Consider the following 115,343-nt stretch of genomic DNA (forward strand, 5'->3'; position numbering starts at 1 on the left):
CGGCTCCATCTGCACCACCCGCGTTGTGGCCGGTGTCGGCGCGCCGCAGGTCACGGCGGTGATGGAGGCGTACAAGGCCGCCGGTCCCGCCCAGGTTCCGATCATCGCCGACGGGGGACTCCAGTTCTCCGGCGACATCGTCAAGGCGATCGTCGCCGGCGCGAGCACGGTGATGCTGGGCAGCCTGCTCGCCGGTGTCGAGGAGAGCCCGGGCGACCTCGTCTTCATCAACGGCAAGCAGTACAAGACCTACCGGGGCATGGGCTCGCTGGGCGCGATGCGCGGGACCTCCTACTCCAAGGACCGCTATTCCCAGGCCGACGTCGCGACCGAGGACAAGCTGATCCCCGAGGGCATCGAAGGCCAGGTGCCCTACCGCGGCCCGCTGGAGACGGTCGCCGACCAGCTCATCGGCGGGTTGCGCCAGTCCATGTGGTACGCGGGCGCACGCGAGATCGCCGACCTGCACGAGCACGGCCAGTTGATGCAGATCACCCCGGCCGGACTCAAGGAGAGCCATCCCCACGACGTCCAGATGACGGTCGAGGCCCCCAACTACCACGGGCGCCGCTGACACCGCGGGCCGTGCCCGTCGACGCCGCGCTGCGACCGGCGCCGACGGGTGTTCCGGCGCCGCCGCGGCGGCGCCGGATAGACTCGCCGCCGCAGGATCCGCCGGTCGGCAACGCCGGTGAAGCACGCGAGAGGGGACCCAAGCGTTGGCTCAGCTGGAGATCGGGCTCGGCAAGAACGGGCGCCGCGCTTACGAGCTCGAGGAGATCGGGATCGTGCCGGCCCGGCGCACCCGTGACCCCGGGGAAGTGTCGATCACCTGGCAGATCGACGCCTACCGCTTCGAAACGCCGCTGATGGGCAGTCCGATGGACAGCATCGCCTCGCCCCGCACCGTCATCGAGATGGGGCGGCAGGGCGCGGTCGGCGTACTCGACCTCGAAGGGCTGTGGACGCGCTACGAGTCCCCCGAGCCGCTGCTGGAGGAGATCCGCGAGCTCGACGACGAGGCGGCCACGCGCCGGCTGCAGGAGATCTACGCCGAACCGGTCAAGGAAGAGCTGATCGGGCGGCGCATCGAGGAGATCCGCGAGGCGGGCGTCGTCACCGCCGCCCGCCTCTCGCCCCAGCACACCGCCCAGTACCACAAGGCCGTCATCGACGCCGGGGTCGACCTGTTCGTCATCCGCGGCACCACGGTCTCCGCCGAGCACGTGTCGGGCCGGGCCGAACCGCTCAACCTCAAGCAGTTCATCTACGAGCTGGACGTGCCCGTGGTCGTGGGCGGCTGCGCTACCTACACCGCCGCCCTGCACCTGATGCGCACCGGCGCCGCGGGCGTACTGGTGGGCTTCGGCGGCGGTTCCGGTCACACCACCCGCTCCGTGCTGGGCGTGTCGGTCCCCATGGCCAGCGCGATCGGCGACGTCGCCGCGGCGCGGCGCGACTACCTCGACGAGTCCGGCGGCCGCTACGTGCACGTCATCGCCGACGGCGGCATGACCCGCAGCGGCGACATCGCCAAGGCGCTGGCCTGCGGGTCCGACGCCGTCATGATCGGTTCGCCGCTGGCGCGCGCCGCCGAGGCCCCCGGCGACGGATACCACTGGGGCAGCGAGGCCCACCACGGCGAACTGCCGCGCGGCGAGCGGCTGCAGGTCGGCACGATCGGCTCGCTGGAGTCGATCCTGCACGGCCCTTCGCTGACCAGCGACGGCTCGATGAATCTCACGGGAGCGCTGCGCCGCACCATGGCCACCGCCGGCTACAGCGACCTCAAGGAGTTCCAGCGCGTCGAGGTCGTGGTCGACCCGAACTGACGGCGCCCGCCTCCCGACGCCCCGTACCCGCACCGGCCGCGCGCTGCCCGCCGGGCAGCGCGCGGTGCCGCCGATGCCGCCCCGCAGACAGTTGACGCGGAAGCGGCGAATGGGTTCAACTATCACGTTGGCGCCGCGTGTGCCCAGCCGGACACCCTCCCGCCGGCTGATCGTGTCCGAAACGTGAGTGAGGTGTCCGTGAGCGGTCCCCCCGTCACCGGTACCGAGGCCCCCTCCGCCTCGCCCGCCGCCCCCCGTGCCTCCGCCCGCTGGAAGCGGGGCGCCACCGCCACAGTGGCGGTGGCCTCCACACTCGGGGTGGCCGCGGCGGTTGCGGGCATCGCCGGCACGCTCCAGCCTCACCGGGTGCCCGAGCTCCCGCCCGGTCCCGGCGACGCCGCCGGCAGCATCGAAACGGTCCCCTCCTCCACCGGTTCCGCGCCGGACCGGGACGGGGCCACTGCGGCCGACGAACGTCCCTCGCCCGACGCCGCGCGGACCGCCGACCCCAGCCCCCGGTGGCTCGACTCCGTCTCCGAAGCCACCGGCGTGCCGCGCCGGGCGCTGGAGGGCTACGCTCGCGCCCAGCTCGCCCTCGTCCGGGAACAGCCCGACTGCCTGATCTCCTGGCCCACCCTGGCGGGCATCGGGCGGATCGAATCCGGACACGGCACCGTCGCCGGCGGCGAGATCGGCGGCGACGGGCGCACCACCGAGGAGATCGTCGGCATTCCGCTCGACGGATCGAACGGCACCGCCCGGATCGCCGACACCGACGGCGGCACGCTCGACGGCGACGGACAGTGGGACCGCGCCGTCGGGCCGATGCAGTTCATCCCCGAAACCTGGGACGAGTGGGGCGTCGACGCCGACTCCGACGGCGAAGCCGACCCCCACGACATCGACGACGCTTCCCTGGCCGCGGCGCGCTACCTGTGCGCCGACGGCCGCGACCTCACCGACGACGACGGCTGGTGGGAGGCGATTCTCTCCTATAACGCGTCGCGCAGTTACGGCGACGACGTCCTCGACTCCGCCGACCGCTACGCCGGGGCCGCCGCCGACGCCGTCTGAGCCCGCCGGCGCCGCCGACCGCGCCCGCCCGCCCCGGGCGGCCGTTGCCGCCGGCAGCCGGTGCCGTCCGCCCGCACTCGCCCGGTGGGAGGCGCGTCACCGGATTGGTCCGGGCCTGGCGGGTTAGCCTGACTGAAGGGGCGTGCAGAGCGGCCCGGCACGGCACCAGTCGCAAGGAAGGCGTGAAATGACTGCATCGCGGATGGGGCCCGATCAGCGGACCGAGGCATTGGCGGCCATGGCTGGGACCGAGTTGGACGTTCTGGTCGTCGGCGGAGGCATCGTCGGCGCCGGCGTCGCGCTGGACGCCGTCGCCCGCGGGCTCACCGTCGGAGTGATCGAAGCCCGCGACTACGCGTCGGGCACATCCAGCCGCTCCAGCAAGCTCGTCCACGGCGGTCTGCGGTATCTGGAGCAGTTGGACTTCGAGCTGGTGCGCGAGGCCCTGGTCGAGCGCGGCCTGATGCTGCACCGCCTCGCGCCGCACCTGGTGCGGCCGGTGCCGTTCCTCTACCCGCTGACCAAGCACTGGGAGCGCCCCTACGTCGGCGCCGGCGTCACGCTGTACGACACCCTCGCCCTGTCCATGGGCAACGACCGGGGCCTGCCGCACCACCGCCACCTCACGCGCGGCAGCGCGCTGCGGGTGTTCCCGGCGCTGCGCCGCGACGCGCTGGTCGGCGCGGTCCAGTACTGGGACGCCCAGGTCGACGATGCGCGCTATGTCCTGACGGTGCTGCGCACCGCCGCGACCTACGGCGCGCACGTGGCGTCGCGGGTCCAGGCGGTGGAATTCCTGCGCGAGGGCGAGCACGTCACCGGCGCCCAGGCCCAGGACCTGGAGACCGGGGAGCGGTTCGACATCCGCGCCAAGCAGGTCGTCAACGCGGCGGGCGTGTGGACCGACGATATCCAGGAGATGGTCGGCGGGCGCGGCCAGATCCACGTGCGCGCATCCAAGGGGATCCACCTGGTCGTGCCGCGCGACCGCATCCAGGGGTCTTCTGGACTCATCCTGCGCACGGAGAAGAGCGTGCTGTTCGTCATCCCGTGGGGGCGGCACTGGATCATCGGGACCACCGACACCGACTGGGACCTGGACAAGGCCCACCCGGCGGCCAGCAGGACCGATATCGACTACGTGCTCGACCACGTCAACGCGGTCCTGCGGGTTCCGCTGACCCGTGACGACGTCGAGGGCGTCTATGCCGGGCTGCGGCCGCTGCTGACCGGCGAGTCCGACGAGAGCTCCAAGCTCTCCCGCGAGCACACGGTCGCCCACCCCGTGCCGGGCCTGGTGCTGATCGCCGGCGGCAAGTACACCACCTACCGGGTCATGGCCAAGGACGCCGTCGACGCGGTGGCCCACGGGCTCGACGGCCGCATTCCGGAGTCGGTGACCGACCGGCTGCCGCTCGCCGGAGCGGAGGGGTATGCGGCCATGTGGAACCAGCGCCGCAAACTGGCGAACGACTCGGGGCTGCACCGTTCGCGGATCACCCACCTGCTGCGCCGCTACGGCACCATGATCGACGAGATCCTGGAGATGATGGAGGAGCGGCCCGACCTCAAGGAACCGCTGACCGGCGCCGACGACTACCTGCGCGCCGAGGTCGTCTACGCCGCCGCCTACGAGGGAGCCCGCCACCTCAACGACGTGCTGGCGCGGCGCACCCGGATCTCCATCGAGACCTGGGACCGCGGCATCGCGGTGTCGGAGGAGGCGGCGCGGCTGATGGGCGGGCAGCTGGGTTGGAGCGAGGAGCACGTCCAGCGCGAGGTCGCCTACTACCGCAAGCGCATCGAGGCCGAGCGCGCCGCCCAGGAGCAGGACAACGACGTCGAGGCCGACGCCATGCAGCACGGCGCCCCCGAGATCGTCCCCGCGGCGGCGCTCGGCGAGGGAGTGGGGTAGGAGGCGGCTGCCCGTGCGCTCGCCGGTCGGGCGGGTGGAGCCCCGGTCCCGCCGAGCGCGAGGTTTTTACCGGCACAGTGCTGGAAAACGGTTGAAGCCCCGCGCTCGTTTTCGGCCCTGCGGCCAGGGCGCCACCGGCGGCGGAGAACGCGTAGGGGCGCGCGGCTGTCCACAGGGAGGCGAAACCGCCTCGAATCCCGACCCCGGCGTGGCCCACACTTGGTCCCGTGCTGCTGACGATCACCACCACCCGCGAGCCCGCGACCGACCTCGGTTTCCTGCTGCACAAGCATCCTGACCGGGTCCAAGGGTTCACCCAGTCCTACGGCACGGCCCACGTCTTCTACCCCGAGTCCGCCGCCGAGCGCTGCACCGCAGCGCTGCTGCTGGAGGTGGACCCGCAGGCGCTGCTGCGCACCCGCGGACCCGGGTCGGGGTCCGCGGGCTTCTCGCTGGCGCAGTACGTCAACGACCGGCCCTACGCGGCCTCGTCGCTGTTCGCGGTCGCGCTGGGCGACGTCTTCCGCACCGCGCTGCGGGGAACGTGCAAGGCGCGCCCCGAACTCGCCGCCGAGCCGCTGCCGCTGACCCTGCACCTGCCCGCCGTGCCGTGCCGCGGCGGGCAGGACCGAGCGCGCCGCCTGTTCGAGCCGCTGGGCTGGGAGGTCGACGCCCGGCCCGTCCCGCTCGATCCGGCCCTGCCCGACTGGGGCGACTCCCGCTACATCGGGCTCACCCTCACCGGTCGGCTCCGGCTGTGTGACGCGCTGAGCCACCTGTATGTGCTGCTGCCGGTGCTGGACGGGACCAAGCACTACTGGGTCGGCCGGGACGAGATCGACAAGCTGCTGCGCACGGCCGAAGGGTGGCTGCCCGGCCACCCCGAGCGCGCCTGGATCACCCGGCGCTACCTCGCGCGGAGCGACCGGCTGGTGCGCACCGCGATCACGCGCCTGGGCGAGCTGGACGACCTCGCGGCCGCCGATCCCGCGGACTCCGCCGGCCCCGCGGAGGCGGCGGCCGTGGCGACCGAACCCGACGAGGAGGAGCCGCCGCAGCTCGACCCGCCGCGGGCCGAACCGGCTCCGGCCGCCTCCGCGGAGCCGGCCGCGATCGGCGTCACCGGCGTCACCGCCGCCACCGGTGCCGCCGACGCCGACGGCACGGACGCCGGTGCCGCCGCCGCGCAGCCGCGCGAGCAGGCGCCGTCCCTGGCCGTGCAGCGGGCCGAGGCGGTGCACTCGGTCCTGCGGGCCGAGGCGGTGCACTCGGTCCTGCGGGCCGAGGGCGTCCGCTCGGTGCTCGACCTCGGCTGCGGGGCCGGAAAGCTGCTGTCGCGGCTGCTGGAGGACCCCGGATTCACCGTCCTCGCCGGTGCCGACGTCTCCGCCGCCACCCTCCAGCACGCCGGCCGGCGGCTGGGCCTGGACCGCGTGCCCGAGCACGAGCAGCGGCGGCTGACGCTGTTCGCGGCCTCGGTCGTCTACGGCGACCCGCGGTTCCGCGGCTACGACGCCGCGGTGCTGATGGAGGTCGTCGAGCACATCGACCCGGGCCGGCTTCCCGCCGCCGCCGAGGCCGTGTTCGGCCGCGCAGCGCCGGGCACCGTCGTGGTCACCACCCCCAACGCCGAGTACAACGCCCGCTACGCGTCGCTGCCCGAGGGCGCGTTCCGCCACACCGACCACCGCTTCGAGTGGACCCGCGCCGAGTTCCGCGCCTGGGCCGACGGTGTCGCCGACACCTACGGCTACCGGGTGCGCCACCTGCCCGTCGGCCCCGAGACGCCCGACTGCGGGGCGTCGACCCAGATGGGAGTGTTCGCGAAGTGAGCGCCTTCGACCCCGCCGACACCCCCGGATCCGCCGACACCGGCGCCGACCCGGGCTCCGGCATCCGCTCCGACGACCGCGTGCTGCCCGTCCCCGACATGGGCCTGGTCGTGCTCGTCGGCATCTCCGGTTCGGGCAAGTCCACCTTCGCCCGCCGGAACTTCCTCCCCACCCAGGTGGTCTCCTCCGACGTCTGCCGCGGGCTGGTCAGCGACGACGAGAACGACCAGAGCGCCACCGCGGACGCGTTCGAGCTGCTGCACCACATCGTCGCCACCCGGCTTCGCCGCGGCCTGCTCACCGTCGTCGACGCCACCAACGTGCAGCAGCGCGCCCGGGCGGAGCTGGTGCGCATCGCCAAGAAGCACGACGTGCTGGCCACCGCGATCGTGCTCGACGTGCCCGAGGCCCTCGCCCGCGAACGCAACGCCGCGCGCACCGACCGCGACTTCGGTTCGCACGTGCTGCACCGGCAGCGCCGCGAGCTGAAGCGCGGCCTCAACAAGCTGGGCAAGGAGGGCTTCCGCCGGGTGTACGCGCTCGACGGCCCGGCCGATGCGGAGGCGGCGAGGGTCGAGATGGAGCGCGGCTGGAGCGACAAGCGGGACCTCACCGGCCCCTTCGACATCATCGGCGACGTGCACGGATGCCGTGCCGAACTGGAGGAGCTGCTGTCGCAGCTGGGCTACGTCCTCGCGCGCGACGAGTCGGGCCGCGCCGTGGGCGCGCACCACCCCGGCGGCCGCACCGCCGTGTTCGTCGGCGACCTCGTCGACCGGGGCCGGACAGCCCCGGCGTGCTGCACCTGGTGATGGGCATGGCCGAGACCGGCGACGCGCTGTGCGTTTCCGGCAACCACGAGGACAAGCTGGTGCGCGCGCTCAAGGGCCGCAAGGTCCAGGCGCGCCACGGCCTGGCCGAGACCCTGGAGCAGCTCGACGCGGAGCCGGAGGGCTTCCGCAGCGGCGCCCGGGCCTTCTGCGACAGCCTGCTCAGCCACTACATGCTGGACGAGGGCCGGCTCGTCGTCGCCCACGCCGGGCTGAAGGAGGAGTACCACGGGCGGGCGTCGGGCCGGGTGCGGTCCTTCGCGCTCTACGGCGAGACGACCGGCGAGACCGACGAGTTCGGGCTGCCGGTCCGCTACCCGTGGGCCCGCGAGTACCGGGGCTCGGCGGCGGTGGTCTACGGGCACGTGCCCACGCCCGAGCCGGAGTGGATCAACAACACGATCTGCCTGGACACCGGCTGCGTGTTCGGCGGGAGGCTCACGGCGCTGCGCTACCCCGAGCGCGAGCTGACCGCGGTCCCGGCGCAGCGCACCCATTACGAGCCCGAGCGGCCGTTCCCGGCGGCGGCGCACGGGGCCGGCGCGCCGACCGACGGCGGCGCCGCCCTGGTCGGTGTCGGCGACGTGCTGCCCGACGGCACCGTCGGCCACGTCGATACCGGCTCCGGGCGGGTGACCGTGCCCCGTGACAACGCGCTGTCCGCGCTGGAAGCCATGAGCCGGTTCGCCGTGGATCCGCGGTGGCTGCTGTACCTGCCGCCGACCATGGCGCCCGCCCCGACCTCCGCGGATCCGGCCGTGCTGGAGCGCCCCGACGAGGCGTTCTCCTTCTACCTGGACCAGGGCGTGGGCCGCGTCGTCTGCCAGGAGAAGCACATGGGATCGCGTGCGATCGCGGTGGTGTGCCGCGACTCCGCCGCGGCCGACCGGCGCTTCGTTCCGGGCGGCGAAGGCGCCGTGTTCACCCGCACCGGGCGTGCGTTCTTCCCCGACGCCCGGGTGGAGGCCGAGGTGCTGGCTCAGCTGCGGGCGGGGATCACCGCGGCCGGTCTGTGGGAGCGCTTCGGGAGCGACTGGATCGCCCTCGACGGCGAGATGCTGCCCTGGTCGGCCAAGGCCGCGGGCCTCATCCGCGAGGAGTACGCGTCGGTGGGCGCGGCGGCTCGGGCCGCGCTTCCGGAGGCGCAGCGGGCGTTGGCAGCGGCGGCCGAACGCGGGTTGGACGTGGGCGGCCTCGCCGATCGCACCGGGCGGCGGGGCCGCGACATCGAGGCGTTCAGCGCGGTCTACCGCAACCATGTGGCTCCCACCGAGGGCGCGGCCGGGCTGCACTACGCCGCCTTCGCGGTGCTGGCGGCGGAGGGCCGGGAGTTCTCCGGCGAGGACCACTCCTGGCACATGGACGTCGCCCGGACCCTGGCCGAGCACTGCCCGATGGTGGCGGCTACGCGCTACCGCACCCTCGACACCGCCGATCCCGACGCCGTATCCGCGGCCTCGGCCTGGTGGCACGAGCTGGTGTCGGCCGGCGGTGAGGGCATGGTCGTCAAGCCGGCCCAGGGCCCGCGGGCCGCCGGTACGCGCGGTCCGGTCCAGCCCGGCCTCAAGGTGCGCGGTCCGGAATACCTGCGGATCGTCTACGGGCCGGACTACCTGATCCCCGAGCGCCTGGCGACTCTGCGCGACCGCAGCGTGCGCCGCAAGGCCCGCATGGCGCTCAAGGAGCACAAGCTCGGCCTGGAGGCCCTGTCCCGCCACGCCGCCGCAGAGCCGCTGTGGCGCGTCCACCAGCCGGTCTTCGGCGTCCTGGCCCTGGAGTCCGAGTCGGTGGATCCGCGGCTGTAGGAGCCCGTCCGCGCGGCGCCGCTGCGGCAGCCCGCGCGGACGGCTCGCCGTCGGCGTCACATCGTGTAGCGGCGCACGGTCTGCGGGTGGATGACGAATCGGACCAGGTCTGTGGCCAGCACCCCGGCGAGGTCGTCGGCGCGGTCCGGGTCCTGCAGGTCCCAGTAGTGCGGGGCCAGGCGGGCGCACAGATCCTGTGCCCCGTCGGTTTCCATCGTGACGCGTCCGGCGACCGACACCCAGCGCTCGCGTTCCCCCACCGGGGCGGCGACGATGAGCGAGGCGCGCGGGTCGCGGTGCAGGCGCCGCACCTTGGGCGACTCCGACTCCGTGAACAGCTGGATCGTGCCCGCGTCGGCCGCCTCGAACCACACCGGCCGGGGCTGCGGCGGGAGCGGCCCGCCGGCCACGGACAGGAACCCGTGCAGAGGGCGCCGGAGGAAGTCGATGTCCCGGTCGGTCAGCGATTCGGTGTCGGTGCTCATCACAGTCCTTTCGACAGGCGGGGCGGCAGCGCTTCAGCGGTCGTCGCGCCGGGACCGGCGGCGGTACCGCCGATCATGTCCGACGATTCAACACGTCCGGGGCCGGATACGCCCATAGGTGAGAAACCGGATCGCCTGCGTGTTCGTCCCGGTCGTCTACCCTTGCCGGGTGGACGTATTCAGCGACCTGATCCGCGGGGTCCGGGCCAACGGCTCGTTGTTCGCCAGTTCGACCCTGTCCGCGCCCTGGGCCCTGCACTTCGTGGACGGCGCGCCGCTGACGCTGAGCACCGTCCTCACCGGGTCGGGCTGGATCGTGCCGGAGCACCGCCCGCCCGAGCCGCTTCGCGCCCGCGAGACGGTCGTCGTGCGCGGACCCGCGACGTTCACCTTCGTCGACGAGGTCGGCACCCGGGCGGAACCGGTCGCCTGCGGCGAGCACTGCGCGGCGCCCGAGCAGGGCGGGACCCGGCACCGGCGCGGCTGGAACGACCGCCACGGCGGCGGACACGGCGCGACGACTCTGATCGTCGGCGCCTATCCCGTTCGCGGTGAGATCAGCCGCCGACTGCTGGACGCGCTGCCCGTCGTGCTGCGCGCGAACGGCGGGGGCACGGCCGACGCCGTGCTGGACCACCTCGCGTCCGAGGTCGCCGTCGATACGCCGGGCCAGCAGGTGGTGCTCGACCGCCTGCTGGATTGGATGCTGGTCTGTACGCTGCGCGAATGGTTCGACCGGCCGGGCGGCGAGCCCCCGGCCTGGTGGTCCGCCCAGCGGGACCCGGTGGTCGGCGGCGCACTGCGCCTGCTGCACGCCGAACCGGCGGCACCGTGGACGGTCAGAGCGCTGGCCGAGCGCACCGGGGTTTCGCGTTCGACACTGGCCAAGCGGTTCACGGACCTGGTCGGCGAACCGCCGCTGACCTACCTCACCCGCTGGCGCATGACGCTCGCGGCAGACCTGCTGGTCGAGCGGGAGTCCGCGACCATCGCTGACATCGCCCGCACGGTCGGCTACTCCGACCCGTTCGGGTTCAGTGCTGCCTTCAAACGGGTCCGGGGCGCCAATCCGACCGCGTTCCGGCGCTCCGCGGCCGCCCTCGCTGGGGAGCCGAGCGGGGCTGTTCCGGCCCGCACCGTCCCTGCCGGGCCGAACGCCTGATCAGGGAGGGCCGCGACCCGGCCGCTCGGTGCGGACCCGCCGGAAAGGGGCGCCGGGGAACGGTCTCGCGGACGGGACGAGGCCGGTCCCCGGCGCGTTCGGGGATGGTGCGGGGCGCGGCGCCGACCCGGTGCCGGGCGGGCCGGTGTACCGCGGGCCCTCCGGTTCGGGGCGGGGTGTTTCGGTCCTGGGGGAGGACTACCCGGATACGCGCCGATATAGCAGACGTCCGCGGTTCTTCCGCGGCCCGTGCGCCTCGGAGAGAGCGGATGCGCAGGAGAAAGCAGGACGGTGGGCGGCCGGAATCTCTCCGGGAGGCGCCCGGGGCACCGCTGCCGGCCGCTGCGGACGGGATCCGCCATGGTGTCGGCCCTCCCTTCGCGTCCGGTGACCGTTTCCGCCGGCGTCGCGCCGCCCTACCGCAGGTGGGAGGCGCCGTTGACGTCCAGGACCGCGCCCGAGGCCCATACCGCCTCCGGCGATGCCAGGTAGGCGACGGCCGAGGCGATCTCGTCGGCCGTGCCGACCCGGCCGAACGGGCTCTGGCCGCGGAGCGTGTCGCCTTCGTCGGTCGCCAAGCGCGCCTCGACCCGCGGGGTCGCGGTGAATCCGGGTGCGACCGAGGCGACGCCGATGCCGTAGGGGGCCAGCGACACCGCCAGCGACTGGCCCAGCGAGTGCAGGGCCGCCTTGCTCGCGCCGTAGGCCGGCATGTCGGGTTCGCCGCGGTAGGCCCCGCGCGAACCGATGTTGACGATCCGCCCGGCCGCGCCGCGTTCGATCATGTGCCGAGCCGCGCAGTGGCTCAGGTTGGCGGCGCCGATCACGTTCACGCCGATGATGCGCTGCCAGGCCGCCTGCCAGTCGGCATAGGAGGTCTCCGGCAGCGGGTGCGGGGTGATCGCGGCGGAGTTGTTCACGAGCACGTCGAGCGCGCCGAGTCCCGTCACGGCCTGAGCGACGACGGACTCGGCCGTCGCGGGGTCGGCGATGTCGCCCTGGACGAGCACGTGCCCGCTGCCTTCAAGGGCGGCCAGGGTGGCCTCGGCGTCGGTCTTGCGCGACGCGTAGTGCACCGCGACCCGGTCGCCGGCCGCCGCGAAGCGCCGGGCGATCGCCCGGCCGATGCCGCCCGAGGCCCCGGTGACCAGGACCGCGCGATTCGGATCGGGGCTCATACGGTGCGGATTCGGTCGCCGAAGGCCGTCGGGCGTGTGGCCGTCGCCATGGTGGGTCCCCTTCTCCACGGAAGCCGCACTCGCGGGCGCGTACGGCGGCCATCGTTTACCGGCGGGTAGAGGGATGTCAACATCGGGCCCCGGTCGTGGACCCCGGCCGGCTCCGGCAGTGCCGTGGTCCGCTGCCGCCCGTGTGCGTCCGCCGCCACCGTCCGGCGCCGCGCCCGCAGGGCCCGGCGGCCGCCGGCGAGGGCCGTTCCCGGAGCGGGATACGCGACCGCCGGAGCCGTAGTTACCGGTGGGTAGTAATATCATGTGACGTGGATTACGATCCCGGTCATGGACACCGCTACGAGTGCCTCCCATAGCTCCGCGTCGCCGGCGGGGCTACAGGAGACCGCCCCCCGCCTCACCCGCCGCGTGGCCGCCGCGTCGGGCACCACCACGACCACCGCAGCGCCCTTCACCGGAGCGCCTCTGGCCGAGATCCCGGAGTCCTCGGCCGCCGACGTCGCCGCGGCTTTCGAGCGCGCCCGCGCTGCGCAGCGGTCCTGGGCGGCCCTGTCCCCCCGTGAGCGCGCCGAACCGTTCGTGCGCTTCCACGACCTGGTCCTCGACCGCCAGCGCGAGATCCTCGACATCATCCAGTGGGAGACCGGCAAGGCCCGTCGGCACGCCTTCGAAGAGGTCTACGACGCCGCCGCCGGCTCACTGCACTACGCCCGGCAGGCGCCCCGCCTCCTGCGGCCGCAGCGCGCCCCCGGCGCCGTGCCCGGTGCCACACGCACGTACCACCGCCGCGCGCCCACGGGCACCGTCAGTGTCATCACCCCGTGGAACTACCCCATCGCACTCCCGGTCGCCGACGCCGTCCCCGCGCTGCTGGCCGGAAACGCCGTGGTCGCCAAACCCGACACCCAGACGGCGCTGACCGCCTTGTGGGCCATCGACCTCGCCGTCGAGGCCGGTCTGCCCGAGGACCTGTGGATCCCCGTCGCCGGCAGGCCCGAGGAGATCGGCGATCCCCTCGTCGACAACGCCGACTACGTCTCCTTCACCGGGTCTTCGCAGGTGGGCGCCGAGATCGCCCAGCGCGCCGCGGGCCGCCTCATCGGATTCTCCGCCGAGCTCGGCGGCAAGAACCCGGCCATCGTCTGCTCCGACGCCGACATCGACTGGACCGTGGAGGGCGTCCAGCGGGCGAGCTTCAGCAACGCCGGCCAGCTCTGCATCGCGATGGAGCGCCTCTACGTCCACGACGCGGTCTACGACCGGTTCGCCGAGCGCTTCGCCGACGCGGTGCGCGGCATGGAACTCAACGCCGACTTCGACTACACCGCCGACATGGGCTCGCTCACCTACCGCAAGCAGCTCGACCGGGTCGCCGCCCACGTCGACGACGCCCGCGGCAAGGGCGCCGAGATCCTCGCCGGCGGGCGCGTCCGCGACGACATCGGGCCGATGTTCTACGAGCCCACGGTCATGTCCGGCGTCGCCCCCACCATGGACGCCTGCTCCTCCGAGACCTTCGGCCCCGTCGTGTCCCTCTACCGCTTCTCCGACGAGGACGAGGCCGTCGCGGCCGCCAACGCCACCGACTACGGTCTCAACGCCAGCGTGTGGACCCGCGACACCGCGCGCGGCCGCCGCCTCGCCGAGCGCATCGAGGCCGGAACCGTCAACGTCAACGAGGGCTACGGCGCCGCATGGGCCAGTTACGGCGCACCCATGGGCGGGATGAAGCGCTCGGGCGTGGGCCGCCGGCACGGAGCCGAAGGACTGCTGCGCTTCACCGAGTCCCAGACCGTGGCCAGCCAGCACTTCGTCGGACTGGGCGGAACCCCGGGTATGAACGCCCAGACCCTGTCGTCGGTGATGACGACCAGCGCGCGGCTGATGAAGCGCTTCCGCATCCGCTGAACCGCTCGCCCGGCGGGAGGAGTGCCGCGCGGCACCCGGACCCCGGTTCGCCGCTGTGACCTGCGCGAACCAAGGTCCGGTGGCGCCGCGCGCCCGCAGCGGGCGGCCAGTGAAATTCCACACTCCGTCCCTCTCGCGCAAAAGGCGGGAAATTCCTGCGCCGCACGCCTCCTGGGCGTAACCTGCGCTTCACGTGGCCGCCGTCCGCCTCCCCCTGCCCTCGAACCGGCGACGGCGGCGACTACGCAGCCAACGGAGGGACCATGCCAACAGCGGACGCCACTATCCGGGGCGGCAGCGGCGTCGACACCGGCCGCCCCGCCACCGATCCGGCGGCCCGCCCGACCCGCAGCGCGGGCCGGGGCCCGCGGACGGGCGGCGCGGTCCGCGGCCGGCCGTGCTAGCCGGTGAGGTGTTCGGCTCGATCACGTGCACGGTGAACGAGCCGATGCTGCTGGTCGCGCTCTCCGGCGAGATCCTCGGCCGCAACGCCGCCATGCGCCGCCTGTGCCCGGGCGCCGATACCGGAGCCAACCTCTACGGGATCAGCTCCGACAGCCCCGAGCTGGTCGGCGACACGCTGCGGCGGTGGGCCCGCGCGGGCGAGCCGCGCGCCGGCGTGCTCGCCCTGGTCGACCCCGAAGGGCGGCCGCGCCGCTGCCCCGGTCTCGGCAACCGTGCCGCGTGGGCCGACACCGGTGAGCCGGCCGTGCAGATCCGCCTGGTGCCGGCCTTGGACCGCGGCGACGGCTCCGCCGAAGCCGCGGCCGAGGAGCGTGAGCGCCGCCTGCGTGCCCGGCTGGAGCGCGAGCACGAGATCGCCCTGGGGCTGCAGCGCAGCCTGCTGCCCTGCGGTGTCGACGACGCGCCGCTGGAGGTGGCCGCCGAGTACGTGCCCACCGCCTTCGGCGCCGAGGTCGGCGGCGACTGGTACGACGTCTTCCCCGTCGCCGGCACCGACCGCGTCGGCCTGGTGATCGGCGACGTCGCCGGGCACGGGCTCCCCGAGGCCACCGTCATGTCGCAGCTGCGCAGCGTGCTGCGCGCCGCCGCGCTGGAGGAGGGCGCCCGCCCTGACCGCGTCGCCGCCCGCTTGGACGCCTACGTCGACACGTACCTGCCGGAGAGCATGGCCACCATGTGCTACGCCGTCTACGACCCCGGAACCGAAGAGCTCGCCTACGCCAACGCCGGCCATGTCCCACCGATGCTGCTGCGCGGAGACGGCACCTGCGAGCGGTTGGAAGCGGTCGTCGACCCGCCGCTGGGCTGCTCCATGGGCGGGGTGCACCGCACGGCGCGCGTCGCGGTGCACCCCGGCGACATGCTGGTCTGCTACACCGACGGCGTGGTCGAGCAGCGGCGCGAGTCGCTCGACACCGGGCTGAACCGGCTGTCAGCACTGCTCACCGGTTTCCGCGGCCCCACGCCCAAGGACGTCTGCGCCGGGGTGATGGCCTGGTCCGAACGCACCGACCACGCCGACGACCGGGCGGTCCTCGTGGCCGGGCTCTGAGTACTCGGCGAGGACCTAGACTGGGGGGCCGATCCGATCCCCGTGCGCTGCACGCTCCTACCCGCGGGAAGGCTTCTTCCGTGTCCCCTTCCGACGCCGGCGAAACCGCGTTCGACACCGTCCTCGTCGTCGACTACGGCGCGCAATACGCCCAGCTGATCGCGCGGCGGGTGCGTGAATGCCACGTGTACAGCGAGATCGTCCCCTCGACCATGCCCGTCGAGGAGATGCTCGCCAAGGGCCCCAAGGCCATCATCCTCTCCGGCGGCCCTTCCTCGGTCTACGCCGACGGCGCCCCCCAGGCGTCGGCGCACCTGTTCGAGACCGGCGTTCCCACACTGGGCATCTGCTACGGCTACCAGGCGATGGTGCAGGCACTGGGCGGTACCGTCGCCCGGACCGGGCGCAGCGAGTTCGGCCGCACCCGCATGGAGGCCGCCGGCACCGACACCGTGCTGTTCGGCGGACTGCCGACCGTGCAGACCGTGTGGATGTCCCACGGCGACTCGGTGGCGGAGGCGCCCGAGGGCTTCCGCACCGTCGGCAGCACCGAGAGCACGCCCGTCGCCGCGATGGAGGCGCCCGACCGCGGCCTCTACGGCGTGCAGTTCCACCCCGAGGTCCTGCACAGCGAGCACGGGCAGGCGGTGCTGCGGCACTTCCTCTACAACGGCGCCGGGTGCCGCCCCGCCTGGACCATGGTCAACATCGTCGACGAGCAGGTCGAGCGCATCCGCGCCCGGGTCGGCGGCAAGCGCGCCATCTGCGGGCTCAGCGGCGGCGTGGACTCCGCGGTCGCCGGCGCCCTGGTCCAGCGCGCCGTCGGCGATCAGCTGACCTGTGTCTTCGTCGACCACGGGCTGCTGCGCAAGGGCGAGGTCGAGCAGGTCGAGAAGGACTTCGTCGCGGCCACCGGAGCGGTGCTCAAGGTCGTCGACGCCCAGGACCGGTTCCTCGACGCGCTGGCGGGCGTCAGCGACCCCGAGGAGAAGCGCAGGATCATCGGCCGGGAGTTCATCCGGGTCTTCGAGCGGGCCGCCCGCGAGGTCGTCGCCGAGGGCGGCGCGGACGGCGACGACGTCGAGTACCTGGTCCAGGGGACCCTCTACCCCGACGTGGTGGAGTCGGGCGGCGGCACCGGCGCCGCCAACATCAAGTCCCACCACAACGTCGGCGGGCTGCCCGAGGACTTGCAGTTCTCACTGGTCGAGCCGCTGCGGGAGCTGTTCAAGGACGAGGTCCGCCGCCTCGGCGAGGAACTGGGGCTGCCCTCCGAGATGGTGTGGCGCCAGCCCTTCCCGGGCCCCGGCCTGGCCATCCGCATCATCGGCGACGTCACGCGCGAACGCCTGGAGGTGCTGCGCGAAGCCGACGCGATCGCCCGCGAGGAGCTGTCCCGCGCGGGGTTGGACCGCGACATCTGGCAGTGCCCGGTGGTGCTGCTGGCCGACGTGCGCTCCGTGGGCGTGCAGGGCGACGGCCGCAGCTACGGCAACCCGGTGGTGCTGCGCCCGGTCAGCAGCGAGGACGCGATGACGGCGGACTGGTCGCGGCTGCCCTACGAGGTGCTGGCGACCGTCTCCAACCGGATCACCAACGAGGTGCGCGAGATCAACCGCGTCACCCTGGACGTCACGAGCAAACCGCCCGGCACCATCGAGTGGGAGTAGCGGGCGGCGCGTGCACGCCGCGCTCCGGAGCGGGGCCGGCCCGGCGCCGTCCCCGTGCGGTCGGCGGTGCACGGCGCCGCCGCGCGCGGACCCGCCTCACGGGGGCGGGTCCGCGGCACCGACGGCGCGCGGCCTCCTGCGGGCTCCCGGAGCGCCGGTCTCCGGCCGCTCTCGCAGCCGGAGGGCGCGTGCCTCAGTGGATGAGCCGGGCCAGCCGGTCCAGCTGCGGCAGTACCGTGTCGCGTCCGGCGGAGTCGACGCCGAAGAACACGCGGCCCACACCGGCCTCGGCGTAGGCGTCGACGGTCTTCTCGTCGGGCTCGGCGTAGTACAGCGACACCGGGACGGTGCCGCGCCCGGCGTCGGCGGCCAACTGCTGCAGGCGCGTCACCCGCTGCCCGAACTCGCCGACGTTGTCGAGCGTGATGCCCTGCGGCATCCACTCGTCGCCGAAGGCGACGACGCGCTCCTCCACGGTGGGGCCGTTGCCGCCGACGATCACCGGCGGGTGCGGCTTCTGAGCGGGCTTGGGCCAGGCCCAGCTCTTCTCGAAGTCGACGAACTCGCCGTGGAATTCCGCTTCGTCCTTGGTCCACAGCTCCTTCATGGCCGTGATGTTCTCGGCCATGCGCCGCATACGGGTGCGGGCGTCGGTCCCGTGGTCGGCCATCTCTTCGCGGTTCCAGCCCGCGCCCACACCGAACAGGAACCGGCCGCCGGAGAGGTGGTCCAGGCTGGCGACCTCCTTGGCGGTGTGGATCGGGTCGCGCTGGGGCACCAGGCACACCCCGGTGCCGATCCGCAGCGTCGAGGTGGCCGCGGCCGCGGCGGTCAGCCCCACGAACGGGTCGTAGGTGTGCACGTACATCCGCGGCAGGTCCCCGCCCCCCGGGTAGGGGGACGTCCGGCTGACCGGGATGTGGCTGTGCTCGGGGAACACGAGCGACTCGAAGCCGCGGTCCTCGACCTCGCGGGCGAGGGTCGCCGGATCGACGGCGTCGTGCGTCGGGAACATCAGGATTCCGTACTTCATGGCGAGCTCTCTCTCGGGCGTGCTCACGTCCACGGCACGTCAGCCGCTGTCGGTGCCGATTCATTCCCGCGGGCGGCGAGGCGCCGGCCGGCGGGGCGAGTGCGGGGCGGAGCCGCTCCCGATTACCGGCACGCGGCACGTGGTACTACAGTCTGTCGTAGAAATCGTTCCGGTTCGCTCCGGCGCGCCCGGCCGCGCGCGGACGGCGCCGGGACGCACCGCTGCAATCCGGGTGGAGGACGACCGTGGTCGAAGCGCTGACCACCACCATCCAGACCGCTTCGCTGATCCTGGCCGGCTGGTGCCTGGTCTCGACGTTCCGTGACCGGCCGATGCTCGTCCCCCATCTGGTGGCCGTCGGCGTGCTCTGGCTGCTGGTGATCGCCCAGGCGGTGGTGTCGGCGGTGCTCATGTCCGGAGGCGAGGGCCCCGCCCAGACGCTGATGTTCGTCAGCTACCTGGTCTTCATCGTGCTGATCCCGCCCGCCTGCGCGGTGTGGGGATTCGTCGAGCGCAGCCGCTGGGGGCCCGCCGTGATCGCCTTCGCCTGCCTCATCCTGCCCGTGATGCTGGTCCGCCTCGAACAGATCTGGAACCCCGCCGGTGTCTGACTCCGCAGGCCGCAGCGGCCCCGGCCGCGTCCTGGTGGCCGTCTACGCGGTCTTCGCCGTCGCCGCGGCCTCGCGCGCCGCCGTGCAGATCCTCACCCGCTTCGGCGAGGCTCCGCTGGCCTACACGCTCTCGGCGCTCGCCGCGGCGGTCTACGTCGTCGCGATGATCGGCCTGATCGGCGGCGGCCGCACCCAGATGCGCGTGGCCGCGGTGTCGTGCACGGTCGAGCTGGTCGGCGTGCTGGCGGTGGGCGCGTTCAGCCTGCTGGACCCGGCGGCGTTCCCCGACGACACGGTGTGGTCGCGCTTCGGCAGCGGCTACCTGTTCATCCCGCTGGTGCTACCGGTGCTGGGGCTGTGGTGGGTGCGCCGCGTCGGCCGCTCCCGCGCCGCCGACGGCCCCGTCTGATCCCCGCGGCGCCCGGGTAGCTTGCAACCATGCCATCAGAAGCGAACACGCCCGCGCTGCCCGTCGTCGTTTCACCGCGCTGGGCGGCGGCGCACCGGAACGAGGTGCTGCTCGCCGACGTCCGCTGGTATCTCGACGGCCGGTCCGGCCGCGACGCCTACCTGAACGGGCACCTGCCCGGTGCGGTCTTCGTCGACGTCGACACCGATCTGGCGGGCCCCGCGACCGAGGCCGGCGGCCGGCACCCGCTGCCCGCACCGGAGGACTTCGCCGCGTCCATGGCCGCCCTGGGCATCGGCGACGGCACGCCCGTGGTCGCCTACGACGACAGCGGCGGTTCCACCGCGGCGCGGCTCGTGTGGATGCTGCGGATCCTGGGCTCGCCCGCCGCGCTGCTCGACGGCGGGATCGGTGCCTGGCCCGGTCCGCTCGATACCGGCGGCGCCGACCCGGTCCGCAGCGAGCGCACACCCGCCGCCTGGCCCGCCGACCGCGTCGCCGACACCGCCGGCGTGCGCGCGGACACCGCCGACCCGCGCCGGCTGCTGATCGACGCCCGTTCCCGCGAGCGCTACACCGGGGACCGGCCCGCCCCGGTGGACGGGCGACCGGGGCACATCCCCGGTGCCCGCAGCGCCGCGTGGGCCGGGAACCTCGCCGCCGACGGGCGCATGGCCGCCCCCGAGCGGCTGCGGGAACGCTTCCGCGCCCTGGGCGCCGACTCCGCCGCGAATATCACCGCTTACTGTGGTTCGGGCGTCACCGCCTGCCATGATCTGCTCGCCCTCGAACACGCCGGATACACCGGTGCCCGCCTCTACCCCGGCTCGTGGAGCGCATGGGGGGCCGACAGCGGGCTGCCGGTGGAAACGGGGGAGGGCGGCGGGGCCGCGTGAACACCGCGTGGCCGATGGACCCAGGGTCAGTGGGCGGCCACGCGGTTGACCAGAGGCACAGTGGAAGGGGCCGGAGACGGCGATTCCGGTGAGGGCACTGCCGCCCTTCACCATGGGGCATATTTCCGCCTATGCAGGAGGCGACGCGCCGATGTCGCCTCACTTCGGCGAACGGGTAGGGGCACCGTAGGAACGCGGACGCCGCTGCGGGCCCCGGCGGAGAGGTGAACCGGAACTCGAAACGCGGGCTAGGCGCCGTCTCACCGCCTTCTAACCTCAGCCTCCGATCGTTGTCGGTAACAGGTCGAGTATCCGGAGGAGCGAATGAGTGCCAGCGACCCCAACCAGGGCTTTCCCGCCGGGGGCGAGGACGGCGTCGGCCGTCCGGCGGAGCCGGCCGACACGTCCGCGGACCCGGTCGGGTCCGGCGCCGGCCCCGCGTCCTCGGCCGAGCCTGCCGACAGCGCGCAGCAGCCCGAGGCCGCAGCCGGAAGCGGAGCCGATCCGGAGCCGGGAACCGGACCGTCCGGCGCCGCTTCCGGCGGCGAACCGGAAGGCCGCGGATCGGAGACCACCGGACCGTGGCGCTCCGCTGTAGCCAACCGCCCGCCGCGCGCCGGCGTGCCGGACGAGGCCGGCGAGGGTCCGGACGGTGCGGCCCCCGCCGGTGCGGCCTCCGCCGGTGCGGAAGCCGCCCGGGAGGAGCCGTCCGCAGCCGACGATCAGGCCGGCCGGCGGCCGGAACCGCCGCAGCCCCAGCCGTACCGGGATCCGTCCGCTGCTGCCCCGGAGGAGCAGCCGCAGTGGGCCTATCCCCAGGACGCGAGCCAGACGACCCCGCATGCCCAGCACCCGCCGGCCGCCCCGTCCGCCGGACCGTCCGAGGCAGGGGCCTCGGCGGGGCCCGCCGGTCCCGCACCGGGCCCCTACGCGCCGCCGCCCGCGCATCCCGGCGGCACCGAATCCGCGTCCTGGTCCGGCGCCGGTGCAGGCGCCCCGGGCCACCCCGGAGGCGGCCCGTACGGACCGGGGACGGATCCGGGAGCCCCCTACTCCGGCGGCTGGCCCGCCCCGGGGGCGCACCCCGGCGGCCCGGGCTATCCCGGCCACCCCGGGCATCCGGGAGGCCCGGCCGGACCGGGCGGACCGGGAGGCGGCTACCCGCCGCCGCCCTACGGCGAAGGCCACCCCGGCGGCCCGCACGGCGACGAGCAGCGCACGCCGTCGTTCTTCCGCCGCAACACGGTAGTGCTGGTCGCCGCGGCGACGGCGCTGATCACCAGCCTGGTCGTGGGTCCGGCCGCGGCCGCGCTGACCGCCTGGCTCTTCGGCGGCGGAGGCACTTCGGCGCTGGACGGCGACTCCGGGGGATCGGTCTCCAGCGGTGACGTCAGCGCAGTGGCCGACCAGGCGCTGCCCAGCGTGGTCTCGATCGGGGCCGGCCAGGGCGCCGGCAGCGGTGTCATCATCAGCTCCGACGGCCGGATCCTCACCAACTCCCATGTGGTTACCGCCGCCGAAGGCGACACGGTCGACGTCGCCTTCAACGACGGCAGCGAGGCCCCGGCGCAGATCCTCGGCTCCGACCCGGTCTCCGACCTCGCGGTCATCGAAGCCCAGAACAAGAGCGGGCTCACCACCGCCGAGCTCGGCGACTCCGACAAGGTCGAGGTCGGCGCCGACGTCGTCGCGATCGGCTCCCCGCTGGGGCTGCAGGGCACCGTCACCAACGGGGTGGTCAGCGCCATGAACCGCCCCGTCAACACCGGGACGAGCGGGCAGCAGCAGGAACCGGAGAACCCCTTCGGGCTCCCCGAAGACCCCGAGCAGGAAGAGCAGCAGGAACAGGACCAGGAGCAGCTGCAGACCTCCACGGTCATCAACGCCATCCAGACCGACGCGCCCATCAACCCGGGCAACTCGGGCGGACCGCTGATGAACATGAACGGTGAGGTCATCGGCATCAACACCGCGATCGCCTCGACGAGCTCCATGGGCCAGGCGGGCTCGATCGGGCTCGGGTTCTCCATCCCGATCAACCAGGCCAAGCCCATCGCCCAGCAGCTCATCGAGGACGGTTCGGCCGACTACGCCGCCGTCGAGGCCACCATCACCCAGGGCAACGGCGCGGGGTCCAGGATCGTCGACACCAGCGACGGCGGTGCCGCCGATCAGGCCGGACTGGAGCGCGGGGACCGGGTCACCCACGTCGACGGCGAGAAGGTCGACGACCCCAACGCGCTCATCGCCGCGATCCGCGCCCACCAGCCCGGCGACACGATCACGATCGGCTACGTCCGCGACGACGAGGAGCACGAGACCGAGGTGACGCTGTCGGCCCAGTCCTCCGACAGCCTGAACGGCTGACGGAACCGAGGCCGCCGGCGCTTCCCGCGGACCGAGGGGAAGGGGAGTGCGGCAGGGCCCGGCGCGGACGTTCCGCGCCGGGCCCTCATGGCGCGGACGGCCCCGAGGGGACCCCCGACGGCCGCGGGGGCCGGACAGGTCGCAGCCGGGCGGCCGGCGCGAGCGAGGGTGACCACGCCGATCGTGAGCAGGACCGCGGCCGCGGCCGCGACCGAGCCGTCGACCGGTCCCGTCGGAAGCGGTTCGCCGAAGGCGGCCACACCGATCGCCGCCGCCGCCAGCGGGTCGCTGATCAGCAGCGTCGCGTATGCGAGCGCGAAGTGCCCGCTGCGGTAGGCGTTCTGCACGGCGACGGCGCCGGCCAGCCCCACCGCCGGCGCCACAGCCGTCAGCGGCTGGACGACGGCCGACAGGTCGGTGACGGCGGCCGCACCCACGACGCGCGCGAACGCCGAGGTCGCCCCGTAGGCGACCCCGCCGCCCAGCGCGAGGACCCAGGCCCGTGTGACCGCTCCGGTGAAGCGGGCGGTGGCCGCGCACAGCAGCAGCACCGCCGCGCACCCCGCCGGCATGAGGACGGTCTCGGCCCGTGAGGGCTCCGGAACGCCCGCATGCGAGGGCAGGGTGACCAGAAGTCCGGCCAGCCCGGCGGTCACCGTGAGGCACCCGGTGACCTGCATCTTCGTCAGCCGCTGCCGGCGGAAGAACGCCGACAGCATCACCGCGGACAGCAGCCCGCTCACCCCGATGGGCTGGATGACGATCAGCGGTGCGCAGGCCAGCGCCAGCATGTGCGCGACGACGCCTGCCGCGGTCAGCAGGGTGCCCAGACACCAGCTGCGGCTGCGCAGCAGGAACGACAGCATCCGCAACTGGCCCAGCCGAGGCGCGCGCACCACCGACCGCTCCTGGAGGGCGGCCCCCGCGGCGACGGCGAGCGCGCCCGCGACGGCGACGGCCACTGGCGACGTCATAGGCTGCTGCGCCTCCTCGTGCGTCCCGCCCACTGCGCGAGTACGGCGGTACGGCGGTCGGTCGCGGATCCGGCGGTGGGGCGCCGGGTAGCCGTAAGCGGTTCCGGCCGAGGCGGAACCGGTCGCGGTCCGCGCTCGCCCGGTGCCGCCGGGGGAGCGGTCCGCGGGTTTCCCGTGCGTGTTCGGACGCCCGGCCCGAGCGTGCCGGATGCCCACCGCCGCGATGAGCATCCGCAGAAGCCCGAACGCCGCGGCGCGGAGTATCCGCCGAAGGAAACTGCGCCGCCGGTGCCCCGCCGGCCACCGGGCCCGTCCCGATTTCCCGGGGATTTTCCAGGTCAGCGGGTTAAGGTTCGATAAACGCAGATGCGCCCGCCGCCCTCAAGGGTGGGGCGGCGGGCGCGGGCCGGCGGATCGGCGCGGAGCGCGGCAGGCCCGCTGCTCCGCCGGTGCGCGCCCTACCCGGTCTTCGGCGGCAGCTGGAACCCGACGACGGCGCCGCCGCCGCTGCGGTTGGCGGCCAGCACGTGGCCGCCGTGGGCGGAGACGATGTCGTGCACCATCGACAGCCCCAGCCCGGATCCGGGCATGCTGCGCGCCGAAGCCGAACGGTAGAAGCGCTCGAAGATGTGCTCCAGCTCCTGCTCGTCGAGCCCGGGGCCGCGGTCGCGGACCTCCACCCGTCCCTCGCGCACCACGACCGCGATGGGCTCGGCGCCGTCCGGGTCGAATTTCGCCGCGTTCTCCACCGGGTTGGACAGGGCGCGTTCCAGATCCCCGGGCCTGCCGTGGACGACGGTGCCGTCGGCGTCGACGGCGACGTCGCGCCCGGTGCGGCGGCGGGTGCGGTCGGCCACGCGTTCGGCCAGCTCGCCCAACCGCACGTCGGTCGGTTGTTCGTCTTCGCGCCTGTCGGTGGCCAGCTGCACCAGCTCGTCGACCAGGCCGGTCAGCTCCCGCGTCTCGCCTTGGAGGTCGTCGACGAGCTGTTCGCGGCCCTCCGGCGGGAGCTGGTCGAAGCGCTTCATCACGCTGACGTTGGTGCGCAGGCTCGTCAGCGGAGTGCGCAGCTCGTGCGAGGCGTTCTGCACCAGCCGCCGCTGATCCTCCTTGGATGAGGCCAACCGGGTGAGCATCGCGCTGAACGCGTTGCCGAGCCGGCCGACCTCGTCGGCCGAAGCCCGGCCGTTCGCGGCGTCGCCGCCCGGTACCGGGTAGTCCAGCCGGCCGGTGGAACTCACGTATTCGGCCGCCTCGGTCAGCCGCACCAGGCGCCCGGTGACCCGGCGGCCGATCAGCCACCCGGCCACGCCCGCGCCGATCAGCACGGCCGCTCCGACGCCCAGCATCTGCATGGCGAGCCGGCTCAGCATCTGCTCGGTCGGGGACAGCCGCTGCCCGATCTGGACGGCGCCGCCCTCGCCGCCCAGGGAGACGCTGGCTATGCGGTAGTCCTCGCCGTGGGCGCTGTCCTCCCGGGTGTGGACGACACCGGGCTCCTCCTCCGCCGCGATCCGGTGGTCGTCGTCGGTGACGGGCAGGAAGCGCACCTCTTCCTTGTCGCGCACCGGCACCTGTACCCCGCCGTCGGGGGTGACGACCTGGAAGGTGAAGGACTGGGAGTGCAGGACGGCCAATGCGCCCTCACTGCCCAGCGGGTCCATGCTCGGGCCGCGCATGTTGCGCGAGAGGTTCTGGACGGTGGTGTCGAACTCGGTCTGCGCGTCGGTTCGGATCAAAAACGCCGCGGTGTTGTAGGCCAACGAGCCCACCAGCGCGATCACCACGGCGGCCACCAGCGCGAACGACACCGCGAAGCGGGTGCCCAGGCGCCAGTCGCGCATCGGCGTGATGTGCCGCCTCAGTCGGCCCGAAGCGCTGCGGAGCCTGCCGCCCATCACCGGGTCACCCCGCCTCGTGCGGGCGGACCGTGTAGCCCACGCCCCGCACGGTGTGGATCAGCGGCGGCGTGCCCTCCGGTTCCAGTTTGCGGCGCAGGTAGCTGATGTAGACCGCGAGGTTCTTGGACTCCGGGCCGAAGTCGTAGCCCCAGATGCGGTCGTAGATGGTGGGGTGGTCCAGGACGATGCCCGCGTTGCGCATGAGCAGCTCCAGCAGGTCGAACTCCGTCTTGGACAGCTCGATCTCCGCGCCGCCGCGCCATACCCGGCGCGACCCCGGGTCCAGCCGCAAGTCGCCCACCTGCATCGGCGGTTCGGCGACCCCGTTCTCGTCGGTGGGCTCCGCGCGGCGCAGCAGCGCCCGCAGCCGCGCCAGCAGCTCCTCCAGCTCGAAGGGTTTGGGCAGGTAGTCGTCGGCGCCGGCGTCCAGCCCGGCCACCCGGTCGGAGGTCTCCACTCGCGCCGTCAGCATCAGGATCGGAGTGCGGTCGCCCTCCTTGCGCAGTACCCGGCACACCCCCAGGCCGTCGACGCCGGGCATCATCACGTCCAGCACCAGCAGATCAGCCGGCTCGCTGTGCACTGCCGCCAGTGTCTCGACGCCGTCGCCCGTCGTGCGCACCGCGTAGCCCTCCAGCTGCAGGGCCCGCTCCAGGGAGTCGCGGATGGCGCGGTCGTCGTCGGCGATCAGGACGCTGCTGGGTCGGGTCATACCGTCAATGGTGGCGCATCCGGGTTAGCCGCCGGTAAGAGGAACACGAGGTCGCGGCGGGTGCGCTCCGGCGCACCGGGATACGGCAGCCCCGCGCGCCGCCGGAGTCCGGACTCAGGACCGGCGGGTGGCGGCCCACGCCGCCGCCGTGGCGGCGACTCCGCAGGCGAGCAGGGTCACGCCGGAGAGCACGCCGCTGACGGCGGGCACCCACGGTGTCAGCGAGAGCGCCGCCAGCGCGAAACCCGCGGCGCCCAGGGCGGTCAGCACCGCGCCCGGAACGGCGACGCTCGGCGCCGTCCAGACCGCCGCGAGGGCGATGAAGTGCAGCCCGACGACAACGGCGATCCAGGCGACGTTGGTCTCCGGCGGCGCGTCGAAGACGCGGATGGCTCGGAACCCGCCGATGAGCAGCACGGCCTCGGTGAAGACGACTCCCAGGAACCCCCGCGTGAACATGCCCCGCCGCCCGCCGGCGCCGCGCGGCACCGTCGGCGGCACCCGCGGGAAGCCGGAGGGTGCGCCCGCGCGGGCGGCCGCCAGGCCCAGCAGCACGGCCGCCGCGAGGGCGGCCGCCGCCGCGGCACGCGCGGCCAGGACCATGTGCGGCGGCATCGGGGCGCCGGCGTTGGCGAAGACGAACACCGCCCCGAACGCGGAGCCGATGCCGAGGACGCGCTGGTTCATGTGCTGTGCTCGCCGTCGCCGTCGCCGTCGCCGTCGCCGTCCTCCTGGAACGCCGACCCCAGAGCGACGCCGAGGCCGACTCCGATGGCGAGGCCCACGCCCACGTTGTCCAGGGCCACCCCGATGGCGATTCCGGATCCGGCGCCGACGGCCATGCCGACAGCAAGGGCTTCGTGCCGCTTCATCGCTGCGGTCCTCCTCATATGCGCACGGTCGGCGTGGTAGAACACGGGAGAACCCGGACGCGGCGCGGTCTCCGCCGGTTCCGTCGTCGGCGTTCCGGGTAGCACCGCTCGGCTCGGCTTTATAGCCCGCGCTCCCAGACCTGGGCCGTGAGGTCGCGGCCGAAGACCCGCTCCGGCTGCGCGGAGGCCAGGTGGAATCCGCTGCCCTCGTAGACGCGGCGCGCGGCCGCCAGCACGGAGTAGGTGGACAGCACCATGCGCCGGTAGCCGGCTGAGCGGGCGAAATCCAGGCATCGCCGCATCAGCAGCCCTCCGACGCCGCGGCCGCGCGCAGTCGGCTCCACGAGGAACAGCCGCAGCCGCGCGGTCCGCTCGTCCTCGCGCGTGCACGCGATGCAGCCGGCGCGCAGGCCGTCCAGTTCGGCGATCCACAGGTGCTGCCCCGTGCGGTCGGGCGCGCGGGCGTAGTCGGCGACGAGGCCCGCGACCCACGCCTCGAACGAGGAGTCCCATCCGTACTCGTCGGCGTAGAGGGTTCCGTGGCGCTCGACGATCCAGCCGAGGTCGCCCGGGCGCGGTTCACGCAGGGCGGCCTCGGAGTACGCCGGTTCGGAGGCGGTCGGAGTCGCCCCGCGCTCCTGGGGCGGTTCGGCACGGGCGCCCGGATGCTCGGCGCCGGTACGCGGGCGGGGCTCGTCGAACAGCCGCCGCACGGTGCCCATAGCCCCGATCAGCCGGTCCCGATCGCCCTCCGACAGGTGCGACACCAGCCCGACGACCTGTTCGTTCGCGCGGTCGTCCAGGGTCGCCGCCGCCTCCGTGCCCTCATCCGTCAGTTCCACGACCTGCCTGCGCCGGTCCGACGAGGACGGCGAGCGCGCGACGAGGCCGTTGCGTTGCAGCCGGGTCAGTACCCGGCTGAGTTGTCCGGCGTCCATGTCCAGGTCGCGGCGCAGGTCGAGGGCTTCGACGCGGGAGCGGTGCCGCAGCTCGTAGAGGATGCGGACTTCGGTCAGCGACCACGGAGAGTCGAGCATGCCGGGTTTGACCACCCCGACGCGGTGTGTGTAGAAGCGGTTGAACGCGCGGATCGCGGAAACGTCCTCAGGCGGGACACCGGTACCGGTTGCCGGCGTGTTCATGGCGGCCTCCACGGGTGGCCCGCTCCGGCCGGCTCCAGGCCGCCGGAGCAGTAATGTTTGACTCTGACAAACAATTTAGCGCACCGGTCGGCCGCGGGAAAGCCGATCGGCGGCTCCCAGCGCCCCGAAGGAGCGGCGGGCGGCCGGGCTACCCGCCGGAAGCGCCCTCAGCCCTCGCCGCCGGGTTCCGCACTGCGCCCCAGACCGGCCGCGCGGCCCTTTCCGGCCACGACCAGGGCCATCTTGCGCGAGGCCTCGTCGAGCATCTCCCCGTCCAGCATCACCGCACCCCGGCGCTGCACGTCCGTGGCGTGCTCGTAGGCCTCCAGGATCCGCTCCGCGTGGTCGTAGTCGCTCCGACTGGGCGTGTAGACCTCGTTGGCGGCCTCCACCTGGAGCGGGTGCAGCACCCACTTCCCGTCGAAGCCGAGCGCCGCGGTGCGCCCGGCCGAGCGGCGGAACGCCTCGACATCGCGGATCTGCAGGTAAGGGCCGTCGATCGCCTGCAACCCGTTGGCGCGGGCGGCCAGCAGGATGCGCATCAGAACGTAGTGGTAGGCGTCGCCGGTGTCGTAGCCGGGCGGCTGCTCGCCGACGACCAGCGTGCGCATATTGACCGAGGCCATGAAGTCCGCGGGTCCGTAGACCAGGCTCTCCAGCCGCGGCGAGGACGCGCCGATCTCGTCGGCCCGCAGCGCGCCGCGGGCGTCCTCGATCTGGGCCTCGATGCCGATCCGGCCCGGTTGCAGGCCGTTGGCCGCCTCGATCTGGGTCAGCAGCGTGTCCAGCCAGCGCACATGGTCGGGCGTGGTGACCTTGGGCAGCACCAGGCAGTCCAGCTCGGCGCCCGCCCCCTCCACGACCGCGATGACGTCGCGGTAGGTCCACGGCGTGTCGAGGGCGTTGACCCGCACGGTGCGCACTCTCCGGCCCCACCCGCCGGCGTCGATCGCGGCCGCGGCGTTGGTGCGCGCCGCCGCCTTCTCCGCCGGAGCGACGGCGTCCTCCAGGTCCAGAAAGACGGCGTCGGAATCCAGGCCGCGCGCCTTCTCGATGAACCTGCTGTTGGACGCCGGTACCGCCAGAACCGAGCGGCGCGACCGCGATGCCCCCGCGCTCATGCATCCTCCTTCGCTTCGACCGGACCGGGCGGCGGCCGCCGCCCGCGACCGCCGCGGTCAGCGGCGGCGCCGTCGCCGGACATCCTCGCAAACCGGCGCGGCAGCGTGCGCTCCCGCCGGCGGTTCCCGCAGCGGTCCGGCCGTGAGGCATGCCGCAGCGCACGGCTCGCCCCGCCCGACCGGACCGCGCATAGAGTGCGGAGCGGACACGAGTGAGGACCGGGGCGTGCGGGCGGCGCAGGAGACACGGAGCCGACGGCGCCCCACGGGGGGAAGAGGCGCGATGGACCGTCAGGACGAGCGCACGACCGGCCGCCCCACCAGCTCGCACTGGGGCGCCTACGACGTCCTCGTCTCGGGCGAGCGCGTCGTCGGCGTGCGCCCGGGCGCCGGCGACACCGACTCTTCGCCCATCAGCCGCAACGTCCCCGACGCCCAGCACCACGCCACCCGGGTGGCCGCGCCCGCGGTACGGCGCCGCTGGCTGGAGAACGGCCCCGGCGCGGACGGCCTGCGCGGCTCGCCCGCCGACGAGTACGTCGAACTGGACTGGGACGCGGTGCTGGACCTGCTGGCCGCGGAGTTCGACCGGGTCCGCCGCGACCACGGCAACACCGCGATCTACGGCGGTTCCTACGGCTGGGCCAGCGCCGGCCGGCTCCACCACTCCCAGAGCCAGGTGCACCGCTTCCTCAACACCATCGGCGGCTACACCCGCTCCCGCACCACCTACAGCCACGCCTGCGTCGAAGTGCTGCTGCCCCACGTCGTGGGCCAGGGCGGCACCGCCGACCTGCTGGAGCGCGCCCCCACCTGGGAGGCCGTCGCCGAGCACACCGACCTGGTGGTGACCTTCGGCGGCCTGCGGCTGTCCAACACCTGGAACGCCTCGGGCGGGCGGGCCCGCCAGACCGCCGCCGAAGGCATGCGCGCCGCCGCCGGCGCGGGTGTGCGCACGGTCTCCGTCAGTCCGCTGCGCGACGACACCGTCGACGAGATGGGCGCCGAATGGCTGCCCGCCGACCCCGGAAGCGACACCGCGGTCCAACTCGCCCTCATCCACACCCTGTTCGACGAGGACCTGGTCGACCGCGCCTTCCTCGCCCGCTGCACCGTCGGCGCCGGCGTGCTGCGCGACTACGTCGCCGGGGTGCGCGACGGGGTCGCCACGACCCCCGAGTGGGCCGAAGAGCTGTGCGGCCTGTCCGCGGGCACCCTGCGCGGTCTCGCCCGGCGCATGGCCGCCGGCCGCACGCTGGTCAACGTCGGCTGGTCGGTGCAGCGCACCCGGTTCGGCGAGCAGCCGCTGTGGGGCGGCGTCGCCCTGGCCGCCTGCCTGGGCCAGATCGGGCTGCCCGGCGGCGGGTTCGCCACCGGCTACGGATCCAGCGGCAACTACGCCGGCGGATCCACCCCCTCGGGGCTGCCGCGCTTCCTGCAGGGCATGAACCCGATCGACGCGTCGATCCCCGTCGCCCGCGTCGCCGACATGCTGCTGCATCCCGGCGAGCCCTACGACTACAACGGCCGGCGCCGCACCTACCCCGACATCCGCATGGTGGTGTGGTCCGGCGGCAACCCGTTCCACCACCACCAGGACCTCGCGCGACTCACCCGCGCCTTCGGCCGCCCCGAGACCGTGGTCGTCGCCGAGACCCACTGGACCGCCACCGCCCGCCACGCCGACATCGTGCTGCCCTCGACCACCTCGCTGGAGCGCGACGACATCGCCGCCAGCCAAGGCGACCTGCGGGTGCGCGCCATGCCGCGCGCCGTGCCCCCGCACGGCAGCGCCCGCGACGAGTACGACGTCTACGCCGACCTGGCCGAGCGGCTCGGCGTCCGCGCGGAGTTCACCGAGGGCCGCACCGCTGCGCAGTGGCTGCGCCGCATCTACGAGCAGTGGCGGGCGCGGTACGCGACCGCGCTGCCCGACTTCGACGCCTTCTGGGCGGCCGGCGGTGTGGACATCCCCGACCGTGTCGCCGACACCACCCTCTTCGGCGACTTCCGCGCCGACCCCGACACCCATCCGCTGGGCACGCCCAGCGGCCGCATCGAGCTGTACTCCGAAACGATCGACTCCTTCGGCTACGACGACTGCCCCGGCCACCCCGCGTGGCTGCCCGCGTCCGAGCGGCTGGGCAGCGAGCGGTCGCGCCGGTGGCCGCTGCTGCTGGTCGCCAACCAGCCGCGCGGCAAGCTGCACAGCCAGCACGACATGGGCGCCTACAGCCGGTCGCTGGAGATCGCCGACCGGGCGCGGATGCGCATGCACCCCGGCGACGCGCGGGCGCGCGGCGTCGCCGACGGCGACGTGGTGCGGGTGCACAACGACCGCGGCAGCCTGCTGGCGGGCGTGGAGACCAGCACCGACGTGCGCCCCGACGTCGTCCAGCTGTCCACCGGCGCCTGGTACGACCCCTCGTCGCCCGAGGCCACCTGTGTCCACGGCAACCCCAACGTGCTCACCGCCGACACCGGATCCTCGGCGCTGAGCCAGGGCACCACGGGTCAGCACGTGCTCGTGGAGGTGGACCGCTACGACGGCGACCCGCCGCCGGTGCGGGTTTTCGAGCCGCCGCGGCTGCGCCCGCGGTAAGAGCGCAGGCGGGTGCGGCGGGTGCGCGGCCGGGACCGCGCGGCTGTGGGCGGACCGTAGCGCGCCCGCTGCGGTGCGCACCCGTGCCGGCAGGGAGGCGCCGGTCACTTCCCGCTCCCACTTTCACCGGGTCCAGGGATAGGTTAGCCTCTACTAAGTTCGAGAGGATCGCGGAACCGCCCCGGAGGAACAGTGCTGCCCCTGCCCGCGCGCCGCACGGCCGCCGCCACCGGCGGAGCGCGATGAGCCTGGAACGGCCGTCCGCCGCCCCCGTGGCCGGAGACGACGGCGACACCCCCGACTCCGTCGTCGCAGCGGCGGCGCTCGACCGCCGCACCGACGCCACCGCGCGCACCCACGCCCTGCGCACCACCGGCCTGGCCGCGCTGACGGCGGCCCTCGCGGTGTGCGCGCTACTCAGCATCGCGGTCGGGGCCAAAGCCATCCCGCTGGGCGCCGTCCTCGACGCCCTGTTCAGCCCCGACGGCAGCTACGAGGCCAGCGTCGTACTGGATCTGCGCCTGCCCCGAACCGCGCTCGGCATCTTCGTCGGCGCCGCGCTCGGGCTGGCCGGCGCCCTCATGCAGGCCCTCACCCGCAACCCCATCGCCGAACCCGGCATCCTCGGCGTCAACTCCGGCGCCGCCGCCGCGGTCGTCACCGCGATCTTCGTGTTCGGCATGACCGGCGTCGACGCCTACGTCTGGTTCGCCTTCGCCGGCGCCGCGATCGCCGCGGTGCTCGTCTACGCGCTCGGGTCGCGCGGACGGAGCGGCGCCACCCCGGTGCGCCTCGCCCTCGCCGGAACCGCGATCGCCGCGGTCCTGCAAGGCTTCGTCTACGGGATCACCGTCCTCAACGAGTTCGTCTTCGACCAGATCCGCTTCTGGCAGGTGGGCTCCCTCGTCGGCCGCGACGTGGACATCTTCCTGCGCATCTGGCCGTTCCTGATCGCGGGGATCCTGCTCTCCCTGACCCTGGGGCCCGCGCTGAACGCCGTCGCGCTCGGCGAGGACCTCGCCGCCGCGCTCGGCGCCCGCGTCAACCGCACCCGCGCCCTGGTGGCCGTGGCGATCGTGCTGCTGTGCGGCGGAGCCACGGCGGCGGCCGGGCCGATCTGGTTCGTCGGACTGATCGTGCCCCACCTGGCCCGCACGTTCACCGGTCCCGACCAGCGGTGGCTGCTGCCGTACGCGGCCGTGATCGGAGCGGTGCTGCTGACCCTGGCAGATACGGCGGGGCGCGTCATCACCTCCGGCGGCGAGCTGGAGGTCGGCATCGTCACCGCCCTGATCGGCGCACCCGTGTTCATCTACCTCGTGCGGCGGAGAAGGATGGCCCAGCTGTGACTCTCACCCCCGCGCGCACCGGCACGTCCTCCGGTACCCCGACCGAGGACGGCGCCGCGGCGTCCCGCGGACGGCGCCCCGACCTCGCGATACGCACGCTGCGCCTGGCGGGCGGCCGCGTCAGCTTCGCCGTCCGCCCCCGCGTGGCCGCGATCTACGGCGGCCTGCTGGCCGCGACCGCGGTCGTGTTCGCCGTGTCGCTGGCGATGGGCGAGTACAGCATCCCGCTGCCGCGGGTGCTGTGGGCGCTGGCCGGCCAGGGCGAACGGCTCGACCTGTTCTTCGTCCGCGACGTCCGGTTGCCGCGCGCCTGGGTGGCGGTCCTCGTCGGGGCCGCGCTGGGCATCGCCGGCGGCGTGTTCCAGAGCATTTCGCGCAACCCGCTGGGCAGCCCCGACATCATCGGTTTCACCGGCGGCGCCTCCACCGGGGCCGTCGCCACCATCCTGCTGTTCGGCGGCAGCATGCTGCAGGTCTCGCTGGGCGCCATGGCGGGCGGAATCGCCACCGCGGTGCTCGTCTACCTGCTGGCGTTCAAGCAGGGCGTGCAGGGCTACCGGCTCGTCCTCGTCGGTATCGGCATCAACGCGCTGCTGATGGCGGTACGCGACTACCTGATCACCCGCGCCGAGCTCACCGAAGCCCTGACCGCCCACATCTGGATGATCGGCAGCCTCAGCGGCCGCGGCTGGGGCGAGGTGGTGGCGGTGTCGGCCGCCTCCGCCGTGCTCATGCCCCTCGTCCTCGCTCTGGGGCCGCGGCTGCGCATGATGGAGATGGGCGAGCAGGCGGCCCTGGCCCTGGGGGTGTCCGTCCAGCGCACCCAGATCACGGCGATGCTCGCCGCCAGCGCGCTGACCGGTGCGGCCATCGCCGTGTCCGGCCCGATCGGCTTCATCGCCCTGGCGGCTCCCCAACTCGTCCGCCGCCTCGCCCGCACCCGGGGCACCGCGCTGTTCGGCGCCGCACTCATGGGGGCACTGCTGCTGGCCGCCGCCGACCTGGTGGCCCAGCACGCGCTGGCCCCGGTACAGCTCCCGGTGGGCGTGGTCACCGCGGTCATCGGCGGCACCTACCTGGTGTGGGTGCTCTATCGGGAATGGCGCACCGGACATGCCTGAATCCGGCCACCAGACACACCTAGGAGAGACGATGCCCGATTCGGCCCGGCTGTGGGGCGAGAACCTGACCCTGGCCTACGACCACAGCGTGGTCTCCCGCGACCTCGGCATCACCATCCCGGACAACTCCTTCACGGTGATCGTCGGACCCAACGCGTGCGGCAAGTCGACGCTGCTGCGCGCGCTCTCGCGGATGCTCAAACCCAGTCACGGCGCCGTCCGCCTCGACGGGCGCATGATCGGCTCCTACCCCTCCAAGGAAGTCGCGCGCCGCCTGGGGCTGCTGCCGCAGTCCTCCATCGCCCCCGACGGCATCACCGTCGCCGACCTGGTGGCGCGCGGCCGCTACCCGCACCAGAAGTTCCTCAAGCAGTGGTCGCGGACCGACGAGCAGGTCATCACCGAGGCCATGGACGCCACCGGGACCGTCGACCTCGCCGGCCGCATGGTCGACGAACTCTCGGGCGGGCAGCGCCAGCGCGTGTGGCTGGCCATGGTGCTGGCGCAGCAGACCCCGCTGCTGCTCCTCGACGAGCCCACGACCTACCTGGACATCGCCCACCAGATGGACGTCCTCGACCTGTGCGCCGAGCTGCACCAGGAGCGCTCCTACACCCTCGTCGCGGTCCTGCACGACCTCAACCACGCGTGCCGCTACGCCACCCACCTCATCGCGATGAAGGACGGCCAGGTCGTCGCCGAAGGAAGCCCGTCCGACATCATCACCGAGGAGCTGGTGGAGGAGGTCTTCTGCATGCCGGTGCGCGTGATCCCCGACCCGGAGACGGGCACCCCGCTGGTGGTCCCCGTCGACCGCGGCGGCCGCATCGCCCGCCGCGACCGCCCGGACCGGCCCCTCGCCGAGACGGCCCCCGACACCACCGAGGACCGCCGCAGCGCGTAGCCGGGCCGGGCCCTCCGCCGCGGCCGGCGCGCCGCGGCAGGCACGCGGCACCGCCGCTCACCGGGCGGTGCCGCGTCGCGCCCCGGCGCGGAGGGACCGTCGGCACCGTCAGTCCATGACGACCAGGTCCACGCGCTCGGGCGATCCGATATCGCCGCGATAGCAGGCGCCCGCGTCGGCGCCGGAGCCGCGGGTCCCGGCGTCGCCGTCCGGGACGGGCAGCAGGCGGCACGTCCATTCGCCGACCTCGGCGACATAGCTCTGCGCCTGCTGCTGCGGCTCGGGGATCGCCAGGTAGTCCTCCACCGCCGTCCGGGCGTCTTCGCAGGACGTGTCGGCGAGCGTGGGCACCAGAAGGGCGCGCTCCACGTCGGGGACGCCGTCGACCGCGCCGCACATGCGGCTGTCCAAGCCGCCGAACCCGGAGAACGTCCACTCGTACTCGGCGCCGCCGGCGGTGTACGTCAGCCGCAGGGGGTGGCCCGGTTCCCCGGTCCACAGCTCGAAGGGCGCCCCGGTGTGCTCCGTGCCCTCCGCCGGGGCCGTGAACGTCCCGCTGACGTGGAGTGCGGTCGTGCCGTTCAGTTCGCCTTCGATCCGCTCGTCCACCCGCATGGTGTCCGCGAGCGCGTCGAAGGGGTCCAGGACCGGGGCTCGGGAGTCGCCCCACGCGGTCTCCGCGGCGGACGGCGAAGCGGAGTGGTAGCGGCCTTGGGAGCCGCCGCCGAAGTCGCGGCTGATGAGCAGCCCGGTGTCGGGACGGTGGATCCGAGCCGTGCTCCCGGCCGCCGGTTGCTCCGGATCTCCTTCCAGCGTGCGGGACTGGAAGACCGGGTCGCCGTCCGGTTCGGCCAGGATGTACTCCCGGTGCCGGACAGCACCGGCGCCGCCGACGTCGGCGACGGCGCGGTAGCTCTCGCCGGTCCGCAGTTTCTCGGCCGCCTCGGCGACGGCCTCGTCGGCAGTGCCGAACGGCGACTCGGGTGCGGACGACGATTCGGGGGCCGCCCCGGGGCCGCCGGCGAACGCGGCGGCGGTGAGGAAGCCCGCCGCACCGATCGCGATGGCCGCGGCCATGCTCGACGCCGTCACGATGGCCGTCGGCAGGGCTCCGGGCCGCCCTGCGGACGGTGTCTCATCGGTCCCGTCGATACCGTCGTCGGTGGTCCCGGTGGTCCCGGTGGTCCCGGTGGTCCCGGTGGTCCCGGCGGGTTCGGGACCGGCGAGAGCGGGTGCCGCGGTGCCCGGGGCCGGGGGAGCCCCGTCGGATTCCCCGGATTCCCCGGCCTCGGCCCCTCCGGCCTCCGCAACCGCCGGCCGCGCACCGGCGCCGCTCCAGCCGTCGGCGAGGATTCCGCGCAGCCTCGCGCCCAAGTCGCGGGTGGCGATCCCGGACGTGTCGTCGGGCGAGGCGTAGGCCACCAGTCCCCGGTAGGCGCTCTCGGCGGTCGGGCGGGCACCGGGGTCGGCGGCCAGCGCCAGTTCGATCAGCGGCGCGAGCTCGGTGGGGACCCCGGAAAGGTCGGGGGCTCCGTCGCGGGCGCGGCGGTGGACCTCGGCCGGATCGTCGGCGCCGCCCGCTCCGGCGGGCCGGAACGGGTGGCGGCCCGTCGCCGCGTAGGCGACGAGGCAGCCCCAGGAGTAGACGTCGCCGGGCGCGGACGGTCCCGCGGCGTCGGCGGTCTCGGGGCCGGCCCATGCGGAGTCCTCCAGCGATTCCCCGGCCGCGGCCAGCCCCGATCCGCCGGTGCCGCCGACCGCGTCGAGGCCGAGGATGCGCGGGCCGTCCGGCGCCAGAACGACGTCGCCGGGTGCGACGGCGCCGTAGGCGGCTCCGGCGAACCCGGCGGCGGTGAGCGCCTCGGCCGTTCCGGCCGCGAGCGCGATCAGGGCCGCGCCCGACAGCGGTCCGCTCTCCTCGATCCGGGAGCCCAGCGTCGGACCGGACGGGTAGGCGGTGGCCAGCCAGGGGCGGTCGCCGTCGGTGTCGGCGGCGAGGGCGGGGAGTACGCACACGCCGGCGAGGCCGCGCACGGCGGCGACCCGCTGCGCGACCGCGGCGCGGTGCCCGGCGTCGCCGGCGTCCGCCTCCCCCGCCACCCGCACGGCGGCGGGGGAGCCGTCGGCTCCCGCGGCGTAGTAGACGACGCCGGAGGCGTCTTCGGCCAGCCGGCCGGACAGCGAGCAGGGACCGACGGACGCCGGGTCGTCGGCGGCCAGAGGTCGCAGGTGCGGGGGGCGGGCCGCGGGATCGGCCCCGGTCTGCGCGCTCATACTTCGCTTCTTTCTGGTTGCGAGCCGGCGTCCGGCTTGCTGTCGCGGCTTCCCGGAACCGCCGGCGGGCGGGGCGGCCGAGGGAGCCGTGGTGGGGATGGGGCAGAGGGACCGCAGGAACTCGGGGCCTGCGGGAGCGGGCGGCGGTGGCCGCCGGCCGCGGGGGAAGCGGCGCCGGTGCCCGCGGGGGGACGCCCGAGCCGCGGAACCCGTGCCGGGGGTGTGCCGACGGGGGCGTGCCCCATCGGCGGCGAGGACACCGGCATTCCCCGCGAGGCAGGGTATTCGCTGAGTCGCCCCCGCGGCGAGGCAGGTGCCGCCCGGGGCACCCGCCGCCGGGTCAGGATCCGCTGCCGTCCGGACGGGGGACCTGCTCGCACTCCTCCCGCTCGGCGGTGAACGTGCCGCCCACCCGGTAGCAGACCGGCAGGCGGTAGTAGGGGTCTTCCTGCTGGTCGGTCTCGGCGAAATAGCTGATCGCGCCGGCGTCGGGCGCGCCTTCGAGGGTGGCGGAGAACTCCTGCTCGGCGTCGCCGGGGGCGAGCGTGGCCAGGGGAGCGTCACCGGCGGCGAACACGGTCGACCGGTCGATTCCGTCGGGCTGAGGGGCGCCGCCCCCCGGGTAGTGGAAGAACTGGCCGGGTTCCAGGACGAGTTCGCCGCCGTCGGCCAGGTACTCGCCTTCGAACGCGACCGTGACGGCGTCGCCGTCGGATTCCGCCGCGGTAGGCGTGATCCGTGCCACCGCCTGCCCGTCTACGACGCGCAGGTAGGAAGCGCCGTCCATCCGGGTGTAGGTGAGCCCGGCGTCGTTGCCCAGCGGTGCCGGGGCCTCCGCGCTCGCGCCCGCTCCGTCCTCCCCCGGCGTAGCGGCCGGCGGGTCCGACGCCGTCGGCGCCGGGAGCGGGTCGACGCCGCCGGCCGTGGCGGCCCGGAGCGCGTAACCGCCGCCCGCGGCGAGCCCGGCGGCGGCGACGCCCGCCGCCGCCGCTGTCGCGGCGGCCGTCCACGGTGAGCGCATCGGCGCCATCGTCATCCGCACCTTTCCGTGTCCGCGGAGAATCCGTCTGCGACCTCGTAGCACACGCTCATGGGCGGAGCCCCCGGGCCGCCCTCGGTGTACTGGGCGCCCCGCACGCTGAGCCGCCCGGTATCGGGGGCGCCGGGGACGGAGAACGAGACCGTATCCGAGGCCTGGAAGGCGTCGAGGTAGTTCGTCAGGTTCTCGTCCCGGGCGGGGTAGTCCCGGCCGCCGGAGGAGACCGCGAACTGTTCGGCGACGAGCTGCGCGGCACGCACTCCCTGGTACCCGGCGATCGCGGTGAAGCGCACGCCGTCGTCCGCCGCTGCGGCGCCGATCAGCTGGATCGTCCAGGTGACTCGGCCTTCGTTCGTCAGGACGAAGGTGTCGTCGCCGTCGACGGCGGTCACGTAGGGACCGTTGGTCGCGGAGCGTCCGTCGTCGCCGGCGCCCGCCGTGCCGTCCGCGCTTTCCGCGCCGCCCTGGCCGCCTCCGCCGCCGCCCGTGTCCGCAGGCCCGCCCTGGGCGTCCCGCCCCTCTGCCGTGCCGCCGCCGGCGGAAACCTCGCCCGTGATCCAGGAGCGGTCCTCGGCGACGACGCCCCGGGCGACATATCCGACGGTGACCGCGATCACGAGGCTGACCGCCGCCGCGAGCGCTACCAGCGCCTTCGGCACGCCGGTCGCCGGACGGGCCGCCGCGGGCGGCAGCACACCCGTCCACTCCGTCTCCAGCAGCCGTGTCAGCGCGGGTTCGCCGCCCGCCGCGGCGCCGTCCTCCGCGCCGTCGCCGGCAGCGGCGGGTCCCGCCCGCCGGCGCTCCCACAGGCCCCCGACGGCCCGCAGTGCCTCGGCCGCCGCGGGGCGCTGCGCGGGGTCCGCCGACATCGCCCGCTCCACCAGCGGCAGCAGGTCCGCGGGGACGCCGTCGAGGTCGGGCCGCTCCTCCATGGCCCGAAACGCCAGGATGTCGGGTGCCGCCGTGCCGTAGGGGTTGCGTCCGGCCGCGGCGAAAGCGATCAACCCGCCCCACGCGAACATGTCGGCGCGGGAATCGGGCTCGGCTCCGCGGTACACCTCGGGCGGGATCCAGCCGGGCGTGCCGACGAGGACACCGGTGGCGGTGACGGCGGTCTCGTCGCCCGCGCGGGCGATGCCGAAGTCCAGCACCTTGGGCCCGTCGGGGGAGAGGATGACGTTCCCGGGTTTCAGGTCGCGGTGCACGATCCCCGCGCCGTGCACCGCGACCAGCGCCTCGGCGATTCCGGCCGCGAGCGCCAGCAGCATCCCCTGCCCCAGCGGCCCCTCGTCGTGCACGTGCTCGCGCAGCGTCTTGCCGGGCACGTATTCGGTGGCCAGCCACGGCGTGCCGCCGGCGGTGTCGGCGGCACGGACCCCGGCCGTGCACGCTCCGCGCACCCGGGTGAGCAGGTCGACCTCGCGGGCGAAGCGCGCCCGGTAGTCCGGGTCCGCGGCGTGCTCGCTGTGCACGACCTTGACCGCCACGCACGCGCCGGAGCCGTCCACGGCGGCGTAGACCGCGCCCATGCCGCCGGAGCCGATCCGGCCCGCGATCCGGTAGGGGCCGATCACCCGCGGGTCGTCGCCGGACAGGGGCGTGAGCCGGTCGGGCACCGGACCTGTGGTGAAGACGGAGGTGAGTGTCATCGGTCCTCTTCGTCGGGGGTGTCGGCGGCCGGGCGCGCCGCGGGCCGCCGGACCGCTTCAGCCGCAGGGCCTGGGTATCCGCGGCGTCAGTCGTAGTCGTCGTCGCCGTCGGTGCACATGTCCCACGCGCGCCAGTGGTTGTTCAGGAAGTTCGTCTCGGTCCTCTCGTAGATGCGGTCCGTCCGGTAGCACAGGTGCGGATTGTGCCGGTCGCCGCCCGCGTCGAACACGATCGCGCCCGGATCGGCGATACCGGGGATGGTGAACGCGAACTCCTGTTCCGGGCTGTCCGGGGAGAGGGCGGCGATCTCGCCCGAGGACGCCGGGTAGGTGCGTGCCGACTCCGGGACGTCGCCGGCGTCGGGCGCCAGTTCCGCCACGGCCGAGCGGTCGGGCACGTAGAAGGTGTCCGTGTTCAGCATCAGCTGCCCGGAGCCGCCCGAGTAGCGCGCGGTGCCGCTGAACTCCAGTCCCGTGCCCGTCGGTTCCACGCCGTCCAGAGTGACCTCGTAGACCGTGCGGCCCTCGGCCTCGGAAAGGAAGATGCCGGGGGCCTCGGCGGTCAGCGACTCCTCGCCCTCCATCCACTCCGGAACCTCGGACTCGCTCGGCTCCGCTGCGGCACCCGCGCCTGCGGCGCCCTCCCCTGCGGCCCCGTCCGCGCCGGCGCTCTGCCCCTGCTGCCCGCCGCCGGATCCTCCGTCCGCGCCGTCCGGCTCCGGGGCCGCCTGCGACCACGGGGGACCCGCCGACCACAGGACCGCGCCGCCGCCGGCGGCCAGAACCGCGACGGCGGCGCCGGCCGCCAGTACCGGCGTCCGCCGGCGCCTGCGCCGCGGCGGGGCGAGGGAGGCCCACGAGGCCGGGTCGTGCCGGGGCCCGGAGGTCTCGCGCCACTCGTTGCGCAGCAGCCGGGTCACCAGCTGTGTCGGTTCCTCGTCGGCCGCCGACTCCACCGCGGTCGACTCCGACAGCGCGGCCAGGGCCCGCAGCAGCTCGCCCGTTTCCGGGCGGTCGGCGGGGTCGCGGGACAGCGCCCGCCGCACCAGTGGGAGCAGTTCCTCGGGGACCCCGTCGGTGTCGGGGCTCTCCCGCAGCGTGCGGTAGGCGATCATGTCCGCCTGGCCGGTGCCGAAGGGATTGCGCCCGGTCGCCGCCAGCGCGACCAGACCTCCCCACGCGAAGACGTCCGACAGCGGCGTGGCGTCGGCACCCTCGTAGCGTTCGGGCGCCACCCAGCCGGGTGAGCCGACCAAGCCGCCGGTGTGCGTGATCCCGCTCTCGTCCACGGCCCGGGCGATGCCGAAGTCGAGCACCTTGGGACCGTCGGGGGCGAGGATGAGGTTGCCCGGTTTCAGGTCGCGGTGCACGATGCCGGCGGCGTGGATGGCGTGCAGGGCTTCGGCCACGCCTGCGGCGAGGCCGACGAGCATGCCGCCCGACAGGGTCCCGTGTTCGCGGATGCGGGCCCGCAGGGTGGGCCCGGGAACGTACTCGGTGGCCAGCCACGGCCGGTCGGCGGCGGCGTCGGCGGCCACGAACCGGGCGGTGCAGAAGGCCGCGACCCTCCGGACCAGCTCCACTTCACGGGTGAAGCGGGCGCGGAAGACGGGATCGGCCGCGTATTCGCGGTGCACGACCTTGACTGCCAGGCACCGGTCGTGCTCGTCCACGGCTGCATAGACCGCGCCCATGCCGCCCGCTCCCAGCCGGCCCGCCACGCGGTAGCGGCCGATGTAGGCGGGATCGCCGGGGGCGAGCGGCTCCAGGCCGGGCGGCAGTGCGGGATGCGGCTCCTGAGACGACACGGGGGCTCCTGTGGTCCTGCGTGGGTGCTGCGTCGGTGCCGGCCCCGCTCGTGCGGCCGGGCCGGCGGGGCCGCGCGACCGCTTCGGAGGGCGGCCGCGCGAGGGCTGTCAGGAACAGCCCTCGGTGGTGAACGCGCCGCCGGCCGCACAGCACACGCCCAGCGGCGGCATCCCCGTTCCGTCGGTGCCGTAGTCCGGGCCTTGGAAGAAGACCGCGCCCGATTCCGGTGCGCCCCGCAGCACGAAGGGGGGCTCGATGACCGTCTCGCTTCCGCCCTGGGCGGTGGCGTAGGAGGTCATGACCCCCTCTTCGCCGGTGGTGTAGCGCTCGCCCCCGGATTCCGCATAGAGCTGGCTGTGGAAGATCTCGCCGGTCGGTTCGGCCGCGTTCCAGGCGAAGCGGACGAAGAACTCCACACCGTCGGCGGTGGCCGAATCGAAGCCCGCGCGGGTGTGGAGCGTGTCGCCGTCGTAGTCGCTGATCACCAGGCCTCCCTGGGAGCCGGTGCCGACCTCGCTGCGCCACGGCGGGTTCTCGGCGCTCTGCGCCAGATCGATCGGCGCGGCGGAGGGCGCGGCGGAGGCGTCCTGTTCCCCTCCGCCGCCGGCGGGGGGATTCGGCGCTTCCGGAAGGCGATCCGGCGGGTTCGGGATCGGTGGCGCCTCCCCCGCACGAGGAGGGGAGGAAGGACAGGGCGCCCAGTAGCGCGACGGGTGCGGCGGCGTGGTGGTATCGCAAGCGCGGGGCATGCGCAGAGGGCACGGAGATCTCCTGACGGCTCGGGTGCCGACGGCTGTGCGGACGCGTCGGCCGCCGGGGAAGGCCGCCGGCCGCGGTGGCCGGCAGCCTTCCCCGGAGCCGCGCCGATGCGCACGGGACCGCCCATGTGTGGCGCCTTCATCCGGGGGCACCGCCAGCGTCCCGCAGGAGGGGCACCGTGTCGACGCGATGCCGGGCGAATGCCGGTTCCGGCCACAGGCGCATCCGGCTCCGCCTCCGCGCAGGCGTCAGTCCATGCGGATGAAGTCGACCCGCTCCCGGGCTCCGAGATCCCCGGCGTAGCAGCCCCCGGCGCTTTCGCTGTAGCGCTCCCGGACCTCCGCCGTCGTACTCAGGCCGCAGGTCCACCCTCCGCCGACCTCGGCGATGTATCCGGTTCCCTCCTTCTCGCCGTCGGGCATGTCCAGATACTCCTCGACCGCCGAGCGCGCCTCGCCGCAGTCGGTCTCCCCGACGGTGGGCACCAGCAGGGCGCGGTCGACGCGGGGAACGCCGCCGACGGTTCCGCAGAGGCGGGTGTCGAGACCGTCGAACCCGGAATAGTGCCACGTGGTTTCCGACCCCGCGAGAGGGTCGTCGGACTCGAACACGTAGTCGAGCCGCAGCGGAAGGCCGTCCATCGCCGTCCACAGCTCGAACTCCAACCCGGGAATCCCCGACTGGCCCGGGGTCCCCGGAGTCGCGAGGTCGAACGTGCCGGCGATCCGCACCGCCGGGGTCCCGTCGAGACCGGTCGCGGCGCGCCCGTCCACCTCCATGGAGTCGGCCAGGCTTTCGAACGGCGTCAGCACAGCCTGTCGGGACTGCATGGACGCGACGCTCGCGTCCATCGGCCCGGTCGCGGCGGTATAGGAGCCGCTGAAATCGGACCCGGTCCACGAGCGCTCGATCAGCCGGTCCCGCTCCGGCCGGTAGATCCGGTCCATGGCCGCCTCGGGCGAATCCGGAACTCCGGCGATACTGACCGAATGGAATACGGGTGCGCCCTCGACGGTGGCGAGAGTGTACTCGTCCCAGCCGCGGAGCCCTTCACTGGGGCGCAGCTCCCGGGTGGCGTTGTAGCTGTCCGCGGAGTCCAGCGCGTCGACGATCCCGGCGACGATCTCCTCGGGCGGCCCCAGAGTCGGGGACGGCGACGGCGACGGGCTCGGCGCCGCTTCAGCCGTGTCGGACTCCGCGAGCGCGTCGACGGTGAGGTACCCGCCGGTGCCGATCGCGCCGACGACGAGCACCGCCGATGCCGAGAGGACCGCGATCTTGGTGCCCGCCGCCATGCCCGTGGCGGCGGCCGCGCCGCCCGCACCCGCCGCGCCGGAGGCGGCGGCGCCACCCGTACCCGCCGCGCCGGAGGCGGCGGCACCCGCACCCGCCCCCGCGGCCACCGCGGTGCCGCCCGCGGCACCCAGTGCCGGTACGGCGGCCACCCACAGCGCCGGGTCGTGCCAACTGGCGTCGATGCCGTGCCAGCTGCGCGAAACGAGGTCGCGCAGCCGGCCGACCAGGTCGCCGGTCTGCACGTTCGACGTGTCGTCGGGGGTGGAGAAGTCGACCAGCCCGCGGTAGGAGCTCTCGGCCGTGGGGCGGGCGGCGGGGTCGGCGGCGACGGCCAGTTCGACCATCGGCCGCAGCTCGCCGGGCACGGCGTCGAGGTCGGGGGCGGTCTCCAGCACGCGGCGCCGCAGCTCGGTCGCGTCGCCGCGGCCGAACGGCGGCCGGCCGGAAGCGGCGTAGGCGACCAGGCAGCCCCACGCGAAGACGTCGGCGGGCGGCTCGGGTTCGGCCCCCCGGTAGCGCTCCGGGCTCACCCAGCCCGGCGATCCGAACACCCGGCCGTCGGCGCGGTCGGCGTCGCTGCGGCTCATCGGGCGCGCGATGCCGAAGTCCAGGATCCGCGGTCCTTCGGGGGTGAGCATGACGTTGCCCGGTTTGATGTCGCAGTGCACGATCCCGGCGGCGTGGACGGCGGTGACCGCCTCGGCGGTGCCGGCGGCGAACGCGAACAGCATGTCGGGCTCCAGCGGCCCCTGCTGCTCGACATGGGAGCGCAGAGTCGCGCCCGGGACGAAGTCGGTGGCCACCCACGGCCGGGCGGCGTCGGTGTCGGCCGCGTGGACGGCGGTGGTGTAGACGCCCTGGACGCGCCGCATCAGATCGACTTCGCGGGCGAAGGCCGATCGGAACGCGGCGTCGCCGGCGTAGCGCTCGTGGATCACCTTCACGGCGATGCAGGTGCCGGAGTCGTCGAGTGCGCCGAAGACGGTTCCCATGCCGCCGGCCCCGAGCCGGCCGACGACGGTATAGGGCCCGATCCGCTGCGGATCGCCGGGGGACGTCGGCCCCAGCTCCGGGGGAAGGGGCGGATCGGATCCGGGCTGGGCACTCATTCGTTTGTTCGCTCTCGTCGCTGATCGGCGGGGTACGTTCAGGCGTGTCCGCCGGGGCGGCGGTCGAGCCCCGGCGGACGGCGGTCGTAGCGGTTACCAGACCAGGGAGACGCTGGCTCCGTCCGGTGTGATCATCGGGTCGGACTGCTCCTGGCCGACGGATGCGACGACGTCTCCGGCGCAGCCGCGGTCGGAGTACACGGTGGCGACCGCGGGGATGCCCGGGCTGCCGTAGGTGTTGGTGATCGATCGGATCGGGGCCTTGAGGTCGACGCATCCGGATCCCGCCGGCAGCGGGACCGTCTCGCCGGTGTAGCCGTATCCGGTGAATCCGCAGATGCCCGCCTCGCATTCCGCCGGTCGCGGCGTCAGCGAGTCGTCGGCTGCGGCGGTGAGGGGAGCGGCCGAAAGCGCCGCTGCGGCGGCTGCGACGGCAGCCGCGCGAGCGAGTGCACGCATGGGGATCGCCTTTCGAGTCGGGCGGCCTCGCGGACAGGCTGCCCCATGTTCCGGGCGGTGTCGACGCGTGGTCCGGTGCCGGATCCGGTCACGGCGGAACCCTCTGCCGCCGGCCTGCGGTGTCACCGGCGGCGGGGTTTCCGGCCATGCGGCGCCCGCCCTACCGGATGCCCGTCCGGCCGAAACGCACTCGGCTCGGACCTTCCCCCATCACCGATCTATAGGGTTGGCGAAGGCGCAGGTCGTTTAGTGTGCTCCCCGTGCACGCGGGGATGGTCCCAGCGACAGCGTCTACATCCCGCGCCCGCCGATCCCCGCACGCCACCAGAAGCGTCCCGTCCGGCTGGTCGGTCGAGGAGTACCTGGCTCGGACCTCACCCGTAGTGCCGTCAACCGCCGCAGCCGAGCCCCGCATACACGCCGGCGCCGCGCAGTGGCCCCTCCGCTCGACTTGGTGCCGCCCGGCGGGATACTCCGCCGCTTCCACCCGATCCAGTACCCCGCATACACGCCGACAGATCCACACCGCCCCCGTTCCGCAACCGGCGAACCCGACACCCCCGATCCGTCGAACACCCGCACTCATGGTCAGCGACAGCCTTTCCGGAGCCGCGCGAACCCGATCCGATCACCGCACATGCCCCGACATGACGAAACCCCCTCAGCCGAAGCCGAAGGGGGTGCAGCCTCACGGGGAAAGTGGTGGGTTACAGCTCCGCCGACCGCACGGCCGCCATGAACGCCGCCCACGCTTCAGACGGCAGCGCAAGAGCCCCAGCTTCCCGGTTCTGAGTGTCGCGGACGTTGGCACCTGCGACGTGTTCCCGTACCTCGACGCAGTTGGAGCCGCCGTCACTGTAGCTGCTCTTGTGCCAGCCACTACGAAGCTTATCCATGATCCAACCTCTTAATCTCCTTGCGCAGTGCCTCAAGTGTCTCGTCCGGGTTCTTCTTCCCGCGAAAGCCAGGGGGCTCCGTATCGCACCAGTACACGTGCGTAATCTTCCGTCTGCAAATGCGACGGAAACACCATAATCTGGTACTCATAGATCGCAGTTGCGCTGTCCACCAGCTCAGCGACCTCATAGCGCCAGGCTTCTTTCCCCTCGCCCGTCAGATCATCCCAGAGGCGATTCAGGCGGCCGTGGCCTATTGCGTCGTCCAACGCATGACGCAAGCGCGCGGATGACTTCGCTACGCCACGTTCGATGTCGGAGAGCTGGGTCCGCGAAGACTCGATGCGACGCCCAAGGGCGTCAAGCGTCATCTCAGCTTCTTGGCGCAGGCGGCGGACTTCCTGTCCATAGCGGCGGAGTGCCCTCTCATCGGGCTTGGATGTCCTCACACGCACATCTCACCATAGGTGCCGCCTATCTCTCCGGATAGATTCCGGTGATCTTCGGTGCTCCTTCGGAGCTATTCAGAGGATTGACCGACTCCCTTTATCCTGACTCCGCTCCACGTCAGGCTCGGGGCTGCGAGCAAAATGGCCCTGTCGATGCTTCGCGGGCACCGGACAGGGCCTTGATCCCCGACCTGGACCAAGCAGGTGGAGACCCATGCGCAACTCTAGCCGCCCCGACACCCGCACAACGGCCCGCACCCGCCCCTACGCGCCCGGTGCCCGATCCCGCCGCGTCCGCCGCCCGCGCGGGGCACGTCCGTACCTGGCGATGCAGCCCGCCCCCGAGCCCCCCCGTGCCCGCCCCCGCCGACGACATGGCCGACCTGCGGGCAGCGACCCGGCGACTGCTGGCCACCCGCCCCGACCCGGCCCACCCGGCCCCACCACGGCGGGAGTGCGCTGATGACGACCACGGCCCCCGGAATCCTGGTCGCCCGCACCTTCCCCGGTACCCCGGACCAGGTCGGCACCGCCCGCCGCTGGCTGGAGGACACCCTCACCCGCCCCCCGGGCGCATCCCCGACGCGACCACCGCCACAGCCGTGCTGCTGCTGTCGGAAACCGCCACCAACGCGCTCGCCCATACCGCCAGCGGCGCCCCCGGCTCCACCTTCACCGTCCACGTCCACGCCGACCGGCACACCCTGGCCGTGGCGGTCCAGGACGCGGGCAGCACCACCACCCGGCCCGAGCGCGCACGAACCTCGATCACCGACGACCACGGGCGCGGCCTGGCTCTGGTCGACGCCTTCGCCGATACCTGGCAACCACTGCCCACCGGCAACGGGATGGTCTTCACGCTCAGCCTCGCCCCGGCGCCGACCGGTACGGCCAACGGTGCCGGCGCCCGCGCGGTAGAGGGGCGCCTCCGGTGACCGGCTTCCCCTACACCGACCTCGGCCCCGACGGCTACGACCCCCACGGATGCCTCAACCACCGCTTCGGCGCCACCTGGCGGATCGAGTGCGAACCCACCCCCGGCGGGTGGTACTGGACCGCCACCCGCCGCCGGCCCGCACCTGCCGCAGCCGCCCGCCACGGGGTGCGCGACCGGCACGCGGGCGGGTTGAGCGCGGCCGAACTCTGGACGTGGCTGGAGGAGCAGGAAACCGCCTGGCAGCACTGGCACGACACCCAGCACCCGAACTAGCCCACACCGCCGAGAGACCGAGCGCACCGGCCGAGCGCACCGGCCGGGCGCGACGAGGGCCGTCCGGCCGCCGGGACCGCGCCGCTGCCATCCCCGCGTCGCGGCCCCGGTCATCACAGCGAGAGGAACGAGGAATGACCTCCACTCTTCCCGAGCAGACGACCACGACCCCCCCTGGACACACTCTGGCTGGACCTCACGCGCAAATGCCCGCTGGAGTGCACCCACTGCTACAACGACTCCGGCCCCACCGGCAGCCACGGCACCATGACCCGAGACGACTGGGCGCGGGTCATCGACGAGGCCGCCGCATGCAACGTCCGCCGCGTTCAGTTCATCGGAGGTGAGCCGACCGCACACCCGAGCTTCCGCGACCTGGCGAGCCTCGCGCTGGGACACGGGCTGTCCGTCGAGGTGTTCAGCAACCTCGTTCACGTAACGCCCGAACTCTGGCACCTGTTCACCCGGCCCGGCCTGTCCCTGGCGACGTCGTACTACTCCGACGACGCCGAGGAGCACAACGCCGTGACCGGTCGGCGAAGCCACGCCCGGACCCGCGACAACATCGCACAGGCCCTACGTCGGGGCATCCCGCTCCGGGCCGGCATCGTCGCGACCCACGACAACCAACGCGTGGAGGAGGCCCGCCGCGATCTGGAATCGCTGGGCGTATCCCGAATCCACGTCGACCACATCCGCCCGTTCGGACGCGGCGGCGGCGACGAGGAACCCGACGCGTCGCGACTGTGCGGCGACTGTGGGACGGGCAAGGCATCGGTCAGTCCGACCGGGGAGGTTTCCCCGTGCGTCTTCTCCACCTGGATGTCTGTGGGCAGCGTCCACGACGCCGCTCTGGGCGCTATCGTGGCCGGACCCGCCATGGGCCGGGCCAACGCGTCGATCCGCGACGTAGCCGCGGGGTCGGACGCCTGCGACCCCGATGCGGAATGCTCTCCCGGCGGCCCGCTGAGCGGATGCAACCCGAGGAACTGAGGACTCGATGAATGACCTTCCCGGGCCGGAACTCCGGGCGCTGATCGCTCCGCATACCGGCGAGGTTTCGGACATCCGCCCTGCCCAGCTCGGCCACAGCGCCGACGTCACGGCCGTGATCGAATGCGAGAAAGGCCCCTTCTTCGTGAAGGCGGTCCCGAACCGGCCCGGCGGCAAACGGGCGTCTCTGGTCCGGGAAGGGCTCATCAACCCCTACGTCCAACCGCTTTCCCCGGCCGTGCTGTGGCAGGCGGAAGACGACGCGTGGACCGTCCTCGGGTTCGAGGTCATCCAGGGCCGGACGGCCGACTTCACGCCGGGTTCGCCTGATCTGCCCGCCGTCGTGGAGCTTCTGAACCGCATACGGCGCCTCCCGTTGCCCGACATGGCACGGGACTGGGAAGAGACCCGCTGGGACCGCTTCACGGCCGATGAGCCCGAAGCCGCACACCTTCGCGGTGACACCCTCTTGTTCACCGATCTCAACCCGAACAACTTCATCGTCGGCGGAGGCCGGACTTGGGCTGTGGACTGGTCATGGCCGACGCGTGGCGCCGCACTCATCGACCCGGCGTCCTTCCTGGTCCAACTCGTTGCGGCCGGACACAGCCCGACGGACGCAGATGCCTGGGCGAACGAGTGCGACGCCTGGACCAGCGCCGACAGTGCCGCCATCGCCGTATTCGTCGCGGCCACGGTGCGCATGTATCGGGCCTTTGCCGAGTGCGACCCGGCGCAGTGGCGCAAAGCGATGGTGGCCGCCGTCGAGACGTGGGCCGACTACCGCAACGTCTCGGTGCCCGCATAGCGAGGAGGGCACTGGCTGAACATCTGGCCCGCTGGGGCTGAGCGGCTGTGCCTGACCGCGCCCACCCCTGCGACACGCCATCCGCACCAGCCACCGCGAACCGCGCGAGCGCTCCCAGCTCAGACCGGGTATACGCACGTCAGAGGGGTGGTAGTCGACCACGTCGACCACGTCGACCACGTCGACCACGTCGACCACGTCGACCACTACCCCGCCTAACCACGGTTGTCCCGGTCGGAGGGTTCCGCCGCCGGGCCGTCCGGCCGCCGGGAGCGGGTATCCGCCCGCTGTGCGCGGCCGGATACCCCGACATCCCGGCAGCCCGTCAGGTGCCGTCTCGGGCGCCTTTCGCTTTCCTGCGCCTGCGGAACCAGGAGAACACGATCCCCAGCAGCGCCGCGGAACCCGCCACCGGCAGCGCGCGCTTGAGCACCGGCAGCCCGACCGTGGACATCAGGTCGATGCTGTCGTCGCGCGGCCGGTCCGAACGGATGTCGGAACTCGGCCGGGAACCCGTGCTCGTGCGGTCCTCCGGCGCCCCGTCCCCCTCGTCCTGTCCTTCCGCTCCGCCGCCGTGGCCGCTGCCCGGCCGGGGTTCGCCGGCCTGCGGAGGTACGACCGCGTCGGCCGGGGCGGCCGCCTCGCCGGTGGCGCCCGCAGCCCCGGCGGAGGTGCCCGCCGCAGCGCCCGCCGCGGCGCCGGATCCCTCGCCGCCCCCGGACCGGTCCGCGGAGGCCTCGGCGCTTCCGCCGCCCGCACCGATCTGCTCGGGTGCGCGCCCCTGCAGCTCCACGGCGAGGTTCTCGGCGAAGCGGTCCACCAGCTTGGCACTGACGTCGGCCATCACGCCGCGCCCGAACTGGGCGACGCGGCCGGTGACGGTGAAGTCGGTGTCGACGGTCACCTCGGTGGTGCCGTCGTCCTGTTCGTACAGGCGAGCGGTCACCGTGGCCGAAGCCGTGCCGGACCCGCGCGACTCCTTGCCGCCCGCGTGCAGCTCGACCCGCCGCTGTTCGGCGTCGACTTCGGTGAAGTACGCCTCACCCCGGTACGTCACCGCGATCGGTCCGACCTTGACGCGGACCCTGCCCGTGAAGGAATCGCCCTCGGTCGATTCGAGCGTCGCGCCCGGCATGCAGGGCGCGACCCGTTCGACGTCCATCAGCACGTCCCAGGCCTGGTCCACAGGCACCGGAACCGTGAACCGGTTGTTCAACCGCGTGCTCATTCGCAGTGCCGCCTTCCTCGCGTGTTCGGCGTCGTCGGCTCCGGACCTTCGGCCGCCCCGCGCGGGCGCCCCGCCCCGGCTACTACCCGGTCGGCGCGGGGCCACCCGCGGTCACCGGCGAAAAGCGGGCCGGCCGCAGCCGGCCCGCCGCGCCGCCGACCGGGCTTCCCGCCCGGCGCCGGGTCAGGCCCCGGCCGCCGCGGCCAGCGCTCGTCCGGTCAGCACACGGGCCAGGTGGCGCCGGTAGTCGGCCTGTGCACTGAGGTCGTTGGGCGGGTCGGTGTCCGCGGCGGCCGACTGGGCGGCCTCCCGCAGCGTGTCGGTGCGCGCCGGGACGCCCCGGCACGCCTCCTCCACCCCGCGGGCGCGGATCGGTGTACTGCCCATGTTGGTCAGCGCCACCCGCGCCTCGGCGACGTCGCCGCCGTCGAGCCGGACGGCCGCCGCGACGCCGACGATCGCCCAGGCCTGCGCGGTCTGGGAGAACTTCTCGTAGTGGCCGGACCATCCGCTCATCTTCGGGAACCGCACCGCCGTGAGCACGTCGCCGATATCCAGCACCGTCGTCAGGTAGTCCTGGAAGAACTCCGAGGCCGGCACCGCGCGGTCCCCGTCCTCGCCGCTGATCAGGAATTCCGCATCCAGCGCGAGCGCGACCGCGGGAAGGTCGCCCGCCGGGTCGGCATGGGCCAGCGACCCGCCGAGCGTGCCCCGGTGGCGCACCGCCGGATCGGCGACCGTCCGCGTCGCCCGAGTCAGCAGCGGGCAGTGCTCGGCCACCAGCGGGTCGTGCATGACCTCGTCGTGCGTGGTCATCGCACCGATCCTGAGCCGGTCGCCCTCGTCGGTGACGCCCCGCAGCTCGGTGAGCCCGCCGAGGTCGACCACCACGTCCGGGTAGGCCAGCCGGAACCGCAGCAGCGGCGTCAGGCTCTGCCCGCCCGCCATAACCTTGGGCTCTTCGCATTCGGAGAGCACCCGCACCGCCTCGGCGACGTCGCCGGGGCGCACATAGTCGAACTGTGCCGGGATCATCGCTGTCCTCCCTCGCTCCGGCCGGCCTCGCGCGCTTCGGCGACGGCCCGCCACACCCGCTGCGGTGTGCACGGCATCCGCAGGTCCCGCACACCGAACGGCCGCAGCGCGTCGACCACCGCCCCGACCACCGCCGGGGTGGACGCGATCGTCCCCGCTTCCCCGACACCCTTGGTGCCCAGCGGGTTGGTGGTCGCCGGCGTCGTGGTCCGGTCGAGCGTGAAGTCCGGCAGGTCCGCCGCCGTCGGCACCGGGTAGTCGGCCATCGTCGACGTCACGAGGTTGCCGTCGGAGTCGTAGGCGGCTTCTTCGAACAGGGCCTGCGCGATGCCCTGCGCCAGCCCGCCGTGCACCTGCCCGTCCACGATCAGCGGGTTGACGACCGTGCCCACGTCGTCCACCGCGGTGTAGGAGCGCAGGGACACGTCGCCGGTCTCGGTGTCGACCTCGACCGCGCACAGGTGCGTGCCGTGCGGGTAGGAGAAGTTCTCCGGGTCGAACGTGGCGTCGGCGTCCAGCGACGCCTCCGCCCCCTCGGGCAGGTCGTGTGCGGCGAACGCCGCCAGCGCGACCTCCTGCATGCTCGTGGAGGGCCGTTCGGTGCCGCGCACCGTGAACCGCCCGTCGGAGAATTCCAGGTCGCCCTCGTCGGCCTCCATCATGTGCGCCGCCAGTCGGCGCGCCTTGTCCAGCACCCGGTCGCAGGCTTCGACCACCGCCGTTCCGCCCACCACCAGCGAGCGCGACCCGTAGGTGTCCATGCCCTTGGGCGCGACACGGGTGTCGCCGTGCAGCACTTCGACGTCCTCGAACGGCACCCCGAGCCGGTCGGCGACGATCTGGCTCCAGGACGTGACGTGGCCCTGCCCGTGCGGCGACGTGCCCGTCACCACCTCGACCTTGCCGGTGGGCAGCATCCGCACCGAGGCGTTCTCCCAGCCGCCGGCGCCGTAGGACAGCTGCCCCAGCACCCGCGAGGGCGCCAGCCCGCACATCTCGGTGTAAGTGGAGATGCCGATCCCCAGCTGCACCGGGTCGCCGCTCTCGCGGCGCCGGCGCTGCTCGGCGCGCAGCCCGTCGTAGTCGAACAGCTCCACCGCCCGGTCGGTGGCCGCCTCGTAGTTGCCGGAGTCGTAGGTCAGCCCGGCGACGCCGGTGTGCGGGAACTCCTCGTGCGTGATCCAGTTGCGCCGCCGCAGTTCCATCGGGTCCATCCCGATCTCTTCGGCGAGCTCGGTGACGATCCGCTCGATGGCGTAGGTCGCCTCGGGGCGGCCCGCGCCGCGGTAGGCGTCGGTGGGCATCTTGGTGGTGAACACGCCGGTGCAGTGGAACGCGTACGCGTCCATCTTGTAGATGCCGGGGAACATGAACGCGCCCAGGATCGGCACGCCCGGCGTCACCAGCATCATGTAGGCGCCCATGTCGGCCAGCAGATCCACCTTGAGACCGCGGATGCGGCCGTCGGAATCGGCCGCGATCGACACGTCCTGGATCTGGTCGCGCCCGTGGTGGGTGGTCTGGAACCCCTCGGTCCGGGTCTCGGTCCACTTCACGGGTTTGCGCAGCCGCCGCGCCAGCAGCAGCGCCAGCACCTCCTCCGCGGTCACCTGCAGCTTCGACCCGAATCCGCCGCCCACATCCGGTGCGATGACGCGGATCTTGTGCTCGGGGACCCCGGTGGACATCGCCAGCATCAACCGCACGATGTGCGGCACCTGGGTGGCCGACCACAGCGTGAAGGAGTCGCCGTCGGGGCGGCACACCACCGAACGGGGCTCCATCGCCGCGGGGATCAGCCGCTGCTGGTGGTAGCGGCGGGTCACGACCACATCGGCCCCGTCGAACGCGGAGTCGACGTCGCCCGAGGCCATCGGCCACTCGAACGCCTTGTTGGCGCCCTGGCCCTGGCCGGAACCCGCATGCACCAGCGGGCTGTCCTCGGCCAGCGCCGACTCCATGTCGATGACGGCCGGCAGCGGCTCGAACTCGACGTCCAGCGCCTCCAGCGCGTCGGCGGCCGCGTAGGCGTCGCGCGCCACCACGCACGCCACGGCCTCGCCGACGTAGCGGACTTCGTCCACCGCCATCGGCGGATGGTCGGGCAGCAGCATGTCCTCGGTCACCGGCCACGCGCACGGCAGACTGCCCTGCTCGGCGGCGAAGTCGGCCCCGCTGTAGGCCGCCACGACACCGGGCTGCTGCAGTGCCGCCGAGGTGTCGACGGAAACGATGCGGGCGTGGGCGTGCGGGCTGCGCCGGAACGCGACGTGCAGCATGCCCGTCTGCCGGATGTTGTCGGTCCACTCGGTCTGCCCGGTGATCAGCCGGGCGTCCTCCTTGCGCAGGCGCGGGCTGCCGATCTGGTCGGTGCCCGACTCCGGTGCCATAGTCATGACGACGCACCTCCGCTCGCCGCGTGCGGCGCCGGCTCCTGCTCGCGGACCATCTGGGGCGGGACCCCGGTGGCGCGCGGCTCGGACTCGGGCGCCGCGGCCGTCTCGCTCATCGCGGCGGCGGCCTCGCGCACCGCCCGCACGATGTTGACGTAGCCGGTGCACCGGCACATGTTGCCTTCGAGACCCTGGCGGATCTCGTCGTCGCTGGGATCGGGGTTGTCGCGGAGCAGGTCCAGCGCCGCCATCATCATCCCCGGCGTGCAGTAGCCGCACTGCAGCGCGTGGAATTCGTGGAAGGCCCGCTGGATCGGGTGCAGGTCGCCGTCGGCGGCCAGCGCTTCGACGGTGGTGACGTCGTGGCCGTCGGCCTGGCAGGCGAGGACCGAGCAGCTCTTCACGGAGTGCCCGTCCATCAGGACCGTGCAGGCGCCGCAGTTGGTGGTGTCGCACCCGACGGGGGTGCCGATCTTGCCCAGTTCCTCACGTAGATAGTGGACGAGGAGCCGGCGCGCTTCGACCTGATCGTCGTAGCTGACGCCGTCGACGGTTACGCGGATATGTGGCATGGGGCCAAGACCTCCTCAAGTAGTGGCCACCTCAGAACTACTGGTCGTGGGAGGTCCGACCACGGTAGAACACCGGGTCAGGGCTATCCAGGCCCCTTAGCGCAACTTCTTGTTCAAAGGCCGCGCCACGGCCCGCTCCGGACGCGCTCCGGCCGCGCCGCGCGGGCGGCGTGTCGGCCGGCGGCGCTCACCGGCCGGAACCGGGATCCCGGCCGTCGCCCTCGGGGAGCTCCCGGCGCTTGCGCGAGGCCGCCAGAGCGCGGGCGATCCCGGCCACCCCCAGGCCCACCGCCAGCACCGGCACGGCCCACAGCGCGTCCAGGCCCCAGCGCGACGGCCCGGCCACGATGAACGCGGCCCCGAGCGCGATGAACAGGACACCCGCGACGAGCGATCCCCAGTCCGTTCTACGACGCCGCACGCCGCACCCCCAAGTCACCGATGCGCGAAACCAGGTCCACGACGAGCGTGGGGGGGTCGTCGGACACGGAGCCGCCTCCGGCCCCGTCGGTCCGGCGTCCGCCGCCGCCCGAGTCCGCCGCCCCCTCGGGCTCCAGCGTGCGGCGCACGTCCAACCCCGTGCCCCAGCGCACGGTCTCGTCGATGCGGACCTCCCCGAACGACGCGCGGCTGCGCACCTGCACTCGGGATTCCGCCGGCACGAGCACGGTCAGCGAGCCGAAGTCCACTTCGGCACCGACCTCCACCCGCTCGCCCGGCTCCAGCGGCACGCGCGTGAGGTCGAGCCGCGCCTGGCCGCCCGTCAGCGTGTAGGTGCGTTCAGCCGCCGCTACGGAGGTGGGGCGCCACTGCGGCGAACCCAGGTTCAGGCTCGTCAGGTCCACCGCGGCCGAGGCCATCAGCAGCACGACCGCGAGCGTGCCGGCGGTCATCAGCCCGCGCGGGTCGCCGACCCACGCCCCGACCACGGCGGCGATCCCGATCATCACGACGACGCTCCCGAGAAAGAGGAAACCGGTGCTCGGTCCGAACAGGGCCTCCAGGGGCGGCTTAGCGGACGTGCCGATCGTGATCGCGGCCGCCGCCGGGATAGCCCACCCCACGATGCCGAGCAGGCGTAGGCCGCGTGCGTCGCGCCGTTCCCGCCCGCTGGGGCGCCCGGGCCGCCGGCGTCCGTCGGCGCACGGCTCGGACGTGGTGTCCGCGGGGGCGCCGACGGTCCCGTCCGCGCCGTCGGCGCCCCCCGGCCCGCCCGGCCCGCCCGGGGCGCCCGGTCCGCCCGGGGCGCCGGTACCGCCGGCGCTCCGGGGGAGGCCGGTCTCCGCCGCGTCCTCGGCCTTCTCCGGCGCGCCCTCCGCCGCGTCTTCGGCCTTCTCCGGAGCGCCTTCCGCGGGGGAATCCGCGCCGCCGCGATCCGGGACGGCCACCACCGCCAGATCCACCGGTCCGGCGGGCGCGCGGGACCACGGCTGGGCGGGGTTGTAGTACGCGGGTTTGGGAGAGGGTTCGGGTGTCGTCGGCGGAGGCTCGTCCGACTTCAGCAGCCCCGGCAGCTCGCGGTAGGTCCGGCGCAGGTCGACGCCGCTGTTGTGGGCGACCAGCGCCCCCAGGATCAGCGGGGTCGCCAGCACCAGCGTTCCCCAGCCCACGCCGCCGATCAGGCTCAGCGCCACCGCTGCGGCCAGACCCAGCCCCAGCAGCGCCGGTACCGCCCGGTCGGCGATGCGCCGGTTCAGGAGCTGTTCGAACATCGCCGGTCCGCGTCCGGCGTCGCGCATCGCCATCCAAGCGCCGACATACAGCAGCACACCCGAGAACCCGGCGAGGCCGGTTATAGCGAACCCCACCCGCCATACGATCGGGTCGATTCCGGTGTAGGAGCCGAGCCCGGCGCACACCCCCGTGACGAGGCCGCGGTCGTTCTCCCGGATCAGCTCCGGGCCGTCGCCGGAGACGCCCGCGGTCGGCGGCACCGCCCCGGCCGCGGCCCCGCCGGCCCCGTCGGCAGCGGGGGCCGCGGGGGCCGCCTCGCCCGGACCGCGCGCCGGGTCGCCACCGGCACCGTGCCCGCTTTCGTTCAACGCTCTCGTGCCACCCTCGCCCGACGGATCTGCCGCATGCTTCCATCCTGCCCCTCCACCTGCGCCCGAGCCCATCGGGAACGCCCCTGACGCCACCCTGAGGGGTGCCGCCCGCAGTCCCGGGGCGGGTCCCTGATGCCGCTCCGCCCCCGGCCGGGGCATCCTGGATGCACGGGCGCGCTCAGGCGTTCCGCCGCGAGCGGGACGCCCGGCGCCGCCCCCGCGCGCCCGCACGCGGCGCGCGGAGCAGGTCGTAGGGGAAGGCGCGGACAGGGTGACCGAATCGGTGGGTCGACAGCCCCGGATGCCGCTGGTGCGCCCGCGGGACGGGCGCCTGGTCGCGGGCGTGGGCGCAGGACTGGCCCGGCACCTGGGCATCGACGCGGTCGTGACCCGGCTGGCGCTGCTCGCCCTGTGCTTCGGCGGGGTCGGGGTCGCCGTCTACATCGTCCTCGTGCTGTTCGTCCCGGTCGCGGAGGAGACCGGGGAGGACGCGGAAACCGCACCGGGCGACGCGGTGCCCTCCGCCGAGGGCACGGCCGAGGACACCGCCCGACGCAAGGGCCGCGACATCAGCCAGCTGCTGGCCTACTGCGCCCTCGCCGGCGGCCTGGGCATGCTCGCGCTGCTCTTCGGCGGCTGGTTCGAGCCGGTGCTGTGGTTCGTCATCTTCGGAGCGCTCGGCGCCACCATCCTGTGGCAGCAGGCCAATCCGGCGCTGCGCGAGGAGTGGATGTCCACCCGGGTGCTGGGCCAAAGCGGAAAGAGCTGGGCCCGCACCGGCGTCGGCGTACTGCTCGTCGTCACCGGCGCCATCGGATTCCTCGCCTTCCAGCAGCAGCTGACCGAGGCCCGCGCCGGGCTCACCTTCGCCGCCACGATCATCGCCGGGATCAGCCTGATCGCCGCGCCGTGGATCGTGAGCCTGGTGCGCGAGCGCGACCGGGAGCGCCGTGGGCGCATCCGCAGCCAGGAGCGCGCAGAACTGGCCGCCCACATCCACGACTCCGTGCTGCACACCCTCACCCTCATCCAGCGCCAAGCCGACGACCCCCGCGAGGTCCAGCGGCTGGCGCGGGTACAGGAACGCGCCCTGCGCAGCTGGCTCTACCAGCGGCCCGCCGACGCCGAAACCACGGTCAAACCCGCGCTGGAGCGGGTGGCCGCCGAGGTCGAGGAGGCCCACGGCGTGCCCATCGAAGTGGTGTGCGTGGGCGACTGCCCCATCGACGACGGCGTCCACGCCGAACTGCGCGCGGCGCGCGAGGCGATGGTCAACGCCTCCAAGTACGCCGGAAGCGACTCCATCTCGGTGTTCGGCGAGGTCGACCCCGACGAGGTGCTCGTCTTCGTCCGCGACCGGGGCACCGGATTCGACCTCGACACCGTGCCCGAAGACCGCATGGGCCTGCGCGGCTCCGTCCTCGGGCGTATGGAGCGCCACGGCGGCAGCGCCCGCATCCGCACCGCACCCGGCGAGGGCACGGAGGTCCAGCTGCGGATGCCGCGCGAACAGGATTCCGCCGCCTGACGGCCGCCGGACCGGGCACCGGTTGGCCGGACCCGGGCAGATCCGCCTGATCCGGGGGCGCTGTGGGTAGAGTCCGTGGTGTGGATGACGAGAACACGACCTTCGCCGAAAGCGGCGCGGCGCCCCGCGTCGTGATCGTGGACGACCACCGGCTCTTCCGCAGCGGTGTCCGCGGCGAGCTGGGCGACGCCGTGGACGTCATCGGCGAGGCCGGCGACGTCGACAGCGCGGTCCGGGCCATCGCCGAGAAGCGGCCCGACCTCGTCCTGCTGGACGTCCACCTGCCCGGCGGGGGCGGCAGCGAGGTCCTGCGCCGCGTCCTGCCGCAGCAGCCCGACGTCACGTTCCTCGCGCTGTCGGTGTCCGACGCCGCCGAGGACGTCATCGGGGTCGTGCGCGGCGGCGCGCGCGGCTACGTCACCAAGACCATCTCCGGGCGGGAACTCGCCGACGCCATCGTGCGGGTCGCCGACGGCGACGCGGTGTTCTCCCCGCGCCTGGCCGGGTTCGTGCTGGACGCGTTCTCCGCCACCGACGCCCCGCCCATGGACCCCGAGCTCGATCGCCTCACCCAGCGCGAGCGCGAGGTGCTGCGGCTCATCGCGCGCGGCTACGCCTACAAGGAAGCCGCCAAGGAGTTGTTCATCTCGGTGAAGACCGTCGAGACACACGTGTCCTCGGTGCTGCGCAAGCTCCAGCTGTCCAACCGCCACGAGCTGAGCCGGTGGGCCACCGCGCGCAAGCTCGTATGACCCGGACCCGGGCCTGCGCGCGGCGCCGGTGCTGCGCGCTCGCCCCGGTCAGCGCAGCGCGTCGGTCATGCGCGTGAAGAACGTGTCGCCGTCCACGTCGCCCACCAGGGTCACCGCCGGGCGTTGGTCGCCCGGGTCGCGGTTGGGGCGCAGATCGGCGACGGTCTGCCCGCGCGTGTGCGCGCCCTGCAGCTCCACGCGTACCGGAACCTCGTCGGCGTCGACCACCAGGCCGGGGTCCAGCAGCACGGCAGCCGCCAGCGGGTCGTGCATCGCGCATTGGCGGGTGCCGAACACCCGCGAGTACCAGTCGGTGTAGAAGCGCAGGAACGCCGCCGTGGTCTGCGCACGCGGGCCCTCGATCCGCTCCAGGGCGTCCAGCCACGCGCCCGTGGCGACGGTGCGCATCGTGACGTCCAACGCGACCAGCGTGGTGGCGAAACCGGCGCCCAGCACCGCCTCGGCGGCTTCGGGGTCGGCCGCCACGTTGGCTTCGGCCCAGGGGGTGGTGTTGCCGGGACGGCGCACGGCCCCGCCCATGATCACCACGCGCCCCAGCAGTTCGGGCAGCCGCGGCTCGATGCTCAGCGCCAGCGCCAGGTTGGTCAGCGGGCCGAGCGCGAGCACGTCGATCTCCCCGGGGGCCGACCGGGCGCTGCGGACCAGCGTTTCGGCCGCCGAGTACTCCGTCGGCGCGGCCCCCGGCTCGGGCAGTTCGACCCCGCCCAGCCCGTTCTCGCCGTGCACATCCATAGCCGCGCGCGCCGGCTGGGCCAGTGCGCGGCCCGCGCCGCGCGCCACGGGAACCTCCGGGCGTCCGTAGAGCTCCATCAGCCGCAGCGCATTCGCGGTGGTCGCCGGAACGTAGTTGTTGCCGAACACCGAGCCGACGCCGACCAGATCGGCGTCGGGCGACGCCGTCAGATAGGCGAGCGCCAGCGCGTCGTCGATCCCCGGATCGCAGTCGACGTAGATTCGCACCCGTGAAACCCCTCGTGCCGCGGATTGCGCCGTCCCGGCCTGGTTCGCGCGCGTTCGCACCGGATCCGGCATTGCGGGCACAACCCTAGACAACTCCACCGGGCGGTGCCGCCCGCGGTCCGGCCGCCTCCGCTGCGGGCGCTCCCGGTCCGGCCTCCTCCGCTGCGGGCGCGGCCGCCGAGCGCTCGCCGCGCACCCGCCGCAGCACCCGCTCCGGCGCGGGTGCCCCGAGCAGCCGGTCGGCCGCCACCAGGGCCAGCCCCAGCACCAGGAACGCGGCGCCGTAGCCCAGCAGGCTGCGGATCAGCCCGCCGTAGCCCAGCAGGGACACGTCGAGGAAGAAGTAGGGATAGCCCGCCATCGGGAACAGGGCACCGCGCACCGTGGTGAACACCGCGTAGGCCAGCGGGTACAGCAGCCACGCGGCCGCGTAGAACCAGCGCATCCGGCGGTGGCGGTCGAACAGCACGAAGTCGGCGGCCGCCAGGACCGGCGCCACGGTGTGCAGCAGGTCGCTGGAGTCCACGACCCACCACGGCTCGCCGACCAGCTCGCCCGCGCCGGCCGGAGGGACCAGTGTCGGCCCGTCGGACAGCACGAAGTTGAAGACCAGCCCGGTGATCAGAATGTAGAGCGTGATCGCGCCTTTGAGGCCGCCCGGAGGACCGGGGCGGCCGCGCCACGCCGCCCATGCGGCGAACGCGAAGCACACCGCCAGCAGGGTGTTGCTCTGGATCGTGAAGTAGATGAACGGGCGCAGCGCCTCCGCGCGCGCCACCTCCATGGCGATTCCGCTCACGGCCGCCGCCGCGACGGCGGCCCGGTAGAGCCCCACGGCCACCGGCATCGGCGCGCCTCCTTTCCGACGCCCGACGCTACCGCGCCGGCATCCCCGGATCGCGGAACGTGGTCTGCGACCACTGCCGGAAGCCGGTCCCGGGCGCGCGTGGGCCCGGGACGGGTGCCCCGGGGGCGCACGGAAAGCGGATACTCCCGCACCCCGCCCCCCGTAACCTGGAGGGCGTGTCGTCCTCCCAAGAGCAGCTCCTCGAAGGCCTGAACGCCCCGCAGCGCGAAGCCGTCACCCACGCCGGCGGTCCGCTGCTGATCGTCGCCGGTGCCGGCTCCGGCAAGACCCGGGTTCTCACGCACCGCATCGCCTACCTCCTCGCCGAGCGCGGTGTGCGCCCGAGCGAGGTCCTCGCGATCACCTTCACCAACAAGGCGGCCGCCGAGATGAAGGAGCGCATCGAGGCGCTGCTGGGCGGCCGGGTCGCGAGCGCCATGTGGGTGATGACGTTCCACTCCGCGTGCGTGCGCATCCTGCGCCGCGAGGCCGGACGGCTGGGCTACCCCAGCGGGTTCACCATCTACGACGCCGCCGACTCCCGGCGGCTGATGCAACTGGTGTGCAAGGAGCTGGATCTCGACCCCAAGCGCTTCCCGCCGAAATCCTTCTCGTCGCAGGTCTCCAACCTCAAGAACGAGCTGATCGACCAGGACGCCTTCGCCGAGCAGGCGCAGAGCGAGCAGGAGAAGAAGCTCGCCGAGGCCTATGCGCTGTACCAGCAGCGCCTGCACGAGGCCGGGGCGATGGACTTCGACGACCTGATCATGGTCGCGGTCAACCTCCTGCAGATGTTCCCCGACGTCGCCGAGTACTACCGGCGGCGGTTCCGCCACGTTCTGGTCGACGAGTACCAGGACACCAACCACGCGCAGTACGAGCTGGTGCGGCGACTGGTGGGCGAAGACGCCCCCGACGCCGCGGTGCCCGCCTCCGAGCTGTGCGTGGTGGGCGACGCCGACCAGTCGATCTACGCGTTCCGCGGCGCCACCATCCGCAACATCCTGGAGTTCGAGCGCGACTATCCGCAGGCCCGCACCGTCCTGCTGGAGCAGAACTACCGCTCGACGCAGAACATCCTCACTGCGGCCAACGCCGTGATCCGGCGCAACCCCGACCGCCCGGCCAAGAACCTGTGGTCCGAACAGCGGGTGGGACCCGCGATCACGGGCTATGTGGCCGACAACGAGCACGACGAAGCGGCGTTCGTCGTGCAGGAGATCGACAGGCTGACCGACGAGGGCGTGTGCACGCCCGGCGAGGTCGCGGTGTTCTACCGCACCAACGCCCAGTCCCGCGTCTACGAAGACGTGTTCATCCGTACCGGGCTGCCCTACAAGATCGTCGGCGGCGTGCGCTTCTACGAGCGCAAGGAGATCCGCGACATCCTGGCCTACCTGCGGGTGCTGGCGAACCCCGAGGACACCGTCAGCCTGCGGCGCATCCTCAACGTCCCCAAGCGGGGCATCGGCGATCGCGCGGAGGAGACCGTCGAGCTGTTCGCGGCGCGGGAGCGGACCTCGTTCGCGCGTGCGCTGCGGCGTGCAGGCGAGATCGACGGGATGGCCAAACGCTCGCTCAATGCCGTGCGGGAGTTCGTCGCGCTCTTGGAGGAGCTGGAGGGCATCGCCGCGGAGCGTTCGCCCTCGGAGGTGGTCGAGGCGGTGCTGCAGCGCACCGGATACCTCTCCGAGCTCGCCGAGTCCAAGGACCTGCAGGACGAGAGCCGGGCGGAGAACCTGGAGGAGTTCGTCGAGGTCGCCCGGGAGTTCGAGAGCAACTTCACCGGGTCGCGCTACGAGGAGCAGCCGGGCGGGGACGAGCCGGGGGAGCCCGGCGACGGGGCGCCCGCCGACGCGGCTCCGCCCGAGCCGACGCTCGTGGACTTCCTGGAGCAGGTGGCGCTGGTGGCCGACACCGACCAGATCCCCGACGCCGGCGACTCCGGCGGCGTCGTCACCCTGATGACGCTGCACGCGGCCAAGGGGTTGGAGTTCCCGGTCGTGTTCCTGACCGGTATGGAGGACGGAGTGTTCCCGCACATGCGCACACTCGGCGAAAAGGCCGAGCTGGAGGAGGAGCGCCGGCTGGCCTACGTGGGGATCACCCGGGCCCGGGAGCGGCTCCACCTGACGCGGGCGGCGGTGCGCAGCGCATGGGGTTCCCCCTCGTTCAACCCGCCTTCCCGGTTCCTCGACGAGGTGCCGGCGGATCTGGTCGAGTGGCGCCGCTCCGAATCGTCGTCGGCGGCACAGCCGCGGGGCCGGGGGGCCTCGCCGGCCCCGCCGCGCACGGCCAAGAGCGACGCTCCCTCGCTCAGTCCGGGGGAGAAGGTCAACCACGACCAGTTCGGTATGGGTGAGGTGCTGCTCGTCGACGGGACGGGGGACAAGACCAAAGCCCGCATCGACTTCGGTGCCGACATCGGTGAGAAGGACTTCCTGGTGAAGTTCGCTCCGATCGAGAAACTGTGAGCGTGTGCCGGGTTCCCGGCCGTGTGAGGGGGCGGCGGCGCCCGCTGCGTGGTCCGGGCACCGCTCGAAGGTCTGTAGGATGGAAACACCGACGCAACGGACGCCGAGTCGCATCGGCGGGCGGGTCGGTTCCTCCACTCGATTCGATCGGGACCGTCACGAGCACTCGTGACAGCCGGTAGAGTGGAGAACAGCTCGGCAGAAGCGCGGCCCGAAAGGGAAGACGCGGCGGAGCGGAATCGCAGAGTTCGCATCGAATCGGAATTCTTGCTAGAGTTCGGAAACGAAGCCGCGCACTGCGGTTAAAATATAGAAGCGGGAAGCGCGGAACGGTGTTCTGCGGATTCCCGCCGGGAGATTCCGTCTCTTGGGAAGAGCTCGGGCGGATCCGCCGGACGGCGGGTCGGGGCTTGTACCGGATGAGCGGTCGTTCCTTGAGAACTCAACAGCGCGTGTTTTTCTTTGTGCCAAGTTTGTTTTGGCCCCGTGGAACCGGCGCCTTCGGGCGGTTCGGTTCCGGGGTTCCTTTGATGGGCCCGGGTTGGCTCCGCGTGCTGCGCGGGGTTTTTACCGGGTCGTGTCGGGGTTCAGACCTTTAATGGAGAGTTTGATCCTGGCTCAGGACGAACGCTGGCGGCGTGCTTAACACATGCAAGTCGAGCGGTAAGGCCCTTCGGGGTACACGAGCGGCGAACGGGTGAGTAACACGTGAGCAACCTGCCCCTGACTCCGGGATAAGCCGGGGAAACCCGGTCTAATACCGGATAGGACGTTCCGTCGCATGGCGGGGCGTGGAAAGGTTTTTCTCCGATCAGGGAGGGGCTCGCGGCCTATCAGCTTGTTGGTGGGGTGAAGGCCTACCAAGGCGATTACGGGTAGCCGGCCTGAGAGGGCGACCGGCCACACTGGGACTGAGACACGGCCCAGACTCCTACGGGAGGCAGCAGTGGGGAATATTGCGCAATGGGCGGAAGCCTGACGCAGCGACGCCGCGTGGGGGATGACGGCCTTCGGGTTGTAAACCTCTTTTACCACCGACGCAGGCCCGTGCTTCTGTGCGGGTTGACGGTAGGTGGAGAATAAGGACCGGCCAACTACGTGCCAGCAGCCGCGGTAATACGTAGGGTCCGAGCGTTGTCCGGAATTATTGGGCGTAAAGAGCTCGTAGGCGGCGTGTCGCGTCTGCTGTGTAAGTCCGGGGCTTAACTCCGGTTTGGCAGTGGATACGGGCATGCTAGAGGTAGGCAGGGGAGACTGGAATTCCTGGTGTAGCGGTGAAATGCGCAGATATCAGGAGGAACACCGGTGGCGAAGGCGGGTCTCTGGGCCTTACCTGACGCTGAGGAGCGAAAGCGTGGGGAGCGAACAGGATTAGATACCCTGGTAGTCCACGCTGTAAACGTTGGGCGCTAGGTGTGGGGACTTTCCACGGTTTCCGTGCCGTAGCTAACGCATTAAGCGCCCCGCCTGGGGAGTACGGCCGCAAGGCTAAAACTCAAAGGAATTGACGGGGGCCCGCACAAGCGGCGGAGCATGTTGCTTAATTCGACGCAACGCGAAGAACCTTACCAAGGTTTGACATGCCGGGAAATCCTCCGGAGACGGGGGGTGCCTTCGGGCGTTCCGGCACAGGTGGTGCATGGCTGTCGTCAGCTCGTGTCGTGAGATGTTGGGTTAAGTCCCGCAACGAGCGCAACCCTTGTTCCATGTTGCCAGCACGTGATGGTGGGGACTCATGGGAGACTGCCGGGGTCAACTCGGAGGAAGGTGGGGATGACGTCAAGTCATCATGCCCCTTATGTCTTGGGCTGCAAACATGCTACAATGGCCGGTACAGTGGGCGTGCGATGCCGTGAGGCGGAGCGAATCCCTAAAAGCCGGTCTCAGTTCGGATTGGGGTCTGCAACTCGACCCCATGAAGGTGGAGTCGCTAGTAATCGCGGATCAGCAACGCCGCGGTGAATACGTTCCCGGGCCTTGTACACACCGCCCGTCACGTCATGAAAGTCGGCAACACCCGAAACGTGCGGCCTAACCCTGCGGGGAGGGAGTGCGTGAAGGTGGGGCTGGCGATTGGGACGAAGTCGTAACAAGGTAGCCGTACCGGAAGGTGCGGCTGGATCACCTCCTTTCTAAGGAGTCGTTGCTGTCGGCCCGTTGTTTTTCGTCGTGGGCCGGCCGGCTCGGAAGTGGACCCGGTTCCGGGTGTGCGCGGTGCTCGGGCGCCCTTGTAGGGGGCGCCGGGTGGCCGGTGCGCCGGTGCCGGGAGTGGTTGCGGAGGATGCACGCGCTGTTGGGTGTCTGAGGGGGCGGCCTGTGGGTCGTCGTCCCGGTGCCACCCCGACGAAGACCCCTGTGGGGTTGTGGTCGGGCTCGTGGTGTGCGGTTTGATTTGTGGATAGTGTGCGCGAGCATCTTGTATCTGCGGTGGCCAAGCAAGAGTGGCATACGGTGGATGCCTTGGCACCAGGCGCCGATGAAGGACGTGGGAGGCCGCGATAGTCCACGGGGAGCCGTCAACCGGGCGTTGATCCGTGGGTGTCCGAATGGGGGAACCCAGCCCGAGTTGTGTCGGGTTGCCGCCGTCTGAATGTATAGGGCGGTCGGTGGTGACGCGGGGAAGTGAAACATCTCAGTACCCGCAGGAAGAGAAGACAACAGTGATTCCCTCAGTAGTGGTGAGCGAACGGGGATGATGGCTAAACCGTGCGCGTGGGATAGGCGGCAGTCGTTGCGTGTGCGGGGTTGTGGGGTATGTCTGTTCCGGGTCTGCCGATCCGGTCCGTGGTGGTGTGTGTCAGCCGAAGCCGTTGGGAAGCGGCGCCGGAGCGGGTGAGAGTCCTGTAGGCGAAGGCGCATGGCATCGTGGTGGGCGTGGCCCCGAGTAGCGCGGAGCTCGAGGAATTCCGTGTGAATCCGGCAGGACCACCTGTCAAGCCTGAATACGTCCTGGTGACCGATAGTGGACGAGTACCGTGAGGGAAAGGTGAAAAGTGCCCCGGTGAGGGGTTGTGAAATAGTACCTGAAACCGTGTGCTGTCAAGCCGTCAGAGCTTCGCTTGAGTGCGGGGTGATGGCGTGCCTTTTGAAGAATGAGCCTGCGAGTCATGGTGTGTGGCGAGGTTAACCCGTGTGGGGTAGCCGTAGCGAAAGCGAGTCTGAACAGGGCGGTGGAGTCGCATGCTGTGGACCCGAAGCGGAGTGATCTACCCATGGCCAGGGTGAAGCGGAGGTAAGACTTCGTGGAGGCCCGAACCCACCAGGGTTGAAAACCTGGGGGATGAGCTGTGGGTAGGGGTGAAAGGCCAATCAAACTCCGTGATAGCTGGTTCTCCCCGAAATGCATTTAGGTGCAGCGTCGTGTGGTGCTCCCCGGAGGTAGAGCTACTGTTTGGCCGATGGGCCCGACCAGGTTACTGAGGTCAGATAAACTCCGAATGCCGGTGGAGTGAGCGCGGCAGTGAGACTGCGGGGGATAAGCTCCGTGGTCGAGAGGGAAACAGCCCAGACCTCCGGCTAAGGCCCCTAAGGGTGCGCTAAGTGGGAAAGGTTGTGGAGTTGCTGAGACAACCAGGAGGTTGGCTTAGAAGCAGCCATCCTTGAAAGAGTGCGTAATAGCTCACTGGTCAAGTGATTCTGCGCCGATAATGTAGCGGGGCTGAAGTGCGCCGCCGAAGCCGTGGGGCCGGCACGTTGGTGTCGGTTGGTAGGGGAGCGTCGTGCGTTCGGTGAAGCCGCCGGGTGACCGTGTGGTGGAGGGCGTGCGAGTGAGAATGCAGGCATGAGTAGCGATACCGGAGTGGGAAACTCCGGCGCCGATTGACTAAGGGTTCCTGGGGCAGGTTGATCCGCCCAGGGTGAGTCTGGACCTAAGGCGAGGCCGACAGGCGTAGTCGATGGATGACGGGTTGATATTCCCGTACCCGTGCGCGTGCGCCCGTGTCGATAGCCCTGATGCTGACCATGCATGCCCGTCTTCGTGCCTTCGGGTGCGGGGGTGGTGGTGTGCCTGGGACCCGAGGGGTGTGTAGGCAAGTGATGGGGTGACGCAGTGGGGTAGCTCTACCCGGCGGTGGTTGTCCGGGGGTAAGCGTGTAGCCCGGGGTGGTGGTAAATCCCTGCCCTGTTACAGGGGTGAGGCGTGATGCCGAGCCGTTTCGGCGAAGTGAGTGATCCCGTGCTGTCGAGAAAAGCCTCTAGCGAGTGCGTGTGCGGCCAGTACCCGAAACCGACGCAGGTGGTCAGGTAGAGTATACCGAGGCGTTCGGGTGATCCGTGGTTAAGGAACTCGGCAAATTGTCCCCGTAACTTTGGGAGAAGGGGAGCCCTGTCCGGTGATCAGGTTTTCCCTGTGAGCGGGGCGGGGTCGCAGATACCAGGGGAAAGCGACTGTTTATTAAAAACACAGGTCCGTGCGAAGTCGTAAGACGCTGTATACGGACTGACGCCTGCCCGGTGCTGGAACGTTAAGAGGACCGGTTAGCGCTTGTGCGTGAGGCTGGGAATCTAAGCGCCAGTAAACGGCGGTGGTAACTATAACCATCCTAAGGTAGCGAAATTCCTTGTCGGGTAAGTTCCGACCTGCACGAATGGCGTAACGACTTTCCCGCTGTCTCAACCGCGGGCCCGGTGAAATTGCAGTACGAGTAAAGATGCTCGTTTCGCGCAGCAGGACGGAAAGACCCCGGGACCTTCACTATAGCTTGACATTGGTGTTTGGGATGGTTTGTGTAGGATAGGTGGGAGCCGGTGAAGCCGCCACGCCAGTGGTGGTGGAGGCGTTGGTGAAATACCACTCTGGCTGTTTCGGGCATCTAACCTCGGGCCGTGATCCGGTCTGGGGACAGTGTCTGGTGGGTAGTTTAACTGGGGCGGTTGCCTCCTAAAGGGTAACGGAGGCGCCCAAAGGTTCCCTCGGCCTGGTTGGCAATCAGGTGGTGAGTGTAAGTGCACAAGGGAGCTTGACTGTGAGACGGACGTGTCGAGCAGGTGCGAAAGCAGGGACTAGTGATCCGGCGCCGGCGTGTGGAAGCGGCGTCGCTCAACGGCTAAAAGGTACCCCGGGGATAACAGGCTGATCTTCCCCAAGAGTCCGTATCGACGGGATGGTTTGGCACCTCGATGTCGGCTCGTCGCATCCTGGGGCTGGAGTTGGTCCCAAGGGTTGGGCTGTTCGCCCATTAAAGCGGCACGCGAGCTGGGTTTAGAACGTCGTGAGACAGTTCGGTCCCTATCCGCTGCGCGCGTTGGAGACTTGTGAAGGGCTGTCCCTAGTACGAGAGGACCGGGACGGACGAACCGCTGGTGTGCCAGTTGTTCCGCCAGGGGCATGGCTGGTTGGCTACGTTCGGGAGAGATAACCGCTGAAAGCATCTAAGTGGGAAGCTTGCTTCGAGATGAGGTCTCCTGCCCTGTGGTGGGGGTAAGGCCGCCAGGTGATGACTGGGTTGATAGGCCGGGTGTGGAAGCCTTGTGAGGGGTGGAGCTGACCGGTACTAATAGGCCGAGGGCTTGTCCGCCGTGGATGCTGGGTGCTCGCGCATGCTATGTTTTCTCCTGCTGGCCTGGTGTGTGGGGTCGGTGGGGGTTCCGCAGGTTTCGCCTGTGCGTCTGCCGTTGTTGGCGGGTGTGTGGGTGGTGGGTTTTGCGGTGGTGATAGTGGGAGGGTCACACCCGGTCTCATTCCGAACCCGGTCGTTAAGTCTCTTTGCGCCGATGGTACTGCCTCCATGGTGGGGGTGGGAGAGTAGGTTGCCGCCGCATTTCTTTGTAGAAGGGGGCGGGTCGTCGTCGGGCGGCTCGTCTCCTTCTTTTTTTGTGTCCGGGGGTGTGACTGGGGGTTGCGGTGCGGGTGCGTAGTGTCACAAGCCCGGGCTGGCCGGGTCGCGGGTGCTCATGGTGGCGGGTGTTCAGGGGTGGGGGGCGGTGGTGGGTGTGTGCAGGTGGCGCTCCCACGTCCGACACCCCACCGGACCGTCAGGCCTTGAGGGCCGCCCCCTTCTCCAGGCCGAGCAGGCTCTCCTTCCGCGAGACCCCGCCCCCGTAGCCCACCATGGCGCCGTCGGCGCCGATCACCCGGTGGCAGGGGACCACGATGGAGATCGGGTTGCGGTTGTTGGCCATGCCCACGGCACGCGAAGCGTTGGGACGCCCGATCGAACGGGCGATCCCGCCGTAGGTGGCGGTGCGCCCGTGCGGGACGGTCGTCAGCGCACGCCACACGGTGCGTTGGAACTCCGTGCCCCGCGGCGCCAGCGGCAGGCTGAACTCTCGCAGCTCACCCGCGAAGTACGCCGCCAACTGCTCGGCGGTCTCGCGCAGCGCCGCCGGCTCGCGCCGCCACTCGCGGCCGCCCTGTCCGTCGGACGGCAGTTGTTCGTGCGGGTTCATGTAGAGCCCTGTGAGCGCCGCTCCGTCGCTGATGAGCAGCAGCTCACCCAGCGGTGAGGGCACCACGTCATACAGCCGTGTCCCGTCGCCTGGGACGGTGAACCGCGCCGGCGCGGCGCCCACCGCCGACGGCTCGTCCGTTTCCAACCGCAGTGGCAATGCGTCCTGACTCGTGTTCCGGTCGGCGTTCATCGTTTTCGTCCTCGTCGTCGAGTGCCCGCCCCGTGGCGTCCGGGGCGGCGGTGGTCGTGGGCGTGCCGTCGGGAACCGCCGAAGGCGAGTCCCGGGAGGCGGCCCACAGGTGGTGTGTGGCATAGGAGCGCCACGGCCGCCACCGTTCGTGTGCGGCCTTTCCGGCCGAACGCGCGTCGCCGGGCAGGCCGAGGCGCTCCAGCGACGTGCGCACCCCCAGGTCCGATCCCAGGAACACGTCCGGGTCGCCGAGCGCGCGCATGCGGATGTAGTCCGACGTCCACGGACCGATGCCCCGCAGCCCGCGCAGCCGCGCGGCGGCCCTGTCGCGGTCGGCGCCGGGGCCCAGATCGATGTCGCCGGCCGCCAGCGCTGCGCTTACGGCGATGAGCGCCGCCGCGCGCCCGGTCGGCATCGGCAGATCCTCGGGGGAGGCGGCGGCCAGGACCTCCGGGCCGGGGAACGTACGGGTGAGGCCGCCCAGCGGGAACGCCAGCGGTGTGCCGAAGCGCTCGACGAGCCGACCGGTCACCGTGCGGGCCGCAGCGACCGAAATCTGCTGGCCGACGACGGCGCGGACGGCCGTCTCCGCGGGGTCGGCGCTGCCCGGGGCCCGCAGTCCCGGCCGCCGCGCGACGATCCCGGCAAGCGGGTCGCCGCCGGCGCCGAGCGCGTCGGCGACCGCGTGCGGGTCGGTGTCCAGATCGAGTAGTCTCCTGCACCGCTGCACTGCCGTTCCCAGGTCTTTCAGCAGGTCCAGGCAGAGCCGGCACCAGACGTGGTCGTCGGTGTCGCCGCGGGAGATGTGGACGACCCCGCTGCCGTGCGGCAGTGCGAGTACCCGCCGGAAGCCGCCGTCGGCGGCCTCTTCCACACCGGGAACGGCACGCGTGGCGAGGAAGCCGAACAGGTGGTCGAGGTCGATCGGGGGACGCAGCGGCAGGCGCAGCGTGACGGTTCCGGGCCCGGCGGTCTCCGCCGATCCCGTGCCGGCCGGGTCGCCGCAGTTGCGGGGATCCGCGCGGCCGGTACCGAACCGGCGCATCCCGGACGGGGACCGGGCGAACACGTCGCGCACGGTGTCGTTGAACTGCCGGATGCTGGAGAACCCCGCGGCGAATGCGATGTCGCTCATCGGCAGGTCGGTCGTCTCGATGAGCACCCGAGCGGTCTGGGCGCGCTGGGCACGGGCCAGTGCCAACGGCCCGGCGCCCAATTCGGCGACCAGCAGCCGGTTGAGCTGGCGTTCGCTGTAGCCGACCCGGTCGGCCAGCCCGGCGACGCCGTCCCGGTCGACGGCGCCGTCGGAGATCAGCCGCATGGAGCGGCCCACGACGTCGGCGCGTACGTTCCATTCCGGCGACCCCGGCGACGCGTCGGGCCGGCACCGTTTGCAGGCGCGGAACCCCGCCCGCTGGGCGGCCGCCGCGGACGGGAAGAACCGGGTGTTCACCTGTTTGGGCGTGAGGGCGGGGCAGCTCGGCCGGCAGTAGATGCCGGTGCTGGTCACGCCGACGTAGAACACGCCGTCGAAGCGCGTGTCCTTGCTGCGAACCGCCAGGTAACGCTGGTCGTCGTCCATCACGCCACCCATCCTCGTGCGCACACCGGTTCCACGCTAGCGGATTTCGGACATCGCGGTGCCGGGTGCGGGCCGTGCTCGCGGGCGGATCCGGCGCGGTGCCGGCTACCCGGGCCGGCCCGGACCGGGTCCGCTCACGCCGGCCCGGTTTCGTGCCGGGGGGTGTCGCCGTGCTTGCGCAGGTAGTCGATGAAGATCGGGCGCAGCTCCTCTTGGACGCGCGGGTCCTCGTCGGCGCCCAGCGCGTCGTAGAACAGGCCCGACGCCTGAGCGGCGCCGGCCTCGCCCGCCTCCAGGTTGCCGGCGGCGGCCTCGGCCGCGGGCAGGAGCCGCAGCAGGCGCCAGAAGAAGGAGACGTCCCAGCGGTGCCGCGCCACCGCCACCGCGCGGTCGCGCAGTTCGTGGGTCTCCAGCCGCTCCAGCGTGCCCCGGTCGTCGTCTCCGCTCGTGTCGCCACTCATGCCGGAGGGCTACCCGGACCTCGCGCGTTGAAATGGCGTGACGTACGTTACCGTTCGTCGACAGCTGCACCCGTGGTGGGCGGCGGCCGGATCACCGCCGGTCGCACGTGCTGCGCGATCGCACAGGAGGGACGCATATGGGCGGATCATCGGCGGTGCGGGTCGTCGTCGCCAAACCCGGACTGGACGGCCACGACCGCGGAGTGAAGGTGGTGGTCCGGGCGCTGCGGGACGCCGGTGTCGAAGTCGTCTACACCGGCCTGCGGCAGACTCCGGAGATGATCGTCGACGCCGCGCTGGAGGAGGACGCCGACGCGATCGGGCTGTCGGTGCTCTCCGGCGCCCACATGACGATCTTCAGCCGGGTGGTGGAACTGCTGGCCGAGAACGACGCTCGCGACATCACCGTGTTCGGCGGCGGCATCGTCCCCGAGGCCGAGATCCCGGAACTGGAGGCGATGGGCGTGGCCAAGGTCTTCACGCCCGGCACCCCCACCACCGAGATCAGCGACTGGGTCCGGCACAACGTCCGGCCGCTGCACGCGACCGGCGCCGGGGGCTGAGCGGGCGGCGGACGCCGCCGCGCGGGGAACCGGCCCTCCCGCCGGTTCGGCGCCGGCGCCGTGGCGGTAGCATGCCGTTTTCGTGCCTATTCATCCTGTCGGCCCGACCGGTCGGCCCCACCCTGCACCGCATCCGCCGCGGCACTGCGCCGCCCGACCGGCCTCACGGGCCCGGCGTCCGGCCCCCTACCGGGCCGTCTCGGCCGTAGCCGGCCAGACCGTTCGCTGCGCCGCCTGTGCGGTGCAGCGGCGGCGGTAGCGGCGTGGACGCCGGGCCCGAGGTCGTCGCTCTGCTCCTGGCGGCGGCACTGGCCGCGGGCTGGATCGACGCCGTCGTCGGCGGCGGCGGTCTGGTGATGCTGCCCGCGATGCTCGTGGCGTTCCCGAACGCCGCGGTGGCGCCCCTGCTCGGCACCAACAAACTCTCCGCCATCATGGGCACCGCCTCGGCCGCCGTCACCTACTTCCGCCGGATCCGCCCCGATCCCCGGATCGTGTGGACGACCGCGGGGCTGGCGCTGCTGGGAGCCGGCGGCGGTGCCGCGCTGGCCGGATCGGTCTCCTCCGACGCGCTGCGCCCGACGGTCATGGTGGCCCTCGCGGTGGTGCTGGTCCTGGTCGTGGCACGCCCCGCGATGGGTGCGGCGGCCGATCCCGCACTGCTGACCCGCCGGCGCATCGCCGTGGCGGTGCTGCTGGCCGGAGGCGGCGTCGGCTTCTACGACGGCCTGATCGGACCGGGCACCGGGACGTTCCTGATCATGGTGCTGACCGCGGTCGTCGGGCTGGACTTCGTGCACGCCTCGGCCACGGCGAAGGTGGTCAACACCGCGACCAACCTGGGCGCGATCGCGGTGTTCGCCTGGAACGGCGACGTGTTGTGGCTGCTGGGCTCGGGCCTGGCCGTGTGCAACGTCATCGGCGCACAGATCGGCGCCCGCATGGCGCTGAGCCGCGGCTCGGGATTCGTGCGGGCCGTACTGGTCGTCGTCGTGGTGCTGCTGCTGGCGCGGCTGGGCTGGGAACAGCTTTCCTGATCAGGGCCGCGACGGATGCGCGGCGGACGGGCGCGCCGCCTACACGGGCCGGCGCCGCTGTGATCGCGGTGTGAATCCGCACACTTCCTACCACAGGCGGACCGGGGGTGAACGGGGCATTCCGTCTCCTGCCGCCCGCGGTTTGACTGGTCAACGGCGCCCCGGTGTCGTCTGTCAAGCGCTGGGAAGGCTAAGCTTCCGCATGTTGCGGTTGGCGTCTCGAACCCTTTTTCAACGCGGTGCGGGCCTTATGCGGTTCCCGCGTTCCGGCGCCGGCCACCGCACATCACTGCAGCCAGCGAGTAACAAGGACGGACCCTCGTGGACCTGTTCGAATACCAGGCGAAGCAACTCTTCGCGGAATACGGGGTCCCCGTACCCCAGGGAAAGGTGGCGAGCACGGCCGCAGAGGCGCGTGCGATCGCCGATGAGTTCGCGGCGGCGGGCAAGTCCCGTGTCGTCGTCAAAGCGCAGGTGAAGGCCGGCGGTCGCGGCAAGGCCGGCGGCGTGAAGGTCGCCGACGACGCCGCCGACGCGCAGGCCAAGGCCGAGCAGATCCTCGGGATGGACATCAAGGGGCACACCGTGCACCGCGTCCTGATCGAGGAAGCGAGCGACATCGCGGAGGAGTACTACTTCTCCTTCCTGCTGGACCGCGCCAACCGGACCTTCCTGTCGATCTGCTCCGCCGAAGGCGGCGTCGAGATCGAGGAGGTCGCCGAAACCAACCCCGACGCCGTCGCCCAGGTGCCGATCGACGCCATCAAGGGCGCGCCCGCCGAGGTCGCCGCCGAGATCGTCAGCAGGGGCAAGCTGCCCGAGGCGGCCGCACAGGGCGCCGCCGAGGCCATCTCCAAGCTGTGGGACGTGTTCGTCGGCCGCGACGCCACTCTGGTCGAGGTCAACCCCATGATCCTCACCGGAGACGGACGCGTCGTCGCACTCGACGGCAAGGTCACGCTGGACGAGAACGCCGGCTTCCGCCAGGACCTGGAGAGCCTCGCCTTCGCAGCCGAAGGCGATCCCCTCGAGGTCAAGGCCAAGGAGAAGGGGTTGAATTACGTCAAGCTGGACGGTCGGGTCGGCATCATCGGCAACGGTGCCGGGCTGGTCATGTCCACGCTGGACGTCGTGTCCTATGCCGGGGAGGCCCACGGCGGGGTGCAGCCGGCGAATTTCCTGGACATCGGCGGCGGCGCGTCGGCCGAGGTGATGGCCGACGGGCTGGAGATCATCCTGGGCGATGCGGACGTGCGGAGCGTGTTCGTCAACGTCTTCGGCGGGATCACGGCCTGTGACGCGGTGGCCAACGGCATCGTGCAGGCGCTGGAGATGCTGGCGGCGCGCGGCGACGACGTGTCCAAGCCGCTGGTGGTGCGCCTGGACGGCAACAACGCCGAGCTGGGCCGCGAGATCCTGACCCGGGCCGGGCACCCCGCGGTGGTGCAGGCCCCGACCATGGACGGCGCTGCGGCCCAGGCCGCGGAGCTGGCCGCGAAGTAGAGGCGGGGAAGAAGGACGATGGCTGTTTTCCTGACCAAGGACAGCAAGGTGCTGGTCCAGGGCATGACGGGCTCGGAGGGCACCAAGCACACGCGGCGGATGCTGGCGTCGGGTACGCGTGTCGTGGGCGGGGTGAATCCGCGCAAGGCCGGTTCGGCGGTGGATATCGACGGCAGTGCGGTGCCGGTGTTCGCGTCGGTGGCCGAGGGGATGGCGGCGACCGGGGCGGATGTGACGGTGGTGTTCGTGCCGCCGAAGTTCGCTCGGGCGGCGGTGGTCGAGGCGGTCGATGCGGGGATCGGTCTGGCGGTGGTGATCACCGAGGGGATTCCGGTGCACGATACGGCGGCGTTCTGGTCGCATGCGCGGTCGGCGGGGAACCGGACGCGGATCGTGGGGCCGAACTGCCCGGGGTTGATTTCGCCGGGGGCGTCCAATGCGGGGATCATTCCGGCCGATATCACGCGGCCGGGGCGGATCGGTCTGGTGTCGAAGTCGGGCACGCTGACGTATCAGATGATGTATGAGCTGCGGGATATCGGGTTCTCCACGGCGGTGGGGATCGGTGGGGATCCGGTGATCGGGACGACGCATATCGACGCGCTGGCGGCGTTCGAGGCGGATCCGGAGACCGACGCGATCGTGATGATCGGTGAGATCGGCGGGGATGCCGAGGAGCGGGCGGCGGAGTACGTGCGTGAGCACGTGTCCACGCCCGTGGTGGGGTATGTGGCCGGGTTCACCGCGCCCGAGGGCAAGACGATGGGCCATGCGGGGGCGATCGTGTCGGGGTCGGAGGGTACGGCTCAGGCGAAGAAGGAGGCGTTGGAGGCGTCGGGCGTCAAGGTCGGCAAGACGCCCAGCGAAACCGCGCGCCTCGCCCGCGAGCTGTTCTGACGGCTGCGGGATCGCACGCCGCGAGTCCGGCGGCGTGTCCCGCGCGCCGCGCTCCGACGGGCCGGGCCCGCCACAGTGACCGGGTGGCGGGCCCGGCCCGTCGTCGTATCGCGGTAGCGCCGTATGCGGCCCGCGCCCGGCGGCGGTGGGCCACGGGCGGGCACGCGCCGCGTGCTCTCGTCCCCGTCGCCCGGATTCCCGGGCGGCCGGCTCCACACGGCCCCGGGGGCGGCGGGGCCGCCTCTGATCCGGCACACGAACTAGCACACGGACCCGGTGCTGCGCCGGGCGACACGCCCGCCGCGGAGGGGCGCCGGCGGGTGCGCGGCTGGCAGCATAGGGCGGGTGAGCGCGCCCGCACGTCCTTCCCGCAGCAGCGGCGGCGACCGCCCCCGCCGCGCGCCGTCCGGTACAGGCGGCGGCTCCGGCGGCGGCCGCGGCTCCAAAGGCCCGCGCGGCGGGACCCGTTCCCGCGACGAGCTGCGCCCGCTGTACACCGCCGGCGGTCTGGCGGCGGCGTCCTCGGCCGGTCTCGGGCTCGCCGTGCTGATGACCCTGACCGTCGCCGGATGGGTGGCGGCACCGCACGGCGCCTTCGGCGAGGACGTCGGCGAGGTGCTGCGCGCCGCCGTGCAGGCGTGGCTGGTGGGCCACCTCGTCGGGTTCGGTATCCCCGGCGGCGACGTCGCCATGCTGCCGCTGGGCCTGGTCGTGCTTCCGGGGCTGCTGCTGTACCGGGCGGGCCGGCGGCTGGCGCGCAACTGCGACCTGCCGCGGCTGCGCCACGTGTTCCGGGCGGCGCTGGCCGTGGCCGGGCCCTACGCGGCGATCGCGGGGACGCTGGCGCTCATCGGCCAGACCGAGGCGGTGCGTCCGAGCATGCTGCAGGCGCTCGTCGCCGGGTTCTGCCTGGCGTTCGGCGCCGGCGGCGCGGGTGTGCTGGTGCAGATGCTGCGCGACAAAGGCATCGCCAAGCGGCGGCTGCTGGAGCTGATGCCCGACCGGCCGCGTTCGCTGCTGGTGGGCACGCTCAGTTCCACCGGAACCCTGCTGGCCACCGGCGTCGTGCTGTTCGGCGTCGCGCTCGCGGCCGACCTGGGCGATGCCGTGGCGACCACCCGCGATCTGGCACCCGGGCTGGTCGGCGGCGTGCTACTGCTGCTCATCCAGTTGCTGTATGCGCCCAACGCCGTCGTGTTCGGCATGGCCTACGCGGTGGGGCCCGGGTTCTCGGTGGGGGCGGGCACGATCGTGGCGCCGACGGGCGTGTCGGTGGGGGCCCTGCCCACGTTTCCGATGCTCGCGGCGCTGCCCGACAACGGGCCGGCGCCGGTCCTGTCGCTGGCGGCGCTGGCGGTGCCGTTCGCGGCCGGGGGTCTGGGCGGTGTCCTGACCCAGCGCAGCGCACCCGCCGTGGTCAGCGAGGCGGCTCCGCTGTGGGGTTTCGTCTGCGGCGTGACCACGGGGCTGGCGTGCGCGGCCCTGTCGGCGGCGGCGGGCGGACCGATGGGCGCCGAGCGGCTGGCCGCCGTGGGGCCGTCGTCCTGGCAGGTCGGGCTGATCACGGCGCTGGAGGTGGGGTTGGCGGCGGCCATCACCGCGTGGGTGGCCAACTGGCGCTACTACCGGCTCCACGCATCCGAGGCCGGCGAGCGGGCCGCGGCCCCCGGCGGCGGCCGTGCCCCGGCGGGCGGAGGTGTGCGCCCGCGGCGCGCGGCCGACGCGCCCGCCGCCCCCGGCGGCTCGGATGCGGGCGCCGGTGCGCCGCGCCGGGACGGCGGGGAACAGGGGCCGGCGCGCCGCAGCGTGCGCGCCGCTCTGTCGCGCGTGCCCCGGCCGCGCGTGCCCCGGCTGCCGCGCCGCCGGCGCGCCGCCGAGGAGGACGAGGACTTCTTCGGTATCAGCTACGAGGCGGGGGGCCCGGAAACCGCTGCTGCCCCGGACCCCGGTGCTGCCTCCGAGGGCGCCGGCAGGACGGACGGGCCGCCGCTGCGGCGGGAGTGAGGCGCGCCGGGTGCGGGAGTGCTCACGGTGCCCGGGATCCCGGGGGCCGCGGCGGAACGCCGGAGAGCTTCAGAGCGTGCGGGCCATGGGCGGCAGGTTCTCGACCTGGAAGCCCACGCGCTCGGAGATCGCTTCGAGGAGGGTGTCGTCGCACTGCTGCTGGGAGGTGTGGGTGAGCGCCTGAGCCGAGCACGCCGAGTACTCCTGGTACTGGTCCCAGAACACCGCGTATCCCGCGATCATGAGGCCGGACAGGGTCACGCCGACCCACCCCAGGACCATGCTCGTCATGGCGCCGGGCGCCGTGGAGTTCTTGTCGCGGGCGGAGCGGCGGGCCCGGCGGCCCTGGAAGATGCCCAGGGCCGAGAGCACGATTCCGTAGGGCGGCAGCACCAGCCCGGCTGCGGAGAGGAAGAGTCCCCACAGCCCGCCTCGTTCGACGGTGCGCTGCTGCCCGTCGTTGGACGGCTGGGGCTGCTGGTCGGTCACAAAGGCTCCTCGCGGACGGCGCCTGGCGGCGGTCGGTCGACACCGGGTAGGGGAGGGGCGGCCCGGATTCGCGTGCCGGGCGCGTGCGTGCCCCGTCGGGGTCCCGTGGAGTAGACGCTACCTGCCGAGATAGGCTTGCAGCGCGGGCGGGGGAGCCCGCGCGTCCGCCGGCCGGCGGCCCCGAGCGCGCGCCTGTCGGTGTGCGCTCGCATACCCGCAGGCCGGGCAGGGGCCCGGCGGGGGACCGTGCGGCGTGTGTTCCCGCACCGTTTTCCATGAGGAGGAAGCACTCTGTCGTCGCGCGTTGTCGTACTCATCTCAGGCGCGGGGAGCAACGCGGCCGCCCTGCTGGAGGCCGCGGCCGATCCCGGATTCGGCGCCTCGGTGGTGGCGGTGGGTGCCGACCGCTACGGCGCGGGCGGGCTCGACCTCGCCCGGCAGGCCGGGGTCGAGGCGTTCACCGTGCCGTTCGCCGACTACGGCGACCGCGGCGACTGGAACGCCGCGCTCATCGAGCGGCTCGACGCCTACCGGCCCGACCTGGTCGTCTCCGCGGGGTTCATGCGCATTCTCGGCGCCGAGGTGCTGGAGCGCCACACGGTGGTCAACATCCACCCGGCCCTGCTGCCGGCCTTCCCCGGCGCGCACGCCGTGCGCGACGCCCTCGCTTACGGGGTCGCGATCACCGGGGCGACCGTGCACTTCGCCGACTCCGGTGTCGACACCGGCCCGGTGATCGACCAGGTGGCGGTGCGGGTCGACCCCCGCGACGACACCGCCTCGCTGCACGAGCGCATCAAGTCCGTCGAGCGGCGGATGCTCGTGGAGGTGGTGGGCCGCCTGGCGCGCGAGGGCTGGAGCGTCCAGGGGCGGCAGGTCCGCCTGGGCGGGTCCGGAACCCGACAGACCCCGTCAACCGAATACGTCGCAGAGGAGAACCGGTGAGCCAGCAGCCCATTCGGCGCGCGTTGATCAGCGTCTACGACAAGACCGGACTGGAGGAGCTGGCCTACGGGCTCGCCGAAGCCGGGGTGGAGATCGTGTCGACGGGGTCCACCGCCGCGCGCCTGGCCGAGGTCGACGTTCCGGTGACCCCGGTCGAGGAGGTCACCGGGTTCCCCGAGATCCTCGGCGGGCGGGTCAAGACCCTGCATCCGCGTGTGCACGCCGGCCTGCTGGCCGACCGGGCCGAGGCCTCCCACCGCGACACGCTGGAGGAGCTGGGCATCGGCGCGTTCGACCTGCTGGTGGCCAACCTCTACCCGTTCGAGGAGACGGTGTCGGCCGGAGCGTCGCTGGGCGAGTGCATCGAGAAGATCGACATCGGGGGCCCGGCCATGATCCGGGCCGCCGCGAAGAACCACAGCTCGGTGGCGGTGGTGGTCGACCCGGCGCGCTATGACGCGGTCGTCGAAGCGGCCCGGGGCGGCGGCTACGGGCTGCAGCAGCGCAAGCGGCTGGCCGCGCAGGCGTTCGCCCACACCGCGACCTACGACGCGGCCGTGGCCAGCTGGTTCGCCGGCACCTACGCTCCCGACGACGTCGCCGCCGAGACCGGCTGGCCGGACTTCTACGCCTCGGTCGGCAACCGTGCCGCGACCCTGCGGTACGGCGAGAACCCGCATCAGCGGGCGGCGCTGTACCGCGGCGACGGCACGAGCGGGCCCGGGCTCGCCGGGGCCGAACAGCTGCACGGCAAGGAGATGTCCTACAACAACTACGTGGACTCCGACGCCGCGCTGCGCGCCGCCTACGACTTCGCCGAACCCTGCGCGGCGGTCATCAAGCACGCCAACCCGTGCGGGATCGCCGTGGGCGCCGACATCGCCGAGGCCCACCGCAAGGCCCACGCCTGCGACCCGACGTCGGCGTTCGGCGGTGTCATCGCCACCAATCGGCCGGTGAGCGTGGCTCTGGCCGAGCAGGTGTCGGAGATCTTCACCGAGGTGCTGGTGGCGCCGGAGTACGAATCGGGTGCTGTGGAGATCCTGACCCGGAAGAAGAACATCCGGTTGCTGGTGGTCACCCCTCCGGACCGGGCGGCGCGCGCCGAGGAGCGCCGGATCAGCGGCGGCGCTCTGCTGCAGGCGGCCGATCTCGTCGACGCTCCCGGCGACGGCCCCGGCTCCTGGCAGCTGCTGGCGGGCCCGGCGGCCGACGACGCGGTGTTCGCGGATCTGGCCTTCGCGTGGCGGGCGTCGCGCGCGGCCAAGTCCAACGCGATCCTGCTGGCCGCCGACCGGGCGACGGTCGGGGTGGGCATGGGCCAGGTCAACCGCGTCGACGCCGCCAAGCTCGCGGTGGCGCGGGCGGGCGATCGGGTGCGCGGTTCGGTCGCGGCCAGCGACGCGTTCTTCCCCTTCCCCGACGGGTTGGAGGTGCTGACGCAGGCCGGTGTGCGGGCGGTCGTCCAGCCGGGCGGGTCGGTGCGCGACGAGGCCGTGGTGGCGGCGGCCGAGGAGGCCGGGGTCACCATGTACGCCACCGGGACGCGGCACTTCTACCACTGACCCGCACGACCTCCGCGGGCCGACGATCCCAGGGAAGGGACGAAGAACGCAGATGAGCGCAGAGATTCTCGACGGGAAGGCCACGGCCGCGGCGATCCGCGCCGAACTGGTGGACCGAATGGTCGCGCTGCGGGCGAAGGGGATGGCGCCGGGTCTGGGCACGGTGCTGGTCGGCGACGACCCGGGCAGCCGCTCCTATGTGGCGGGCAAGCACCGCGACTGCGCCGAGGTCGGCATCGAGAGCATCCGCCGCGACCTTCCCGAAACGGCGTCGCAGGAGCAGGTCGAGGGCGTGGTGGCCGACCTGAACGCCGACCCGGCCTGCACCGGCTACATCGTGCAGCTGCCGCTGCCGCGCGGGCTGGACGAGAACCGGGTGCTGGGCATGATCGACCCGGACAAGGACGCCGACGGCCTGCAGCCGGTGAACCTGGGCAAGCTGGTGCTGATGGAGCAGGCGCCGCTGCCGTGCACGCCGCGCGGCATCGTGGAGCTGCTCCGGCGCTACGACGTGCCGCTGAAGGGAGCCGAGGTCGTGGTGATCGGCCGCGGGGTGACGGTGGGGCGTCCGCTGGGGCTGCTGCTGACCCGGCGGAGTGAGAACGCGACAGTGACCCTGTGCCACACCGGCACGCGGGACATGGCCGAGCACACGCGCAGCGCCGACATCGTGGTGGCCGGGGCCGGTGTGCCCGGGTTGATCACCGGGGAGATGGTCAAGCCGGGGGCGGCGGTGCTGGACGTGGGTGTGACGCGCACCGAGGACGGATTGCGCGGAGACGTGACCGAGGATGTGCGCGAGGTGGCCGGGTACGTGTCGCCCAACCCGGGCGGTGTGGGGCCGATGACCCGCGCGATGCTGCTGGTCAACGTGGTGGAGGCCGCCGAGCGCCGGGCGGGCTGAGCGGATGCGGCCCCGCGGCCGCCGCGGCGGGTGCTGCGGCGGTGCGCGGGCGCTCCCGGGGCCGGACGGATCGCGAGCCGCCGCTGCGGTTCGGCCGGCCCCGTGCTGTCAGCTGGCCTTGCGTTCGTGGTCGAGGGCGGGCATCGGGCGGACGAGCCCGAGTGCGACGACCTCGTTGGCCAGGCGGGTGCGGCGGTTGGCCCCCTCGGGGACCCGGAACTTCTGGTAGAGGCGGAGGAGGTGCTGTTTGACAGCGGCCTCCGTCACGACCAGGTCCTCGGCGATCTCGCGGGCGGTGGCAGGGGAGACGAAGGCTTCGTCGGAGAGAGCGGGGCGACAGAGCGACGTGAGGACGTCGAGCTCCCTCCGGGTGAGTTCGGGTGCGGTCGTCCGCCGCACCTCGACATCGGGGTTGAGTTCCTCCCGGGGCAGGCCGCCGATCTTGCATCGCGCGCTGCCGAAACTGACGACGTCGCCCTCGTCGAGGACCCTGCGCGCGATCGGGCGGCCGTTGACCCTGGTGCCGTTACGGGAGAGGCCGAGGTCGACGACGTAGACGTAGGGGCCGCGGCGCACCAGCTCGGCGTGGAGTCGTGACACGCTCGCGTCGCTGAGGCGAATATCGGCCCCTTCTCCGCGCCCGACTGTGGTGACCTCGGAATTCAACGGCTGTACGTCCCCGCTCTCCTCGACCCGCATATAGGGCCCGTCCACGGTTGTTCCTCCCAGTGTGGGGCGCGGCCGATGAGGGAGTGCGCGGCAGGGCGCGGACGGGTGCCTCTCAGATCGGCTGTGGTGGCTTGTCGTCGCTGGCTGAGTGGGGTTCATAGGGGGTGGTCCTCGCTCGCCTTGGCACTCATCTCCTCACTGGTTACCCGGGCCGTGTCGGTTCTACGCTCTTACCCGGGAGTGAGACAGGCATCGCGGGGCGTTTACTGCGTTTCCCGGATTCCGGTGCCGGGCGAATTCGGAAGCGGTCACGGCCGATTCCGTGAGGCGGTGCGTGCGGTGGCGGCCGGCGCCAATAAACTGTGTGCGTCTTCGGCCCGTGGCGCGTCCGGGCGCCCGGCCGATCGGCGCGCCCGTGCGCCGACCCCGCATACGCCGCTCTCGCCTGCGGGTTCGCGGCCGGTTCGCCGGGGCGCCTCCCGGTGCCGGGCGGTCCGGCCGGAAGCGTGCGCTAGCGTGAGGTCGAAAGTGAGCCAGAACACGGTGGAGGAACCGGTAGCAGCCAAGTCCCGCCAGCCCGAGGAGGAACCCGATCCGGCTCCCGGGGAGCACGGGTCCGGGGTCGGCGAACGTGCCCCCGGCTGGCTGGCGCAGGTGCCCTATTTCCTGGTGCTGTCCACCATGTCCGCGGGGATCGTGGTCGTCGCGGCCGCCCATTTCAAGCGCGGGCCCGCGCTGATCGCCGGTGCGCTGATGCTGGCCGCGGTGTTCCGCGCCCTGCTGCCCGCCGACAAGACGGGGATGCTGGCGGTACGCAGCCGGTGGATCGACGTCGCCACCCTGACCGGTCTCGCCGTGCTGCTGATCGCACTCGCGTGGGTAGCGCCGCAGCTGTCCTAGTAGGCGTCTAATAAGCTTGATATCGAGATACCGTAGACGTTCGATCGACTTAGCCGCCGCCCGCCGACCACCCCGCGGAGGAGCCCTTCCCCCGGTGCGGCCCCGGACGGCCGACGGCTTTGCGGCGAGCTCATGAGGCGTGTCGTGGACACACCGGCCCCTCCGCGGCTGAGCGCGGCTCGCGCTCCAGCGCCCGCCGCGGCGCGCGTCCGGGCGTCCCGGTGCGGCCTCCAGCCACATGACGGCTAGCCGAAACGAAGGGACAGCCACCAGCCATGGCCAAGATCAAGGTTGAAAACCCCGTAGTAGAGCTCGACGGCGACGAGATGACGCGGATCATCTGGTCCTTCATCAAGGACCGGCTGATCCTGCCCTACCTCGACATCGACCTGAAGTACTACGACCTGGGCATGGAGGAGCGTGACCGCACCGACGACCAGGTCACGGTCGACGCCGCCAATGCCATCAAGGAGCACGGGGTCGGCGTCAAGTGCGCCACCATCACTCCCGACGAAGCCCGGGTCGAGGAGTTCGGCCTGAAGAAGATGTGGCGCTCGCCCAACGGGACGATCCGCAACATCCTCGGCGGTGTCGTCTTCCGCGAGCCCATCATCTGCGAGAACGTTCCCCGGCTGGTGCCCGGCTGGACCCAGCCCATCATCATCGGCCGCCACGCTCACGCCGACCAGTACAAGGCCAGCGACTTCAAGGTCCCCGGCCCCGGTACGGTCACCATCACCTACACGCCCGAGGACGGCGCCGAGCCCATCGAGATGGAGGTCGCGAACTTCCCCGAGGGCGGCGGCGTGGCCATGGGCATGTACAACTACCGCAGCTCCATCGAGGACTTCGCGCGCGCCAGCTTCAACTACGGGCTGGATCGCGGCTACCCGGTCTACATGTCCACCAAGAACACGATCCTCAAGGCCTACGACGGCATGTTCAAGGACGTGTTCGAGGAGATCTACGAGAACGAGTTCAAGGACCGCTTCGAGGCGGCCGGCCTCACCTACGAGCACCGCCTGATCGACGACATGGTCGCCGCCGCTCTGAAGTGGGAGGGCGGCTACGTCTGGGCGTGCAAGAACTACGACGGCGACGTGCAGTCCGACACGGTCGCCCAGGGCTTCGGCTCGCTGGGGCTGATGACCTCGGTGCTGCGCACCGCCGACGGCCGCACCGTGGAGGCCGAGGCCGCCCACGGCACCGTCACGCGCCACTACCGCCAGCACCAGCAGGGCAAGCCCACCTCCACCAACCCCATCGCCTCGATCTTCGCCTGGACCCGGGGCCTGGAGCACCGCGGCAAGCTCGACGGCAACCCGGCGCTGGTGGAGTTCGCCACCACGCTGGAGAAGGTCGTCGTCTCCACCGTCGAAGGCGGGCAGATGACCAAGGACCTCGCGCTGCTGGTCGGCGGCGACCAGGGTTTCCTCACCACCGAGGAGTTCCTCGCCGCCCTCGACGAGAACCTGCAGAAGCGCCTGGCCTGAGGCCGCGCCCTGCGCGCATCGGCGGAGCCGCCCCGGGCCGTCCCGCCCTCCGAGCGGAGGGCGGGACGGCCCGCGCATGTGCCGCCGCGCCGATTCGGCCGATCCCGCCTGCGCGGCAGTCCCCGGATGACAGGATGGGCTGTCCGGGGGCGTTCGGATACGCAGAGTAGTGTCGGCCGGTAGTGCGGCGAACGCCACTCTGATGTGATTCGCGTGTTTCGCGAACATTGCCCTATCTTGGAGGTATCCGCACGCCGGGGACACCCGGCCGATGCGAACCCCGAAATCATTCCGGCCGACGTGCCGGCCGTGCGCCCGCTGGGGGGTAGGCGCGCGCGGTGCGGAACGTCAGGGAAAGGGCCCGTCGCCTCGCGACGGGCCCTTTTCTCTTTCCTCGGGAACGGTCCGCGCCGGCGGCGGCCGAGGGTGCGGGCCGCCGGAGCGGGCGCGCTAGTCCTGCATGGCGTCCTCGGGGATCGGCTCGCCCGCCTGCATGGCTTCGAACATCGCGGCCGAGCGCGCCTCGTCCCACAGCACCACCGAGCCCGCGCCGGCCACCGTGGGCGTCGAGCCCACCGGAACGGACGTGGTCGCCGGGTCCTCGCGCATCGCCATCGCCATGGTCCCCAGGTCGAGCAGGTGGTCGTCCTCGTCCACCAGGAAGGTGTCGGTGCCCTCGGTCACCAGCGGCACCGAGCGGAACGGGTTGAGCAGCGTGCCGGGCGAGGTGGTCGTGGACACCAGTGCGCTGAAGAACTCCCGCTGGCGCTGGATGCGGTCCAGGTCGGCGCGCGGCGTGGCGCGCGTGCGCACGTAGCCCAATGCGGTCTTGCCGTCCATGTCCTGGCAGCCCGCCTCGATGTCGAGATCGGCCTTGGGGTCCTCCATCGCCTTGTCGGGGCACATCTCGACGCCGCCGACGGCGTCGACGATGTCCACGAACCCGGCGAACCCGATCTCGACGTAGTGGTCGATGCCGACGCCGCTGGCCTGCTCGAAGGTCCGCACGAGCCGGGTCGGTCCGCCGCCGAGCGCTTCGGCGAAGGCGGCGTTGATCTTGTTCTGGCCGATCTCGGGGATGTCCACGTAGGAGTCGCGCGGCACGCTGACGATGCTGGGCTTACCGGTCTCGGGCACGTAGAGCACCATGATGGTGTCGGTGCGCTTGCCCTGCGCGTCGCCGGTGCCGAAGTCCTGCATCTGGTCCTCGGAGAGGCCGTCGCGGCTGTCGGATCCCACGATCAGGTAGGTCTCGCCCGGCTGGTCCTCCAGGTGCCCCTCGAAGTCCAGGGCCTGCACCCGCTGCAGCCGGGAGTCGGCCCACAGGTAGAACGCGGTCGGCAGCAGGACGAGGACGGCCAGCAGCACGATCAGGACGGTACGGCGGCGCTTGCGGCGCTCCTCGCGCCGGCGTCGGGCGCTCCCGGACCCGTCGCGGGTGCGCCCGCGGCCGCCCCCTCCACCGGAACGGCCTCCCGAGGAGGAGGGGCGCCGCCCGGGGCGGTCGTCGGCCGGCGGCATCCGCCGTGTGGACCCCGCGTGCCCCGCTCCCGAGCGCTGCTCGGAGCCGCGCGGACGGTAAAGCTTCTCGATCTCGTCGGCGCCGCCGTCGGGGGCGCGGCGAAACACCCCGGTCCGGTCGGCGTCTCCGCGACCCGCCCGGCCTCTTCTCCGGTTCGACCCGTCAGCCATGTGTCTGGTCGCCCATCTGTGCATACACCACTGTGCGGTCCGCCTTGGTCCCCTTTTTGCGTGTTGGGACTCGCCACAGCCTAGCCAGGTTCCGGATACGGCCGACCTAAAGCCGCTCCGCACCACGGTGCACGCGGCCCCCGCGGGGCGGATCCGACGGTGCCGGGGCGCCTCGACCGGGAGGTCGGCTCCGCGGGCGGCCGGTACCCGGATGTGTCGACCGGGCGGGTGAGGCCCCGCCGCGGGGGCGGCGGGGCCTCGGGGTCCGGGGCCGCCGTGCCCGGCCGGCCGCGGGCGTCACCGCAACCGGCGGGCGCCTTGGGAGGGAAGGGCGGCGCGCAGGGACGGGGCGGTGAAGTCCTGCGCGGCGAATGCGTCGGTCACGGCCGTGCAGACCGTGTCCAGGCGCGACTCGGGGACCAGGGCGACGGCGCTGCCGCCGAAGCCTCCGCCGGTCATCCGGGCGCCGCGGGCACCGGCGGCCACCGCGGTCTCCACCGCCAGATCGAGCTCGGGGGTGGAGATCTCGAACTGGTCGCGCATCGACAGGTGGGAGGCGGTGAACACCGCGCCGAGGTCGCCCAGGGCGCCGGCGCGCATCAGCCCCATCGCCGCGTTGACGCGGTGGATCTCGGTGACGACGTGGCGGACCCGCTTGACGAGGACGGGGTCCTCCAGTTCGGCGAGGGCCGCCTCCAGGTCCTCGACGTCGCGCAGCGCGTCGACGCCGAGCGCGCGGGCGGCGCGGGTGCACTCGTCGTGGCGGGCGGCGTAGCCGCCGGTGGTGTCGCTGAGCGTGTGCTCGACGCGGGTGTCGATGATGAGCAGCCGCAGCGCGGCCGCGTCCAGGTCGAAGGGCACGGCGCTGCCCGCTCCGCTGCGGCAGTCCAGGAAGAGGGCGTGGTCGGCGGTGCAGCGCAGCGAGGCGCTCTGGTCCAGGATGCCGGTGGGTGCGCCGACGTAGGCGTTCTCGGCGCGGCGGGCGACGGCGGCCATCGCGGGCCGGTCGCCGGTCAGTCCGGTGAGGCCGTGCGCCTCGGCCAGGGCCAGGAGCACCGCGCACTCCAGGGCGGCCGAGGAGGACAGGGCGGCGCCGATGGGCAGGTCGGAGTCGAGCAGGATGCGGGCTCCGGCGTCGGCGGGCAGGTGGCCGGCCTCGCGCGCGGCCCAGAAGACGCCGGCGACATAGCCCGCCCACCCCTCGACCGGGTCTTCGGGAGCGAGGCCGGCGGTGGTGAACGTGACAGGTTCGCCGGGGCGCTGGGCGCTGCGGACTTCGGCGGTGCCGTCGTCGGTGGGCGCGAGCGCGACGGTGACGCCCCACGGCAGGGCCATGGGCAGCACGAGGCCGTCGTTGTAGTCGGTGTGCTCGCCCATCAGATTGACGCGCCCGGGGGCGTGCCAGACGCCCAGCGGGTCCCGGCCGAAAACGTCGGCGAACGCGGCGGCGACGTCGCCGGGGTCGACGACGCGGTCGCCGTCGTGCGGCCCCTGCTGCCGGCTCCGGGGTTCGGCCCGGTCGCCGGCGGGGTCCTGTCGCGGTGCGGCGGGGTCCGGCGCGGCGGCCGGTCCGGCCGCCGCCTGCGGCTCGGCTCCGCGCCGGAACGGCGCGCGAAGGCGGTCCAACACGCTTGATCTCTCCTCGCTGGCTGTGCGGGCGCCGCACCCGGCCGCGTCCGCTGGGGTGTGGATCGACGGATCGGCGCCTGGGGGCGCCGCGGGGGTCAGCCGGCCGGCCGCCCGGCGGAGTCGCCGCCGGTGTGGAAGTCCCAGGCGTCGGCGACGATGCGGCGCAGTTCGGGCCGGCGCGGCGTCCACCCCAGCTCGCGGCGGGCGCGCTCGCTGGAGGCGACGAGGACGGCGGGGTCGCCGGGGCGCCGGTCGGCGGCGACCGCGGGGACGGGGCGGCCGGTGACCTCGCGGCAGACGTCGACGACTTGGCGCACGCTGAATCCGGTGCCGTTGCCGAGGTTGTACACCCGGTGCTCGCCGGGGCGGCAGGCGTCCAGGGCGAGCAGGTGGGCCTCGGCGAGGTCGGCGACGTGGATGTAGTCCCGCACACAGGTGCCGTCGGCGGTGGGGTAGTCCTCGCCGTAGACGGCGACGGATTCGCGCCGCCCGAGCGCGACCTGCAGCACGATGGGGATCAGGTGGGTCTCGGGGTCGTGGCGTTCGCCCAGGCCCGCGTAGGCGCCGGCGACGTTGAAGTAGCGCAGGCTGGCCGCACCGATGCCGTGCATGCGCGCGAACTCGGTCAGTGCGGTGTCGATGGCGGCCTTGGTGGCGCCGTAGGGGTTGCCGGGGCGGACGGGGGCGTCCTCGCCGATCTCGGCGGATTCGGGTTCGCCGTAGACGGCGGCGGTGGAGGAGAAGACGATGCGTGCGACGCCGTTGGTGCGCATGGCCTCCAGCAGGGCCAGCGTGCAGCCGACGTTGCCGTCCCAGTAGCGCTCGGGGCGGGCCATCGATTCGGGCACCACCGAGCGGGCGGCGAAGTGCAGCACGGCCTCGATTCCGTGGCCGGCGAGGACGTCGGCGGCGCGTTCGCGGATGCCGCCCTCGACGAAGCGGCACCCTTCGGGGACGGCCTCGCGGTGTCCGGTGGACAGGTCGTCGAGGACGGACACGTCGTGTCCGGACTCCAGCAGCTGGGCGGCGACGACACTGCCGATGTACCCGGCGCCTCCGGTGACCAGGACTCTCAACGCTGCTCCTTAGCTCTCGGTGGGGCGCGCCGCCGGGTCGGGAAGCGCGGCGCGGATGCGTTCGGCGGCGTCTTCGGGGGCGACGTCGTTGATCCACGCCGCCATGCCCGATTCGGACCCCGCGAGGTACTTCAGTTTTCCAGGGGCGCGGCGCAGCGTGAACAACTGCAGGTGCAGCCCGAATTCGGGGTCGGGCGTTCCGTCGGCGTCGACCGGGGCCTGGTGCCAGGCGGAGATGTAGGGCGTGGGCGGGTCGGTGCCGCCGGCCGGCTGGGGGAACAGGCCGTCGAAGGCGCCCAGCAGGTCGAGGTAGATGCCGGCGAGTTCGTCGCGCTGGTCGTCGTCGAGGCGGTCCAGGGTGGGCACGCGCCGGAGCGGGAACAGGCGGACTTCGTAGGGCCAGCGGGCGGCGGCGGGCACGAACGCGGTCCAGTGCTCGCCTTCGGCCACCACGCGGCTGCCGGCGCGGCGCTCGTCGGCGACCACGGTGTCGAAGAGGTTTGCGCCGGTGGCGGCGCGGTGTTTGCCGGCGGCCTCGCGCATGGCGGCGATGCGCGGGGGCACGAACGGGTAGGCGTAGATCTGGCCGTGGGGGTGCTGGAGGGTCACCCCGATCTCGACGCCGCGGTTCTCGAACGGGTACACGTGCGCGACGTCGGGGCGTGCGCCCAGTTCCGCGGTGCGGTCGGCCCAGGCCTCGACGACGGTGCGGGCGCGCGCGGGGGTGAGGTCGGAGAACGAGGCCGCGTGGTCGGAGGTGAAGCACACGACTTCACAGCGGCCGGCGCTGGGGCGGGCGAGGAGGGCGGGGTCGTCGCCGCCGTCGGCCGGTTCGGGGGCGGGGGCCAGGGAGGGGAAGCGGTTCTCGAACACGACGACGTCGTAGTCGCCGGCCGGGATCTCGCTCAGGCGCTCGCCTGCGGAGGGGTCGAGCGGGCACTCGTCGGGCGGGGGCAGGTAGGTGCGGTTCTGCCGGTGGGCGGCCAGGGCGACCCATTCGTCGAGCAGGGGATCGTAGCGCAGCTGGGATCCGGTGGTCGACGGCGGGAGCGGCCGGCGGTCGGCGACGTCGGCCCGACCGGTGTCGGGCGCTTCGTCGAAGTAGATGATCTCGCGTCCGTCCGCGAGGCTGCCTGCCGATCGAAAAACTTGTCGAGTTCGCACAAGATCAGTCTAGGGCATGGCATGAGCAGCGATACGAGACCGATTATGACTATTTTTGATCGATTTAGCGTTGCTGTGTCTGATGTTTGGTCAAGGTAGTGCCGCCCGGGTCCGTTTCGGCCGCTTGCCGGGCCTGCGGGAGCGGCGCCTTCTGCGGTCCGGGCCCCGTTGGCTAAGGTCGCCGGTACGCGCCGCCGGCAGGGCCGGGACCGACGGCCCGGCGGGGCGCGGATGCGCCGGACCCGGGAAGATCGTGAGAGGGCGGTGCCGATGGCCGCGGCGACGGCGCTGAAGGACCGGGTGCGGCACGTCCGCCACCTCGCCATGGAAACCTACTGGTCGGTGCGCCGGCGCCGCCCGGTCGTGGACCACGCGGTGCGCGCCGTCGAGCGCTATACCGGGTCCCAGGGCAACCGGTTGGCCGCCGCGGTCACCTACTACGCGTTCCTGTCCTTCTTCCCCCTGCTGGCGCTGGCCTTCGCGGCGGTCGGCTATGCCGCGGCCGTCGAACCGGACGCCCGCGACTACCTGGACCAGGCCATCCGGGGGGCGCTTCCCGGACTGGCCGAAGGCCTGCCGATCGACCGGATCGCCGAGGCGCGCGCCGGGGCCGGAGCCGTCGGCCTGCTCGGCCTGCTGTACGCGGGCGTCGGCGCGGTCGGGGCCGTGCGCGGGGCGCTGCACCGGGTGTGGCTGCACCGTCCCGCCGACGGTCCCAACTTCGCCGTCGCCAAGCTGCTCGACATCGCGGTGATGGCGGTGCTGGGCCTGTGCCTGCTCGGCTCCGTCGCGCTGACCAGCCTCGCCCAGGCGGCCACGAGCCCGGTGCTGGGCTTTCTGGGGCTGCGGGAGTCCGTGGTCGCGGTTGTGACGGCCCGCACTCTGGGGCCGGCGGTGGCCGTGGCCGCGGACACGGTCATCTTCCTGGTGGTGTTCTCCCGCCTGTCGGGTACCCGCCGCCCGCTGCGCCTGCTGTGGCACGGCGCGCTGATGGCGGCCGTCGGTTTCGAGATCCTGAAGTCCGCAGCGGCGCTGCTGATCAGCGGCACGCTGAGCGATCCCGTCTACGCCTCCTTCGCGGTGGTCGCCGGGCTGCTGGTGTGGATCAACCTGGTCATGCGGATGCTGCTGCTGTGCGCCGCCTGGACGGCGACGTGGCTGCCGGTGCCGCCGCCCTACCAGGGGGCCGTCCCCTCCGGGCTGCCGATCGGGCTGAGCGACGAGGACCCCCCGCGCGCAACCGTGCGCGAGGGCCTGGGCACCTCGGTGGCGAGCCTGCCGGCGCGTCCCACGCCGCGGCAGCAGCGCCGTTCCCGCATGCTGGCGCGGCTGCTGCGGGTGCGGGCCGCGTTGCGCCGCGTGGGCCCGCCGGCGGTGCTGGCCGCGGCGGCGGCCGGCGCGTGGCTGTGGCTGCGCCGCCGCGCAGGGCGCACCGACGAATGATGTGCTGCCAGCGAGGCAATCGCGACATTGCGGCGCAATCCGTCGGCATCGGTCGGCGCTTCACGGCCCGCATCGACCGCTGAGGTCACGTATCGGTTACTTCGGGGTAGTCTCCCTTCTTGTTGTGTAGCGTGATCTTCGAACGCGCGGACGGCACCCGCACGGCGCCGCCTGCGAGACCGCGTGTTCGGCGCTCGGACACGCCCACGCGTGCCCGGACGCGTGCGCGGGGGCGCGGTCCTCGGGCGGCCTGCGGGCACCGGCGGTGTCCCACCGCATCAGGCCGGGCCCGCGCCGGAAACGCCCGCCGGCCCGGGACCGGCCGGTCCCGGGCAGCGCGGGCCGCCGTCGGCGCCCGCGCAGCTCGACCCGTCCCACGTCGCCTGATCAAGCCAGGAACGGAACGCCTCATGACGCGTACTCACCATGCGGGCAGCGCCTCGCCTAGGGTGCGGTCAGTGTCGGTGCCCGACCCGGCCGGACGACAGTGCGGAGGTTGACCGTGGCCATCGAATTCAACGATTCCCAGCGCGCCACTCTCGGCGTGGAGTGGGAGCTCCAGCTCGTCGACGCGCACACCCGCCACCTCCGCCAGGAGGCCCAGCAGGTCCTGGGACAGCTCCCGGATCTGAGCGAGGCGCCGGAGAACCCGCCGCTGCGCCACGAGCTGATGCAGTGCACGGTCGAGGTCGTCACCGGCATCTGCGAGACGGTCGACGAAGCCCGGTCCGACCTGGCGGGCAGCGTCGCCCGGCTCGGATCCGTGCTGGAGGGCCGCGACACCGCCCTCATCTGCGCCGGCACCCATCCGCTGGACGACTGGCGCGACCAGGCCCTCTCGCCGGTCCAGCGCTACGGCGAACTCGTCGACGAGATGCAGTGGCTGGCCCGGCGCATACTCACCTTCGGCGTGCACGTCCACGTGGGGGTGCGTTCGCGGGAGAAGGCCATCCCCATCGTGAACGCGCTGGCCAGGTACCTGCCGCACTTCCTGGCCCTGACGGCCTCCAGCCCGTACTGGAGCGGCCACGACACGGGGCTGGCGTCCAGCCGGTCGATCATCTTCGGTGCGCTGCCCACCTCGGGTCCGCCGCCCCGCCTCGAGAACTGGGACGCGTTCGAGGAATATATGGAAACCCTGCTCCGGGCCGGGACCATATCGAGTATCAAGGAAGTGTGGTGGGACGTCCGCCCGCATCCCGATTTCGGCACGATCGAGATCCGGATGTTCGACGGTATCCCCACGCTGCGCGAGGTCGGCATGGCCGCCGCGTTGTCCCAAAGCCTGGTCCGGCTGTTCGATCAGCAGCTCGACCGCGGCTACGGGCTTCCCATGCCGCCCACATGGGTGGTCAACGACAACAAGTGGCGGGCCACCCGCTACGGCCTGGACGCCCGGATCATCACCGACGACCGGGGCACCACCATGCCGCTGCGCGACGACCTGTACGAACTGCTCCGCGAACTCGAACCGGTGGCCGCGCGGCTGGGCTGCGCCGAGGACCTGGGCGTGGCCTCCGAGATCCTCGACACGGGAGCGTCCTACGAGCGCCAGCGCGCGGTCGTCGACGGCGGCGGCACCCTCGACGACGTCGTGGACTCGCTGGTGGCGGAGTTCCGTGCCGACGTCTTCCCGGCGGCGCCCTCCGTCCCGAGCCAGGCCGCCGACCGGCGGGCGGGGGGCGGCGGCACCGGAACCGACCATGCGAACAAGAACAGGGGGCCATCCCATGCAGGGGCGTGACCTGCGGGAGCAACTGAACGCATTCCTGGCTCGCCACAAGCGCGAGTTCATCGAGTTCCGGCGTGATCTGCACATGCACCCCGAACTCGCCTTCGCCGAGCACCGCACCACCCAGCGGATCGCCGAGCGGCTGCGCGGCATCGGACTCGCACCCGAGCCCCTGCCGCACACCACCGGCCTCGTCTGCGACATCGGCACGGGTGAGGGCCCCACCGTCGCCCTGCGCGCCGACATCGACGCGCTGCCGCTCACCGACGAGAAGGACGTGCCCTACCGCTCCACCGTCCCCGGAGCCGCGCACGCCTGCGGACACGACGTGCATACCACCGTGCTGCTGGCGACCGGGCTGTTCCTGGCCCAGCAGGCCCGCGCGGGCGCGCTGCCGGGCCGGGTGCGGCTGCTGTTCCAGCCCGCCGAAGAGCTGCCCGGAGGGGCGCGTGAAGTGGTCGACGCCGGCGGCATCGACGGTGTGGACCGCGTCTTCGCGCTGCACTGCGACCCGCGGCTGCTCACCGGTCAGGTCGGCCTGCGCACCGGCCCCATCACCGCGGCCTGCGACCAGGTGCTGGTGCGGCTGTCGGGAGACGGCGGCCACACCGCCCGCCCGCACTTGACCTCCGACCTCGTCTACGCCTTGGGCAAGGTCGTCACCGAGCTGCCCGCCGCCCTGTCGCGGCGTGTCGACCCCCGGGCCGGGTTCAGCCTGGTGTGGGGACGCGTCAGCGCCGGCTCGGCGCCCAACGCCATACCCGACGACGGGGTGGCCGAGGGAACCGTGCGCTGCCTGGACGACGACGCCTGGCACGCCGCCCCCGACCTCATCCGCGAGCTCGTCGACTCGGTGGTCGCCGGCTACGGAGCCCGCGCCGAGGTCGACTACCGCCGCGGTGTCCCGCCCACGGTCAACGAGTCCTCCAGCGTGCGGATGCTGCAGCACGCCTGCGCCCAGGCGCTGGGTCCCGAGTCCGTCGCCGACACTCCGCAGAGCCTGGGCGGCGAGGACTTCGCCTGGTACCTGGAGCACGTGCCGGGCGCGCTGGCCCGCCTGGGCACGCACGCCCCCAGCTCCGGATCGCCGATGCTGGACCTGCACCGCGGCGACTTCGACGTCGACGAGGGCGCCATCGGTGTGGGGGTGCAGCTGATGTCGGCGACCGCGCTGACTGCGCTGTGGGAGTGCGCCCGCTCGGCCGGCAGCGACGCCGTGCAGGACGCGGCACTGGCCTGAGGTGCGCGCCGGCGGGCCGCACCGGGTGGCATCCTGAACGATATGAGCCACCCGTTGACCCTTGACGACATCCGGCGCGCCCCCAAGGTGCTGCTGCACGACCACCTCGACGGCGGGCTGCGCCCGGAGACCGTCGTCGACCTCGCCGAATCCGTCGGCTACACCGGACTGCCCGCCCGCGACCCCGGCGAACTGGGGACGTGGTTCCGCGAGGCCGCGGACTCCGGCGCGCTGGAGCGCTACCTGGAGACGTTCTCCCACACCGTCGCCGTGATGCAGACCCGCGACGCCCTTGAGCGGGTCGCGGCCGAGTGCGCCGAGGATCTGGCCGCCGACGGTGTCGTCTACGCCGAGGTGCGCTATGCGCCCGAGCTGCACCTGGAACAGGGCCTGTCGCTGGACGAGGTCGTCGAGGCGGTACTGGAGGGCTTCCGGAAAGGCCAGGAGCGCGCCGCCGCGCAGGGCCGGCCGATCGTGGTCGGCACGCTGCTGACGGCGATGCGCCACGCCGCCCGCTCTCTGGAGATCGCCGAGCTGGCGGTGCGCTACCGCGACGTGGGCGTGGTCGGTTTCGACATCGCCGGCGCCGAGGCCGGCTACCCGCCCACCCGGCACCTGGACGCCTTCGAGTACATGAGCCGGGAGAACTCGCACTTCACCATCCACGCCGGGGAGGCGTTCGGGCTGCCGTCGATCTGGGAGGCGCTGCAGTGGTGCGGCGCCGACCGGCTGGGCCACGGGGTGCGCATCGTCGACGACATCGAGCGCTCGCCGGGCGGCGGCCAGGACGGGGTCCGGATGGGGCGCCTCGCCAACTACGTGCGCGATCAGCGCGTACCGCTGGAGATGTGCCCCAGCTCCAACGTGCAGACCGGCGCGGCCCCCTCGATCGCCGAGCACCCGATCGGCCTGCTGCGCGAGCTGCGCTTCCGGGTCACGGTCAACACCGACAACCGGCTGCAGAGCGGCACGAGCCTGTCGGAGGAGTTCGCGAAGCTCTCCTCTGCCTTCGGTTACGGCTGGGACGACCTGCAGTGGTTCACGGTCAACGCGATGAAGTCGGCGTTCCTGCCCTTCGACGAGCGTCTGTCGCTCATCAACGGGCGGATCAAGCCCGGCTTCGCGCAGCTGAAGTGGGCGACGCAGTGAAGCCGTTGACCGCTCCGGCTTCGCGCCTGGCGGGCTGGGCCTGGGTGGTGATCGTCGTTCTGCTGCTGGCGGATCTGGTGCTGCGCGGCAGCGGCCCCGCCAGCCTGGCCGCCGGTGCGGTGCTGCTGATCACGGCGGGCGCGGCCTACGTGCTGTGGCTGCGCCCGCGCGTCGTCCCCACCAGGGAGGGCGTCCGCCTGGTCAATCCGCTGCGCGACACGTTCGTCCCGTGGCAGGCGTTCACCTGGGCCGACGTCACCGACGTGCTGCGGATCCACGCCGACGGGCGGGTCTTCCGGTCCTGGCCGCTGCGCGAGACCAAGCGTGCGCGGGTCCGGGAGAACCTGCGCCGGGCCGGCGACGGCCCCGTCCCGGCGCCGGACGCCGACCCGCGCACGATGAGCCCCGTCGACCTCGCCGCCCGGGACCTGCGGGCCGAAGCCGAGCGCCGCAGGGCCGAGCTCGGGGGCCGGGAGGCCGGCGGCGGGACCGGTGCGGGCGGGTCCGCGGTCGCGTCGGCCCCGCGCGGGCCGACGACGGTGTGGGGGCCGGACGCGTTGGTGGCGCTCGGCGCACCGGTCGCCCTGCTGGTCGTGGTGCTGCTGATGGTCTGAGCGGTCCGGGACGTTCGCGGCGCCGGCGGAGGGGTTGACCGCATCTCCGATTCCTGGTTAGGTAAGGCATGCCTAATGGTTGGGCGGCGGGTGGTGCACGCGGATCCCCCGCCGCTCGCGCACGCGGCATGGGCCAACCGAATAGGAAGCGCCGCCGGCACGGATCGCCACCCGTGTCGCTGCGGGGCGGTCCGGTTCAGGCCGGGCGGCCGCGCACCCGGCGGCGCGGTGCTCCACCCGGAAAGATGCGGCCGGGGCTCGCCACGGGGTCTGCGGGGACCCCGCTCCGCGCCGCATGGACACGAGTGCGCCCGACGGCCTGCGCGGACGGCCGCCGGGCGCACCGTGTCCGCCTGCGCGAGTGTGGCAGGCGCCGACCCGGTGCCACCGTCCCCGCATCGCCGCGCTCGGCGCCCGTAGCACCGACCCCCGGACAGGGCCGCCGAACCCGGAGTCAGGCCCGCTGCAGCGCCGCGCCGAGCAGCTCGCCCAGGCGCTGCGCGCGCTGCTGCACCACGTCCAGCGCCTTGAGCGAGTCGAACGGCTCGAAGACCGAGCCGATGGCGTCGTTGCTGACCACCGACATGCCGAGCACCTCGGCGCCCATCTCGACCGCGGCGATGGTCTCCAGCGCGAAGGAGCGCCCCACCAGGTCGGCGCCGGCCACCCGCAGCATGGCCAGCTCGGACGGGGTCTGGAACTGCGGCCCCAGGAGCGAGGCGTAGACCCCCTCGGCCAGCGACGGGTCGGCCTCGTGGACCGCGGTGCGCAGCCGCGGGCTGTAGGCCTCGGTGAGGTCCACGAAATCCGGCCCCGACAGCGGCGACGTTGCGGTCAGGTTGATGTGGTCGCGCACCACGATCGGCTGGCCCACGGCGAAGTCGGCGCGCAGCGAACCGGCCGCCCCGGTCAGCACCGCGACCGACGCACCGGCCGCGACGCCGGTGCGTACCGCATGGACGATCCGCATCGGATCGTGCTCTTCGTAGAGGTGGGTGCGTCCGCAGAACACCGCTGCGCGCTTGGTGCCGATGCGGACACTGCGCAGGGTCGCGTAGTGGCCGGCCGCGGTGGGCGCCACGAACCCCGGAAGCTCGGTGACGTCCAGCTCGGCGTCGGAACTGCCCAGCGTGTCCGCCGCCTCCGCCCACCCCGAGCCGAGGATCACCACGGCGTCGAACGCGTCGGCGCCGGTGCGGGTCTTGAGTTCGTCCGCGGCCCGGGCGGCCCGCTCTTTGGCTTCGGCGGTCCCGGTCGTTGGGCGTGCTTGTGTGGATTCGCTCACATCTCCGGAGAGTACGCCCGCGTAACCGAACCGATCCGGAACGCAACGCTACGTGTTCAAAATCGGCCGGAACCGGATGCGTCGCACGCGCCCGGCTGTCCCGGGCGCCCGTCCGGCCGCCGCATTCTTCGGCGGAACGGGCCGTAGGAACGGTGCCGATCCGGCCCGGGCGCCCCGTTGCGATTTCCGCCGCTCGGCATGGCGGACAATGGGGAGACGGCAAGCAGAGGCGTCCCAGACGGCGGCCCACGAGGCAGGCCGCACTTCGACGCGTGTCCGCCAGAAGGAGTGAAGCAGTGTGACCAAGGTCGTGATCATCGGCGGCGGGCCGGGCGGCTACGAGGCGGCGCTGGTGGCCGTTCAACTGGGCGCGGACGTGACGATCGTGGATCGCGACGGTGTCGGCGGCGCCTGCGTCCTGACCGATTGCGTCCCCTCCAAGACCATGATCGCGACGTCGGTGCGCTCCACCTATGTCCGGGAGGCCGACCGGCTGGGCATCGACGCCGCCGACACCGACGGCGGCGTGACGGTCGACGTGGGGGCCGTCAACGCCCGTGTGAAGCGGCTGGCCCAGGCCCAGTCCGACGACACCGCTTCACGCGTGGTCAAGGAGGGCGTGGAGATCGTCCCGGGCGAGGCCCGGCTGGTCGACCCCAAGATCGTCGCCGTCGGCGACCGCCGCATCCACGCCGACATCGTCCTGGTGGCCACCGGTGCCCACCCGCGCGAACTCCCCTCGGCCAAGCCCGACGGCGAACGCATCCTCACCTGGCGCCACCTCTACGACCTGCACGAACTTCCGGAGAAGCTGATCGTGGTGGGTTCGGGCGTCACCGGGGCCGAGTTCGCCAACGCCTACCAGGGCCTGGGCTCGGACGTCACCCTGGTCTCCTCCCGCGAGCGCGTGATGCCCACCCAGGACCCCGACGCCGCCGAGGTCCTGGAGGGCGTGTTCCGCCGCCAGGGCATGACGGTGCTGAGTCAGACGCGCGCGGAGTCGGTGACCAACACCGGCGACGGCGTGCTGGTCACGCTGTCGGACGGTCGCACCGTCGAGGGCAGCCACTGCCTGATGACGGTGGGCATGATCCCCAACACCGCCAACATCGGGTTGGAGGAGATCGGCGTGGGCCTGGACGACGGCGGGTTCATCCAGGTCGACCGGGTCTCGCGGACCTCCGCCGCCGGCGTCTACGCCGCCGGCGACTGCACCGGTGTGAACATGCTGGCCTCGGTCGCGGCGATGCAGGGACGCATCGCCATGTGGCACGCACTGGGCGAGGCGGTATCGCCGCTGAAACTCTCCACGGTGGCCTCCACCGTGTTCACGCACCCCGAGCTCGCGTCGGTGGGCGCCACCGAGAGCGAGGTGCGCAGCGGCAAGCTCGACGCCCGCGTGGTCAACCTGCCGCTGGACACCAACCCGCGCGCGAAGATGACCAACAGCAAGGACGGGTTCGTCAAGCTGATCTGCCGCCAGCACACCGGAATCGTGATGGGCGGCGTCATCGTCGGGCCGCGCGCCAGCGAGCTGATCCTGGCCGTATCGGTGGCGGTGCAGCAGCGCCTGACCGTCGACGACCTCGCGCACACGTTCGCGGTGTATCCGTCGCTGTCGGGCAGCGTCACCGAAGCGGCCCGTTCGCTCATGCAGGCTTCACCGGAGTAGGGCGCGGCCCCGGCGGCGCGGACGGGTCGCCGGGGCCGGAGCCGCGCCCTCCCGGAACCCGGCGCACGAAACGGCCCCGGCGGCGTGCCGGGGCCGTTTCGTGCGTGAAGGACGCGAGCGCGCGTGCTGGGCGGGCGGGCCCTAGAAGTCGAACCCGCCGAAGTCGCCTCCGCCGAAGTCGCCGAAATCGCCGCCTCCGCCGAAGTCGCCGCCCATGTCGGCGCCGCCTCCCATGTCACCGCCCATCATGCCGCCGCCCATCATGGACCCCATCATGGAGCCCATCATCATGCCGGTGAACATGCCCCCCATCATGTCCATGCCGAAGTAGCCGCCCGCGTAGGGGGCGTAGGCGGGGCCGGCGTCGTAGTAGGGCCGGCGCTGCCCGTCGACCTCGACCTGGCGGACGTCGGGGTCGCCGCCGGAGTGCACCGCCTGGGCGCAGGCGGGGCAGGCCGGAACCGACCGGCTGGTGCCGCCCGGAGGGGCCCACATCACGTCCTGGTCCGACGGGCCGTGCTGGGGGTTGAAGAAGCAGGGCTGGCGCCGTTCGGGCACCGGCTCGCCGTTCATCCGGGCGCGTGTGGCCACCATGGCGTAGCGGCCGTCCTCCAGTGCGGTGGTGACCTCCTTGACCTGCTCGGGCTCGGTGATGGTGTCGAGCGTGGCCTTGGCGCGGTCGTAGGAGTCCATCGCGTGGGTGTAGTCGGTGCGGGTGGCCTCGTCGACCGCGGAGAGGTCGATCCGCAGCCCGGCGATGTCCTCGCCCAGCCGCACGACGTCCTCGCTGGCCATCTCCTTGATCTCGGCCAGCTCCTTGGCCTTCTGCTCGTCGCGGCGCTTCTTGCCGCGGTAGAGGAAGAAGCCGCCGCCGGCGACGGCTACGACCAGCAGGCCCAGCAGGATCGCGCCGAAGGCGCTGGAGGCGGCGTCGGCGGACTCCTGGTCCTCCACGGCCTCGGGTACCGCGACCAGCGTGTCGACCTGGCCCTCGTTGCGGGACAGCAGATCCTCTCTGAGCGCGTCGTCCTCCGACGCGTCGAGCTCCGTGGAGTTGATCACCAGCGTCTGGGATCCGGCGAGCACCGCGTAGGTGCCGTCGCCGACCTCGGGCTGGACGTCCTCGATGTAGCTGTCGACGCTGGCCTCGGAGTTGAGCGTGCCCGAGGGGAGGACCACGTAGTAGGTGGGGTTCGCCGCGGAGTCGGCGGCGTCGGCCAGCGTGTCACGCTCGGCCTGGGGGAGCTGGTCGGTGGTGATGTCGGGGTCGATGTAGACGTTGTCGTTCCGCAGGTCGTCGACGACCGCGCCCGCTTCCGGGACGGAGTCGGCGCTGGCGGGTGCCATGGCGACAGCGGAGAGCCCCGCGGTAAGCAGGGCGGGTAGTACCAAGCGGCGCAACATGATCGTTCCTCTCGCCTCCCTCACTCTCATACGACGAACAGGGCGGCTGGAAGGTTCCCGCAGGGCGGGCGGCTCGTCGCCTCTCAGACTACGGGCGGCCCGCCCTCGGATGGCGTGCCGCCCGCCAAGGCGCGTCGCGGCGGGGCCGCGTCAGGTCGCCGTCGCGCCCGACCGGCCGGCGGGCTCGGCCGCACCGTCGCCGGCGGGCGCTTCGCCGGCGGCCGCTTCCGCGGACGCGTCGCCGTCGACGGTTCCGGCCGCGTCCTGAGCGGGGGCGGCGCCCGGATCCGCGCCGCCGTCCGGGGCGACGAACCCGCCGAGGCCGCGCGGGGCGTGGAAGCGGGCCACGTCCATGATCCGCTCCCGCTTGGCGACCAGAGCCGGCACGAACGCCTGCCCGGCCACGTTCACCGCGGTGCGGCCCATGTCCAGGATCGGGTCGACGGCCAGCAGCAGGCCGACGCCCTCAAGCGGCAGGCCCACCGTCGACAGTGTCAGCGTGAGCATGACCGTCGCGCCGGTGGTGCCGGCGGTGGCGGCCGATCCGATCACCGACACGAAGACGATCAGCAGGTAGTCGGTCAGCCCCAGCGGCACGCCGTAGAACTGCGACACGAAGATCGCGGCGATCGCCGGGTAGATCGCGGCGCATCCGTCCATCTTGGTGGTGGCGCCGAAAGGCACGGCGAAGGACGAGTAGTGGCGCGGGACGCCGAAGTTCGTCTCGGCCACGCGCTGGGTCACGGGCATGGTGCCCATCGAGGAGCGCGAAACGAACCCGAGCTGCACCGCCGGCCAGACGCCGGAGAAGAACTTCAGCGGCGAGAGCCCGTGCAGGCGGGCCAGCACCGGATAGACCACGAACAGCACCAGCGCCAGGCCGGCGTAGATCGCCAGCGCGAACGTGCCGAGGGAGCCCACGGTGGTCCAGCCGTAGCTGTAGACCGCGTTGCCCAGCAGGCCGAGGGTGCCCAGCGGAGCGAGCCGGATGACCCACCACAGCACCTTCAGCACCACGTCCAGGGCCGAGCGGGTGAAGGCCAGGAACGGTTCGGCGGCCGGTCCCACACGCACCGCCGCGATGCCGACGGCGATCGCGATGACGATGAGCTGCAGGGCGTTGAAGTCGAGGCTGGTGGCCAGCGAGCCGGCGTCCTCGGAGGTGTCGGCGGTCACCCCGAGGAAGTTGGCCGGCACCATGCTCTCCAGGAACGCCAGCCACGACCCCTGCGAGTCGGGCGCCTGCGCGGCCGCGGCGTCCACGTCGGCGTTGGCGCCGGGCCGGATGAGGCTGCCCAGGCCAAGGCCGATGCCCACGGCGATCAGCGCGGTGACGGCGAACCACAGCAGCGTCTGTCCGGCGAGGCGGGCGGCGTTGGCGGTGTTGCGCAGATTGGCGATGGAGGAGATGACCGCCAGCACGATCAGCGGCGGAACGATCGTGCGCAGCAGCGTCACGAAGGTCGAGCCGATGGTGTCGAGGGTCAGGGCCAGCCAGTTGGGGTCCTCGGCCGTACCGCCGAGCTGGCGGGCGACGACGCCCAGGCCGACACCGACGACGAGGGCGGCCAGGACTTGGACGGTGAAGGGTATGCGCCGCAGTGCGGATAGCACGGTGTGACTCCTGTTGTCAGGACGGTGACCGGTGTCCCGCGTTGGCGGGTCCACCCGGCGGGAAGGGCGGCGCGGCCGGCAGCGGCTCGCGCGCGGGCGCTCAGCCCTACCGACACGCCTGCGAGGCGACACGGCAGAGGTCGATGTGTCGCCGCACGGTCAGGTCCCAGATGTTCGTCACGACCAAGCACAATGGCGGCGGACATCGCGTTATTCCGGAATCCGCGGGCGGTGTAACGCGAATCACGCGCGCCGGCCCCGCTCCGCCGGAGCCTCCGGGGCACGTCGCCAGGAGTCCCTCGGGGGCCGCGGCGGAGGCGCGGTTCGTCCGCGAGCGCGTCGGTATCGCCGAGCACACGCCGCCGCTGTCCGCTCCTACCGCCGCCCCGGCGGTAGGAGCGGGAAACCCGTGCGACGGGCGGGACTCTCTAGGCGTCCTTGATCTCGCAGACGACACCGCCGTTGCTGAGACCGTCGCCCGGGGCCATGGCCAGCCCGGAGACCACACCGGCCTTGTGGGCGGTCAACGGCTGCTCCATCTTCATGGCCTCGATGACGATCACCGGGTCGCCCTCGGCCACGGTCGCGCCGTCCTCGGCGACCACCTTGACCACCGTGCCCTGCATCGGCGACACCAGCGCGTCGCCTCCCGCCGCGGCCGCGGTGCCGCCCGTGCCGCCACCGCCGCGCCGGGAGGCGCGCCGTCCCTGCGGGCGGCCCGGCGCGCTCCCGGCGGCGCCCAGTTCGGCGGGCAGCACGACCTCCAGGCGCTTGCCGCCCACCTCGACGGTGACCGGCTCGCGCTCAGGGGCGCCGTCCTGCTCGACCGGGCCGCTGTAGGGCTCGACGCGGTTGTCGAACTCGGTCTCGATCCAGCGGGTGTGGACCGAGAACGGGATCGCGGGGTCGGACGGGGCGAACGCCGGGTCGTCGATGACCGCCAGGTGGAACGGGATCACCGTGGGCATGCCGCCGACCCGGAACTCCGACAGCGCCCGGCGCGAGCGCTCCAGCGCCTGGGTGCGGGTGGCGCCGGTGACGACCAGTTTGGCCACCATCGAGTCGAACGCCTGCGGAACGGTGAACCCGGCCTCGCACCCGGTGTCGACCCGCACCCCCGGCCCGCCCGGCAGGTTGAGCGCGGTGACGGTGCCCGGTGCGGGCATGAAGCCGCGGCCGGCGTCCTCGGCGTTGATGCGGAATTCGACGGAGTGCCCGCGCAGCCGGGGGTCGCCGTAGCCCAGTTCCTCGCCGTCGGCGACGCGCAGCATCTCGCGCACCAGGTCGATCCCGGCGACCTCCTCGGTGACCGGGTGCTCGACCTGCAGCCGGGTGTTGACCTCCAGGAAGGAGACGGTGCCGTCGGCGCCGACCAGGAACTCGCAGGTGCCCGCGCCGACGTAGCCGGCCTCGCGCAGGATGTCCTTGGAGGACGAGTAGAGCAGGTCCTCCTGCTCGGAGCTGAGGAAGGGCGCCGGGGCTTCCTCGACGAGCTTCTGGTGGCGGCGCTGCAGCGAGCAGTCGCGGGTCGACACCACCACGGCGTTGCCGTGGGAGTCGGCCAGGCACTGGGTTTCGACGTGGCGCGGGCGGTCCAGGTAGCGCTCCACGAAGCACTCGCCGCGGCCGAACGCCGAGACCGCCTCGCGCACCGCCGACTCGTAGGCGTCGGCGACCTCGTCGAGGCTGCGGGCGATCTTGAGGCCGCGGCCGCCGCCGCCGAAGGCCGCCTTGATCGCGATCGGCAGCCCGTGCTCGCGGGCGAAGTCGGTGGCCTCCTCGGCGCCGGCGACGGGGTCGGGGGTGCCGGCCACCAGCGGCGCTCCGACCTTCTGAGCGATGTGGCGGGCCGCGACCTTGTCGCCCAGTGCCGTGATGGCCGAGGGCGGCGGACCGATCCAGGTCAGTCCGGCGTCGATGACGGCCTGGGCGAAGTCGGCGTTCTCGGCGAGGAATCCGTAGCCGGGGTGGACGGCGTCGGCGCCGGTGCGCTCGGCCACGGCCAGGATCGCCCCGATGTCGAGGTAGCTGTCGGCGGGGGTGGCTCCGCCCAGCGCATAGGCCTCGTCGGCGACCTTGGCGTGCAGGGAGTCGAGGTCGGGTTCGGCGTAGACGGCGACACTGGCGATACCGGCGTCGCGGCAGGCGCGCGCCACACGGACCGCGATCTCGCCCCGGTTGGCGATCAGAACTTTGCGCACGGTGGAACACCCTCCTGGTCCGGCGTCCGCGGGGGACCGCGCCGGGTCGTGACAAGTCTAGGAACGTGCGGGCATCGGCGGGGCGCCGCGGCCCCGGCCTGTGGACGGGCGCCGCCTCAGCGCGGTCGGTAGGCGGCCCGCCAGGCGCCGGGGCCCGGCGCGCGCGGCGCACCCAGCAGGTGTGCGCGGTCGCGCCAGCCCGACGGCGGCTGCGGCGCCGACGCGCCGTCGCTGGCCCGGGCGGCCCGACTGCGCGCCGCCGCCGCAGCGGCCAGCGCCGCGGTCTCCTCGGGAGCGGGATCGCCGCGCACCACCCGCAGCAGCGGCGCTGGCCGGGCGGGCGGTCGGGACGGGTCGCTCGTCATCGCTGCCCTCTCGTCCTCGTCTGGCTCCACCGCCCGCGGCTCGCGGCCCCGGGCGTCGGCCGGCCTTTCACAGCGGGATGTTCCCGTGCTTCTTCGGGGGCTGCTGCTCGCGCTTGTTCTCCAGCGAGCCCAGCGCCTTGGCCACCCGGGTCCGGGTCTCCGACGGCATGACGACCCCGTCGATATAGCCCCGTTCCGCGGCGGGGTAGGGGTTGAGCAGGGTGTCCTCGTAGTCCTGGATCAGCCGCGCGCGTTCGGCCTCGACGTCTTCGGCGGCCGCCAGCGTGCGCCGGTGCACGATGTTCACCGCGCCCTGGGCGCCCATCACCGCGATCTGGGCGGTGGGCCAGGCCAGATTGACGTCGGCGCCCAGGTGCTTGGAGCCCATCACGTCGTAGGCGCCGCCGAAGGCCTTGCGGGTGATGACCGTGACCAGCGGGACGGTGGCTTCGGCGTAGGCGTAGATGAGCTTGGCGCCGCGGCGGATGATGCCGTTCCATTCCTGGTCGGTTCCGGGCAGGAAGCCCGGCACGTCCACGAGGGTCAGCACCGGCACGTTGAAGGCGTCGCAGGTCCGCACGAACCGTGCGGCCTTCTCCGAGGCGTCGATGTCCAGGCTTCCGGCCAGGCTCATCGGCTGGTTGGCGACCACGCCCACCGGCCTGCCGTCGACGCGCCCGAATCCGACCACCATGTTGGTGGCGAACCGCGCATGCACCTCCAGGAAGGCGCCGTCGTCGAGGAGGTGCTCGATCACCCGGTGCATGTCGTAGGGCTGGTTGGCCGAGTCCGGGACGAAGGTGTCCAGTTCCCGGTCGGTGTCGGTGACCTCGTCCTCGTCCGGCGCGTCGGCCCGGGGCGGGTCCTCCAGGTTGTTGGCGGGCAGGTGCGCCAGCAGGTCGCGGACGTAGTCCAGGCCGTCCTGCTCACCGGAGGCCATGTAGTGGGCCACGCCGGACCTGGTGTTGTGCGACCGCGCGCCGCCCAGCTCCTCCATGGAGACGTCTTCGCCGGTGACGGTCTTGATGACGTCGGGGCCGGTGATGAACATCTGCGAGGTCTCGTCGACCATGACGACGAAGTCGGTCAGAGCCGGCGAGTAGACGTGCCCGCCCGCGGCTGCGCCCATCACCAGCGAGATCTGCGGGATCACGCCGGAGGCGCGGGTGTTGCGCTTGAAGATCTCGGCGTAGAGGCCGAGTGCGGCCACGCCTTCCTGGATGCGCGCCCCGCCGCCCTCGTTGATGCCCACGACGGGGCATCCGGTCGTGAGCGCGTGGTCGAGGACCTTGACGATCTTCTCGCCGTAGACCTCGCCGAGGGAACCGCCGAAGACGGTGACGTCCTGGCTGAACACCGCGACCGGCCGGCCGTCGACGGTGCCGTGGCCGGTGACGACTCCGTCGCCGTAGGGGCGGTGGGCGTCGAGGCCGAAGCCGGCGGAGCGGTGCCGCGCCAAGGCGTCGAACTCCACGAACGACCCGGGGTCGAGCAGCGCGTCGATCCGCTCGCGCGCGGTCATCTTGCCCTTGGCGTGCTCTTTCTCGACGGCTCGTCGGGACCCGGCGTGCACCGCTTCGTGCCGGCGGCGCTGGAGGTCGGCGAGTTTTCCCGCGGTGGTGTGGATGTCGATCTCGTCCGCGGGCAGCGGTTCAGGGGCTTCGGTGGCCATAGGTACTCACGATAGCTCTGGGTGCTCTGTACTGAAACGCCCCCCGCCGCCCGTTCCGGGGTGCGGCGCGGTGCACCGGTGACCGGGGCCGCGCGGCGGCTCCGGCTGCCGGAACCCCAAAGGGCGGAGAAGTGCGGCCGAAACCGCGGGAAACGGCAGGGGGCGGGGGCGTCCGCCGCCCGTGTTGCGGGTACGGCCCGCGGCAGAGGGGCAGCGGGGCGGGACGGCGGAGGGCGGTGCGCCCGCCGCACCGGCACCGGCCGGCCGCAGCGGCGGGGACCCGTCCGGCGGTCGGCATCCGCCGTACACAGGCCCTGCCCTGCGGCTCGTCCGCGGGGTCCGGCGGCGGTGTCCGAGCGCGCCCACGCTGCCCGCGTCCCTGCAAAATGGTTCAGACCAATCGTGGGTAAGGTCGTGCATATGACAGCGGTAAGCGCAGAACGCGACAGTGCTCGCCAGGAGATGCCCGACCAGCTGCGTGGCGATGTGCGCCTCCTCGGCGAGATGCTCGGCACGGTCATGGCCGAAAGCGGAGGCGAGGACCTTCTCGCCGACGTCGAACGGCTTCGGCGCGCCGTCATCGGCGCCCGGGACGGCTCGGTCGGCGGTGACGAGATCACCGCCCTGGTGGACTCCTGGCCGCTGGAACGCGCCAAACAGGTGGCCCGCGCGTTCACCGTCTACTTCCACCTCGCCAATCTCTCCGAGGAGCACCAGCGCATCCGCGCGCTGCGCGAGCGCGACGACGCCGACAACCCTCCGCGGGAGTCGCTGGCGGCGGCCGTGCGCACCATCCGCGAGAGCGCCGGCGAGGACGCGCTGCGCGACCTGGTCGAGAACATGGAGTTCCACCCGGTACTGACGGCCCACCCCACCGAAGCGCGGCGCCGGGCGGTCTCCACCGCGATCCTGCGCATCAGCGAGCAGCTGGACCTGCTGCACGGCGCCCACCCCGGCAGCACCGCCGAGGCCGAAGCCAAGCGGCGCCTGCTGGAGGAGGTCGACCTGCTCTGGCGCACCTCCCAGCTGCGCTACACCAAGCTCGACCCGCTGGACGAGGTGCGCACCGCCCTCGCCGCCTTCGACGAGACCATCTTCCAGGTGGTGCCGGAGATCTACCGGTCCCTGGACGCCGCGATCGATCCCGACGGGACCGGCCGCGAACCCGTACGCGCCCGCCCGTTCGTGCGCTACGGCAGCTGGATCGGCGGCGACCGCGACGGCAACCCCTTCGTCACCCACGACGTCACCCGCGAAGCCATCTCCATCCAGGCCGAGCACGTGCTCCGCGCGCTGGAGAACGCCTGCGGGCGCGTCGCCCGCACGCTGACCGTCTACAGCAACCTCACCCCCGCCGGCCAGGAGCTGCGCGACGCCTTGGCGGCCGCCGAGGCCGGCTACCCGCGGATCATGGCCGAGGTCGTCAAGCGCTCGCCCAACGAACCGCACCGCCAGGCGCTGCTGTTCGCGACGGAACGGCTGCGCGCGACCCGTGAGCGCAACGCCGACCTCGCCTACCGCGGCCCCGAGGAGTTCCTGGCCGAGCTGCGCCGCGTGCAGGACTCCCTGGCGCGGGCCGGCGCCGTCCGCCAGGCCAACGGCGAACTGCAGCACCTCATCTGGCAGGCCGAGACGTTCGGCTTCCACCTCGCCGAGCTGGAGATCCGCCAGCACAGCGAGGTGCACGCCCAGGCGCTGGAGGAGCTGCGGGCCGGCGGGCAGCTCTCCGAGCGCACCCAGGAGGTGCTGGCCACGCTGCGCGTGATCGCCTGGATCCAGGAGCGCTTCGGCGTCGAAGCCTGCCGCCGCTACATCGTCAGCTTCACCCGTTCCGCCGACGACATCGCCGCCGTCTACGAGCTCGCCGAGCACGCCATGCCCAGCGGCCAGACCCCGGTGCTCGACGTCATCCCGCTGTTCGAGACCGGCGCCGACCTGGAAGCCTCGCCGCACGTGCTCGACGGCATGCTGCAGCTGCCGCAGATGCGGGCCCGCTTGGAGCAGACCGGGCGCCGCATGGAGGTGATGCTGGGCTACAGCGATTCCGCCAAGGACGTCGGACCGGTGAGCGCGACGCTGCGCCTGTACGACGCCCAGGCCCACCTCGTGACCTGGGCCGAGGACAACGACGTGCGGCTGACCATGTTCCACGGCCGCGGCGGGTCCCTGGGCCGGGGCGGCGGGCCCGCCAACCGGGCGCTGCTGGCCCAGGCGCCCGGGTCGGTGGCGGGCCGGTTCAAGGTCACCGAGCAGGGCGAGGTGATCTTCGCCCGCTACGGCCAGCGCGCCATAGCCCACCGCCACATCGAGCAGGTCGGCCACGCCGTGCTGACGGCCAGCACCTCCGAGGTCCAGCAGCGCGCCAACGAGGCGGCGGCGAAGTACCGCTCGCTGGCCGACGGCATCTCCCGCGCCGCCCACGACGCCTACCGCTCGCTGATCGAAACCGACGGCTTCGCGGAGTGGTTCTCGGCCGTCAGCCCGCTGGAAGAGCTGGGGGAACTGCGGCTGGGCTCGCGCCCTTCGCGGCGCAGCGCCGCCCGCGGCCTCGACGACCTGCGCGCGATCCCGTGGGTGTTCGCCTGGACCCAGACCCGGGTCAACCTGCCGGGCTGGTTCGGACTGGGCACCGGTCTGGCCGCCGCACCGGACCTGGGCGAGCTGCAGGCCGCCTACAACGAGTGGCCGCTGTTCTCCTCGCTGCTGGACAACGCCGAGATGAGCCTGGCCAAGACCGACCGCACGATCGCCGAGCGCTACCTGGAGCTGGGGGACAGGCCCGAGCTGACACGGGTGGTGCTGGAGGAGTACGACCGCACCCGCGACCTCGTACTGAAGGTGACCGGCCACGAGCGCCTGCTGGAGAACCGCAGCGTTCTCTCGCGCGCCGTCGACCTGCGCAACCCCTATGTGGATGCGCTGTCCCACCTGCAGTTGCGGGCGCTGTCGGCGCTGCGCGGCGCGGAGTCGGAACCGCTTTCGGGGGAGGACGAGCGCCACCTGGAGCGGCTGCTGCTGCTGACGGTCAACGGCGTGGCCGCCGGTCTGCAGAACACCGGCTGACGGATCGGCCCCCGGCCGCGTCCGGGCCGTCGTGCGCACGACGGCCCGGACGCGGTTGAATGGGCCTATGAGCACACCCGCCGCAGCCGCCTCCGGCGGCGCCCCGGACGCGGGCGGCCACCGCCCGCCGCTGGACGGGCCCGCACTCGAACGCGCTCTGGTCCGCCCCGGTGGCCTGTGGCGCTCGGTCGACGTGCGGTCCGAGACCGCCTCCACCAACAGCGCGCTGCTCGACCGCGCCCGCGGCGGGGCCCCCGGGGGAACGGTCCTGGCCGCCGACCTCCAGACGGCCGGGCGGGGACGGCTCGACCGCGGGTTCGACGCGCCGCCGCGCGCCGCGCTGACCGTTTCGGCGCTGGTGCGCCCCGGCGTCGCACCGCCCCGCCTGGGGTGGCTGCCGCTGCTCATGGGCGTGGCGGCGGTCCGCGCGCTGCGCAGCGGCCCCGACGTCCCCGCTGTGCTGAAGTGGCCCAACGACCTCTTGGAGCGGAGCAGCGAGCTCAAGCTCGCCGGGATCCTCTCCGAAGCGGCCTTCCCCGGCGATCCGGACGCCGCGGGTGGGGGCGCCGGGAACGCGGGGGTCGGTGTCGTTATCGGAATCGGACTCAACGTGTCCCAGCGCCGCGGCGAACTGCCCGTCGACACCGCCTCCTCCCTGGCGCTGTGCGGCGCCCCCGGCGCCGACCGCCAAGAGCTGTGCGCGGAGCTGCTGAAGGAGTTCGCGGCGCTGTACACCGCCTGGGCGGACGCCGGCGGCGACGCCGAAGCGGCGGGCCTGGCCGGCGAGTACCACGCCTGCTGCGCGACCCTCGGCCGGCGCGTGCTCGCCCACCTGCCCGGCGGACGCGAGCTGCGCGGCCGGGCGGCCCGCGTTGACGCCGACGGGCGCCTTGCCGTGCACGACGACGCGGGCGCCGAGCACACGCTCAGCGCCGGCGACGTCGTCCACCTCCGCCCGGACGGGGGGTAGTCGGCGCACCGCCCGGGGGCGATCCGCGCCGGGCGGATCGCCCGCCCGCTCCTCGGCGCCGGTCGCCAGCACGTGCTGCCGCGCTTTCCCAGCGGTGCTGTGCGAGGATCGGAGTATGGCAACAGGACGGCGCCATCTGGCAGGCGACGAGGAGCTGATCCACGTCACCCGCAGGCACTGGACCACCGTGGTGGGAGCGTTCACCGCGCTCGTCGCGATCGCGGCCGCCGCCGCGGTCGTCGTCCGGCTGCTGCCGTTCGGGGAGGAATGGGCGCGCTGGACCTCCTACGCCGTGATCGCGGCCGCGGTCGTCGCCGCGGTCCTCCTGTGGCTGATGCCGTTCCTGCGGTGGTGGAGCGACCTCTACATCCTCAGCGACCGGCGGCTGATGAACAGGTACGGCCTGCTGACCCAGCACGGCCGGGACATCCCGCTCAGCCGCGTCAACGACGTCTCCTACAGCATGTCCCTGGGCGACCGGATCACCGGACGCGGGACGCTGACGGTGCGCTCCGCGGCGGAGCAGGACGGCTTGGAGCTGCGCGGCATCCCGCGGGTGCGGTGGCTGCAGAGCGAGATCTACCGCGTGGTCGAGGACTCCCAACGCCGCGAAGCGGGACCGGGCCGGGCGGGCCGGGAGGAGCGCGACGAGGACGGCCCGCCGCCCGACCCGGGCGAAAGCCCGTGAGCAGGGGCGGTCGAAGACGGAGTCTTCTTGACGCGCACCGCCTCCACGTACTAAACCGACAATGGCAGGCGGGCGACGCACCCCTTGAGCCGTCCGCCCGCCGCCTCCTCCCCGCAGCACCGCCGCCCACTGGTCTCCGACACGAGAGTTTCTGATGCCGTCGCGTCCCGACCCCACGGAGATCGAATCCGTCCTGCTCGGCGGGGAGGCCCGCTACACGCGGGAGGAGGCGATCCGGCTCTCCGGCGCCCCCGGCGACTTCTCCAAGCGGGTGTGGCGGGCGCTGGGCTTCGCGACCCGGGGCGAGGACGAGATCGCCTTCAGCGACGGCGACGTCGAGGCGCTGCGCATCACCGCCGAGCTGATGAAGGACGGCGTCCTGGACGAGGACGCCGCCATCCGGCTCGCCCGCTCCATGGGCCAGACGATGGCGCGGCTGGCGGAATGGCAGACCAGCATCCTGTCCACGCTGTCCCACTCGCCCGACAAGAGCACCGACGAGGAGCCCCACGGGCCGCTGGTCGGCATGGCCCAAGGGCTGATGCCCGGAATCGAGACCCTGCTGCTGCACATCTGGCGCCGCCAGCTGGCCGCGTCCGTGGCCCGCCGTATCGCCTTCGTGCGCAGCAGTGAGGACGCCGCGCCCACCTACTTCCCGCTGGCGGTGGGCTTCGCCGACCTGGTGTCGTTCACGACGCTCAGCCGCGAACTGGACGAGGTGGAGCTGGCCGAGGTGGTCGAGAGCTTCGAGTCCACCGCCACCGACATCGTGGCTTCGGGCGGCGGGCGCGTGGTCAAGACGCTCGGCGACGAGATCCTCTACGTCGCCAACACCGCCAAGCAGGCCGCCGAGATCGCGCTGCAGCTCGCCGACGGCGTCAAAACCCATGTCGAGGTGCCCGACGTCCGGGTGGGGCTGGCCCACGGACCGGTGCTGGCGCTACTGGGCGACGTCTTCGGCACCACCGTCAACCGCTCCTCGCGGCTGACCTCCTTCGCCCGTCCGGGCACGATCCTGATCGACGAGGCCACGGCCGAGCTGCTCAGCGGCGACTCGTCGCTGCAGGTGGTCGCTGCGCGGGCGCGCCACGCACACGGGCTGGGCCAGCTGCAGCCCTACGCCCTGCGCCGCAGCTTCGAGCCCGCCGGCCCGGCGGCCTGAGCATTCGCGCGCCCGCCTGTCTCCCGCCACCGCCCCGAGGGGCGCCGGTCCCACCGAGCGCGAGGTTTTTACCGGCACAGCGCCGGAGAACGGTGAAAACCCCGAGATCGTTTCGGCGGACCCGGCACAACGGGGACACTCGCGCTCAGTCGGCGGCGCCGCCGCGCGGACGGAGCCCGTCGAGGGCGGCGACCACGACCCGCTCGGCGTAGTCGCCGGTCAGTTCGCCGCCGCGAAGCATCCAGCGGTTGAGCAGCGGGCCCCAGATCAGGTCGACGGCCACGTCCGGATCGAGGTCGGCGGAAAGTTCCCCGGCCCGCTGCGCACTGCGCAGCCGGTCCTTCTTGAGCTCGCGCATCGGCCGTTCCAACCGCTCGGTGTAGGCCCGGGCCAGGTCGGGGTCGTGGGCGATCTCGGTGTTCAGGGCGCGCATCGGCTCGTCGTAGCGGGGATCGTTCAGTTCGTCGACGGTCGCCCGTAGCACGGCGACGAGGTCGGCCTCCAGGTCGCCGGTATCGGGTAGCGCCGGGGAGCCGCCGGAATCCTCGGACAGCATCAGGAACGCGTCGAACAGCACTGCGCCCTTCGACGGCCACCAGCGGTAGACGGTCTGCTTGCCGACTCCCGCGCGGGCCGCGATGCCCTCGATGCTCAGTCCGGCGTAGCCGGCCTCGCCGACGAGGTCGAAGGCGGTGCTGAGGATCGCTCGGCGCGACGCGTCGCTGCGCCGCGCGGGGTCGGGGTCGGTGCGCACCGCGTGCATGATCCCTTCCGCGAGCGGGTGAACGTCGGGGAATCCCTCGTGGCTGTACTCGGTGGGGAAAGCCGCGTGCGCGTGGAGGACGGAAACACGGGGTCTGCCGGTTCCGGCGTTTTCGTGCGTGCCCGTGAACCCCGGTAGTACGTGGGTTCGCATGCAGCTTCGGTACCGGTTCCGCCTGTACCCGAACGGTCCCCAGCGCCAAGCGTTGGCGCGGGCGTTCGGGTGCGCGCGGGTCGTGTTCAACGACGGGCTGCGGGCGCGGGAGGCCGCCCGCGCCGAAGGCGGGGCGCTCCCGACGACGGGCGGGTTGTCCGCGACGCTGATCACCGAAGCGAAGAAGACCGACGAGCGCGCATGGTCGGGCGACGTGTCCGCCGTGGTCCTGCAGCAGGCGCTGAGGGATCTGGACGCCGCCTACCGCACCTTCTTCGACGGCCTCAAAGGCACGCGCCCCCGCGTGGGCGCACCCCGGTTCAAGTCCCGCAAAGACCGGCGTCAGACCGTCCGGTTCACTGCCAACGCCCGCTGGAGGATCACGACCGGCGGCGACCTGTCGCTACCCAAGATCGGGAACGTGCGCGTGACGTGGTCCCGCGCGCTACCGTCGGTGCCGTCGTCGGTCACCGTGGTCAAGGACGCCGCCGGACGGTACTTCGCGAGCTTCGTCGTCGAGACCGGCCGGGACGAGACGCTGCCCGAGACCACCGGCGAGGTCGGCATCGACCTCGGGTTGGGGCACTTCGCGGTGCTGTCGGACGGCACGAAGGTCGACTCGCCCCGGTTCCTGCGCCGGGCCGAGAAGAAGCTCAAGCGGGAACAGCGCAACCTGTCCCGCACACAGAAGGGGTCGGCCAACCGGGACAAGGCCAGGGTGAAGGTCGCCCGCGCTCACGCCCGGGTCGCCGACGCACGGCGCGATTTCCACCACCGGCTCTCCACCCGGCTGATCCGCGAGAACCAAGCGGTGGCCGTGGAGACCCTGGCGGTGAACGGGCTCGCCCGCACCAGGCTGGCCAAGTCGGTGCATGACGCGGGGTGGTCGGCGTTCGTGCGCATGCTGGAGTACAAGGCCGCGCGGTACGGCCGGAGGCTGGTCAGGATCGGGCGGTTCGAACCCACGTCCCGGGTGTGCTCGGTGTGCGGCGTCAAGGACGGGCCCAAGCGTGCGGCGACTGCGGGGCCGTGCTGGACCGGGATATCAACGCGGCGGGCAACGTCGCCACGGCCGCCGGGCTGGCGGCATCAGCCCGTGGAGCGCAGGTAAGACCCGAACCCGTTCGGGCGCAGCGCGGTGAAGCGGGAACCCGCCGAAG

At 72.7% G+C, this 115,343-nt stretch carries 90 protein-coding genes, 3 rRNA genes and 1 pseudogene (1 of these 94 cut by a window edge); 49 read left to right on the plus strand and 45 right to left on the minus strand.

Translation table 11 applies throughout. The annotated features are described in order from the left end of the window. From guaB to HNR25_RS14955, 6 genes and pseudogenes are all read left to right on the plus strand, one after another. On the plus strand, window positions 1-574 hold the 3' end of the coding sequence (gene guaB, locus HNR25_RS14930) for an IMP dehydrogenase (protein WP_017542286.1). The gene continues 920 nt to the left of window position 1, outside the view; the window shows 574 of its 1,494 coding nt (coding positions 921-1,494); its start codon lies beyond the left edge, outside the window; the stop codon is at window positions 572-574. Between the two features lie 154 nt (window positions 575-728). After that, window positions 729-1,832 carry a GuaB3 family IMP dehydrogenase-related protein gene (locus tag HNR25_RS14935; protein WP_184639333.1) on the plus strand — a complete coding sequence of 368 codons (1,104 nt, stop codon included), beginning with the start codon at window positions 729-731 and terminating at the stop codon, window positions 1,830-1,832. 192 nt (window positions 1,833-2,024) lie between these two features. Then, the gene (locus HNR25_RS14940; protein WP_376767545.1) at window positions 2,025-2,906 is read left to right on the plus strand and encodes a lytic transglycosylase domain-containing protein; all 882 of its coding nucleotides are present in this window, start codon (window positions 2,025-2,027) and stop codon (window positions 2,904-2,906) included. 187 nt (window positions 2,907-3,093) lie between these two features. Beyond that, window positions 3,094-4,821: a glycerol-3-phosphate dehydrogenase/oxidase gene (locus HNR25_RS14945; RefSeq protein ID WP_184635988.1), complete on the plus strand. Its 1,728-nt coding sequence runs from the start codon at window positions 3,094-3,096 to the stop codon at window positions 4,819-4,821. A 227-nt stretch (window positions 4,822-5,048) separates the two neighbouring features. Further along, on the plus strand, window positions 5,049-6,653 hold the full coding sequence (locus HNR25_RS14950) for a 3' terminal RNA ribose 2'-O-methyltransferase Hen1 (protein WP_184635990.1): 1,605 nt from the start codon (window positions 5,049-5,051) through the stop codon (window positions 6,651-6,653). A 98-nt stretch (window positions 6,654-6,751) separates the two neighbouring features. Further along, window positions 6,752-9,288 (plus strand): annotated as a pseudogene (locus HNR25_RS14955) (polynucleotide kinase-phosphatase). 56 nt (window positions 9,289-9,344) lie between these two features. Here HNR25_RS14955 and HNR25_RS14960 read toward each other — a convergent pair. Further along, window positions 9,345-9,773 carry a pyridoxamine 5'-phosphate oxidase family protein gene (locus HNR25_RS14960; protein WP_184635992.1) on the minus strand — a complete coding sequence of 143 codons (429 nt, stop codon included), beginning with the start codon at window positions 9,771-9,773 and terminating at the stop codon, window positions 9,345-9,347. Window positions 9,774-9,942: 169 nt separating this feature from the next. Between HNR25_RS14960 and HNR25_RS26850 the strand changes: the two genes are divergently transcribed. After that, window positions 9,943-10,935, plus strand: coding sequence for an AraC family transcriptional regulator (locus HNR25_RS26850; RefSeq protein WP_184635994.1), 993 nt, complete (start codon window positions 9,943-9,945; stop codon window positions 10,933-10,935). A gap of 416 nt (window positions 10,936-11,351) precedes the next feature. On the opposite strand, the gene HNR25_RS14970 is transcribed toward HNR25_RS26850, so the two are convergent. After that, the gene (locus tag HNR25_RS14970) at window positions 11,352-12,113 is read right to left on the minus strand and encodes an SDR family NAD(P)-dependent oxidoreductase (RefSeq protein ID WP_184635996.1); all 762 of its coding nucleotides are present in this window, start codon (window positions 12,111-12,113) and stop codon (window positions 11,352-11,354) included. 339 nt (window positions 12,114-12,452) lie between these two features. Between HNR25_RS14970 and HNR25_RS14975 the strand changes: the two genes are divergently transcribed. From HNR25_RS14975 to guaA, 3 genes are all read left to right on the plus strand, one after another. Then, window positions 12,453-14,033 carry a succinic semialdehyde dehydrogenase gene (locus tag HNR25_RS14975; RefSeq protein WP_184635998.1) on the plus strand — a complete coding sequence of 527 codons (1,581 nt, stop codon included), beginning with the start codon at window positions 12,453-12,455 and terminating at the stop codon, window positions 14,031-14,033. Window positions 14,034-14,469: 436 nt separating this feature from the next. After that, a complete protein-coding gene (locus HNR25_RS14980) occupies window positions 14,470-15,549 on the plus strand; it encodes a PP2C family protein-serine/threonine phosphatase (protein ID WP_312862553.1) in 1,080 nt (359 codons plus the stop codon). An 80-nt stretch (window positions 15,550-15,629) separates the two neighbouring features. Then, window positions 15,630-17,219, plus strand: a complete 1,590-nt coding sequence (gene guaA / locus HNR25_RS14985; protein ID WP_184636002.1) for a glutamine-hydrolyzing GMP synthase — start codon at window positions 15,630-15,632, stop codon at window positions 17,217-17,219. 193 nt (window positions 17,220-17,412) lie between these two features. On the opposite strand, the gene HNR25_RS14990 is transcribed toward guaA, so the two are convergent. Next, a complete protein-coding gene (locus HNR25_RS14990) occupies window positions 17,413-18,279 on the minus strand; it encodes an LLM class F420-dependent oxidoreductase (RefSeq protein ID WP_312862554.1) in 867 nt (288 codons plus the stop codon). Window positions 18,280-18,497: 218 nt separating this feature from the next. Between HNR25_RS14990 and HNR25_RS14995 the strand changes: the two genes are divergently transcribed. From HNR25_RS14995 to HNR25_RS15010, 4 genes are all read left to right on the plus strand, one after another. Next, window positions 18,498-18,863 (plus strand): hypothetical protein, encoded by a 366-nt coding sequence (locus tag HNR25_RS14995; RefSeq protein WP_184636004.1) that lies wholly within the window; start codon window positions 18,498-18,500, stop codon window positions 18,861-18,863. Beyond that, a complete protein-coding gene (locus HNR25_RS15000) occupies window positions 18,856-19,272 on the plus strand; it encodes a hypothetical protein (protein ID WP_184636006.1) in 417 nt (138 codons plus the stop codon). The genes HNR25_RS14995 and HNR25_RS15000 overlap by 8 nt, the downstream gene beginning before the upstream one ends. A 29-nt stretch (window positions 19,273-19,301) precedes the next feature. Further along, window positions 19,302-20,168, plus strand: coding sequence for a sulfurtransferase (locus tag HNR25_RS15005; protein ID WP_184636007.1), 867 nt, complete (start codon window positions 19,302-19,304; stop codon window positions 20,166-20,168). A 324-nt stretch (window positions 20,169-20,492) separates the two neighbouring features. Next, window positions 20,493-22,535: a trypsin-like peptidase domain-containing protein gene (locus HNR25_RS15010; RefSeq protein WP_184636009.1), complete on the plus strand. Its 2,043-nt coding sequence runs from the start codon at window positions 20,493-20,495 to the stop codon at window positions 22,533-22,535. Here the strand turns inward: HNR25_RS15010 and HNR25_RS15015 are convergent. The 7 genes from HNR25_RS15015 to HNR25_RS15045 all read right to left on the minus strand — a co-directional run bounded on the left by HNR25_RS15015 (window position 22,460) and on the right by HNR25_RS15045 (window position 29,257). Then, entirely contained in the window at window positions 22,460-23,509 is a 1,050-nt protein-coding gene (locus HNR25_RS15015; protein WP_221457584.1) for a DMT family transporter, read from the minus strand. The two genes, HNR25_RS15010 and HNR25_RS15015, sit on opposite strands and share 76 nt — an antisense overlap. A gap of 458 nt (window positions 23,510-23,967) precedes the next feature. Next, a complete protein-coding gene (locus HNR25_RS15020) occupies window positions 23,968-25,407 on the minus strand; it encodes a sensor histidine kinase (protein WP_184636011.1) in 1,440 nt (479 codons plus the stop codon). A 7-nt stretch (window positions 25,408-25,414) separates the two neighbouring features. Beyond that, the gene (locus HNR25_RS15025; RefSeq protein ID WP_184636013.1) at window positions 25,415-26,122 is read right to left on the minus strand and encodes a response regulator transcription factor; all 708 of its coding nucleotides are present in this window, start codon (window positions 26,120-26,122) and stop codon (window positions 25,415-25,417) included. Window positions 26,123-26,236: 114 nt separating this feature from the next. Next, window positions 26,237-26,809 carry a hypothetical protein gene (locus tag HNR25_RS15030; RefSeq protein WP_184636015.1) on the minus strand — a complete coding sequence of 191 codons (573 nt, stop codon included), beginning with the start codon at window positions 26,807-26,809 and terminating at the stop codon, window positions 26,237-26,239. Next, complete coding sequence (locus HNR25_RS15035; protein WP_184636017.1) at window positions 26,806-26,994, minus strand: glycine zipper domain-containing protein; 189 nt, start codon at window positions 26,992-26,994, stop codon at window positions 26,806-26,808. Before HNR25_RS15035 ends, HNR25_RS15030 begins: the two co-directional genes overlap by 4 nt. A 119-nt stretch (window positions 26,995-27,113) precedes the next feature. Then, window positions 27,114-28,136 (minus strand): bifunctional helix-turn-helix transcriptional regulator/GNAT family N-acetyltransferase, encoded by a 1,023-nt coding sequence (locus HNR25_RS15040; protein ID WP_184636019.1) that lies wholly within the window; start codon window positions 28,134-28,136, stop codon window positions 27,114-27,116. 167 nt (window positions 28,137-28,303) lie between these two features. Then, window positions 28,304-29,257 carry an HpcH/HpaI aldolase/citrate lyase family protein gene (locus HNR25_RS15045; protein ID WP_184636021.1) on the minus strand — a complete coding sequence of 318 codons (954 nt, stop codon included), beginning with the start codon at window positions 29,255-29,257 and terminating at the stop codon, window positions 28,304-28,306. A gap of 283 nt (window positions 29,258-29,540) precedes the next feature. Between HNR25_RS15045 and HNR25_RS15050 the strand changes: the two genes are divergently transcribed. The 4 genes from HNR25_RS15050 (at window position 29,541) to HNR25_RS15065 (ending at window position 35,233) form a co-directional block, all read left to right on the plus strand. Then, on the plus strand, window positions 29,541-31,859 hold the full coding sequence (locus HNR25_RS15050; RefSeq protein WP_184636023.1) for a molybdopterin-dependent oxidoreductase: 2,319 nt from the start codon (window positions 29,541-29,543) through the stop codon (window positions 31,857-31,859). A gap of 242 nt (window positions 31,860-32,101) precedes the next feature. Beyond that, the gene (locus tag HNR25_RS15055; protein WP_184636025.1) at window positions 32,102-33,208 is read left to right on the plus strand and encodes a FecCD family ABC transporter permease; all 1,107 of its coding nucleotides are present in this window, start codon (window positions 32,102-32,104) and stop codon (window positions 33,206-33,208) included. Then, window positions 33,205-34,329 carry a FecCD family ABC transporter permease gene (locus HNR25_RS15060; protein WP_376767505.1) on the plus strand — a complete coding sequence of 375 codons (1,125 nt, stop codon included), beginning with the start codon at window positions 33,205-33,207 and terminating at the stop codon, window positions 34,327-34,329. The genes HNR25_RS15055 and HNR25_RS15060 overlap by 4 nt, the downstream gene beginning before the upstream one ends. A 31-nt stretch (window positions 34,330-34,360) precedes the next feature. Then, window positions 34,361-35,233: an ABC transporter ATP-binding protein gene (locus tag HNR25_RS15065; RefSeq protein ID WP_184636027.1), complete on the plus strand. Its 873-nt coding sequence runs from the start codon at window positions 34,361-34,363 to the stop codon at window positions 35,231-35,233. Between the two features lie 108 nt (window positions 35,234-35,341). Here HNR25_RS15065 and HNR25_RS15070 read toward each other — a convergent pair whose 3' ends face one another. From HNR25_RS15070 to HNR25_RS26855, 10 genes are all read right to left on the minus strand, one after another. After that, a complete protein-coding gene (locus HNR25_RS15070) occupies window positions 35,342-37,507 on the minus strand; it encodes a serine/threonine-protein kinase (RefSeq protein ID WP_184636029.1) in 2,166 nt (721 codons plus the stop codon). 340 nt (window positions 37,508-37,847) lie between these two features. Beyond that, complete coding sequence (locus HNR25_RS15075; RefSeq protein WP_184636030.1) at window positions 37,848-38,543, minus strand: hypothetical protein; 696 nt, start codon at window positions 38,541-38,543, stop codon at window positions 37,848-37,850. Next, window positions 38,540-40,195, minus strand: a complete 1,656-nt coding sequence (locus tag HNR25_RS15080) for a serine/threonine-protein kinase (protein ID WP_184636032.1) — start codon at window positions 40,193-40,195, stop codon at window positions 38,540-38,542. The genes HNR25_RS15075 and HNR25_RS15080 overlap by 4 nt, the downstream gene beginning before the upstream one ends. Before the next feature lie 86 nt (window positions 40,196-40,281). Continuing rightward, window positions 40,282-42,003 (minus strand): serine/threonine-protein kinase, encoded by a 1,722-nt coding sequence (locus tag HNR25_RS25375; RefSeq protein ID WP_312862555.1) that lies wholly within the window; start codon window positions 42,001-42,003, stop codon window positions 40,282-40,284. A gap of 108 nt (window positions 42,004-42,111) precedes the next feature. Continuing rightward, entirely contained in the window at window positions 42,112-42,489 is a 378-nt protein-coding gene (locus HNR25_RS15090) for a hypothetical protein (protein ID WP_184636034.1), read from the minus strand. Window positions 42,490-43,011: 522 nt separating this feature from the next. Then, window positions 43,012-45,168 carry a serine/threonine-protein kinase gene (locus tag HNR25_RS15095; protein ID WP_184636036.1) on the minus strand — a complete coding sequence of 719 codons (2,157 nt, stop codon included), beginning with the start codon at window positions 45,166-45,168 and terminating at the stop codon, window positions 43,012-43,014. Window positions 45,169-45,261: 93 nt separating this feature from the next. Next, window positions 45,262-45,627 (minus strand): hypothetical protein, encoded by a 366-nt coding sequence (locus HNR25_RS15100; protein ID WP_184636038.1) that lies wholly within the window; start codon window positions 45,625-45,627, stop codon window positions 45,262-45,264. A gap of 160 nt (window positions 45,628-45,787) precedes the next feature. Next, window positions 45,788-46,213, minus strand: a complete 426-nt coding sequence (locus HNR25_RS27075; protein WP_376767506.1) for a replication initiator — start codon at window positions 46,211-46,213, stop codon at window positions 45,788-45,790. Window positions 46,214-46,334: 121 nt separating this feature from the next. Continuing rightward, window positions 46,335-46,523 carry a DUF397 domain-containing protein gene (locus tag HNR25_RS15105; protein ID WP_184636040.1) on the minus strand — a complete coding sequence of 63 codons (189 nt, stop codon included), beginning with the start codon at window positions 46,521-46,523 and terminating at the stop codon, window positions 46,335-46,337. A 32-nt stretch (window positions 46,524-46,555) separates the two neighbouring features. After that, window positions 46,556-46,978 carry a Scr1 family TA system antitoxin-like transcriptional regulator gene (locus HNR25_RS26855; RefSeq protein WP_312862556.1) on the minus strand — a complete coding sequence of 141 codons (423 nt, stop codon included), beginning with the start codon at window positions 46,976-46,978 and terminating at the stop codon, window positions 46,556-46,558. Between the two features lie 368 nt (window positions 46,979-47,346). Here HNR25_RS26855 and HNR25_RS26565 point away from each other — a divergent pair, with 368 nt between their 5' ends. From HNR25_RS26565 to HNR25_RS15130, 4 genes are all read left to right on the plus strand, one after another. Then, a complete protein-coding gene (locus HNR25_RS26565) occupies window positions 47,347-47,907 on the plus strand; it encodes an ATP-binding protein (RefSeq protein ID WP_281387748.1) in 561 nt (186 codons plus the stop codon). Then, a complete protein-coding gene (locus tag HNR25_RS15120; RefSeq protein WP_184636046.1) occupies window positions 47,904-48,182 on the plus strand; it encodes a hypothetical protein in 279 nt (92 codons plus the stop codon). Before HNR25_RS26565 ends, HNR25_RS15120 begins: the two co-directional genes overlap by 4 nt. Before the next feature lie 189 nt (window positions 48,183-48,371). After that, window positions 48,372-49,175 carry a radical SAM protein gene (locus tag HNR25_RS15125; RefSeq protein WP_246464366.1) on the plus strand — a complete coding sequence of 268 codons (804 nt, stop codon included), beginning with the start codon at window positions 48,372-48,374 and terminating at the stop codon, window positions 49,173-49,175. Window positions 49,176-49,182: 7 nt separating this feature from the next. Then, window positions 49,183-49,983 carry a hypothetical protein gene (locus HNR25_RS15130; RefSeq protein ID WP_184636048.1) on the plus strand — a complete coding sequence of 267 codons (801 nt, stop codon included), beginning with the start codon at window positions 49,183-49,185 and terminating at the stop codon, window positions 49,981-49,983. A gap of 325 nt (window positions 49,984-50,308) precedes the next feature. Here the strand turns inward: HNR25_RS15130 and HNR25_RS15135 are convergent, their stop codons facing one another. The 6 genes from HNR25_RS15135 to HNR25_RS15160 all read right to left on the minus strand — a co-directional run bounded on the left by HNR25_RS15135 (window position 50,309) and on the right by HNR25_RS15160 (window position 57,253). Then, a complete protein-coding gene (locus HNR25_RS15135; protein ID WP_184636050.1) occupies window positions 50,309-51,211 on the minus strand; it encodes an SRPBCC family protein in 903 nt (300 codons plus the stop codon). Between the two features lie 183 nt (window positions 51,212-51,394). Beyond that, window positions 51,395-52,246 carry an FAD binding domain-containing protein gene (locus tag HNR25_RS15140; RefSeq protein WP_184636052.1) on the minus strand — a complete coding sequence of 284 codons (852 nt, stop codon included), beginning with the start codon at window positions 52,244-52,246 and terminating at the stop codon, window positions 51,395-51,397. After that, the gene (locus tag HNR25_RS15145; RefSeq protein WP_184636054.1) at window positions 52,243-54,642 is read right to left on the minus strand and encodes a xanthine dehydrogenase family protein molybdopterin-binding subunit; all 2,400 of its coding nucleotides are present in this window, start codon (window positions 54,640-54,642) and stop codon (window positions 52,243-52,245) included. Before HNR25_RS15145 ends, HNR25_RS15140 begins: the two co-directional genes overlap by 4 nt. Further along, window positions 54,639-55,211 carry a (2Fe-2S)-binding protein gene (locus HNR25_RS15150; protein WP_184636056.1) on the minus strand — a complete coding sequence of 191 codons (573 nt, stop codon included), beginning with the start codon at window positions 55,209-55,211 and terminating at the stop codon, window positions 54,639-54,641. Before HNR25_RS15150 ends, HNR25_RS15145 begins: the two co-directional genes overlap by 4 nt. Window positions 55,212-55,398: 187 nt before the next feature. Then, window positions 55,399-55,632 (minus strand): hypothetical protein, encoded by a 234-nt coding sequence (locus HNR25_RS15155; RefSeq protein ID WP_184636058.1) that lies wholly within the window; start codon window positions 55,630-55,632, stop codon window positions 55,399-55,401. Continuing rightward, window positions 55,619-57,253 (minus strand): PspC domain-containing protein, encoded by a 1,635-nt coding sequence (locus HNR25_RS15160; RefSeq protein ID WP_246463675.1) that lies wholly within the window; start codon window positions 57,251-57,253, stop codon window positions 55,619-55,621. Before HNR25_RS15160 ends, HNR25_RS15155 begins: the two co-directional genes overlap by 14 nt. A gap of 304 nt (window positions 57,254-57,557) precedes the next feature. On the opposite strand from HNR25_RS15160, the gene HNR25_RS15165 reads away from it, so the two are divergent. Both HNR25_RS15165 and HNR25_RS15170 read left to right on the plus strand, forming a co-directional pair. Beyond that, entirely contained in the window at window positions 57,558-58,784 is a 1,227-nt protein-coding gene (locus HNR25_RS15165; protein ID WP_184639344.1) for an ATP-binding protein, read from the plus strand. 80 nt (window positions 58,785-58,864) lie between these two features. Next, window positions 58,865-59,536, plus strand: a complete 672-nt coding sequence (locus HNR25_RS15170; protein ID WP_184636062.1) for a response regulator — start codon at window positions 58,865-58,867, stop codon at window positions 59,534-59,536. A gap of 48 nt (window positions 59,537-59,584) precedes the next feature. Here HNR25_RS15170 and HNR25_RS15175 read toward each other — a convergent pair whose 3' ends face one another. Further along, a complete protein-coding gene (locus HNR25_RS15175; protein WP_184636064.1) occupies window positions 59,585-60,517 on the minus strand; it encodes a nucleoside hydrolase in 933 nt (310 codons plus the stop codon). A gap of 85 nt (window positions 60,518-60,602) precedes the next feature. Beyond that, window positions 60,603-61,364, minus strand: a complete 762-nt coding sequence (locus tag HNR25_RS15180; protein ID WP_184636066.1) for a Pr6Pr family membrane protein — start codon at window positions 61,362-61,364, stop codon at window positions 60,603-60,605. Between the two features lie 176 nt (window positions 61,365-61,540). On the opposite strand from HNR25_RS15180, the gene pcrA reads away from it, so the two are divergent. The 4 genes from pcrA to rrf all read left to right on the plus strand — a co-directional run bounded on the left by pcrA (window position 61,541) and on the right by rrf (window position 69,601). Beyond that, on the plus strand, window positions 61,541-63,838 hold the full coding sequence (gene pcrA, locus HNR25_RS15185) for a DNA helicase PcrA (RefSeq protein WP_184636068.1): 2,298 nt from the start codon (window positions 61,541-61,543) through the stop codon (window positions 63,836-63,838). A gap of 595 nt (window positions 63,839-64,433) precedes the next feature. Then, window positions 64,434-65,970, plus strand: a 16S ribosomal RNA gene (locus HNR25_RS15190). Between the two features lie 296 nt (window positions 65,971-66,266). Then, window positions 66,267-69,358, plus strand: a 23S ribosomal RNA gene (locus HNR25_RS15195). Between the two features lie 125 nt (window positions 69,359-69,483). Then, window positions 69,484-69,601: ribosomal RNA gene (gene rrf / locus HNR25_RS15200) — 5S ribosomal RNA — on the plus strand. The 16S, 23S and 5S rRNA genes sit together here, the layout of an rRNA operon. Before the next feature lie 213 nt (window positions 69,602-69,814). On the opposite strand, the gene HNR25_RS15205 is transcribed toward rrf, so the two are convergent. From HNR25_RS15205 to HNR25_RS15215, 3 genes are all read right to left on the minus strand, one after another. After that, window positions 69,815-70,291: a methylated-DNA--[protein]-cysteine S-methyltransferase gene (locus tag HNR25_RS15205; RefSeq protein ID WP_184639733.1), complete on the minus strand. Its 477-nt coding sequence runs from the start codon at window positions 70,289-70,291 to the stop codon at window positions 69,815-69,817. A gap of 4 nt (window positions 70,292-70,295) precedes the next feature. Next, the gene (locus HNR25_RS15210; RefSeq protein ID WP_221457591.1) at window positions 70,296-72,002 is read right to left on the minus strand and encodes an AlkA N-terminal domain-containing protein; all 1,707 of its coding nucleotides are present in this window, start codon (window positions 72,000-72,002) and stop codon (window positions 70,296-70,298) included. Between the two features lie 134 nt (window positions 72,003-72,136). Next, on the minus strand, window positions 72,137-72,463 hold the full coding sequence (locus HNR25_RS15215; RefSeq protein WP_184636072.1) for a hypothetical protein: 327 nt from the start codon (window positions 72,461-72,463) through the stop codon (window positions 72,137-72,139). Between the two features lie 137 nt (window positions 72,464-72,600). Here HNR25_RS15215 and HNR25_RS15220 point away from each other — a divergent pair, with 137 nt between their 5' ends. From HNR25_RS15220 to HNR25_RS15240, 5 genes are all read left to right on the plus strand, one after another. Further along, window positions 72,601-73,026, plus strand: coding sequence for a cobalamin B12-binding domain-containing protein (locus HNR25_RS15220; protein ID WP_184636073.1), 426 nt, complete (start codon window positions 72,601-72,603; stop codon window positions 73,024-73,026). Between the two features lie 263 nt (window positions 73,027-73,289). Further along, on the plus strand, window positions 73,290-74,063 hold the full coding sequence (locus tag HNR25_RS15225; RefSeq protein ID WP_184636075.1) for a TSUP family transporter: 774 nt from the start codon (window positions 73,290-73,292) through the stop codon (window positions 74,061-74,063). A 321-nt stretch (window positions 74,064-74,384) separates the two neighbouring features. Next, on the plus strand, window positions 74,385-75,566 hold the full coding sequence (sucC, locus tag HNR25_RS15230; RefSeq protein WP_184636077.1) for an ADP-forming succinate--CoA ligase subunit beta: 1,182 nt from the start codon (window positions 74,385-74,387) through the stop codon (window positions 75,564-75,566). 18 nt (window positions 75,567-75,584) lie between these two features. Further along, window positions 75,585-76,463, plus strand: coding sequence for a succinate--CoA ligase subunit alpha (gene sucD / locus HNR25_RS15235; RefSeq protein WP_184636079.1), 879 nt, complete (start codon window positions 75,585-75,587; stop codon window positions 76,461-76,463). 480 nt (window positions 76,464-76,943) lie between these two features. After that, window positions 76,944-78,467 (plus strand): cell division protein PerM, encoded by a 1,524-nt coding sequence (locus HNR25_RS15240; RefSeq protein ID WP_246464374.1) that lies wholly within the window; start codon window positions 76,944-76,946, stop codon window positions 78,465-78,467. A gap of 69 nt (window positions 78,468-78,536) precedes the next feature. Here HNR25_RS15240 and HNR25_RS15245 read toward each other — a convergent pair whose 3' ends face one another. Further along, window positions 78,537-78,956, minus strand: a complete 420-nt coding sequence (locus tag HNR25_RS15245; RefSeq protein ID WP_184636081.1) for a DUF4190 domain-containing protein — start codon at window positions 78,954-78,956, stop codon at window positions 78,537-78,539. Window positions 78,957-79,247: 291 nt separating this feature from the next. Between HNR25_RS15245 and purN the strand changes: the two genes are divergently transcribed. From purN to HNR25_RS15260, 3 genes are read left to right on the plus strand one after another with little or no spacing between them, the layout of a single operon-like run. Next, window positions 79,248-79,901, plus strand: coding sequence for a phosphoribosylglycinamide formyltransferase (purN, locus tag HNR25_RS15250; RefSeq protein WP_184639346.1), 654 nt, complete (start codon window positions 79,248-79,250; stop codon window positions 79,899-79,901). Continuing rightward, window positions 79,898-81,466 (plus strand): bifunctional phosphoribosylaminoimidazolecarboxamide formyltransferase/IMP cyclohydrolase, encoded by a 1,569-nt coding sequence (gene purH, locus HNR25_RS15255; RefSeq protein ID WP_184636083.1) that lies wholly within the window; start codon window positions 79,898-79,900, stop codon window positions 81,464-81,466. The genes purN and purH overlap by 4 nt, the downstream gene beginning before the upstream one ends. A 52-nt stretch (window positions 81,467-81,518) precedes the next feature. Next, complete coding sequence (locus HNR25_RS15260) at window positions 81,519-82,370, plus strand: bifunctional methylenetetrahydrofolate dehydrogenase/methenyltetrahydrofolate cyclohydrolase (protein WP_184636084.1); 852 nt, start codon at window positions 81,519-81,521, stop codon at window positions 82,368-82,370. Between the two features lie 108 nt (window positions 82,371-82,478). Here HNR25_RS15260 and HNR25_RS15265 read toward each other — a convergent pair whose 3' ends face one another. Continuing rightward, window positions 82,479-83,084 carry an FHA domain-containing protein gene (locus tag HNR25_RS15265; protein ID WP_184636086.1) on the minus strand — a complete coding sequence of 202 codons (606 nt, stop codon included), beginning with the start codon at window positions 83,082-83,084 and terminating at the stop codon, window positions 82,479-82,481. A 483-nt stretch (window positions 83,085-83,567) separates the two neighbouring features. Between HNR25_RS15265 and HNR25_RS25970 the strand changes: the two genes are divergently transcribed. Next, window positions 83,568-83,939 carry a DUF3017 domain-containing protein gene (locus HNR25_RS25970; protein WP_312862557.1) on the plus strand — a complete coding sequence of 124 codons (372 nt, stop codon included), beginning with the start codon at window positions 83,568-83,570 and terminating at the stop codon, window positions 83,937-83,939. 275 nt (window positions 83,940-84,214) lie between these two features. Then, window positions 84,215-85,432 carry an NADP-dependent isocitrate dehydrogenase gene (locus HNR25_RS15275; protein ID WP_184636091.1) on the plus strand — a complete coding sequence of 406 codons (1,218 nt, stop codon included), beginning with the start codon at window positions 84,215-84,217 and terminating at the stop codon, window positions 85,430-85,432. A 450-nt stretch (window positions 85,433-85,882) separates the two neighbouring features. Here HNR25_RS15275 and HNR25_RS15280 read toward each other — a convergent pair whose 3' ends face one another. From HNR25_RS15280 to galT, 4 genes are all read right to left on the minus strand, one after another. Next, entirely contained in the window at window positions 85,883-87,124 is a 1,242-nt protein-coding gene (locus HNR25_RS15280; RefSeq protein ID WP_184636093.1) for an LCP family protein, read from the minus strand. Between the two features lie 297 nt (window positions 87,125-87,421). Next, window positions 87,422-88,753 (minus strand): galactokinase, encoded by a 1,332-nt coding sequence (gene galK, locus HNR25_RS15285; RefSeq protein ID WP_312862558.1) that lies wholly within the window; start codon window positions 88,751-88,753, stop codon window positions 87,422-87,424. A 95-nt stretch (window positions 88,754-88,848) separates the two neighbouring features. Then, a complete protein-coding gene (galE, locus tag HNR25_RS15290) occupies window positions 88,849-89,829 on the minus strand; it encodes a UDP-glucose 4-epimerase GalE (RefSeq protein WP_184636095.1) in 981 nt (326 codons plus the stop codon). Window positions 89,830-89,838: 9 nt separating this feature from the next. Then, window positions 89,839-90,993, minus strand: a complete 1,155-nt coding sequence (galT, locus tag HNR25_RS15295) for a galactose-1-phosphate uridylyltransferase (protein WP_184636097.1) — start codon at window positions 90,991-90,993, stop codon at window positions 89,839-89,841. 270 nt (window positions 90,994-91,263) lie between these two features. Here galT and HNR25_RS15300 point away from each other — a divergent pair, with 270 nt between their 5' ends. The 5 genes from HNR25_RS15300 to HNR25_RS15320 all read left to right on the plus strand — a co-directional run bounded on the left by HNR25_RS15300 (window position 91,264) and on the right by HNR25_RS15320 (window position 97,171). Next, window positions 91,264-92,436, plus strand: coding sequence for a YihY/virulence factor BrkB family protein (locus HNR25_RS15300; RefSeq protein ID WP_184636100.1), 1,173 nt, complete (start codon window positions 91,264-91,266; stop codon window positions 92,434-92,436). Window positions 92,437-92,938: 502 nt separating this feature from the next. Beyond that, window positions 92,939-94,180 (plus strand): glutamate--cysteine ligase, encoded by a 1,242-nt coding sequence (locus HNR25_RS15305; protein WP_184636102.1) that lies wholly within the window; start codon window positions 92,939-92,941, stop codon window positions 94,178-94,180. Further along, window positions 94,167-95,408 (plus strand): M20 family metallopeptidase, encoded by a 1,242-nt coding sequence (locus HNR25_RS15310; RefSeq protein WP_184636105.1) that lies wholly within the window; start codon window positions 94,167-94,169, stop codon window positions 95,406-95,408. Before HNR25_RS15305 ends, HNR25_RS15310 begins: the two co-directional genes overlap by 14 nt. 42 nt (window positions 95,409-95,450) lie before the next feature. After that, on the plus strand, window positions 95,451-96,557 hold the full coding sequence (locus tag HNR25_RS15315; RefSeq protein ID WP_184636107.1) for an adenosine deaminase: 1,107 nt from the start codon (window positions 95,451-95,453) through the stop codon (window positions 96,555-96,557). Then, window positions 96,554-97,171 carry a PH domain-containing protein gene (locus tag HNR25_RS15320; RefSeq protein ID WP_312862559.1) on the plus strand — a complete coding sequence of 206 codons (618 nt, stop codon included), beginning with the start codon at window positions 96,554-96,556 and terminating at the stop codon, window positions 97,169-97,171. The genes HNR25_RS15315 and HNR25_RS15320 overlap by 4 nt, the downstream gene beginning before the upstream one ends. A gap of 454 nt (window positions 97,172-97,625) precedes the next feature. Here HNR25_RS15320 and HNR25_RS15325 read toward each other — a convergent pair whose 3' ends face one another. Then, window positions 97,626-98,456 carry a purine-nucleoside phosphorylase gene (locus HNR25_RS15325; RefSeq protein WP_184636111.1) on the minus strand — a complete coding sequence of 277 codons (831 nt, stop codon included), beginning with the start codon at window positions 98,454-98,456 and terminating at the stop codon, window positions 97,626-97,628. A gap of 298 nt (window positions 98,457-98,754) precedes the next feature. Here HNR25_RS15325 and HNR25_RS15330 point away from each other — a divergent pair, with 298 nt between their 5' ends. Next, complete coding sequence (locus HNR25_RS15330) at window positions 98,755-100,128, plus strand: NAD(P)H-quinone dehydrogenase (RefSeq protein WP_184636113.1); 1,374 nt, start codon at window positions 98,755-98,757, stop codon at window positions 100,126-100,128. A gap of 141 nt (window positions 100,129-100,269) precedes the next feature. Here the strand turns inward: HNR25_RS15330 and HNR25_RS15335 are convergent, their stop codons facing one another. The 6 genes from HNR25_RS15335 to HNR25_RS15355 form a co-directional block, all read right to left on the minus strand. Beyond that, on the minus strand, window positions 100,270-101,532 hold the full coding sequence (locus tag HNR25_RS15335) for a chemotaxis protein CheA (protein ID WP_184636115.1): 1,263 nt from the start codon (window positions 101,530-101,532) through the stop codon (window positions 100,270-100,272). A 150-nt stretch (window positions 101,533-101,682) separates the two neighbouring features. Then, the gene (locus HNR25_RS15340) at window positions 101,683-103,146 is read right to left on the minus strand and encodes a dicarboxylate/amino acid:cation symporter (RefSeq protein WP_184636117.1); all 1,464 of its coding nucleotides are present in this window, start codon (window positions 103,144-103,146) and stop codon (window positions 101,683-101,685) included. A gap of 106 nt (window positions 103,147-103,252) precedes the next feature. After that, the gene (locus HNR25_RS27080) at window positions 103,253-103,654 is read right to left on the minus strand and encodes a putative leader peptide (protein ID WP_376767508.1); all 402 of its coding nucleotides are present in this window, start codon (window positions 103,652-103,654) and stop codon (window positions 103,253-103,255) included. After that, entirely contained in the window at window positions 103,575-105,347 is a 1,773-nt protein-coding gene (locus HNR25_RS15345) for an acetyl/propionyl/methylcrotonyl-CoA carboxylase subunit alpha (protein WP_184636119.1), read from the minus strand. The genes HNR25_RS27080 and HNR25_RS15345 overlap by 80 nt, the downstream gene beginning before the upstream one ends. Window positions 105,348-105,463: 116 nt before the next feature. After that, window positions 105,464-105,712, minus strand: a complete 249-nt coding sequence (locus HNR25_RS15350; protein WP_184636122.1) for an acyl-CoA carboxylase epsilon subunit — start codon at window positions 105,710-105,712, stop codon at window positions 105,464-105,466. A gap of 67 nt (window positions 105,713-105,779) precedes the next feature. After that, a complete protein-coding gene (locus HNR25_RS15355) occupies window positions 105,780-107,384 on the minus strand; it encodes an acyl-CoA carboxylase subunit beta (protein ID WP_184636125.1) in 1,605 nt (534 codons plus the stop codon). A gap of 462 nt (window positions 107,385-107,846) precedes the next feature. Between HNR25_RS15355 and HNR25_RS15360 the strand changes: the two genes are divergently transcribed. The 4 genes from HNR25_RS15360 to HNR25_RS15375 all read left to right on the plus strand — a co-directional run bounded on the left by HNR25_RS15360 (window position 107,847) and on the right by HNR25_RS15375 (window position 113,267). Further along, window positions 107,847-110,447, plus strand: a complete 2,601-nt coding sequence (locus tag HNR25_RS15360; RefSeq protein ID WP_281387749.1) for a phosphoenolpyruvate carboxylase — start codon at window positions 107,847-107,849, stop codon at window positions 110,445-110,447. A gap of 67 nt (window positions 110,448-110,514) precedes the next feature. Continuing rightward, window positions 110,515-111,417, plus strand: coding sequence for a biotin--[acetyl-CoA-carboxylase] ligase (locus tag HNR25_RS15365; protein ID WP_184636127.1), 903 nt, complete (start codon window positions 110,515-110,517; stop codon window positions 111,415-111,417). Window positions 111,418-111,532: 115 nt separating this feature from the next. Continuing rightward, the gene (locus tag HNR25_RS15370; protein WP_184636129.1) at window positions 111,533-112,105 is read left to right on the plus strand and encodes a PH domain-containing protein; all 573 of its coding nucleotides are present in this window, start codon (window positions 111,533-111,535) and stop codon (window positions 112,103-112,105) included. A 154-nt stretch (window positions 112,106-112,259) separates the two neighbouring features. Continuing rightward, window positions 112,260-113,267, plus strand: a complete 1,008-nt coding sequence (locus HNR25_RS15375) for an adenylate/guanylate cyclase domain-containing protein (RefSeq protein ID WP_184636131.1) — start codon at window positions 112,260-112,262, stop codon at window positions 113,265-113,267. Window positions 113,268-113,412: 145 nt separating this feature from the next. On the opposite strand, the gene HNR25_RS15380 is transcribed toward HNR25_RS15375, so the two are convergent. Next, the gene (locus HNR25_RS15380; RefSeq protein ID WP_184636133.1) at window positions 113,413-114,030 is read right to left on the minus strand and encodes a TetR/AcrR family transcriptional regulator; all 618 of its coding nucleotides are present in this window, start codon (window positions 114,028-114,030) and stop codon (window positions 113,413-113,415) included. A gap of 151 nt (window positions 114,031-114,181) precedes the next feature. Between HNR25_RS15380 and HNR25_RS15385 the strand changes: the two genes are divergently transcribed. After that, the gene (locus HNR25_RS15385) at window positions 114,182-115,294 is read left to right on the plus strand and encodes an RNA-guided endonuclease InsQ/TnpB family protein (protein ID WP_312862560.1); all 1,113 of its coding nucleotides are present in this window, start codon (window positions 114,182-114,184) and stop codon (window positions 115,292-115,294) included. The last annotated feature ends 49 nt before the right edge of the window (window positions 115,295-115,343 follow it).

Source organism: Streptomonospora salina, from assembly GCF_014204715.1.
Classification (GTDB): Bacteria; Actinomycetota; Actinomycetes; order Streptosporangiales; family Streptosporangiaceae; genus Streptomonospora; species Streptomonospora salina.

What these genes read in the sequence shown, in the direction of transcription:
- HNR25_RS15025 (WP_184636013.1), bottom strand. Translation starts at nt 26,122, where the DNA reads ATGACCCGACCCAGCAGCGTCCTGATCGCCGACGACGACCGCGCCATC.
- HNR25_RS15380 (WP_184636133.1), bottom strand. Translation starts at nt 114,030, where the DNA reads ATGCACGCGGTGCGCACCGACCCCGACCCCGCGCGGCGCAGCGACGCG.
- HNR25_RS15280 (WP_184636093.1), bottom strand. Translation starts at nt 87,124, where the DNA reads ATGGCTGACGGGTCGAACCGGAGAAGAGGCCGGGCGGGTCGCGGAGAC.
- HNR25_RS15385 (WP_312862560.1), top strand. Translation starts at nt 114,182, where the DNA reads ATGCAGCTTCGGTACCGGTTCCGCCTGTACCCGAACGGTCCCCAGCGC.
- HNR25_RS15300 (WP_184636100.1), top strand. Translation starts at nt 91,264, where the DNA reads ATGGCCGCGGCGACGGCGCTGAAGGACCGGGTGCGGCACGTCCGCCAC.
- HNR25_RS15105 (WP_184636040.1), bottom strand. Translation starts at nt 46,523, where the DNA reads ATGGATAAGCTTCGTAGTGGCTGGCACAAGAGCAGCTACAGTGACGGC.
- HNR25_RS15035 (WP_184636017.1), bottom strand. Translation starts at nt 26,994, where the DNA reads ATGAAGCGGCACGAAGCCCTTGCTGTCGGCATGGCCGTCGGCGCCGGA.
- HNR25_RS15150 (WP_184636056.1), bottom strand. Translation starts at nt 55,211, where the DNA reads ATGCCACATATCCGCGTAACCGTCGACGGCGTCAGCTACGACGATCAG.
- HNR25_RS15220 (WP_184636073.1), top strand. Translation starts at nt 72,601, where the DNA reads ATGGGCGGATCATCGGCGGTGCGGGTCGTCGTCGCCAAACCCGGACTG.
- HNR25_RS15375 (WP_184636131.1), top strand. Translation starts at nt 112,260, where the DNA reads ATGCCGTCGCGTCCCGACCCCACGGAGATCGAATCCGTCCTGCTCGGC.
- HNR25_RS27075 (WP_376767506.1), bottom strand. Translation starts at nt 46,213, where the DNA reads ATGAGTGCGGGTGTTCGACGGATCGGGGGTGTCGGGTTCGCCGGTTGC.
- HNR25_RS15365 (WP_184636127.1), top strand. Translation starts at nt 110,515, where the DNA reads ATGAGCACACCCGCCGCAGCCGCCTCCGGCGGCGCCCCGGACGCGGGC.
- HNR25_RS15040 (WP_184636019.1), bottom strand. Translation starts at nt 28,136, where the DNA reads ATGAACACGCCGGCAACCGGTACCGGTGTCCCGCCTGAGGACGTTTCC.
- HNR25_RS15020 (WP_184636011.1), bottom strand. Translation starts at nt 25,407, where the DNA reads ATGGGCGGCAGGCTCCGCAGCGCTTCGGGCCGACTGAGGCGGCACATC.
- HNR25_RS15075 (WP_184636030.1), bottom strand. Translation starts at nt 38,543, where the DNA reads ATGACGATGGCGCCGATGCGCTCACCGTGGACGGCCGCCGCGACAGCG.
- HNR25_RS14960 (WP_184635992.1), bottom strand. Translation starts at nt 9,773, where the DNA reads ATGAGCACCGACACCGAATCGCTGACCGACCGGGACATCGACTTCCTC.
- HNR25_RS15310 (WP_184636105.1), top strand. Translation starts at nt 94,167, where the DNA reads ATGCAGGGGCGTGACCTGCGGGAGCAACTGAACGCATTCCTGGCTCGC.
- HNR25_RS15350 (WP_184636122.1), bottom strand. Translation starts at nt 105,712, where the DNA reads ATGACGAGCGACCCGTCCCGACCGCCCGCCCGGCCAGCGCCGCTGCTG.
- HNR25_RS15355 (WP_184636125.1), bottom strand. Translation starts at nt 107,384, where the DNA reads ATGGCCACCGAAGCCCCTGAACCGCTGCCCGCGGACGAGATCGACATC.
- HNR25_RS15370 (WP_184636129.1), top strand. Translation starts at nt 111,533, where the DNA reads ATGGCAACAGGACGGCGCCATCTGGCAGGCGACGAGGAGCTGATCCAC.
- HNR25_RS15010 (WP_184636009.1), top strand. Translation starts at nt 20,493, where the DNA reads ATGAGTGCCAGCGACCCCAACCAGGGCTTTCCCGCCGGGGGCGAGGAC.
- HNR25_RS15215 (WP_184636072.1), bottom strand. Translation starts at nt 72,463, where the DNA reads ATGAGTGGCGACACGAGCGGAGACGACGACCGGGGCACGCTGGAGCGG.
- HNR25_RS15050 (WP_184636023.1), top strand. Translation starts at nt 29,541, where the DNA reads ATGGACCGTCAGGACGAGCGCACGACCGGCCGCCCCACCAGCTCGCAC.
- HNR25_RS15360 (WP_281387749.1), top strand. Translation starts at nt 107,847, where the DNA reads ATGCCCGACCAGCTGCGTGGCGATGTGCGCCTCCTCGGCGAGATGCTC.
- HNR25_RS15260 (WP_184636084.1), top strand. Translation starts at nt 81,519, where the DNA reads ATGAGCGCAGAGATTCTCGACGGGAAGGCCACGGCCGCGGCGATCCGC.
- HNR25_RS15180 (WP_184636066.1), bottom strand. Translation starts at nt 61,364, where the DNA reads ATGCCGGTGGCCGTGGGGCTCTACCGGGCCGCCGTCGCGGCGGCGGCC.
- HNR25_RS15335 (WP_184636115.1), bottom strand. Translation starts at nt 101,532, where the DNA reads ATGTTGCGCCGCTTGGTACTACCCGCCCTGCTTACCGCGGGGCTCTCC.
- HNR25_RS15275 (WP_184636091.1), top strand. Translation starts at nt 84,215, where the DNA reads ATGGCCAAGATCAAGGTTGAAAACCCCGTAGTAGAGCTCGACGGCGAC.
- HNR25_RS15100 (WP_184636038.1), bottom strand. Translation starts at nt 45,627, where the DNA reads ATGCGTGCACTCGCTCGCGCGGCTGCCGTCGCAGCCGCCGCAGCGGCG.
- HNR25_RS15065 (WP_184636027.1), top strand. Translation starts at nt 34,361, where the DNA reads ATGCCCGATTCGGCCCGGCTGTGGGGCGAGAACCTGACCCTGGCCTAC.
- HNR25_RS15140 (WP_184636052.1), bottom strand. Translation starts at nt 52,246, where the DNA reads ATGATCCCGGCACAGTTCGACTATGTGCGCCCCGGCGACGTCGCCGAG.
- HNR25_RS14970 (WP_184635996.1), bottom strand. Translation starts at nt 12,113, where the DNA reads ATGAGCCCCGATCCGAATCGCGCGGTCCTGGTCACCGGGGCCTCGGGC.
- HNR25_RS15015 (WP_221457584.1), bottom strand. Translation starts at nt 23,509, where the DNA reads ATGACGTCGCCAGTGGCCGTCGCCGTCGCGGGCGCGCTCGCCGTCGCC.
- HNR25_RS15135 (WP_184636050.1), bottom strand. Translation starts at nt 51,211, where the DNA reads ATGAGCACGCGGTTGAACAACCGGTTCACGGTTCCGGTGCCTGTGGAC.
- HNR25_RS15070 (WP_184636029.1), bottom strand. Translation starts at nt 37,507, where the DNA reads ATGAGCGCGCAGACCGGGGCCGATCCCGCGGCCCGCCCCCCGCACCTG.
- HNR25_RS15210 (WP_221457591.1), bottom strand. Translation starts at nt 72,002, where the DNA reads ATGGACGACGACCAGCGTTACCTGGCGGTTCGCAGCAAGGACACGCGC.
- HNR25_RS15080 (WP_184636032.1), bottom strand. Translation starts at nt 40,195, where the DNA reads ATGACACTCACCTCCGTCTTCACCACAGGTCCGGTGCCCGACCGGCTC.
- HNR25_RS15315 (WP_184636107.1), top strand. Translation starts at nt 95,451, where the DNA reads ATGAGCCACCCGTTGACCCTTGACGACATCCGGCGCGCCCCCAAGGTG.
- HNR25_RS14945 (WP_184635988.1), top strand. Translation starts at nt 3,094, where the DNA reads ATGACTGCATCGCGGATGGGGCCCGATCAGCGGACCGAGGCATTGGCG.
- HNR25_RS15030 (WP_184636015.1), bottom strand. Translation starts at nt 26,809, where the DNA reads ATGAACCAGCGCGTCCTCGGCATCGGCTCCGCGTTCGGGGCGGTGTTC.
- HNR25_RS26565 (WP_281387748.1), top strand. Translation starts at nt 47,347, where the DNA reads ATGGCCGACCTGCGGGCAGCGACCCGGCGACTGCTGGCCACCCGCCCC.
- HNR25_RS15165 (WP_184639344.1), top strand. Translation starts at nt 57,558, where the DNA reads ATGCCGCTGGTGCGCCCGCGGGACGGGCGCCTGGTCGCGGGCGTGGGC.
- HNR25_RS15095 (WP_184636036.1), bottom strand. Translation starts at nt 45,168, where the DNA reads ATGAGTGCCCAGCCCGGATCCGATCCGCCCCTTCCCCCGGAGCTGGGG.
- HNR25_RS15005 (WP_184636007.1), top strand. Translation starts at nt 19,302, where the DNA reads ATGCCATCAGAAGCGAACACGCCCGCGCTGCCCGTCGTCGTTTCACCG.
- HNR25_RS14975 (WP_184635998.1), top strand. Translation starts at nt 12,453, where the DNA reads ATGGACACCGCTACGAGTGCCTCCCATAGCTCCGCGTCGCCGGCGGGG.
- HNR25_RS15145 (WP_184636054.1), bottom strand. Translation starts at nt 54,642, where the DNA reads ATGACTATGGCACCGGAGTCGGGCACCGACCAGATCGGCAGCCCGCGC.
- HNR25_RS15055 (WP_184636025.1), top strand. Translation starts at nt 32,102, where the DNA reads ATGAGCCTGGAACGGCCGTCCGCCGCCCCCGTGGCCGGAGACGACGGC.
- HNR25_RS15045 (WP_184636021.1), bottom strand. Translation starts at nt 29,257, where the DNA reads ATGAGCGCGGGGGCATCGCGGTCGCGCCGCTCGGTTCTGGCGGTACCG.
- sucD (WP_184636079.1), top strand. Translation starts at nt 75,585, where the DNA reads ATGGCTGTTTTCCTGACCAAGGACAGCAAGGTGCTGGTCCAGGGCATG.
- HNR25_RS15130 (WP_184636048.1), top strand. Translation starts at nt 49,183, where the DNA reads ATGAATGACCTTCCCGGGCCGGAACTCCGGGCGCTGATCGCTCCGCAT.